This is a genomic window from Pseudomonas sp. GL_139_B (genome assembly GCF_057834475.1).
The window spans coordinates 2,881,722-2,997,064 of record NZ_CM174403.1 but is presented as its reverse complement, the minus strand read 5'-3'; the positions used below and the strand labels follow the sequence as shown (position 1 = coordinate 2,997,064).

Genomic DNA, 115,343 nt, shown 5'->3' with positions numbered 1-115,343 from the left:
GGCACGACGATCGAGGACCAACAGCTCACCGCCAAGGGCAGTCTCGCGGTGCAGGATCTGAACACCGGCGACAGCACGACCTGGAGCGTGCAGGATGGCAAAGGCCAACTCGGCGACTTCAGCATCGACAACAATGGTGACTGGACCTACCACCTCGACAATGCCAAGGCGCAGTACCTGAATGCCGGCGAGTCCGTCGTCGAGCGCTTTTGGGTGAATGTCACCGACAATCACAACGGGACCGGCTCACGTGAAGTCGTCATTACCGTGTACGGCACGGCCGATGGCCCGATGATCCCCAGCGTCACTGACGGCATCGCCGAACCCGGCGGCAAGGAAACACTGGCTGGCAAAATCCCGGTCCTCGATCCGGATATCAGCGAGACCTTTAGCTTTAGCCTGGTATCGAGCTCGCAAGGCCAATTTGGCAGACTATCGATTGATCCGGACGGCAGTTGGCACTATCAGCTCGATAAGGCTGATGCCAACACCGCACTGAAAAGCCTGGCTGCGGGCCAGCAACTCACTGACACTTTTACCGTGCAGGTCAGAGACAGCAACGGTCATATGGCCCTGGAACAGATCCGTCTACTGGTGAGCGGAATTAACGATGCGCCGGTGATCAACGGCGCTACCACAGGTTCCGTTACCGATCAGAGCATCATCCAGACCAGCGGCAAGTTGCTCGCGAGCGATCCGGATGCCGGCGACGTCGCGACGGTCAACCCGCAGTCCGTGGACAGCGCCCTTGGCCATTTCGAGGTCGCAAGCGATGGCGCCTGGGTTTACACGCTCAATATGCTGAACCCCGCTGTCAAGGCACTTAACGCGGGTGACAGTCTCACCGAGACATTCCATGTCACGGCCGTCGACGGCAACGGTGTATCGGTGGGCAAGGACGTAGTCATTACCATCCACGGCAGTAACGACCTGCCTGTGGTGGGTGGCGACGTGCGCGGCAGCACCACGGAAGACACCACGCCCAGCAGTCATGGCCAATTGACCACCACTGACGTGGATACTGGCGACATCACGCAGTGGACTGGCATGAACACGGCTGGCGCGTATGGCCATTTTGAGATGTATGCCAATGGCACCTGGAACTACCTGCTCAATGGCAACTCACCTCAGGTGCAGGCGCTCAAGGATGGCCAAGTCGTTAGCGAGACCTTCATTGCTCACGGCAGAGACCAACATGGCGGTGAAGTCACGCAGGTCATTACCATCGACGTCCACGGCACCAACGATGCCGCCATCATCACTGGGCAGCGCACTGGCGACCTCACCGAGGACCAGGATGCCACCAATGGCCAACTGGTGATTTCCGGGCAGATCCACCTGACCGACATCGATAGCGGCGAAGGCATTATCAACGCGCAGACCGTCCAGGGCGCCTATGGCACCCTGGAGTTACGCGGTGACGGCACCTGGCGCTACTCGGCGGACAACGCCCAGGATGCCATTCAACACCTGGGCCAAGGCGCGACCCTGACCGATAATCTCAGCCTGACCAGCGCCGACGGTACGCCGTACCAGATCAGCATTATGGTGCACGGTACCAACGATGTGCCGGTGCTGAGTGTGCTCACCGCGCAAAATGCGATTGAAGACGGTGCCATGGTCACTGGCCAGTTGCTCGGCACTGATATCGACACCGGCGACACGCTGATCTACAGCAGTACTTCGAGCGTGGCCGGTTTCACCTTGAACGCCGATGGCAGCTACAGCTTCGATCCATCCGATGCGGCCTGGCAGCACCTCGCCGAAGGGGCTACACAGGTACTGACCATTCCGATCATCGTCACCGACAGTCAAGGTGCGACAGCCACGCAGAACCTGGTGATTACCATCACCGGCAGCAACGACCTGCCGGTCATGAGCGTGCTGACTGCACGCACGGTCACCGAAGGCGACGCTGCCATCACCGGCCATGCCACGGCGACAGACGTCGACACCGGAGATACGCTGACTTACAGCAGTAATGCCAATGTCGACGGTTTCAGCATCGACCCCGATGGCACCTACCATTTCGACCCGAGCAACGCGGCCTATCAAAGCCTGAACGCCGGTGCGACGCTGACCCTGAGCATCCCGCTGACAGTCACTGACAACCATGGCGGCAGCGTCACGCAAACGCTGACCATCACGCTGACCGGTACCAACCAGGGTGCCGTGATCGCCGGGGTGGACAGCGGGAGCCTCATTGAGGATCAGAGTGTTTCCGGCCAACTGGAAACCGCGGGCCAGCTCACCATCAGCGACCCTGACCGCGACGAAGCTCAATTCGTGGCGCACGAGGGCACCAGCCCGCTCCTGGGCACCTATGGCAGTCTGACCCTGGATGCCAGCGGCGCCTGGCACTACACGGCGGACAACAGCCAGACGGCCATTCAACAGCTGGGCGAGGGTGCCCAGGTCAGCGACCACTTCACTATCAGCAGCGTCGACGGCACCCAGCACCAGGTCAACGTGACCCTGATCGGCACCAATGATGTGCCGCTACTCAATGCCATCACCGCGCAGAACGCGGTGGAAGAGGGTGCCATGGTCACTGGCCAGTTACTCGGCACCGATATCGACACCGGCGACACGCTGATCTACAGCAGCAGCGCGAGCGTGGCAGGCTTCACCTTGAATGCCGATGGCAGCTACAGCTTCGACCCGGCCGATGCGGCGTATCAGCACCTCGCCGAAGGGGCGACCCAGGTTCTGACCATTGCGATGACCGTCACCGACAGTCAAGGTGCGACAGCGACGCAGGACCTGATCATCAACCTCACTGGCACTAACCAGGAAGCGGTGATTACTGGCGTCGATACCGGCCACGTCCAGAAAGAAGGCTTCACCGATAGCCTCCATTTACTGGAAACCAACGGTCAGCTCACCATCAGCGACCCCGACGACAATGAAGCATCGTTTGTAGCGCATAGCGGTGCGGACGCGCTGGTTGGCACTTACGGCTCGCTCGACATCGATGCCAGCGGTGCCTGGCACTACAGCGCCGACAACAACCAGGCTACCGTGCAGCAATTAGCCGAAGGTGAACAACTGGCTGAGCACTTCTCGGTCAGTAGTGTCGATGGCACCACACACAACGTGACCATCTCCCTGACCGGCATCAATGATGCACCCAACCTGAGCGTCATGAGTGCGACAGCTGTCAACGATGAACCAAGCGTGTCGGGCCATATGGCCAATATGGCTGTCGTGCCCTCGGCCTACACAGTTGACAGCCCGGCAGCAGTGCATCAGGACGCTACGGATGTGACGACACAGCAAGCAAGTGCTGGCGATGCTACGCACGCTACGACCACCCAGCCTTCACCCGTGGATCTTTACCTGCAATTTGCCCAGACCGATGCCAATCATTTGGCAGCAGGGCTCGATGCGCATAGCGACAGCACATCGGCCCAGCATGCAGATAATCCTGGGCAATCGTCAGTCGAGGAGTACCTGCAGCTCGGCGGCGTGGATACAGCCCATCTCAGCCAGACAGATCCAGCGCTATCGCTGGATCACCAACCGCCACCGGATAGCCCGTTGCACCCGGGAGCCGCAACGCCGGAGTCGACTGACTCCGGGTACCACGATGCAGGGCTGGCGGATGCGCCGAGCATGCCGATACCGGATCCCGCTCCGCAGCATCACGGATGAGGGTCCGTTTGCGCCTGTCCATTGGCCTGGGCATGGATGGAATGCTTTTCCAAGAGCGCTCAGGCGACATGCCCCGTCACTTGGCCGCATAGCTTTGTCAGCTGTTCGGCCAGATCGACCACGCGGCGGGGTGCGTCGGCGCGCAGGTGTAGCGCGATTTCAAGTGACGCCAGTTCGGGGAAGGACTCGGCGACGCCCAACCGTCGGTGGCCGGGCAGTGCAAGTCGCGAGGGCAGCACGCTGACCCCGAGACCGTTGGCGACGGCTGACCGAACACCGGCGAGACTCGCGCTGCTGTAGCCGATGCTCCAGCGTCGGCCGGCGCTCTCCAGCGCGTGGATCATTTCATCGCGATACAAGCCGCCCACCGGAAACACCACCAGCGGCAGCGGGTCGCGTTCGTATGTCGGCTCGCTGAGGCTGTCGAACCAGGCCAATGGTTCGGGCCAGGCGGCATGCCCCACAACCTGTCCCGGTCGCTGTTTGATCAGCACCAAATCGTAGTCGCCGGCACAAAACTGTTGCCATAGCGTATTGCTCAGCCCGCTGCTGATCTCAAGTCTTATCGAGGGGTGGGCGCGTGCGAAGGCGGCAAGCGTCGGCGTCAGCAAGTCGGACGCGAAGTCTTCTGGCACGCCGATGTGCACCTCGCCCTGTGCGTGGCCCTTGCGTAACGCTTCCACCACTTCTTCCATCAGCCCCAGGATCCGGCGTGCATAGACGAGCAAACGCTCACCGTCCTCAGTGGTGCCGACGTAGCGGCCGCTGCGGTTGACCAGTTCGCAGCCCAGTTGCTCCTCAAGGCGCTTCAACTGTTGGCTGATGGTCGACTGGCTCAGGTGCACGCGCTCACCGGCACGGGTGAAGCTGCCGCTTTCTACCACCGCGACGAAACTCTTGAGTAGCAACGGATCGATCAGCGCCGAAGTCATTACATTCCCCACTAATTGTCATTCGAACATTTCATTTCCGAATAATAGCACCTGATCTTAATCTTTCAGAACAGCCGCGTTGCGGCCTGTTGACCAAAATCCCAAGGTAAATGTGATGACAACTGACGTGACACTGATGCCGAGCCCGAATCCTCACCGTTGGGAAAGAAGTGCGCGCCATGATTGACCGCGGATCGGTTTGCATCGCTACGGGCGTGTCGCGCGCAGGTGAGGTATCACTCGCCGCCCTGTTGCTCCTGGTGCTATTGGGTATGAATTTGCGGCCATTCCTGACCTCGGTAGGGCCGGTGCTCGAACTGGTGCGAGCCGACATCGGCCTCGACTTTCGCGCCGCCGCGATGCTGACCACCTTGCCCTTTGTACTGATGGGGCTGATTGCCTTCATTGGCATGGGTGTCGCACGACGCTTCGGCGAACGACGGGCGCTGGCCGGCGCATTGTTGCTCTTGATGCTCGGGTGCGCGTCACGGGCCGTGGTCACGGACGGAGCGCAGTTGATCGTTGGCGCCGGTATCGCCGGTACTGGCGTGGCGGTGATTCAGGCCTTGATACCGGGTGTCGCCAAACGCTGGTTTCCTGACCGGATAGCGATGGTGATGGGACTCTATTCGGCGGCATTGGTCGGCGGCGGGGCACTTGGCTCGCTGGCAAGCACTTGGCTGAATGCGTATGGCGGCTGGAGGTTAGGGCTTTCCATCTGGGCGTTGCCAGCGCTTGCGGTGTTCTTGCTGTGGCTGGTGTGCGCGCCACGCACTCTGCCGATTGCTACTGGTGGGCCTGCACCGGTCTTGACCGGCAGCTTCTTCAAAAATCGGCGTGCGTGGCAGTTGGCGGCCTACTTCGGACTCACCAACGCCGGCTACTCAAGCCTGGTTACCTGGCTGCCTTCCTTCTACCACCAGCAGAACATGGGCCTGCAGGCCTCGGGAAACTTGCTCGCGTGGTTGGCACTGTTCCAAGCGACGGCGGCGCTCGCCATGCCGATGCTCGCCCGCCGCAGCGCTGACCGGCGCGGTGCCTTATGGGTGACGATAGCGCTACAGATCGCTGGTTTCGCCGGCTTTGCGCTGGCCCCCAACGCAGCGCCGTGGTTGTGGGTCGCTTTGGCCGGACTCGGCCTCGGCGGGTTCTTCTCGCTCAGCCTGATTGTCAGCCTCGACCATTTGTCCGGCGCGCAAGCGGCCGGCACCTTGGCGGCTTTCGTTCAGGGTATCGGTTTCTTGCTCGCCTCGACTGCGCCCTGGTTGATCGGCTGGCTGCGCGACTCCGGCGGGAGCTTCATCACTGGCTGGTGGTTGCACATTGGCGTGCTCGCGGCTATGGCGGTGCTCACTGTCCAGTTTTCCCCGGCGAGCTACCGACACAGCATGCGAGCAGTGTGAACGTGGTTAAACAGAACGACATGGCCGAATACAGCTCGGCTACTTTTTAAACCTCAGTACCGTTGTGCCTACGGAGACTTAAAATATGAAGAAGTTTACAGTTTCAGTTGTTCTGGCCATGGCCGCCAGCGGCGTCTATGCGAAAGACTTGCAAGTCATTCGCTTCGGCGTTGACCCCACTTATGCTCCGTTCGAGTCAAAGGCACCCGATGGCACGCTGGTAGGCTTCGATATCGATCTTGGCAACGCGATCTGCGAAAAGCTGAAGGTCAAATGTGTATGGGTCGAGAACTCGTTCGACGGCATCATCCCGGCGCTGAAAGCCAAGAAGTTCGACGGCATTCTTTCCTCGATGAGTGTGACTGAGAAACGTCAGGCGCAAATTGCCTTCTCTGACAAGATCAGCAATGTCCTGCCCCGTCTCATTGCGAAAAAAGGCTCCGACCTTCAGCCAACAGTTGAATCCCTTCAAGGCAAGCGTGTCGGGATCGAGCAGGGCTCCACGCAGGAAACTTATGCGAGGACTTACTGGGCGCAGAAAGGCGTCACCATCACGACGTACCAGAACCAGGACCTGGTTTACCAGGACTTGAAGGCCGGCCGCCTGGATGCAGCGCTGCAATCTTCAGTGCAGGCCGATCTGGGTTTTTTGAAAACCGAGAACGGACGTGATTTTGCTTTTGCCGGCCCGGAGTTGCGCGACCCGAAAACCCTCGGTGTGGGGGCAGGGATTGGTTTGCGCAAGGAAGACAATGAACTTCGCGAACAGATCAATGTAGCGCTGGCCGAGATTATCAAGGACGGAACTTATCAGACGATCTCCGATAAATACTTCTCCTTTGATGTTTACAACTAATAGATTCAAGTCGTTTACGACTCCAGGCTTTTGCGGCATTTAAAAACAATAAAAGTACTACTGAACAAGATAGGCAGTCCGCTATCGTGTTCAAGGAGAATGCAATGTCCTTGGTAGATTATGGGCCGCTGATCGCGAGTGGCACGTGGATGACACTAAAGCTGGCCACCTTATCGCTGTTGGCCTCGGTACTGATTGGTTTGGCAGGCGCCAGTTCCAAGTTGTCAGGTCATCGTTGGCTACGCAATATGGCCACCCTCTACACCACGCTGATACGCAGTGTTCCCGATCTGGTGACCATGCTGTTGCTGTTCTACAGCATTCAGATACTCCTCAACCAGGTCACTGAAGGGCTTGGAATGGATCAAATTGATATTGATCCATTTCTGGCGGGTGTCGCGACGCTCGCATTTATCTACGGTGCTTATTTTACCGAAACTTTCCGCGGTGCTTTCCAGGCGGTGCCGCGTGGTCAGACAGAGGCTGCCATGGCCTATGGCCTCAGCCCGTGGCAGGCGTTCTATCGTATTTTGTTCCCGCAAATGATGCGTTTTGCCCTGCCGGGTATTGCCAACAACTGGCAGGTCATGATCAAGGCGACCGCGCTGGTGTCCATCATCGGTCTGTCCGATATCGTCAGGGCCACCCAGGATGCCGGAAAGAGCTCTATGCAGCTGTTTTATTTCACTGTGATTGGTGCACTGATTTATCTTTTCATTACCACGGTCTCAAACGGCGTCTTGATATGGCTTAAGCATCATTACTCCGTCGGCATTCGGGAGGCGGAACTGTGATAGCGATTATCCAGGAATATTGGCAAGCGTATTTGTGGTCGGACGGCGCTAACTTTTCCGGCCTGGCAATAACCTTGTGGCTGCTGGTGCTGTCGATCGCGATCGGATTCGTGCTGTCCGTGCCGCTGGCCGTGGCGCGTGTTTCAAAAAACCGCTTTGTCCGACTTCCAGTCTGTTTTTACACCTATGTGTTTCGTGGCACGCCGCTCTATATACAGTTGTTGATCATCTACACCGGTGTTTACAGCCTGAGCGTAGTGCGCGAGCACGAATTCCTCGACATGTTCTTTCGCGAAGGCTTCAACTGCACGGTGCTGGCGTTCGCACTCAATACTTGCGCCTACACCACGGAAGTCTTCGCTGGCGCGATCAAGTCGGTGCCGTACGGCGAGGTAGAGGCGGCCCGCGCCTTTGGCATGTCGAAGTTCACCCTGTATCGCCGCATCATTCTGCCCTCGGCGTTGCGTCGCGCACTGCCGTATTACAGCAACGAAGTGATCATGATGCTGCATTCAACCTCGGTGGCGTTTACCGCCACGGTTCCCGACATCCTGAAGGTCGCCCGCGACGTGAATTCGGCGACCTATGCATCGTTCGAGGCCTTCTTCATCGCCGCACTGTTGTACGCGGTGATTGCGCTGTCGCTTGTCTGGCTATTTCGTCGCGGTGAAAACCGCTGGCTGGCCTTCCTGAAACCCCAGGCCGCCTGAAGGCCACCTACGCAGGGTCAACACCATGTACAAACTGACCGTAGACGAACTGTACAAGAACTATGGCGACCACGAAGTACTCAAGGGCGTGTCAATCAAGGCCAAGGCAGGCGATGTGATCAGCATCATCGGCTCCTCAGGTTCGGGCAAGAGTACCTTCTTGCGTTGCATCAACTTCCTCGAGCAGCCGTGCGCCGGGCGAATCACGGTGAATGCCGAGGAAATTCGCACCGAGAAGGACAAGAACGGTGGGCTGCGCGTGGCCAACCAGAAACAGCTGCAAAGCATGCGAACCAAACTGTCCATGGTGTTTCAGCACTTCAACCTGTGGGCACACATGTCCGTGCTGGAAAACGTTATCGAAGCGCCGATGCATGCGCTTGGCCTCAGCCGCGATGAGGCGGTGACCCGCGCTCGCAAGTACCTGGCCAAAGTCGGGCTGCCAGCCAGCATGGAAGCCAAGTACCCCTCGCACCTGTCTGGCGGCCAGCAGCAGCGTGTGGCGATCGCCCGGGCCCTGGCGATGGAGCCAGAGGTGATGCTGTTCGACGAGCCGACCTCGGCGCTCGACCCGGAGTTGGTCGGCGAGGTGTTGAAGGTGATGCAGGCCCTGGCCGAAGAAGGCCGGACAATGGTGGTGGTGACACACGAAATGGCCTTTGCCCGCGAGGTGTCAAATCATGTGATTTTCCTGCACCAGGGCAAAATCGAGGAAGAAGGCAACCCGGAGCAACTGTTCAAGCACACCAAAAGTGAGCGTCTCAAGCAGTTCCTTGCCGGCAACTTGAAGTAGATGAGGATCAAATGAACAAATCGTTCTGGCTGCGTAATGTCCGCCCCTATGGCGGCGACATTGAAGACATACAGATTGTTGATGGGCGTATTGGCGACCGTCAGCCAGCCAGTGGCAATCCAGTCGCTGACGCTGACCTTGACGGGCAAGGTCAGTTACTCGTTCCTTCGCTTGTGGAAAGCCACATCCATCTGGACAAGACCCTGTGGGGGCAACCCTGGCGGCCGCACAGTGCAGGCCCGACGCTCAAGGCGCGCATCGCGAATGAGCGTCAAATCCTGCGCGAGCTCACATCACCCATCGCAGAACGAGCGGGTGCTCTGTTGGAGCAATGCATCGCTCGCGGCTCGCTGACGTTGCGCTGTCATGTAGACGCCGATCCCGAGTTGGGCATCGAGCATGTGCAAGCCATGTTGGAGCTGCGCGAACGCTACGCCGACCTGATTGATATTGAGTTCGTCACCTTTCCACAGGTTGGCCTGGTGAATCGCCCCGGGGTCGAGGCATTGATGCGCGAAGCCTTGGAGCTGGGGGTTGAGGTGGTAGGGGGGCTGGACCCCTGCGGCATAGACAACGATCCCATCGCGCATCTCACGATACTGTTCGATCTCGCGGACAAGTTTGATCGCGGTATCGATATTCACCTGCATGACGGTGGGGAATTGGGCCTCTGGCAGATTGCTCGCATCATTGATTTCACTGAGCGCTATCAGCGTCAGGGGCGGGTCATGATCAGCCATGCCTTTTGCCTGGGCATGAAAAACTGGGCTCAAGTGCTCCCGTTGGCTGAACGGTTGGCGGCCAATCGTATTTCACTCATGACCACGGCGCCATCCGACATTGCCATTCCACCCTTTGCCGAGCTGCTTTCAGCGGGGGTCAACGTCTGCCTCGGTTCTGATGGTATTCGGGACGCGTGGACCCCAATGGGCAATGGCGACATGCTTGAACGCGCGATGCTGCTCGCATTGCGCTGCGGCATGAGAACAGACCCCGAACTCTGCACCGCGTTCGAAGCCGCTGCCGGCAATGGAGCCCGAGCACTCGGACGAACTGATCACGGATTGGCAACGGGACAAACAGCCAATTTGTTGTTGCTGCCTGCAGAAACCTTGAGTGAAGCCGTTGTGAGTCGCCCGTTAGCGCGGACGGTGATCAGCCGGGGAGTCGTCGTGGCGAAAAATGGCAATCTGCTCCGGAGCCGCTTGTGACTCAAAATACACTCAACAAAGTAGACCTGCTGATCGAGCACGGTGTGGTCATCACCGTGGATGAGCAACGGCGCGTCATCCACGACGGTGCGGTGGCCGTGCTTGGCAACCGGATCGTTGCGGTGGGGCGCACGGAAGAACTGCGGTCTCGCTTCACAGCTGAAAAAGTCATCGACGCGCGCAACAAGGCGGTGCTCCCAGGCTTGATCGACAGCCACGCCCATGCAGGCCACGCCATGCTGAAAACCATTGGTGGCGGGGAGGGCGATGCCTGGATGGGGGCTTGCGAGAACATTTACACCCTGGCCTCCGGAGTCGGGTTCTGGGAGATCGATGCCAGGTTGTCGGCGCTGGAGCGACTGAAATGCGGCACCACCACCGGCGTGTCGTTATTGGGTGGAGGCGATTCGATCATGCGGGTCGACGACCCGGTTTATGCGCAACGCCATGCCCAGGCAATCGCCGAAATCGGTACCCGCTCGGTGGTGGCCGTCGGGCCGTCGCGGCCGCCAGCGCCGCGCACTTACCTGGACTGGACGACTGAGCCGCCCACTCGACGCGAAGTCAATTTCGAGACCATGTTCGAGGTCTGCGAAGAAATCGCCAGAAGCTGCGACGGCATGGCTGACGGTCGGGTGCGTATTGCCATCACGCTGCCAGTGTACGCGCCACAATACGAGCCCAGCCACCGGGAGCAGGCGCCTCTGTTCCGCCAGCAAGCACGGGATTACCTGGCGCTGGCCCACCGTTATGGCCTTACGTTCACCCAGGATGGCCATCGCGCCGGTACGCTGGCGCTGGCCCACCGCGAACTGGGCCTGCTTGGCCCGACATCCTTCATGTCGCACTGCATTGACCTGACCGAGGAAGACATCGCCCTGTGCCGCGAGACACAGACCAAAATCGTGCACAACCCGAGCGCCATCATGTCGATCCTGGGCCGCTGCCCGGTACCGGAACTGATCGAGGCCAATGTCACCGTCGCCCTCGGCTCCGACGGCGCCGCCCCGGACCGCGGTTACGACATGTTCCGCCACATGTTCCAGTGCATGCACTACCACCGCCGCCATTTTCGCGATCCGGACATTCTGCCGCAGGGCAAAGTGCTGGAAATGGTCACTATCGATGCGGCCAAGGCACTGTCGATGGACCATGAAATCGGCTCTCTGGAAGTCGGCAAGAAAGCCGACATCATTCTGATCGACCTGTTCAAACCACACCTGATGCCGATGAACATGCCGGTCCACCGTGTCACTTGTTTCGCCAACGGCGGGGATGTGTGTACCACCATCGTCGATGGCAGGATTTTGATGGAAGACTACGTCGTACGCGCCGTCGACGAGGCTGCGGTGCTGGCCGCGGTGCAAGAGGAATCGGAACGCATGCTGGACCGTAGTGGCCTGCGCCATCTGACAAAAGAATCGAACAACCTCTGGCGGGCGGCAAGGTATCGCGCGGCAGGTAGCCATTGAATTCGCCAAAGAGCAGGGCTGACCCTGCCAATGTCCCACGGTGCTTACACTGAATGTTATTCCCGGCCAACTGAGCCTGGCCCAACTGCGTGCTGTCTACCAGCATGGTACGCCTGGTCATGGTGCTCAAGGTCAACAGCCTGAGCAGTGGTTTTTCCGGAATTCGTCGCGTGGTCATCGACGCGCTGATCGCCCTGATCAACGCCGAGGTCTACCCGCACATCCCGTTGAAAGGCTCGGTCGGTGCTTCCGGCGATTTGGCGCCGTTGGCGCACATGTCGCTGGTGTTGCTGGGTGAGGGCAGGGCGCGTTACAAGTGTGGTCGGTGAAGTTGCTGCCTAGCCTGTAAGGGCGCCATCGCTGGCAAGCCAGCTCCAACAGTGGATCGTATGGGCCCTGTAGGAGCCGCCTTGCCGGCGAATTTATGTCGTGGTGAAACCCGCCAGCCAGAAACTAAGTTAGAGTGCTCATCAATGCCTGTTCATAAGGGCTCTCCACTCGATTCGCGTAGTCGCGCCAAGCGGTTCCAGCGCACGAACCGGGCAAAAAAAACCGTATCTCAGTCGATATTTGAAGAATGAATCGTCCGCTGTTTGTTTCTCTGGATGGGCCCAAGGGAGCCGGAAAAACCACACTGTTGGAGGCCGTGACGAAAGTACTGCGGGCAGACAACAAAAAGGTGATCCGACTTTCCGAGCAAAAAAGCGATCCCTATCGGGGTGAAACAATGACCCTCGTTAACAAACTGGTCAGAAATCCCACTCGGGATTTGGAGTTGGAGGTTTGTGAGCGCTTTGCTGATAGCCGTGCCTGGATTTCCCAGCACGTGCTGGCTAAACAGCCACCAGACAGCATCATCTTGATTGATCGCTGGTACCCATCTGATGCCGCGTTTCGTCGAATAGTCCCGTTTGCAGAGATTCTGCAGTTGAACATTGATCGAAACGTGCAAGTGCCAGACCTGCATGTCGGGGTTGTCACCAACCCGGAAATTTCATGGGCAAGGGCGGCGGCACGACGGCGTGGGTTGAGCAGTACTGTGATCCATAATCTGGAAGAACATGTCGCTTGTACCCAGGCATTCGAGCAAGCGATTGCAGATCACGGCTGGGTTTTATGCCGTAATGAAGGAACGATCGAAGACGCAACGATGCAGGTGGTTTCTGAGATCTATGGGGTCCTTGGAGGCTCCGTAGGCAAAGTTCGCTGCGCCGGTTTGTGTTCATGAGCTTGGTTTTCCATGAATACAGAACAAGACCTTGGGTGTGACCGCTGACTATAAAAGATAAAAATAAAAAGGCTAAAAAACAACTATTTACCTGGATCTATCGCTTGAATCGCCTCACGTAACAGTAGCTGGAGGCAGCACTGATGGACGCGTCACCGCAGCCTGTCGGCAGTTGCACAGGCCACGGAACCGAACAGCTTGCTCGATGCGCTCCTAGCCAGCGCTTATATTGCCACAGAAAATAGGGCGGCTGCCGTCTGCCGGGCTGGTGCGGACGAGCAAGGCATATTTCCCCTTGGTCAGTTCGTTCAGCGCCACCGGTGCCTGAGCCCAGTACTGGGTTCGCGATGCTAACGATGGATAATCGACACTGTTTGCCTGATGGGTCTTGTACGCCGGTTGTGCGCCCAACTGCTGGCACGAGCCAGTATAGATAGCTGTGTCAAGGCGGCTAGGTACCGCCAAGTCGTGGGGGACACCACCGATGGTAAGCCAGATGCTGGTCTGATTACCCACCGGACTAAGGTTGGCTCGAGCGATATGCTCAGCGTTTTGCGGGGTAGCCTGCAACGGGACATCAACAATTTCAGTTCTGTTCGCACAACCTGAAATCGCCCCTGCCACTACTACCAACGCCAGCCAAGATGTTCTGTTCATCACAGATCTCCTGATTTGAGGTGCGTTGATTTCATCCCCCTTGTGAAGTTTAGTGGCTTGTTTCGTGTGCGGGATCGAACTGATGGATGGTATGTAAAAACGCATTCGTGCTACGTCGGCGCAAAGCGCCGACGGCCGTTTTATGGGGGGGGGGCGCGATATGCGGCGCAAAGATAAATTAATCTTTAGTTGCTGTTTTAGTTGCCAGTCATGCGCGTAAAAATATTGGTGAGTGTTTCTGTAAGTTGTAATTCGGTTGTTTCAGGGTTGTACCACTGCGACTGCCCAAATAGAATTATGACGGCTGTATTTGTGAGTGGGCAGATGTCGCCATTAAACGTTTCTTTCTCGTCGCGCTCATAAGCGATAACGGTGCTTAAAATTGATGAGTATCTGTTTTTCAGCTGAATAATCCGAGTCTGTTGTTCTTTATTAAGATTTGCAAATTCACTGGTGATCAGAGCCAGTTTATGTTTTTCATTAAAATTGAATGTGACGAAGGCTTGAATAAATAAATTTAGTCGCTCGCAAGGGCTTCGTGCATTTTTCATTCGACGCTTCGTTTCCTGCAATAAATCCAATAAGCCGGACTCTATGAGTTCGAACAACAAGGCCTGTTTGTTATCGATGTGATGGTATAGCGAACCGGCATGCAATCCCAGGTAGTTTGCCAGATCTCGCAAGCCGACTGCCTGAAAGCCGCGAGTGGCAAAGAGCTCCACCGCAGCGTCAAGAATTCGATCGCGAGCGCTGTGTTTTGGATTGGCTGATGCGATGGTAGTTTGCATGTCGATCCGTCTACTAGAAAAATGAGAACATGGTCAATACGCGTCGTAGATTGATGCAGGTTCATTCATCTCCACGTAACTGGACCTGCGCGCCGCAAATCTCAGAATGAAAGTATTTTCACCATAGGAATGGGCTTAGCTTATCCCTCGTGACGATAGCCCGTTCTGGACGCATGGCTCGCGGTGCGCATCAGCAATAGCACTGCGAAAATGACCGGCAGATTCACCAGCAGCAGCGCATACCGCAGTGACTCGTGGCCAAACAGAGGAAGCAACATATCGCTGAATAAGCCGGTTATCAGTGGCCCGATGCCGACCCCAAGCAGCGTGCTGACGATGGTTTGCAGCGCCATGGCGGTACCGCGTCGACCGGGTGGCACCAGTTGGGTGACGAGGTTGTAGGACGGGGCGACCCACCAGACGGCAAAAAAGGAATAAAGCGCGCACCAGAGCATGGCGGTTGGAATCGGCACATCACCCAGGCGTACCAACAGGGAGTCGGACCAGAGCAGATACGGGATCAGCGCACAGATGGCCGCCAAGTGACCGAATATCGGAATCGATACTTGCCAGTGTGGATTGCGACGGCACAGGCGGTCAGTCAACCAGCCACTGAACAAACCACCGATCCCGGCCGAAGTTCCGCAAATCACCCCCGCCAGTAATCCGGCGTGTTGCAATGAAAGGCCGTGGGAGCGCACCAGAAAGCTCGTGTTCCACATGCCAATGGCATAGGAGCTGAGCGTGGTCAGTCCTCCTGCGAGGATCAGGCAACGATAGGCCGGCAACGCCCAGAGCTTGCGTGCTTCAGCGCCCATGCCCAGCAGCGCAGGCTGCGTTTGGGGGTGTGGCGTAAGGTCCCAACGGCCACGCTGAGGGTCGCGCACGACAAAGGCGAGGATGGCGCTGAACACCAGCGCCGGCACTCCAAGGGCAACGAACGCACTGCGCCAGCCATAGTGCTCCACCACCCAGGCGCCGATGCTTAACCCAATGATCGAGGAAAACGTCGGTGCTGCGGTAAAACAACTGATAGCGAATGAGCGTCGTTGTGGTGGATACAGGTCAGCGATCAACGACAGCGAAGCCGAAGTCGTCGGCGACTCGCTCACTGCAACCAGCATGCGCGCAAAGGCCAGCGCAACGAAACTGCCGGCCAAGCCGCAAGCCATTGTCGCCACGGCCCAGAGGAGACAAGACATTGCCAGCAGGCGTATACGCGGCATGCGGTCCACCAGCCGACCCGCTGGCAGCCCCATGAGTGCATAGACTGCCGCGAACGCCAATCCCGAGATCAACCCGATGGCGGTGTCGCTGACTGCGAATTCGGATTTGATCGGTTCGACCATGACAGCCAGTATTTGTCGCCCGACGAAATTGTCGGCAAACACCATGGCCAGCAGCAATAGCAAACCGTGGCTGCCCCAGCCGACCCTGGCTGGTGACAACAAACCTTCGCGGACAGTCACCGTGGTGCCCACAGATCAGGCAGGCCGGGGTCACTCACGACGATCAGGCGCTTGAGCAAGACCTTCAAGGCCTGCGCGTCGGCCGCGCCGAGTTTGACCGAGAGATCTTCTTCCACGGCCTTGGCCAGCGCCAATTGATGCAGTGAAACCTCGCGGCCCTGGGCCGTGAGGACAAACCGTAATGAGTCTGCCGAGCCCTCGAACGCGACCAAGCGCTGACGTTCGAGGAAACGCATGCTGGCCAGCGTGACTTCGCGGCCAGTGTAGTTAACAAAGGTGTTGATTTCCTCAAGGGTCAGGTTGTCGCGGATACACAAAATCGAAAGAACAAAAAACGTCTGTTCGTCCAGCTGCTGGCTGCTCAGTAGCTGCCGCAGGACGTTCAGGACCTGATAGTGCCCACGCCCCAGCAGGTAACCGAGCAAGTCCTCGGTGTAGCTGCACTCCGGTGGCGGCGGGGTGGTAGCCAGTCGCAGTTCGCTGCGTGGCTTGCGCGTAGCCAGGGCGTATTGGCCACTCTGGAACGCCAACGGCGCGCGGTCGCTGTGATCGAAGGCGAGTACCTCACCGACAAAGATCACATGATCGCCGCCTTCGTACTGGAACGCCGTGCGGCACTGGAAGCGCGCCGTGCAATCTTGCAGTAGCGGTGCCTCGCTGATGCCATTGTCCAGTTCGATCTCGGCGAACTTGTCCTCGCCCTGGGTGGCGAAACGTCCCGACAGAGTTTCTTGCTCCGTGGACAGCACATGTACGTTCCAATGCTTGCCGCTGCTGAAGATCGGCAGACTGCGTGCTTGCTTGGACAGACTCCAGAGCACCAGCGGCGGGTTGAGCGACACCGAGTTGAAACTGTTGGCGGTGATGCCCACCGGCGAGCCGTCTTCGGTCTGGGTGGTGATGATCGTGACCCCAGTGGTGAACGTGCCGAGCGCGGCACGAAATGCCTGGGGATCGAAGCTGATGTTTTGCATTGCCATGACTGGCCTCATGGAGTGGAGTTTTCGTATGGCCAGTATTAGGCGTTTACAGGTGCTGAACATCGTCTCAACGGACTAACACTAATGCAGGGCCTCGTCCGATCGGACGAGGCGGCGCAGGTATTAGCAAGGCTAGGGTGGCGCCTGGCGCATGGGGCGCTTAACGGCCATTGAGCCAACCTGCAAGGGGATAACAATGAGTTCAGCCACGTCATGCGTCGAAGACCTTTCCAGCCTGCTGGCGCGACAGAAGAGCGACTTTGCCAGTGCCGGGAGTGTCAGCGCCGACACCCGCCGCCAGCGACTCCAACAAGTGATCGACCTGTTGGTCCACAACCATGCAGCATTGACCGCGGCGATCGACCACGACTTCGGCGGGCGGCCTGCCGGTTTCTCATTGATGAATGATGTGCTGGGCGCACTGGCATCGCTCAAGTATGCCCGCGATCATCTGCAGGCGTGGATGCAGGACGAGCCGCGCCAGATGTTCAGCCCTTACGATCAACTCGGCGCCACGGCGTGGGTCATGCACCAGCCCAAGGGCACGGTGGGCATCCTCGGCACTTGGAACGCGCCGTTGTACACCTTGTTCAGCCCATTGGCATCGGCTCTGGCAGCCGGCAATCGAGCCATCCTGAAGCCTTCGGAGGTGGTGCCACGCACCGCGCAATTGGTGGCGGATCTGTGCGCCGAACACCTCGACTCGCTGGTTGTGGCGGTGGTCAACGGTGGGCCTGAGCTGGGCGAGGCCTTCAGTTGCGAGCCCTTCGACCACCTGGTGTTCACCGGCAGCACGTCGATTGGCCGGCGGGTAATGGGCAACGCTGCAAAAAACCTGGTACCGGTCACCCTGGAACTGGGCGGCAAGTCGCCGGTTATCGTTTCGCGCGGCGCCAACCTGAACAAGGCTGCGTTCAGTATCGCGGCGGGCAAGGCCTGCAATGGCGGGCAGATTTGTATCAACCCGGATCTGGTGTACGTGCCCAAGGCTTCGCTCGAACCGTTCCTCCAGGCGCTGCGTAGTGCTTATCGCGATCTCAACCCGACAGTCGCCGGCAACCCGGATGTGGTGGCGGTGGTCAACCAGCGTCATCTGGACCGAGTCGAAGGCCTGATCGAGGATGCGCAGCTGCGCGGTGCGCGCATCGAGTGTTTGCCCGAACCAATGGCCGTAAATGTCCAGGACCGTCGTCATCGATAAGCCTGGCAGCTCGAAACTGCCCGTATGGGTGCCTTCATCCAGAGGAAGACCTGATTGAATAGCCTCAACGAATTTGTTGCGGTGGAGCAGGGCGTAAATGAATGGACAGCGCACCGCATCCATTTATCGTTTGTTTGGTCGCCGCAAACCCTGTCAATATAACGCCAAATATTGTCCTCTTAATTCTGAAATTGACTTATGATCTGATGTAGCTAACTGACAAACACATTAGTAAACCTGCGTATTATTAAAAGAACAGGAGGGATCAAGCTGCCTTCCGACTTACTATCGGAATGATTTCCGAATGCTTGAAAATGTGAGCGTACGAAACTTTTCCACAGCATTTCGAATGACTGGATCCGAAGCATCCGCGGCCATCGCCACCAGCTGGAGCCTACATTTCCTTGCAAACTTACCCTCGGGAGAGGTTGAAAAGAGCTTTGAAGGCTGGAGCGGCCTACCCGCATCTACATCCAAGTGCTTCAGATAAGGTTCAAAAATGTCGCTAAATTTTGGATCTAGCGCTCGCAATTCCCCCTGCGGCAGCATCTCCAACCAGACGCCATTTGCGCCTTTAGAAAACTGGCTAAGTAGTCCTGGACTGCTCTGGCTGCCCATAACTTGCCTTCTAGACTGCAAAGAGAACCTTGCAATTGCGAAATACATGAGTGTGATTTGTTTATATTCCTCGCCATGCGGCAAAGCTGCGAGGCTCTTCATGTACCAGTCCAGCTCGTACTCTGACAATTTACTAAAATGTCGCTCAGGCTGCGCCCATAAGCCACACAACACAGAACCAGTCTGAGCTATAGAAACGTCTTGAAAATAGAAATCGTAAAATCTGTTGATAACTACCTGCGCGAGACCAAGTTGGCATGATGAGTCGCGTGGCGATGATAGAAAGGGTCGCCAAGAAGGATTCATCATCCAGTTTCCGTATGGTTCCAGGGGATTCGGTAGAAATTTCAAACACGCTGCAGGAACGCACCAATCGGCGCCTGGACTATGAAAAAACTCCACATATCGACACAGATCCTGGGCCTGCAGATCCAATAAAGACAGTCCTTCGGAGAAGCACCAATTCAGAAGGCGCTCGAGATGTATGGTCTCGAAGTAGTAGGACTCATTGGCTTGCTCAGGAGTCCAACTATGGGCCAGCCAAGCAAGATATCGCTGGCAGTACCATAAGCTAACAAACGGAAGGCAGGATGCTTCTACAGCCTCAAGCCGGGCTGTCAATTCGTTATTTTCTGGAAATTGTTCCAAGCCCCATGGTCGCCATTGAGCGTAGGGGCAAAACATCGGGAATGGGACAAACGGAGACGCCATACGGGCACCAGCATCGTACAATAAGGGACAGCTTCAGAGATATTGTAGATGTTCACGGCGCACAGTTCGGACAACACAGGTCAATGGACGCAAATTTTAGCGTGACTCTGAAGAGAGTTATCTAAGCTCATGAAAAACCAGTCATCACAGATTCGTGAAAATACCGACACAGGATCGCGAAAATGGACAGGGATGCTGGTGGGTGGTGGCATCTTCATTTAACATAATATACATTACACGTAACAATGTATTTCGCGATTACCCCGGTTGCACGCAGATCTCGCTGTCGAGATTACTTAAAAATGGAAAAGGCATTTAAAATTGGAAAACTATTAAAAATCATTGCCTTATGGATCGCTACACGCCAGGAGTTCAGAGTGTTTGGAGAATTTAACGTGAAAAGTTATTTAAATGCGAAACGACAACGTCGTTCTACGCTCCTCAAAAATCAGCTCTGAGCCGATACTTCTAAGTCTAGCTTCTCTGCTAGGTGTTTCCACCTCGGCAGTTCTCAGAAGTAAATGTGTGAAAAAACGGGAAGTAATCGTGTGAATCGAGCCTTTCGCCTCACGTTCACGGATTTGCTTACAGATCACTTGTCCGGCAATCATCAGCGCGCTACAGGCTGTGGCGCAGCCTTTGTGACCGTCATCGTCCATGATTTTATGTCATGAGCGGCGATTCAAGAAATGTCGCCCTTGATGAGCGTGATCGCGCACCGTATGCGGATTCGCCTATTCGTTTGATTAAAGGCACCTTTTTGGGACCAGCTCGCTCGTTTATGGCATTACTTACGCGGCAAATCCATCCGAAAACACGTCGCTGTGTGAAATCTGAAGCGTTCAGCGTGGAGTTGGTGTGCAGATTTCAAGGGCTGCCTCACGTTCAAAAGCGCCGCCTGATTTACTTGCAGATACTGACGGTTTGGCGGTGAACACCTCGCGTTTGAAGGCTATCTAGCTTTCCTCCCAACAAACACCCCTGGAAACTCTCCTGAATCTGGCTAGATTAAAAGCTCAGTAAAATGCCAGTGCGGTACTGTTGTTAACCACAATTTGGACTTGTTAACTACGGTTGTTAACAAGTCAAAAAACAAGTTAACAGAGTTATTCTGACCCTGCGTGTTTCGTCTTGATTTGCCTGGCGCGCCTGGGGTTTTAATGCTGTTCCAACTCCGGGATTTGCCGCTTGGAGCGGTTACACTTATCATTACTCGCGCGGGTCTGTCAGTCGGGACTTTCAGGTTTTGGTACCCCGCGAGATTTGGGTGACCACATCAACGCGCCCTGATACCGCGTGTCTGACGAGAGATATGTGCTTTTGAAGGTGGTCTACCGCCAATGGCAACGTAACGACCTCTACGTGAAATTATTAGCTAGCTCAACTAAACATCTATTTAGTTGAGCTAAGGTCAGACCGCTACAATTCGTCTGCGAATACGGGAGTCCGGGGGAAATCGGAATCCATTGCCAGGCAATGTGTTGCCATCCAACGGTAGAGATCGAACGGATCGAACTGTACTCCCTGAAATGGGGGGCACGCCCGACAGTATGGAATGCGGGGGGGGTACAGCATGACAGTGACAGCGTGATGTGGCCGTCGAGCCGCCCACCGGGATGGATGGGCGGCGTCGATATTACGGTTTTACGGGTTCTTTCATTTTTTCAGCGATTTTCGCATCTACCGCAGCGCGGATCTGGTCAACACTGAAGCTGGCCGGTTTCTGGCTCGGAGGGAACTCGATAAAAGTTTGTAAGAACTTCGCCGATTTTGCGACTGCCACTGCAACCAGGTACGCATTTTTGATCATCCAGTCGTAGTACTGATCGGACACTGAATCGGCGCGTTCGTACGGGTCCATGCGCAGGTTGAAGATTTTCGGTATGCGCAGGCACACGAAAGGTTCGCTCCACACCTTGAAGCCACCGGGTTCGCGTTGCTCGCAGAACACCGCTTTCCAGTTGTCGAAGCGCATGGACACCAGCATCCCGTCATCGTTGAAATAATAAAACTCGTGACGCGCACTGCCAGGTTGCTGCCCCATCAAATACGGCAGCTGGTTGTAGCCATCGAGGTGGACCTTGAAGCTGGTGCCCCCTGATGTCGGTGCCCAGCCCTTGAGCAGCTTGTCTTTGACGTCTGCGTCACCGGCTGCTGCCAGCAACGTCGGGAACCAGTCCATGCCGGAAAACATATCGTTGGATACCACGCCGGCCTTGATCTTGCCGGGCCAGCGAACCAGCGCAGGCACCCGATACGCGCCTTCCCAGTTGGAGTTCTTCTCGTTACGGAATGGCGTGGTCGCCGCATCCGGCCAGGAGAACTGGTTCGGGCCATTGTCGGTGGTGTAGACGACGATGGTGTTGTCGGCAATCTTCAGGTCATCGAGAGTTTTCAGCAGCTTACCGACGTCGCCATCATGCTCCAGCATGCCGTCCGCATAGTCGTTGCCGGGCATGCCGCTCTGGCCTTTCATCGAGTCCCGCACGTGGGTATAGACGTGCATGCGAGTGGTGTTCATCCAGACGAAGAACGGTTTGTCCGCCTTGGCCTGCTTCTCGATGAATACTTGTGCCGCCGCGGTGGTTTCGTCGTCGATGGTTTCCATGCGCTTGGTGGTCAACGCGCCGGTGTCTTCGATTTTGCCATCCGCAAAGCTGTGGATCACGCCGCGCGGGGAGAAGTGCTTGACGAACTCGGCGTCATCTTTTGGCCAGTAAGGACGCTCAGGTTCCTCTTCGGCGTTGAGGTGATACAAGTTGCCGAAGAACTCGTCGAACCCGTGATTGGTCGGCAGGAATTCATCCTTGTCGCCCAAATGGTTTTTACCGAATTGCCCGGTGGCATAGCCCAAGCCCTTGAGCGCTTGGGCGATGGTAATGTCGCGTTTCTGTATGCCTACCGAAGCGCCCGGGGCGCCGACTTTCGTAAGACCCGTACGTAGCGGAGTCTGACCAGTAATGAAACTGGAGCGTCCGGCGGTGCAGCTGTTCTCCGCGTAATAGTCGGTGAACAGCATGCCTTCGTGGGCGATGCGGTCGATGTTCGATGTCTTGTAACCGACAACACCCATCGAATAAGCACTGATGTTGGACTGGCCGATGTCATCGCCGAAGATCACCAGGATGTTCGGCTTTTCAGCTGCGCTTGTCATTGCTGATACGGACATGACGACTACAGACGTCGCCGCAGTCAGTATTGCTCGCCACTTACAGGGGATAGGCATCTGATTGCCTCCTTTTGCCAGCTATCGTCGTACAGACAAACCCGACTTTAAGATTATTGTTTGATTGGCCAATGAATGAAAAAGAGGTCAGGACCCGGTCGGAGTGTCATCCAAAAACAGCGCTCTCGTGACGAGGGCTGATCCGGCAGGCCCCGCGCACCCAGCTTGCGACACGCGTCGGCCATCCTAGATTTGCCGATAAACGCTCGGCGACCGTCGAAGGGATGAAGTTGTAGTTAAATCGCGCAACGTTCAAAGGAACGTTCGTAGGGAGTGGCTATCGGTATTTTTATGATCCACGCTGCGGGTCGTCCCATAAACAACTCGATCAAAGGTGTTGCGGCGATCGGTTGAATCCGCCCTGGGCGCAGATGAGGTAACGTCGCCACACCACACTTGATTGGGGGCCGAAACATCGAACTCCCGATTCAAGATGTTCGGGATATCCAACCGTTCAACCGTCGTCACCCATCAGCGACAGGATGCTGCGGCTGCCCGCAGCACTGCGACTTTGCGAGAACAGCTCGCTCACCCGGCTGCGCAACCGAAGCCGTTCGACATCAGGCGTTCGGCGCCAAAGGCGCTGGGCGTAGTAGCACGAGCGGGTGACTTCAAGCACCTTGCACAGCCAATCAGTCGGCTCATGGACGCTCAGCTGATTGATCGGCGCGTACGCCAAGCGTATTGAGGCAATCGCGAAATTTGTGCATTCGAAAAACAAGGCAAGGTCATCCGCCAAGAGGAGTACTTCGAACGACGAGCTATTCTTTATCTGGGGACAACCCGCAAAGGAGACGCCAGCATGACCACCTTGAACCTTCACCCAGCACTGGACAATGGTATCCAACCTGCCGCCGCGAATTTCTCAGGTGGCACCCTGCAATGCCTGTGTGCGACCGACAAGGTCGAGGTCAAGATTGACGCACAAACGCTGCATAACCACGCGTGTGGCTGCAGTAAATGCTGGAAACCGCAAGGCGCGACTTTCGCCGTCATCGCCGTGGTACCTCGAGACAAGGTCAGCGTCACTGCCCACGGCGAAAAACTGGCGATTATCGACGAAACCGCCACGATTCAGCGCCACGCCTGCAAGCAGTGTCACGCCCATCTGTTCGGGCGAATTGAGAACAAAGACCATGCGTTTTATGGCCTGGACTTCGTCCACACCGAGCTCTCGCCCCAGAGTGGATGGGCTGCGCCGGGTTTCGCCGCGTTCGTGTCCTCCATCATCGAAACCGGCACACCGCCAGCGCAAATGAAGGCAATCCGTGAGCGCCTGCGCTCGATCGGCCTGGAGCCCTATGACTGCCTGTCCCCGGACTTGATGGACGCAATGGCGACTCATGTCGCAAGACAGAAAGGTCTGCTCCCCGCCGCCTGATTGATCGGCCGTCGAGGTTTCTTCACCAGCGTGCTGGGTGTACGTGGTGTGGCTTGATGTCGAAGCCCCCACTATCATCAGGGACGGCGTACCGCCCTGCCCCCGAATCCTGAAAAATGCAATCTGGATTGAGGTGACGCGCAAGCGTATGCTCTTATCGACTTGCAAATTCGCCTATTCCTTATGAACCATCTCAGGTCTAAAAAGAAATTGAAAGGCCACTATAACGAGAGATTCTAGGACGCTAGGGAGCCGTTGTGAGATTCTTTTTTGAAACCTTGGGCGTTCATGCCCAGAAGGACAGCAAGACTGGATCTTGACCTCGCTCATCTAGACCTGGCTATACAATCAGCAATCCAGTTTCCAGGTTGCACCGTCGGTGAAAGGAGATCGACAGCCCCTTGAACTGACGCAAATGCTACGCTTTGATCTCCTCGACATGAGATGACGCGACTCCCATAGAAACCTCACTTCATAGAAACCAAGAGTGGCCATGAAGCGGATCCTGAGCAGTGCTATCACCCTGGCAATCATCGGCACGATGACCGTTGGACTACTCCAATGGAGAGCCGTCGCTAAGCAGAATCAAGACGTTTCGTGCAGTGAAGCCAGGCAAAGCTTAAAAGGCGTGGAAATTCGAGCGCGCGCGTTGGCTGCCGGGATGACCGTAGAGGCTTATGCTAACGCTGAAGAAGAGGAAGTGGCGAAACTGATCCGCGCCCTCGAAGGTGCGACTAGCCCGGAGGATATTGATTCAGTCATGGAGAGTCACTCTGCCGCCATCAAAGCGGAGGACGCCGCTGTCGAGGCTGAGGTGGGCACTCGAGGCGATCAAGCATTCCTCGAACAACGACTAAAGAAGCAGCGGATACCCGTCGATGTTAAACAACAGCTCGAACGCGCCGCAAAGGCAGTCAGTCTCACTTGTAGCTAGCGCTCTGCGCTAACCAGACTTCCCCTCAAAAACTGGCCGCCCTCTCCTTTTAGCCAACAACAAAATGGCCCTTTCAGGCTAATACCAAACAGTTAAGTGAATTTGACCACTGTAGGCGCAAGCTTGCTCGCGAAGGTCGTTAACGATAACGGGTGTTTACCTGGCAACTACGCGATGGCCTGCTGCAAGCGCTTCTTGCGCCAACGCGTTACCGAAGCCGCTGCTAACCCCGGTGATGAATAGGGTTTTCTGATGATCATGGCAATCTCCGTCAGGTGGCTGTGGTGCCATGGTATCTACCGCAAACCGGGCCACCTATGCCGGTTTGTCTTCGAGCATTGCCTATTCGTATCAGAGTCAAGAGCTAGAGGTGTGGCGCGGACACACTCGCCATGGCCCATGTCCCGCCTACAAATTCACAACCCCCACCCCTCCCTCACGGCCTTTCGAATCCCCTCCAGCAACATCGCAAACGCCGGGTTGTCATTATTCTCCCGCCAGATTAAATGCAGCTCGCTTTGTACGCCCTCCCCCAGATCGATATCCCGAAACACCACATTCTTGAACACCACGCTGGTGGCGCAGCGCGGGACCAGGGCCAGGCCCATTCCGGCGTTGACCAGCGCAAGAATCGTCAGTGACGAACCGAGCCATTGCACGTATTCCGGAGCGACACGGGCAGAGCGCAGCATGCCGGTCAGCAGTTCGTTGAACGGCGGATAGGCAGCATGGGAGTACATCAGGAACGGTTGCGCGTCGAGGTCTTTGACGGACACGGTTTCGGCACTGGCCAACGGGTGGCGACTGGGGACGGCCAATACAAATGGCTCGCGCACCAGACACTCGGTGGCGTAGCCCGGTTCCAGTAGGGGCGCGCGGACGATGCCCAGATCGATCCGCCGGGCGCGTAGGGCTTCGTGCTGTTGGTAGGTGTTCATTTCCGACAGGTCGATTTTGACGTGGGGCTGTTTGAGCCGCGCTTCGGCAATGACCTTGGGCAGGAATTCGTACACCGCGCTGCCCACGAAGCTGATGTTGACCGAGCCGATATCGCCTTCGGCAAACCGTCGGGCGGTGGCGGCGGCTTGCTGGGCGCGCTCCAGAAGGTTCTGCGCTTCGATGAAGAAGGCGCGGCCGGCGGCGGTGAGGGCCACGCTGCGGGTGGTGCGGGTGAATAGTTCGACACCCAGGTGGTGCTCCAACAGTTGGATCTGTCGACTGAGCGGTGGTTGCGTCATGTTCAGGCGTTCGGCGGCGCGACGAAAGTTGAGTTCGGTGGCCACCGTGGTAAAGCAACGCAGTTGAGTCAGTTCGAACATTGATCTAATCCAGGTATCAATCGAATGCCAAGTTAGATTAGACGGGATCAATTGCCGCGTCCATGATCGGCTCGTCCCTAAAAAAACAATGATCGGGAGTTGCCTCTTGAATACCCTCCAGAATCCGCCGGACCCGAATGTGCTTGCCCGCGCTGCGGCCAAGGTAAAGCGCCATGTGCTGCCGCTGTTTGTGGTGATGTTCATCGTCAACTACATCGACCGGGTCAACATCGGCTTCGTACGCAGCCACATGGAAACCGACCTGGGCATCGGCGCCGCGGCCTATGGCCTGGGTGCCGGGCTGTTTTTCATTGGTTACGCAATATTCGAAGTGCCCTCCAACATGCTGCTGCAACGCTACGGTGCTCGCGCCTGGTTGACGCGCATCATGTTCACCTGGGGCGCAGCCGCCATGGCCATGGCCTTCGTGCGCGGCGAAACCAGCTTCTATGTGCTGCGTTTCATTCTCGGCGCCGCTGAAGCGGGTTTTTTCCCGGGCATCATTTACTACTTCACCCAGTGGCTGCCGTCGACTGAACGGGGCAAAGCCATGGCGATCTTTCTCAGCGGTTCGGCCATTGCTTCAGTCATTTCCGGGCCTGTGTCGGGTGCGCTGCTGAATGTCAGCGGTTTCAGCCTGCATGGCTGGCAGTGGATGTTCCTGATTGAAGGTTTTGCCTCCATCGTCCTGTGCGGTTTTGTCTGGTTCTGGCTGCAATCCCATCCGCGTGAGGCGAAATGGCTGAGCGTCGAAGAAAAGGCCGCCCTGGTGGGCGCCATCGCGCTGGAGCAGCAGGCCCGCGAAGCCGTGCAGACGATCAAACCGTCGATGTTCAGACTGCTGGCCGACAAGCAAATTGCCCTGTTCTGTTTTATCTACTTTTCCATTGCCCTGACCATCTATGGCGCCACGTTCTGGCTGCCGAGCATGATCAAGAAAATGGGCAACCTGGGCGACTTTCAGGTCGGCCTGTTCAACTCGATTCCTTGGCTCATCTCCATCGTCGCAATGTACGGCTTCGCCGCCATGGCCAGCAAATGGAAACACCAGCAAACCTGGGTGGCGTTGACGCTGGTGATTGCGGCGTTTGGCATGTTCATGTCGACCACCGGCGGACCGGTGTTCGCCTTCGTCGCCATCTGTTTTGCGGCCATTGGTTTCAAGGCTGCATCGGCGTTGTTCTGGCCGATTCCGCAAGGCTATCTGGATGCGCGCATCGCCGCCGCGGTGATCGCCCTGATCAACTCCATCGGCAACCTTGGCGGCTTCGTGGCCCCGACCGCGTTCGGTTTTCTGGAACAAAAAACCGGTTCTATCGAGGGCGGGCTTTACGGCCTGGCCGCTACATCGCTGGTAGCGGCCGTGGTGATTTTTTTCGCGCGCACGGCACCCCGTGGCGACACCTTTCGCTCGCTGACCGGCAAACCCGCCGAAGACGCAGCCTGCAAACCATCCATCAGTCAACCAGCCTTGAGTTCAGGTTCAAAGGGAGCAGCCTCTTGAAAATCAAACGAGTCACCGTCACCCCCATCGCTTTCCGTGATCCGCCATTACTGAATGCCAGTGGTATCCACGAACCGTTCGCGCTGCGCTCGATCATCGAGATCGAGAGCGACAATGGCTACATTGGCCTGGGTGAGAGTTACGGCGACGCGCCGGCGCTGGCGATCCAGCAGCAATTGCAAGACAAGCTGATCGGCATCGACCCGTTCAACCTCAATCAGCTGCGCGCCATCGTGCAGGCCACCGTGGCGGCGAATAAACCGGCGAGCATCGCTGGCGCCGAACTGGCGCCCGGTTCTCACGCCAGCAAAGCGGTGAGCAATGCGTATTCGGCGTTCGAAGTGGCGTTCCTGGATTTACAGGCGCACTCGTTGAACGTGCCGTTGGTGGACTTGCTGGGGGGGGCGATCCGTGACGAGATTCCGTTCAGCGCCTACCTGTTCTTCAAGTACGCCCAGCATATCGATTCGCCTTACAAACCAGACAGCTGGGGAGAAGCGCTGAACGAAGAGCAGATCGTCGCCCAAGCCCGGCGCATGATCGAGACCTACGGTTTCAAGAGCATCAAGCTCAAGGCGGGCGCGCTGGAACCAGAGCATGAGGTGGCGTGCATCAAGGCGCTGAAGAAGGCCTTCCCGGGTTACCCGCTACGGATCGATCCGAACGCTAACTGGTCCCTGGAAACATCCATTCGCATGGCCGAACTGCTGGGCGACGACCTGCAGTATTACGAAGATCCGACACCAGGATTGGAGGGTATGTCCGAACTGCACAAACGCACTGGCTTGCCGCTGGCGACTAATATGGTGGTCACGGATTTCGATGAGTTTCGCCGCAGTGTGGCATTGAACAGCGTGCAGATCGTCCTCGCCGACCACCACTATTGGGGTGGCCTGCGCGATACGCAGGCGCTGGCGAAAATGTGCCAGACCTTTGGCGTGGGCGTGTCCATGCATTCCAACTCACACTTGGGTATCAGCCTGATGGCCATGGCCCATGTCGCCGCCTCGGTGCCCAATCTCGATTACGCCTGCGACACGCATTACCCTTGGCAGGAGCCGGACGAAGAGGTAATCAAGGGCGGCAAGCTGCCCATCGTCAATGGTTGCGTGAAAATTACCCGAGCGCCCGGGTTGGGCCTGGAGCTGGATCACGATCAATTGGGCAAGCTGCATGACCAATACCTGACGTGCGGCATTCACCAGCGCGATGATGTGAAACAGATGCAGCGTTACAAGCCTGAGTGGAAAACCACCAAGCCGCGTTTTTGAGGGTGTCCGGTGCCTGGCTGTCCGGGCAAGGCACCGGTTTTTCAGCACCGATAAAAAATACGCGGACACCCTCGGCCATATCGTGGGCGTTTAGAAGGTGTGTTGGCTGGACGTTTACGCTAAGCGGCCTGCTCCAGGGCATCCAGCAAGCCAACAAATTCCAGAGAAAGCTTATGGCGAGGAGCCAAATGGATGAGCGGAACTGAAACTTCGTGAGATTCGCGCATCTTGACGGAGCTGCTCAGGTAAACCGGCAGCACAGGTAACCCTTCTGCCAGCAGCTCATCAATGAGACTTTGGTGCAAGCCAGTGTGCCCAGTGAACTGGTTAACCACCACCCCTTCCACTGTCAGTGATTCATTGTGATCACAACGTAAATCTTCTATCTGAGCGATGACGCGATACAGCGCCTGACGAGAAAAACTGTCGCAATCGAACGGAATCAGCAACCTGTCTGCGGCCACCAGCGCGCTGAAGGTGTAAAAATTCAGTGACGGAGGTGTATCGATATAGATGCGCTCATAATCCTCGGAAAGCTCTACCAGTAACTTGCGCAGCTTGTTGATCTTGAACTTGCTCTCCAGTTTTGATTGCAGGTCTGACAGTTCGGGGCTGGCAGCCACCAGGTGTAGGTTGTCGTAACGGGTCTCGGTGATGTTCACGCGACTCTTTCTGCCTTCGAAGCTGCCGGACAATGTTTGTTTGAAAAAATCGGCGATGCCCGTCGGAATACTCTCGTTGATCAGGCCGGTGAGGTAGTGGGTCGAATTTGCCTGGGGATCGAGATCTACCAGCAGCGTTCGGTAGCCTTCGGCAGCACTTACAGCGGCAAGGTTACAGGCAATGCTGGATTTTCCAACACCACCTTTCTGATTGAATACGACACGACGCATGGGGCTTGCTCATCCGTGAAAAAGGCCAACGGCCAGCTTAGGTGAAATGTAAGAAGTCGTGTCAATTCTATGACCGTAACATTACAGTTTTGCGACAGTGATTAGCCAAAGCTTCGGACTAGAGCGTTTGACCGCCGATAGAAGGTGGTAGCAATGGATTCACACCGATGAGCAAGCGCCTGAACGAGCCCCCCCCTACAGGGTTTTCAAGTGGAAATCAGCACTGAAAGCCTCGAAGTGTGATGAGTCAGTGTGGCGAAGAAGCGCTTCGGCCAACACTGAACGGACATGTTACCGAGTTTCATTGTGCCCTTGGCGGCGGAGTACAACATGGGTGGCTTTCTGCGACGCAATGAACTGAATGCATTCGTATCCTAGAGCGCGCATGTCAATCCCCTCGAACAGTCGCTCTCCCCCACCCAGCAGGACCGGTGAGATTGCGACGTGCAGTTCATCGATGAGGCCCGCACGAAGGTATTGCTGGATAGTGTCAGGCCCGCCACCAATGCGTACATCCATTCCGTTGGCTGCGTCGCGCGCACGCTCAAGCGCCTCATGAATACCGCCCGTGACGAAGTAGAATGTTGTTGCGCCTTCCATCTGGATGGGCGGGCGCGCGTGATGGGTCAAGATGAAAGTTGGAACGTGATAGGGTGGATTGTCCCCCCACCAGCCTTGCCAGTTCATGTCGGGCCAGGGGCCGCGAATCGGTCCGAACATGTTTCTTCCGAGAATCCAGGCGCCAACATTTTTGAAGCCGCGCGCAGCGAAGTCGTCATCAATCCCCGTTGTGCCACCGTCGGTACCAAATAGGCTCCGCTGGAACGTGCGTGTCGGGATTAACCATTGGTGCAAATCTGTCCCGCCTACGCCTAGCGGATTAGTCATGTCCTGATTCGGACCCGCTCCGTATCCGTCAAGCGAGATAGTAAAGCCCTCAACCCGGACGCGTGTCATTTTCATGCCCTCCTTTCTATTAACGCCGAACTATCTATTTCAACAGCATTTCTGACGTACAACTCCGGCCGTTTCTGTACAAAATCTACTCCTTTTCCTGCCGTTCAATGTCATGTCAATGAGTTGCAACTTGGCAAGGGGCAATGCAAGCAACCCATCTGGCGCGAGTAATGCCTAATTCAAGTGAATGAGGTCGGTACTGACTATGTGGATGGCACTTTTGAAGTGAGCCGCCTTGGTGCCTGCCCCGATAATCGAAAGCCTACTAACGAACTCTCGAGGTCCAGCATGACGAGCGCAACGACAGAACACGTTAGCCCAGGAACGCTGAAAAGGGTGATTGTGGCCGCCGGCATCGGTAATTTCGTCGAGTGGTTCGACTTCGCCGTCTATGGCTTTTTGGCCACGACCATCGCCCAGCAATTTTTCCCAAGCGGCGACGCCAGTGCCGCGCTACTCAAGACCTTTGCGGTATTCGCCGTGGCTTTTGCGTTTCGGCCTCTCGGAGGGATCTTCTTCGGCATGCTGGGCGATAGGATCGGCCGCAAACGAACCCTTGCGATGACGATTCTGCTGATGGCCAGTGCGACGACCTTGATCGGTCTGCTACCCACTTATGCCACGATTGGGGTCATGGCGCCGATTCTGCTTTCCCTGATCCGTTGCGCCCAAGGCTTTTCCGCCGGGGGAGAATACGCAGGTGCCTGTGCCTATCTGATGGAACATGCACCGCATAATAAACGCGCCTGGTACGGCAGCTTCATTCCGGTGTCTACTTTTTCCGCCTTCGCCGCGGCAGCCGTGGTGGCCTACGCACTTGAGGCTTCATTGCCGGCCGAAGCGATGGGTAGCTGGGGCTGGCGTTTGCCGTTCCTGATTGCCGCGCCACTGGGCCTGGTGGGTCTTTACTTGCGTTGGAAGCTCGATGAGACGCCGGCATTCCAGGCGGTGACTCAGGAATGTGCAGCAGCCCATTCCCCACTGAAGGAAACCTTGCGCAACCATGGTGCGGCTATCTGTTGCCTGGGCGCTTTTGTGTCAGTCACGGCACTGTCGTTTTATATGTTCACCACCTACTTCGCTACCTACCTACAAGTCGCGGGTGGCCTGAGCCGAGCAACAGCGTTGCTGGTGTCACTGATTGCGTTGCTATTCGCTGCGGCGATCTGCCCGCTGGCCGGGCTGTATTCGGATCGGGTCGGGCGTCGAGTGACGGTGATGACGGCTTGCGCTGTATTAATTTTGGCCGTGTATCCATCGTTCCTGATGGCCAGCTCCGGCTCGTTCGCAGCATCCATCGTCGGCGTTATGCTCTTGGCGATTGGCGCGGTGTTGTGCGGAGTGGTCACTGCGGCCTTGCTCTCGGAAACCTTCCCTACCCGTACTCGATACACCGCGTCGGCGATCACCTACAACATGGCCTATACCATTTTCGGCGGCACCGCACCTCTGGTGGCTACGTGGCTAATCAGTACCACCGGCAGCAATTTATCGCCGGCGTTCTATCTAATCGCGGTTGCTGTGCTTGCGTTGGCGGGTGGACTGGCATTACCGGAGACTTCAAGGATTTTCCTTCATGACATTCCGACGAAGGGGAAAGGCGTAGGAGTGAGCGCTGTGGCCTGAACACGACGAGCCGAGACAGTGGATCGTCGCACCACAGGTGCAAGTATTTATTGAGCGATCCACAGATCCACTCTGCCTGACTGGAACAATAGGCGATCAACAAATCTGCGCTGGCAAATTCATTTTCTGGCGCCTCGATTGAACGAATAAAGCCACCCACCCCACGCAGCCAGTTGGCTCAACCCGCGAAAACACCGCCGACGCAGCCTTCCCCCTCTTTTCGTCACCTTCCGACCAGAAACTCATTTCAGGGTCTTGCGCATCCGGTATTATGGTATACCATCATACGCACAGACACTTTCAACCTGATACGGAGCAGCTCATGAGTTTCGAAATCCGCAAGATCGTCAGCTATGTCGAAGAAACCTTTATCGAAGGCGGCAAGGCCACCAATACGCCAGTGACCATGGTTGGCCTGGCTGTGGTGATGAAGAACCCTTGGCTGGGTCGCGGCTTCGTCGAAGACCTCAAGCCGGAAATCCGCGCCAACTGCTCCGACCTCGGTGCACTTATGGTTGAGCGCCTGGTAGGCATCATCGGCGGTGCCGAGAAGATCGAAGCTTACGGCAAGGCAGCCGTAGTCGGTGCCGATGGTGAAATCGAACACGCTTCCGCCGTCATCCACACCCTGCGCTTCGGTAACCATTACCGCGAAGCGGTTAAAGCCAAGAGCTATCTGAGCTTCACCAACAAGCGCGGCGGCCCGGGTACCTCGATCCAGATTCCGATGATGCACAAGGATGACGAAGGCCTGCGTTCGCACTACATCACCCTGGAAATGCAGATCGAAGACGCACCACGTGCCGACGAAATCGTCGTGGTCCTGGGCTGCGCCGACGGCGGCCGTCTGCATCCACGCATCGGCAACCGCTACATCGACCTGGAAGAACTGGCGGCCGAAAAAGCCCAGTAATAAAGGTCGGTCACTACAACAAAAAGGTATGCAGGAGCGCTCCATGATTCGGCTCACCGCTGAACGCACCCCGGCTGGAACCAGTTACCTGGCGACCGGCCAAGGCCAGCCCGTGGTCTTGATCCACGGCGTGGGCCTGAATAAAGAAATGTGGGGCGGCCAGATCGTTGGCCTGGCCACGAAGTACCGTGTCATTGCCTACGACATGCTGGGCCATGGCGCCAGTCCTCGTCCGGAAAACGGAACCCCCCTGCTCGGCTATGCCGACCAGTTGCTGGAGTTGCTCGATCACCTGCAATTGCCCAAGGCAGCGGTGATCGGTTTTTCCATGGGTGGGCTGGTGGCGCGGGCTTTTGCCCTGCATTACCCGCATCGCTTGCAAAGTCTGGTGGTGCTCAACAGCGTGTTCAATCGCAGCCCTGAACAACGTGCAGGTGTCATCGCCCGCACCAGTCAGGCCGCCGAACACGGGCCGGACGCCAACGCTGAGGCGGCGCTGTCACGCTGGTTCAGCCGTGAATACCAGGCAGCCAATCCTGCGCAGATCGCTGCGATCCGCCAGACACTGGCGGGCAATGATCCCCAGGGTTACTTGACCACCTATGAATTGTTTGCAACCCAAGACATGTACCGTGCCGAGGATCTGGCCAGCATCCAGGTGCCGACATTGATTGCAACCGGCGAGCTGGATCCAGGATCGACACCGGAAATGGCTGAGCAATTGGCCCAGCGCATTCCCGGCGCGACCGTTGCCGTGCTCGCCGAACAGCGGCATATGATGCCCGTAGAATCGCCGCGCCTGGTCAACCAGCTGTTGCTGGAGTTTCTCGACACCGCGCACTCCCGACAAAACCATATAAAGGGGATCGTTGCATGACACTCGCACGCTTCCAGATGTGCATCGGCGGTGAATGGGTCGATGCCCTGTCCGGCAAGACCTTTGAAAGCCTGAACCCGGCCTTGGCACAAGCCTGGGCTGAATTGCCTGATGCCGACGAAGCTGACGTCGAGCGCGCAGTAAAGGCTGCGCAGACTGCCTTCGAGAGTCCGGCCTGGCGAGGCCTCACCGCCACTGCTCGCGGTAAACTGCTTCGCCGACTGGGCGATCTGATCGCCGAAAACAAGGAACAACTGGCGCAGTTGGAAAGCCGCGACAACGGCAAGCTGATTCGCGAGACACGCGGCCAGGTCGGCTATTTGCCGGAATTTTTTCATTACACCGCAGGCCTGGCTGACAAACTGGAAGGCGGCACACTGCCACTGGACAAGCCGGACCTGTTTGCCTACACCGTGCACGAGGCCATGGGCGTGGTCGCCGCGATCATCCCGTGGAACAGCCCGTTGTACCTGACCGCGATCAAACTCGCCCCGGCCCTCGCGGCAGGCAACACCATCGTGATCAAGCCGTCCGAGCATGCCTCGGCGACCATTCTCGAACTGGCGCGCCTAGCGCTGGAAGCCGGCATTCCTCCGGGCGTGGTCAACGTCGTCACCGGTTACGGTCCAAGCACCGGCGCTGCCCTCACCCGCCATCCGCTGGTTCGCAAAATCGCGTTCACCGGCGGTGCAGCTACAGCGCGGCATGTCGTGCGCAGCAGCGCCGAAAACTTCGCCAAGCTGTCGCTGGAACTGGGCGGCAAATCGCCGAACATTATTTTCGCCGATGCTGACCTCGACAGCGCGATCAACGGCGCGATCGCCGGGATCTATGCCGCTTCCGGACAAAGCTGTGTCTCCGGTTCGCGACTGTTGGTGCAAGACGAAATCTACGATGAATTCGTCGGCCGCCTGGTGGAACGCGCCCAGCGCATCCGCATCGGTAACCCGCAGGAAGACAGCAGCGAAATGGGCCCGATGGCCACCGCGCAGCAACTGGCAGTGGTTGAAGGTCTGGTGGCTGATGCCATTGCCGAAGGCGCGAAACTGCGCCTGGGCGGCAAGCGTCCGGCCAATCTCGGTGACGGTTGGTTCTATGAGCCGACGCTGTTCGAGTGCGATAGCAACTCGATGAAAATCATGCAGGAAGAAGTTTTCGGTCCGGTGGCTTCAGTCATTCGTTTCAAGGACGAAGCCGAAGCCCTGGCGATCGCCAACGACTCGCAGTTCGGCCTCGCCGCCGGTATCTGGACCCGCGACCTGGGCCGTGCCCATCGCCTGGCCCGAGACGTGCGCTCGGGGATCATTTGGGTCAACACCTACCGCGCAGTGTCGGCTATGGCGCCAATCGGCGGTTTCAAAAACAGCGGCTATGGACGCGAAAGCGGCATCGATTCGGTGCTGGCCTACACCGAGCTCAAAACGGTGTGGATCAACCTCTCCCAGGCACCGATGCCTGATCCGTTCGTGATGCGTTAGGAGTCCTGAGAAATGATCGAACCTGGCATTTACAAAGACGTTATGAGCTCGTTTCCGTCAGGCGTCACGATAGTGACCACCCTGGACCCGGACGGCGGAATCGTCGGCATTACCGCCAGCGCCTTCAGTGCACTGTCGATAGACCCGGCACTGGTGCTGTTCTGCCCCAATTACGCTTCCGACACCTACCCGGTGTTGCGCGACAGCAAGCAGTTCGCGATTCATTTACTGTCCGCCGACCAGACCGCCGAAGCCTATGCCTTTGCCGGAAAAGGCAAGGATAAGGCCAGCGGCATCGACTGGCACCTGAGCGAGTTGGGCAACCCGCTGCTGCTCAAAGCCACCGCGATCATCGAGTGCGAACTGTGGCGCGAATACGATGGCGGTGATCACGCCATCATCGTCGGCGCCGTGAAGAACCTGATTCTTCCCGAGCAACCCGTGACACCGATGATCTATCACAAGGGCAAGCTGGGTCCCCTGCCCGCCCTGGCTTGATGGCTTCACACAAAACCCTGTAGGAGCCCGGCTTGCCGGCGAAGGCGTACCTGAGGACGCCTTCGCCGGCAAGCCGGGCTCCTACAGGTGATCACTCTTTTCTCCAGGAGCCGCCATGAGCCCAACAGCCACGCAACTGTTCCGCCAACAGGCATACATCAATGGCCAATGGCTGGATGCGCCCGATGGTGCGCGACAGGACATCTTCAACCCGGCTACCGGTGAACTCATCGGTAGCGTACCGAACCTTGGCGCCGAGCACGCTCGGCAGGCCATCGTCGCCGCCAACAAGGCCTGGCCGGCCTGGCGTGCCCTGACCGCCAAGGAACGCAGCAACACACTCAAGCGCTGGCATGCCCTGATGCTGGAAAACGCCGATGCCCTCGCCGAAATCCTCACCCTGGAACAGGGCAAGCCCCTGGCCGAAGCCAAGGGGGAAATTCTCTATGCTGCCAGTTTTATCGAGTGGTTTGCCGAAGAAGCCAAACGCATTTACGGCGACACCATTCCAAGCCACAAGGGCGATGCGCGCATCGTCGTCAGCAAAGAGCCGATTGGTGTCGTCGCGGCGATCACGCCATGGAATTTCCCTGCGGCGATGATCACTCGCAAGGCCGGTCCAGCACTGGCTGCGGGTTGTCCATGCATCGTCAAACCGGCGCCGGAAACCCCGTTTTCGGCATTGGCCATGGCTGAACTGGCCGAACAGGCCGGCATCCCTGCGGGTATCTTCAACGTGATTACCGGAGACGCTGTCGCCATCGGCGGCGAGCTGACCGCCAGCCCCTTGGTGCGCAAGCTGTCGTTCACCGGCTCCACTGGCATCGGCAAATTGTTGATGGCGCAGTGTGCGCCGACGCTGAAAAAAGTCTCGCTGGAACTGGGCGGCAACGCGCCCTTCATTGTCTTCGATGATGCAGACCTGGAACGCGCCGTAGAAGGCGCGCTGATCGCCAAGTTTCGCAATGCCGGCCAGACCTGTGTCTGTGTCAATCGCTTCCTGGTGCAGGACGGTATTCACGACGCCTTCGTCACGCGGTTGGCCGAACGGGTTTTGCAACTCAACGTCGGCAGCGGTTTCGATGCCGGGGTCAATCAAGGCCCACTGATCAACGACCGCGCCGTGGCCAAGGTTGAAGACCATGTGCAAGACGCACTGGCGCAAGGTGCGCAGTTGCTTTGTGGTGGTGAGCGTCACGCATTGGGCCATGGCTTCTTCCAGCCAACAGTGCTGGCCGGCGTGACATGCGCGATGAAAGTCGCCCAGGAAGAAACCTTTGGCCCGTTGGCAGCCGTGTTTCGCTTCGACAGCGAAGCCGAAGCGATCCAAATGGCCAACGACACCGAGTTCGGTCTGGCCGCCTACTGTTACACCCGTGATCTGGGTCGGGCATGGCGCATGAGTGAAGCCTTGGAATACGGCATGGTCGGGATCAACGAAGGGCTGATTTCCACTGAGGTCGCGCCTTTTGGCGGGATCAAATCCTCGGGGCTGGGCCGCGAAGGTTCCAAGTACGGCATCGAAGACTACCTTGAACTTAAATACACCCTGATGGGCGGGCTCTAGGTCATGTTGGTCAAATTGTAGGAGCCCGGCTTGCCGGCGATGGCTCTCTTGCGGACGCCTTCGCCGGCAAGCCGGGCTCCTACAGAACAGCATTGATTCCGTGCCCCACGGAGATAAGCGAAATGAGCAACGAGAAGTACGAAAAAGGCTTGCAGATCCGCACCCGGGTGCTGGGTGAAGCCTATGTGAAACGCTCCATCGAGAATGCTGACGACTTCACCCGTCCGTTGCAGGAAATGGTCACCGAGTACTGCTGGGGCCACGTCTGGGGTCGTGAGGGTTTGTCGCTCAAAGAGCGCAGCATGATCAACCTGGCCATGATCTCGGCCCTCAACCGGCCTCACGAACTCAAGCTGCATGTACGCGGTGCCTTGCGTAACGGCCTGAGTCGTGAGCAAATACGCGAAATTCTGCTTCAGGTCGGCATATATTGCGGTGTACCCGCTGCCGTCGACAGTTTCCGGCTCGCCCGTGAAGCGTTCGCCGAAGCCGATGCCGAGGCCTCCAGTTAACCTTGGCTGTTTGATTGAATGAGTACGGATGATCCAAAGGATCGAAGTGCTCTTTTTGCATGGACAGCCACATTCAGAGCGGACCCCATGAAACGCCTGCCACTCGACGACAGCTTCAAGGTCAATCGCAACCCCGTTACCCTGCGCGAAATCGTGCTGGATAAACTGCGAAGCGCCATCATGAACTTCCAGCTTCTGCCGGGAGACCGTCTGGTCGAACGCGATCTGTGCGATCGCCTGGGCGTCAGCCGTACCTCCGTGCGCGAAGCATTGCGTCATCTGGAATCCGAAGGTCTGGTGGAATTCGCCGACGCTAAGGGCCCACGGGTGGCGATCATTACCCTGGCCGATGCCGTCGATATCTATGAGCTGCGTTGCGTGCTCGAAGGGCTGATCGTTCAGCTGTTCACCCTGCGCGCCAAAGCCAAGGACATCAAGGCCCTGGAAAAAGCCCTGGAGGAAAACCGCCAGTCGCTTAAGGAAGGCGAACTGCAACAAGTCATCGACTCCGTGCAAGGTTTCTACGACGTACTGCTCGAAGGCTCCGGCAACCACGTCGCGGCCACTCAGCTGCGTCAGCTTCAGGCACGCATCAGCTACCTGCGCGCGACGTCGGTGTCCCAGGAAAACCGTCGTGGCGCCAGCAACCAGGAAATGGAACGCATGGTCGAGGCGATCAAGAGCGGTGATCCTCTGGCCGCTCACCAGGCTTGCGTCGACCATGTCCGCGCCGCCGCCACTGTCGCCCTCGATTACCTCAAGCGCAAGCAGGATGAGACCGGGGCGATCCCCGAGATCACCCAGCCCATCGCGCTCAAAGAACCGCGCATAGGTCGCTAATCATGTTCAGCCCGAGCTTTTGTCCAAAGTGCGGCGGCAATGACCTCGGTCAGCAGCAACCGCCGGGCGATACGCACGAGCGCCTGATGTGCCGCAGTTGTGGCTACATCCACTACATCAATCCGAAAATCATTGCCGGGTGCATCATCGAGCAGGACGGCAAGTATTTGCTGTGCCAACGCGCGATCCCGCCGCGCCCCGGCACCTGGACGCTACCAGCGGGCTTCATGGAAGCTGGCGAAACTACCGAGCAGGCAGCGTTGCGCGAAGTCTGGGAAGAGAGTGGCGTGCGGGGCGAAATCCTCTCGCCCTACTCGATCTTCAGCGTGCCGAAGATCAGCGAGGTGTACATCATCTTCCGCGCCATCGCCCTGGAAATCACCGGTCAGTTCGGGCCGGAAACCCTCGACTACAAATTCTTTGCGCCCGAGGACATCCCTTGGGACAGCATCTATTACCCGGCAATCCGGCAGATTCTCGAGCGCTACATCGAGGAACGGCAGGCTGGCGTCTATGGCATCTACATCGGCAACGACGACAGCGGCAAGATTCATTTCATCCGCTAGCGAAATCCCCTGTAGGAGCTGGCTTGCCAGCGAAGGCGTCCTTGAGCATTGCGTTGGTCTTGCGGGCGCCTTCGCCGGCAAGCCGGCTCCTACAGGGTTAGTGGCGTTTTTCATGCTGGCGCTACACCCTCGACAATAATCACCTCGGCCCGAGCCACACCCTCGCGATGCCCTTTCGCCTCCTGATACAGATCTGACCGATAGCAGGCCAACGCCTGTTCATAAGAGTCAAATTCGATCACCACGCTGCGTTGTGGCGTCGGCCGACCTTCCATCGCCTCACTGCGCCCGCCGCGCGCCAGCAATCGCCCGCCATATTGGGCAAATGCCTTCGGTGCCCGCTGGGTGTATTGGCTGTATTGATCGGGGTCGGTGACATCCACGTGAGCAATCCAGTACGCCTTCATAGTGACCTCTCGGTTGATTTTGTATTATGGTATACCAATATGCATTTCCATCAAACACTGAGATTCCCGACATGGCCTTCAACACGATCGAAGAAATTATCGAAGACTATCGCCAAGGCAAAATGGTGCTGCTGGTCGATGACGAGGACCGGGAAAACGAAGGCGACCTGCTGCTGGCAGCTGACTGCTGCACTGCCCAAGCCATCAGCTTCATGGCCCGTGAGGCGCGTGGCCTGATCTGCCTGACGTTGACCGACGACCACTGCCAACGCCTGGGCCTGGAGCAGATGGTTCCGAGTAACGGCAGTGTGTTCAGCACCGCGTTCACGGTGTCTATCGAGGCCGCCACCGGAGTGACTACCGGCATCTCCGCGGCGGACCGGGCGCGGACCGTTGAGGCGGCGGTTGCCCCGAATGCCGGGCCCGCCGATCTGGTGCAACCGGGTCACATCTTTCCGTTACGCGCCAAGGAAGGTGGCGTGCTGACCCGCGCCGGACATACCGAGGCCGGCTGCGACCTGGCACGCCTGGCAGGCTTCACGCCGGCCTCGGTGATCGTCGAAGTCATGAACGATGACGGCACGATGGCCCGTCGTCCGGACCTGGAAGTGTTCGCTCGCAAGCACGGCATCAAGATTGGCACCATCGCCGACCTGATTCACTACCGTCTGAGCACCGAACACACCGTGGTGCGCATCGGTGAACGCGAGCTGCCGACCGTGCACGGCACCTTTCGTCTGATCACCTTTGAAGATCGCATTGAAGGCGGTGTCCACATGGCTATGGTGATGGGCGACTTGCGCCGCGATGAAGCGACGCTGGTGCGTGTGCATGTGATCGACCCATTGCGCGATCTCGTCGGCGCCGAGTACAGCGGCCCGTCCAACTGGACGCTATGGGCCGCGTTGCAGCGGATTGCCGAAGAAGGTCGTGGCGTGGTGGTGGTGTTGGCCAACCATGAGTCGTCGCAGGCACTGCTTGAGCGCGTGCCGCAACTCACGCAGCCGCCTCGCCAGTTCAGCCGTTCGCAGTCACGCATCTATTCTGAAGTGGGGACTGGGGCGCAGATCCTGCAAGACCTTGGCGTGGGCAAATTGCGTCATCTCGGGCCACCGCTCAAATATGCGGGTTTGACCGGGTACGACCTGGAAGTCGTAGAAAGCATCCCGTTCACCCAGTGAATGGTGACCCCCTGTAGGAGCTGGCTTGCCAGCGAAGGTCGTCAACGATAACGCGTGTTTGCCGGATAAACGCGGTGTTTGTGAATCCATCGCTGGCAAGCCAGCGCCTTCAAAGGGCAAGTCGTCCTCTGGATTCGAGTTCGGTTGGGCAATGCCCTCGCCGAACAAAAAAAGCATGTTTTGCCTGATAGCCGGTACGGCAAAGTGCTTGCACAAAGTTTGGAATACCATAATATGATATTCCATAGACCGGACAGCCAGAACTGACTCGATGGACCTACTGCTCCCGATAGGCGGGCATCCAAAGCCCCGCTCATAAACACAACAATGAGGGCGTGAAAATGGTGTTGAACAAACGTGCGACCGCGGTTCTTTTTGCGGGACTGCTGAGCGTGACCAGCCAGGCGTTGATGGCGGCTGAAAGCGTCAACTTTGTCAGCTGGGGCGGCAGCACTCAGGATGCGCAAAAGCAAGCCTGGGCCGATCCGTTCAGCAAGGCCAGCAGCATCACCGTGGTCCAGGATGGACCTACCGACTATGGCAAACTCAAAGCCATGGTCGAAAGCGGCAACGTGCAGTGGGACGTGGTTGATGTCGAAGCAGACTTCGCCTTGCGCGCCGCCTCCGAAGGCCTGCTCGAACCCCTCGATTTCAAAGTCATTGAACGGAACAAAATCGACCCGCGGTTCGTCTCCGATCACGGCGTCGGCTCGTTCTTCTTCTCCTTCGTCCTCGGCTACAACGAAAGCAAGCTCGGCGCCAACAAGCCCCAGGATTGGTCCGCGCTATTCGACACCAAGACCTACCCCGGTAAACGCGCACTCTATAAATGGCCAAGCCCAGGCGTGCTGGAACTGGCGCTGCTGGCTGACGGCGTCGCCGCGGACAAACTCTATCCACTAGACCTGGATCGGGCCTTCAAGAAACTCGACACCATCAAGAAAGACATCGTCTGGTGGGGCGGCGGCGCTCAGTCGCAACAGTTGCTGGCCTCCGGCGAAGCGAGCATGGGTCAATTCTGGAACGGTCGCATTCACGCCCTGCAAGAAGACGGCGCCCCTGTCGGCGTGAGCTGGAAACAGAACCTGGTCATGGCCGACATCCTGGTCATTCCCAAAGGTTCGAAAAACAAGGACGCAGCGATGAAGTTCCTGGCTAACGCCAGCAGTGCCAAGGGCCAGGCCGACTTCTCCAACCTGACCGCCTACGCGCCGGTCAACGTCGACAGCGTCGCGCTCCTGGATTCTGCTTTGGCACCTAACCTGCCGACTGCCTACGCTAAGGATCAGATCACTCTTGATTTCGCGTATTGGGCCAAAAACGGTCCTGCCATCGCGACACGGTGGAACGAATGGCTGGTCAAATGAAAATGACGGTAACCGCGTCCCGTCAACCCACTGCAACCGGTAGCGTCAATGACGCTGCCGGCCCGGCCCTCGGCAAGGCGGCTGTGATGAGGCAATCCCCGACTTTGGCACAACGCTGGCGTGGTTCGAGCAACCTGATCCCCGCCCTGCTGTTCCTCGGTCTGTTCTTTCTGGCGCCGTTGATTGGCCTGCTGCTGCGTGGCGTGCTTGAACCGGTGCCGGGGCTGGGCAACTACGAACAACTGTTCGCCAACTCGGCGTATGCCAGGGTACTGCTCAACACCTTCTCGGTGGCCGGCCTGGTGACACTGTTCAGCTTGCTGCTGGGTTTCCCGCTGGCCTGGGCGATTACGTTGGTACCGCGTGGCTGGGGTCGCTGGATTCTCAACATCGTGTTGTTGTCGATGTGGACCAGCCTCCTTGCCCGTACCTACTCCTGGCTTGTGCTGCTGCAAGCTTCGGGGGTCATCAACAAGGCGTTGATGGCGATGGGCATCATCGATCAGCCGCTTGAAATGGTGCATAACCTCACCGGCGTGGTGATCGGAATGAGCTACATCATGATCCCGTTCATCGTACTGCCGCTGCAGGCGACCATGCAGGCTATCGACCCGATGATTCTGCAAGCCGGCTCGATCTGCGGTGCCAGTCCCTGGACCAACTTCTTCCGGGTGTTCCTGCCGCTGTGCCGGCCTGGCCTGTTCTCCGGTGGGCTGATGGTGTTTGTGATGTCTCTGGGTTACTACGTCACCCCGGCGCTGCTGGGCGGTGCACAGAACATGATGCTGCCCGAGTTCATCATTCAACAGGTGCAGTCGTTCCTCAATTGGGGTCTGGCGAGCGCCGGTGCCGCGTTGTTGATCGTCATTACGCTGGTGTTGTTCTACTTCTACCTGAAGCTTCAACCGGAATCCCCGGTTGGCGCCAGCAACGCGAGGTAAGCCGTCATGCTCCTGACCCCTAATGCGATGAGCCGTCGGATGCGCTTCGGCCTGTACTTCACCACCGGGCTGATCGGTCTGTTCCTTTTACTGCCGATTGTGTTCATCGTGCTGCTGTCGTTCGGATCGTCGCAATGGCTGGTGTTCCCGCCACCCGGCTGGACGCTGAAATGGTACGGCCAGTTCTTCTCCAACGCCGACTGGATGAACGCTGCAATGGCCAGCCTCAAGGTCGCGGTGCTGACGACGTTCTTCGCCGTGGCCCTGGGCCTGCCCACTGCATTTGCCCTGGTGCGCGGCCGTTTCCCTGGCCGGGAAATGCTCTACGGCCTGTTCACCCTGCCGATGATCGTACCCTTGGTGATCATCGCCGTGGCGGTGTACGCACTGTTCCTTAAGCTGGGCTACACCGGGACGATGTTCGCTTTCGTGGTCAGCCACGTCATCGTTGCATTGCCGTTCACCATCATTTCGATCATCAACTCGCTGAAGCTGTTCGACCAGTCGATCGAGGATGCCGCTGTGATCTGCGGTGCATCACGTCTCCAAGCGGTGTTCAAAGTGACCTTTCCGGCTATTCGTCCCGGCATGGTGGCCGGCGCCCTCTTCGCCTTCCTCGTCTCATGGGATGAAGTGGTGTTGAGCGTGATGATGGCCAGCCCGACCCTGCAAACCCTTCCCGTGAAAATGTGGACCACCCTGCGCCAGGACCTGACGCCCGTGATCGCCGTCGCCTCGACGTTGCTGATCGGCCTCTCGGTATTGGTCATGGTGATCGCCGCCGCACTGCGCCGGCGCAATGAAATCAGCGCCTGAGCGCGCAGGAGTACGACATGAGTGCAGTGATTAAAGATTCCGCTCAACAGAACGACCAGCCGCTGGTAAGCCTGCGCAACCTGAACAAGCACTACGGCGACTTTGCCGCCGTGGACAACATCTCGCTGGACATCAAGGACGGTGAATTCCTCACCTTCCTCGGCTCCAGCGGCTCCGGCAAAAGTACCACCCTGTCGATGCTGGCCGGTTTCGAAACACCGAGCAGCGGCGAGATCCTGGTCAATGGCCAATCGCTGGTCAACGTGCCGCCACACAAGCGTGACATCGGCATGGTGTTTCAGCGCTACTCGTTGTTCCCGCATCTGTCGGTGCGCGACAACATCGCCTTCCCATTGGCGATTCGCAAATTGGCCACAGCGGAACGTGAACGTCGGGTCGATGCAATGCTCAAGCTGGTGCAACTGGAACAATTCGCCCATCGCCGCCCTTCGCAACTCTCCGGGGGGCAGCAACAACGCGTCGCCATCGCCCGGGCGCTGGTCTATGAGCCACGTATTCTGTTGATGGATGAACCCCTTGGTGCGCTGGATAAAAAGCTGCGCGAAGACTTGCAGGATGAACTGCGCCAACTGCATCGGCGCTTGGGCATCACCATTGTCTATGTGACCCACGACCAGGAAGAAGCCATGCGTTTGTCCCAACGCATCGCGATTTTCAGTCACGGCAAGATTGTCGGCCTGGGCACCGGCTATGACTTGTACCAGAACCCGCCGAATGCATTCGTCGCCTCGTTCCTCGGTAACTCGAACTTCCTGAAACTTAAGGCTCAGGGCAACGCGGTGGCTTCGTTTGAAGGGCAATCGCTGTCGATCCGCCTGACTGCCGGCCTGCAAACCAATCAGGCTGTGTTGCTGATGGTGCGCCCGGAAAAGGCGTTGGCACTGAGTATCGAACAAGCCGCTCAGGAACCGCTGGCTGCGGGCTGGAATGAAGTCTCGGCCAAAGTTGTGGAGGTGTTGTTCCTGGGCGAAAGCCAGACTTGCAGCGTAGTGACCTCGGGCGGTACGTCGATGACGGTCAAGGCACTTTCAGCGGCTGGCATGCCAATGAAAGCAGGTGATCCGGTGCGTGTGCGCTGGGCTACTGCGGATGCCTGCGTTTATACCGAATGGGCTGAGAGCGATTTGAACAAGGCTGCCGGGGCGCATTGATTTTTTGATGTTCACGCCAGTGGGCTGCTAGTTAAGTGCCACCCTCGGGTCGCCGCAACGTCGGGTTGTGGTGGCCCTTTTTTTTTGTCTGTTTAGTTAGCGTACATATCCGTTTCTGCGGTAACGGCCGCTGGCGGTTTCGCTCTTACAGCGAGTCCCTTTTCCAAACGCCGAAAAGGAACCAAAAGGCTTTGCCCCTCCATTCGGTGCCTCGCCCAGGCTCGGCATGCCCTCACTCCGGCATTGCTCCGGGGGCCCGCCGCCATCGGCCATCCATGGCCGGGGGCGGCTACCGCGGCATCCTTGCCGCGGTGCCCCCTGCGCAACGCCTGCGTTCGGCCTCTGGGAAAGGGGCAGGCAGAGCAAGATCAAAATCAAAAGCAAAAGCAAAAGCCAGAGCAGAAGCTCGGCCGTACATCAGACTGTGGAAAACGCATACCTGTAGGAGCCCGGCTTGCCGGCGAAGGCGGTGGGTCAGGCGCTTCGAAGTCGACTGAACTGCCGCCATCGCCGGCAAGCCGGGCTCCTACAGAAGACGCGTATAGCTTCCCGGTCAGGCCGGCCGGTCGGCCGCCTCGCTTTAGCTTTTGCGGTGCACGCCCCCTCGAGAGGCCGAGTGGAGGTTCTGCGCAGTGGGCAACCCGGCATGGATGCCGGGTTAGCCGCCCCCGGCCATGGATGGCCGATGGCGGCGGGCCCACGGAGCAGGACCGGAGCGAGGGCATGCCGAGCCTGGGCGAGGCACCGAACGAAAGGGGCAAGAGCCCTTGGTTACTTGGGGCTTTTCTAAGTGACTCGCTGTAAGAGCGAAACCATAAGTGGCCGTTACCACATGAATGGATATGTACGCGCCGCTTACCGCAAAAACAAAAATGCCCGGCAAAAAGCCGAGCATTCCAGACAAACACCAGCGATCAAAAGTCAGTCGGTAAAACCAAACCGAGCAATCCTGCTCTCCCGAGCCTGCCCTCGCGTAGCCAGGCAATAGTAGAGCGGACAAGTCACTACCAACCCCACCAACCACGACAGATCCGCCCCCTCAACCAGATTGGCATACGGCCCCACATACAGCGACGTATTGGCAAACGGCAACTGCACAATGATTCCGATGAAATACGCCACGATTGCATGCCAATTGAACCGCCCATAAATCCCGCCATCCGCACGGAAGATCGAGGCGATGTCATAACACCCGCGCTTGATCACATAGAAGTCGATCAAGTTGATCGAAGCCCATGGAACCAGCACCAGCAGCAGTGCGAGGATGAGTCCGATGAACTGCGAAATGAAATCTGCAGACGCCCCCAGCGCCACCACACAGCAACCTGCCAACACCACACTCGACAACACCACACGAACCTTGATGCTGGGCGTCCACTGACTGGCGAAGGTCTGGATCGAGGTAATGATCGACAGTACCGCGCCATACAGATTCAAGGCGTTGTGACTGATGATATTGAGCAGAAACAGCACCATCAGAATCGGCCCCAGCCACCCGGTAGATTGCTTCACCGCCGCCATGGCTTCGGTGCCTTCAGGGGTCGCCAGTACCGCCACCGCGCCGAAGGTAAACGACAGGATCGTGCCCAGGGTTGCGCCCAGATAAGTGGCAAAGAACGGACGGGCGATGCCGATATCGGCCGGCAGGTAGCGCGAGTAGTCCGACACATAAGGCGAGAAGCTGATCTGCCAGATGATCCCCAGAGACACCGTGGCCAACCAGCCCGACAGGTTAAACCCGCCGCGGGTAAAGAAATCCGCCGGCAGGTCATGGGCGAAGATGTAGAGGAAACCCGCAAGCAAGGCACTGCCCATGACCCAAGTGCCGATGCGGTTCAGGGTGTGAATGAAGCGATAACCGATCACCCCGATCGCCGTAGCGCTGAGGGCGCCAATGAGGATGCTGGCGGGGACCGGGACTGAGGGTGCGATTCCGACAATCGATTTGCCGGCCAGCACGATGTTGGAAATGAAGAAACCGACGTAGATCAGGGCCGCAAAGAACACGATCAGCAGCGCACCATAGCGCCCGAACTGGCCGCGGCTCTGCACCATTTGCGGAATTCCCATGCGCGGTCCCTGCGCCGATGCGAGGGCAATTACCAGTCCGCCGACCATGTGCCCCAGCGCTATCGCCAGCAGCCCCCAGAACAGATCGAGATGGAACACCTGAACCACCATGGCACCCGTAACGATAGGCAACGGTGCAATGTTGGTGCTGAACCATAAGGTGAAAAGATCGCGGGCCTTCCCGTGGCGCTCTGCGAGTGGAACGTAATCGACCGTGTGATTCTCGATCAACGGGTCTTGCCGGGACATCTGGGACATATGCATGAACTCAAGTTTGTCTGTTCTTATCTTTGTATGAAGCCAAACCGGGGGCGCATCTTGGCACCCCTCAGATGCGGACCATATTATGGTATTCCAATATTTTCACAAGACTGATTCGGTCTTTGCGCATCCATCTGATCCGCAATCCTGCCGTACAAGTGCACAGGCTTCCTAGCTTAAACCCCCGTAAATGCTGACCTTTAGACCAAAGGTGTACGTTTATCGGTCCACAGAAAAAGCACTTGCAAACGATGTATTACGGTATACCATCAGACCTACAAACCGATAAAAACACGTTTCACCACCCGAGGACCGTCCAATGATCGATGCCGCCATTTACAAACAAGTCATGGGCTCGTTCCCGTCCGGCGTAACGGTGATCACCACGCTGGATGACGACGGTCAAATCGTCGGCCTGACTGCAAGCGCCTTCAGCTCGCTGTCCATGGACCCGGCCCTGGTGCTGTTCTGCCCGAACTACAGTTCCGACTCCTACCCCGTACTGATCAAGAACAAACGCTTTGCCATTCACCTGCTTTCCGGCGGCCAGCAAAGCGAAGCCTATGCTTTCGCGCGAAAAGGCAAAGACAAGGCGCAAGGTATCGAATGGACCTTGAGTGAACTGGGCAACCCCATTTTGGCCAACGCTACGGCGGTCATCGAGTGCGAATTGTGGCGCGAATATGAAGGCGGCGATCACGCGATCATGGTGGGTGCCGTGAAGAACCTGATCGTGCCACAGCAAAACACCGGACCATTGGTGTATTGCCACGGCAAGATGGGCGCCCTGCCCGTACTTGCATGAGTCAGCTGATCCGGAAATAATTTGCGCAAATTGCGTATTATGGTATACCAATAACCATCAGGCCCGCAGTCGACAGGCCGACAACAATAGATCCGAGGTAGCGTCATGAAGTTTTCCTTGTTCGTACACATGGAACGTTGGGACGAAAGCGTCAGCCACCGCCAGTTGTTCGAAGACTTGACCGAACTGACCCTGATGGCCGAGGCCGGCGGTTTCAGCACCGTCTGGATCGGCGAACACCACGCCATGGAATACACCATCTCGCCAAGCCCCATGCCTTTGTTGGCCTACCTGGCTGCCAAGACCACCACCATTCACCTGGGCGCCGGTACCATCATCGCGCCGTTCTGGCACCCGTTGCGGGTCGCCGGTGAATGCGCATTGCTGGACGTGATCAGCAACGGTCGCATGGAAGTCGGCCTGGCCCGTGGCGCGTACCAGGTTGAGTTCGACCGGATGGCCGGCGGCATGCCTGCTTCTTCCGGTGGTCAGGCGCTGCGGGAAATGGTTCCGGTGGTTCGAGCATTGTGGCAAGGCGACTACGCCCACAATGGCGACATCTGGAAATTCCCGACGTCCACCAGCGTGCCGAAGCCAATCCAGAAGCCTAATCCGCCGATGTGGATCGCCGCTCGCGACCCGGACTCGCACAATTTCGCCGTGGCCAACGGCTGCAACGTCATGGTCACGCCGCTGATGAAGGGCGACGAAGAAGTCCTCGACCTGAAGAACAAATTCCAGACCGCCCTGGACAACAACCCGGACGTGCCGCGCCCACAGTTGATGGTGCTGCGTCACACCCATGTCCACTCGGTTGATGATGTTGAAGGCTGGAAAGTCGGGGCCAAGGCGATCGCCAGGTTCTACCGCACCTTCGATGCCTGGTTCGGTAACAAGGAAACGCCGGTCAACGGCTTCCTGGCGCCGAGCCCCGAGGAGAAATTCGCCGGCCGTCCAGAGTTCGAACTGGAGAGCCTGCACAAGACCGCCATGATCGGCACCCCGGAAGAAATCATTCCGCGTATCAAGTACTACCAGGAACTGGGCGTCGACGAATTCAGCTTTTGGTGCGACAACAGCCTGCCGCACGCAGAGAAGAAAAAGTCCCTGGAGCTGTTTATCAAACACGTGGTCCCGGCGTTCCGCTGAGTTCTCTGCGCTGTGGGAGCGAGCCTGCTCGCGATGGATGTCAACGATAACGTGCTGCGCCTGAATAACCGCGTTGTCCGGGCGTTTTCGCGAGCAGGCTCGCTCCCACAAGGGTCGATTCCCATGTTCAATGGTCGTCTCCAATCAATCGCCCTTCCCTGCGGTGCCGCGCGGGCTTATCTGCGCGGTGAATGGACCGCTTCGCACCTGCATTTCAAGCGCCTGCGCGCCAGTGTTTCAGCCAAGCAGAATGGCTTCTGGCAGTTAGTTCACTGAGCCCACCCGAACTGGAATTCACGCACCGATACCTCGCCCTCTCACGGCGAATAACGGTGCATCGTGTTTCGCCTTTGATCAGGTTTGCTCAATGAACAATAAAAACGCGCTGTTGATCATCGACATGCAGCAGGAGGACGGTTTCGTCCTGGAAAACCTCGACCCAGTGATTGCCCATACCGCAGCCCTGCTCGAAACCGCCCGCAGTCAGCGGACGCCTGTCATTTATACCCGCCATATCAACCGGGCCGACGGCATTGACCTGCCGCGCGGTGAACCCCGGTCCAGCGACGGCGGCCCCAGTAGCTATCGCGCCGGCACCCGGCAAGTGGAAATCATCGAACAGCTGGCGCCTCAGCCGGGTGAACTCATCATCGACAAGGGCCGCTACAGTGCCTTTCACCGCACCTACCTCGATACACAGCTCAAGACGCTGGAAGTCGACACCTTGGTCATCTGCGGTATGTTGACTGATGTCTGCGTACTGAGCAGCGTGTTCGATGCCTTTGCGCTGGGTTATCACGTTCGGCTAGTCAGCGACGCCTGCACCACGACCACCCTGGCGGGGCATTATTCGGCATTGCTGATCATGGCCAATTGGGTCTATTCCTTGGAAATTCTCACCAGCTCCGAATGTCAGCGCGCCCTGCAAAAACTCGATTATGTCAGCCTGAATCCCGAGCACCCGGACATGTTTGCCCATCAGCCCCATGAGCTGCCAGGCACCATTGCCCGTCTGCAAGCCCATCTCGTTCGGACTCAGGAGTAATCGCCATGCAAGTGGAAAAAAGAAGCATCGATTTCATCCCCGAAACCGAACGCCATGGTCGTCCCGCTTCGCTGTTCTATATCTGGTTCGGCGCCAACATGAACATCACCACCATCGCTTCCGGCGTGTTGCCGGTGGTGATGGGGCTCAACCTGTTCTGGAGCGCGCTGGCAATCATCATCGGCTCGCTGATGGGGGCGGTTTTCATGGCGTCCCACTCAGCCCAGGGCCCGAAGCTGGGCATCCCGCAGATGATCCAGAGCCGCGCCCAGTTCGGCGTGTTGGGCGCCGTATTGCCGCTGTTGTTCGTGATGCTGATCTACCTCGGTTTCTTCGTCAGCAACACCTTGCTCGCCGCCCAGGCGCTGGAGTCCGTCAGCCCGTTGCCGGCCAGCGGCAACATCTACCTGATCGGTGCCTTGTGCTTCGTCGTTGCGCTGTACGGCTATCGGCTGATTCACCGTTTGCAAAAGCTGCTCTCGATCCTTTCGCTGCTGGTGTTTGCAGCCGCCACGCTGTTTGCCTTGCAGCTGTCGATACCTGCCGAACAATGGCTGCCAACAGGGTTTTCACTGTCGAAGTTTCTGGTGGCGGTGAGCATTGCCGTGACTTGGCAGTTGTCCTATGCGCCTTATGTCGCTGACTATTCACGCTACCTGCCAAGCAGCACGCCGACCGCTCAGGTGTTTTGGTACAGCTACGCCGGGACGGTCAGTGGCGGTGCGTGGATGATGATTCTCGGGGCAATCCTGAGCGTCGGCATCGGCGACTTTTCCAGCAACGTCGGCGGCCACGTCGTTGGGTTGTTCGGCAGCGGCGCTATCCTGCTGTTCGCCTTCATTGTCTATGGCCAGGTGTCGATCAACGTGTTCAACCTGTACGGGGCATTCATGTCGACCATCACCGTGATCGAACCTTTCGCCCGGCTCAAGGTGACACCGCGGGTGCGTGGCCTGTTCATGCTGGTGATCAGCCTGGTGGCGACCGCGCTGTGCACGATCAGTCAGGACGACTTCATCAGCTTCTTTCTCAACTTCATTTTCTTCATGAGCTACTTCCTGATCCCCTGGACGGCAATCAATCTGGTGGACTACTACTGCCTGCGCAAAGGCCAGTACCAGATCGAAGACATCTTCGACCTCAACGGGATTTATGGAAGGGTCAACTGGATCGCCTGCGGCAGTTTCCTGCTGGCGATTGCCCTTGAGGTTCCGTTCATGAACACCACGTTGTACGTTGGCCCGGTGGCCACGGCGCTGGACGGTGTCGACCTGGCCTGGCTGGTCGGCTTGCTGGTGCCGGCCTTGAGTTACTACTGGCTGATGAAACTCGGCAAGCGAGCGCCGGCGTTGAATCCAGCGTCGCAGTAATCGTGAAACAACAACGCCGGCCCTGGGCCGGCGTTGCACTGTTTCAGGCCACCTTAATGGTTGTAGGCACGCTCGTTGTGCTCGGCCAGATCCAGCCCCGAGGCGTTTTTCCACCCTACAGCTTCTGCGTAAAGCCATCCTTGATTGATATCAAGATATCGACATCGAGCAACTACCCTTCCCCATCGCGATTCAGGGGCTAAGCTGTTCAGGTCTGAACAGCCTTGGAGACGTTGCTCATGCTCAATAAAAATCCTTTCCCGAACCCAGAGACACCCGCCCCTCCACCTTTGTCGACATGGGACGATCAAGCCGCTGCAACATCCATCGAGGGCGATGCGTTTACCGCCCCGCCCGCGCTGACCAACGCCGAACTGGTTCACTTGCGTGTCCGCGTCATTGCCCTGGAAAACCTGGTCATCGCGCTGCTGGCCGAAGGCTCGGAACGTCAACTCGCCGTTGCCAGAGAAATGGCCGATTACATTTCCCCCCGACCCGGTTTTACCCAGCATCCCTTGACCGTTCACGCATCTGCCCAGATGACCCACACCGTCGAGCGCGCCCAACGATTTCGCCAGTGCGACGAGCCATCGGTTTAAATGCTCAAAAACATCCTGGACCCGGGTTTCTACTCGTCAGTGATGAGGGCTATGACCGAGCATCGCAGCGTTGGCACCGTAATGAGCGACGACCAGACCGTCGTGCTACTTTACAGTCACGCCTTTAACTTGAAATCATCAGGTACAGATGCGGACAAGAAACAGGTTGATTGATAGCGATAGAAAACCAAATTCCTGAGGGTTTTTTATTAGCTACAAAATCTCATAACAGTTTGTTTTTATTAATTTTTTATTTTTTGAAACTTGTCACAATTCGGGTGACGTCAACATGAAAACGGTCACGGCCCTTTTCACCTGCCTTCTCGTCAGCGTATGCGCCACGACGATCCCCTTTGCCAATGCTGCAAAGCATGCCCATGAAGCAAAGCATTCCAAGCCTGCCAAGCCCGCGCGAATCTACAAAACCAGCTTCGACTGCGCCAGCGCCAGAGCAAGCGTAGAAAAACTCATCTGCCACGATCCACAACTGGCGCAGATGGACATTGAGCTATTGCGCCTCTATCGCCTGGCGCTTACGGATGAACATTCCGTACCACCTCCCAATAAAGTCATGATCGACCAGCAGTTCTGGACCGAGGGCCGCAACCAGTGTGGCTCCGGGGCCGACCCCAAGGCCTGCACGATCCGAAGCTATGCCGAGCGTGCGCACCAGCTGCGCCAAGGTTCGGCCATTGTGAGGACCAAGGATCCCGACAGACTGACCGATGGCCCCCTGGCGCTTCGTTGTCCCGGACTCAACGCGCCGATTGCCGCCACTTTCTTTCACACGCAGCCCGGTGTCATGTACCTGAAATGGGCGAACGCTTCGGTCACCCTGAGCCAGGTTTCAAGTGATTCAGGTACTCGATACATCGGCAAGGATTACCAAGGGAACTACAGCTTCCGACAAAATGAAAACGGGGTGTTTTTCCAGAAACCAGGCTCTGGGGAAATGAACTGTACAGTCGAGCCGGTCGGCTGAGGGCCCTGGCACGCCTGCAATAGAGCTCTCTAATTGTCGACACCCGCTGCGATCAATCAATTTTTCAGCCGTTCCAATCGCCATTCGCGGCGTCACATTTTGGGAGCTATCCAAAATGTGTCGACAATCCTGTTGATTACCCTCCGATAAATCATTATATTTCGGCTCGATCACGAAATAGTGTCGACAATGACTGGCATTGGCGAAAAACTCCGATGGGGGCAGACACTGATCTGTGCCTTCCGGCTTCGGGACAGAACACCTTTTGTAGGAACAGTTGATCTGGTGGTTTTGGGTGGTCACCCTCGATTGCGGAAAAACTGTTCCTACCTTTATTCAGTGAACCAATGCCAGGCTGCTTTGCGCCTTCTTTGTTCACTCAACAACACGCGGTATGACAGGAGAAGCCCAGTGCTTGAGACCTACGTACAACAATTACAAGCACGTGCCGAGCAAGGGCTTCCACCCTTGGCGCTTAATGCCGAACAAACGGCAGGCCTGGTCGAGCTGCTGAAAAATCCTCCGGCTGGCGAAGAAGCGTTCCTCGTTGACCTGATCACCCATCGCGTTCCGCCAGGTGTGGACGAAGCGGCTTATGTCAAGGCCGGTTTTCTCTCCGCCCTCGCCAAAGGCGAAGCCCAATCCCCTCTGATCGACAAAAAGCGTGCAGTTGAACTGCTCGGCACCATGCAGGGCGGCTACAACATCGTCACGCTGGTCAACCTGCTGGACGACGCCGAACTGGCCCCAGTCGCTGCCGAAGAACTCAAGCACACCCTGCTGATGTTCGATGCGTTCCACGACGTCGCTGAACGCGCCAAGAACGGTAACGTTCACGCCAAAGGCGTGCTGCAATCCTGGGCTGACGGCGAGTGGTTCAAAAACCGCGCTGTCCTGGCCGACAAGATCAGCCTGCGCGTGTTCAAGGTCACCGGCGAAACCAACACCGACGACCTGTCCCCTGCCCCAGACGCCTGGTCCCGCCCGGACATCCCGCTGCACGCCCTGGCCATGCTTAAAATGGCCCGCGACGGCATCGTGCCGGACGAGCAAGGCGTCACCGGCCCGATGAAGCAAATCGAAGAAATGCGTGGCCAAGGCTTCCCGATCGCCTACGTCGGTGACGTGGTCGGTACCGGCTCTTCGCGCAAATCGGCCACCAACTCGGTGCTGTGGTTCTTCGGCGACGACGTGCCTTACGTGCCAAACAAGCGCGCCGGCGGTTTCTGCTTCGGCAACAAGATCGCTCCAATCTTCTACAACACCATGGAAGATGCCGGCGCCCTGCCCATCGAATTCGATGTGTCCAACATGCACATGGGCGACGTGATCGACCTGTACCCGCATGCTGGCAAAGTCTGCAAGCACGACACTGACGAAGTCATCGCCACCTTCGAAATGAAGACTCCGGTGCTATTGGACGAAGTCCGTGCTGGCGGTCGTATTCCGCTGATCATTGGCCGTGGCCTGACCGAGAAGGCGCGTGCCGAGCTGGGCCTGCCAGCGTCCGATCTGTTCCAGAAGCCTGAAGCGCCAGCTGAAAGCACCAAGGGTTTCACCCTGGCGCAGAAAATGGTCGGCAAGGCGTGCGGCGTGACGGGCGTTCGTCCGGGCACCTACTGCGAACCCAAGATGACCACCGTCGGTTCTCAGGACACCACCGGTCCGATGACCCGTGACGAACTGAAAGACCTGGCGTGCCTGGGTTTCTCGACCGATCTGGTCATGCAGTCCTTCTGCCACACTGCGGCTTATCCAAAGCCTGTGGATGTGACGACTCACCACACACTGCCGGATTTCATGCGCAACCGTGGCGGCGTTTCGCTCAAGCCAGGTGACGGCATCATCCACAGCTGGCTGAACCGCATGCTGCTGCCGGACACCGTCGGCACCGGTGGTGACTCGCACACCCGTTTCCCGATCGGTATTTCGTTCCCGGCGGGCTCTGGATTGATCGCATTCGCGGCCGCCACCGGCGTTATGCCGCTGGACATGCCCGAGTCAGTCCTGGTGCGTTTCAAAGGCAAAATGCAACCGGGCATCACCCTGCGTGACCTGGTTCATTCGATTCCTTACTACGCGATTCAGGCTGGCCTGTTGACCGTTGAGAAGAAAGGCAAGATCAACGCCTTCTCCGGCCGCATCCTGGAAATCGAAGGCCTGGACAACCTGACCGTCGAGCAAGCGTTTGAATTGTCTGACGCTTCCGCTGAACGTTCGGCTGCCGGCTGCACCATCAAACTCCCGGAAAAGGCCATTGCCGAGTACCTGACCTCCAACATCACCCTGCTGCGCTGGATGATCGGGGAAGGCTACGGCGATGCGCGTACTCTGGAGCGTCGTGCTCAAGCGATGGAAGCCTGGCTGGCCAACCCTGAGTTGCTGCTTGCCGATGCTGATGCCGAATACGCCGAAATCCTCGAGATTGACCTGGCAGAAATCACCCAACCGATCCTCTGCGCACCGAACGACCCGGACGACGCCCGTCTGCTGTCGACCGCTGAAGGTCAGAAAATCGACGAAGTGTTCATCGGCTCGTGCATGACCAACATCGGTCACTTCCGCGCGGCCGGCAAGTTGCTGGATCAGGTCGAAGGTCAGCTGCCAACCCGTCTGTGGCTGTCGCCACCGACCAAGATGGACGCTCACCAGCTGACCGAAGAAGGCTACTACGGCATCTACAACAAGGCCGGCGCACGCATGGAAATGCCGGGGTGCTCGCTGTGCATGGGTAACCAGGCACGTGTAGAACCGAACTCGACGGTGGTGTCGACTTCGACCCGTAACTTCCCGAACCGCCTGGGTGACGGCGCGAACGTCTACCTGGCCTCGGCCGAGCTGGCGTCCGTGGCTTCCATCCTGGGTCGCCTGCCGACCGTCGAGGAGTACATGGAATACGCGGGCAAGATCGACAGCATGGCGGCCGATGTCTACCGCTACCTGTCCTTCGACCAGATCGCCGAGTTCCGTGAAGCTGCTGCGAACGCCAACATTCCGGTTGTTCAAGCCTAACGTTACAACGCCATAGAAAACGCCGCCCATCTGACGATGTGCGGCTTTTTTTATGCACTAAAGTAGACCGCGTTATCGTTCATCGCGGGAATGCCACGCTCCCACAGGGGTTGTGCTGTTCTTGTGGGAGCGGGCTTGGTCCGGGCGGCGTTCTGACGATAGCAGTGGATCAATCAAAAATGATGCCGACTGACACACCGGCTTCGCTAGCAAGCTCGCTCCTACAGGACCGTGCTGCCGCTCGTCAGCAAGTCAGCACCTTTACCTCTCCCTGATTTTCCAATGTTTTACACCCCTCGCAGGAAGACTCGGCTAATGAACAGGACAATAACTTCCCTCGCCATCGCGAGCCTGCTGTCGATGAGTTCGTTTTTCGCGTTTTCAGCCGAATCGACGAAGGGACCTGTGCCCCCACCCTCCGCTACCCCCGGCCTTAACCAGGCTCAAGCCGCCGAATCCAACGAAGAGAAGGCGAACAAAAAGGGCGAGGAAGCAGCAGGTTCAAACTCGGGTGCCGATGCGCAGACAACGGAAAAAGACGCCGCTTCATCAAGCGGCTCGAAGGACGAAGAAAAAAACTAAATGAACGCCGTCAACAGAGGTAAACAACATGCGCGACGATGACGATTTCAAAGACACCCAAACGAAACCACCTGTCCCACCCGCTGATGCAGAGGCCGCTGATGAAACCCTCACGCCCTCCTCCACCCGTGCCAGGGAACAGGCCGTAGAGAAGCAAAAAAAGAAAGTAGCGGAGATTGAACGCCACGTGGCGGATGGGAACTAGACTCACTGCTTTGCGGCGCCTAACCCTTCGCGCCTGTAGCCGGACCAACAGCCTCCTTGGTGTCACGGCAGAGCAAAATGTCAGACACGCGCATCATTGGCAGCGGGTCGAATCCTCTGCGTTCTTGAAGCCACTTTCGGCTTCGCCTGACATCAAGTTGCAGGCTTAACAACATCATCAGGCTCAGAAGTTCCTGGGAAATACGGGCATTACCGCATTCCGGACAATGAAATTCCTGCCACGCGCCCGTGCAGATCGTTCGTGCAAAAGGGTTGTCACAAATCACACACGACATGATCATGCTCCACTCAATGAAAACTAGAGAGGCCTGAGCATTGAAAGGCGTTCAGCACGGCCGACCAACGGTCATGCCTGCGAAATCAACTCGCCCATCCAGCAATTGCGCGAGCGTCAAGGCATTACCCAAAGCCGCACCACTGGCCGTGTTGTCGAACATGCACCATATTGCTTCGCCCGCCATGTTGGCTGTCTGTAGCTGGATTGCCAGGTTTTGCAGCGCAGGCCCTCCATAGGCGCTGAAGTAGATTCGGGGCGATCCATGCAATCGCCAGTACCGGAGCCCCGGCCAGCCTCCCGGCAAATTGTCTAGTCTGATGCGTGACGGATCGACCGCTGCCCGGGCAATTCTGTAGTGCATCAATAACGGCTCGGCTTCGAGCCAGGACGCGTGCCGGGGCTCCAACACCACAGGCCCGTCATAGTGAAATCTGAGTGAAATGAAAAAGGCTTGCGCGACTGAATAATCAAATGCCAATGAGGGCGGCAATTGCACCAGCAAGCAGCCCAATCGGTCATTCAAGCCTGAACACTGCCCGACAAATTCATCCAGTGCCCGGCCGCAGTCCTGCAAGCGTCGCTCGTGGGTGATGTACTTGGGCACTTTTACACAGAAGCGAAAGTCGTCCGGCACCGAGTCAGCCCAACGCGAGTAGGTTTGCCGCAGATGTGGGCGATAAAACGAGCTGTTGATCTCGACCCCGTTCAGTTGCGATGCATAGCGATGCAGGTGCGTGCCTTCAACGGGGAACCTCGACAAAAAATCGCGTCCCAGGCTCCAGCCTGCACAGCCGATGAAAATCGGCGGGCTGTTCACTACGCGCTGGCTCATTTGACCGCTCCCCCCATCACATAAAATCGCCAAAGGGCTGTCCGTCTAAAGTTGAAATGCTCGCGTCTGCAGAGTTCGAATTCTTTTTGCACGCAATACCTTTCGATCAATCCGATGGAACCTAAGGATTGAGCCTGTTCTCTATCGCACAACCAGCAGAAGGAGGACTTCACCATGATTGACCCAGCAACCGGCATGAGGCCGGGCGAGCGCTACAACGTCGAGAGCCTTGAACGCACGCCGCATTTCCCCGGCTTCTTTCTCGATGGAAAGTATTACCTGGGTCCCGAGTTGCAAACGGCGGTGGGCTGGCTCGAGGGCCAACAGTTTCTGTATGACCAACTCGATCCGACCGGCGAACCGGTGTACCCCGGCCGGATCGTCGGCATCATTGCAGACCTGACGTTGACCTTGGGCGATGGCGCGCGTCTGGCATTGAACACAGTGCCGTATGAAGCGCAGCAATATCTGCCCACCCAAATGACGGATGACATTCTGGGCGATGCCGGGGCCGAAAGGCTGTCGATTCGACCCTCGGCGCTACTGGTGATCGGTGCCGCGCTATTGGTTAGCGGCTGTCTGCTTGCGTTCAATCGTCTGGGACACCGACGGTCTACCCGTTAGATCGCCGGTTCCCTCCGTTTACAGATACCAGCGGTATTCCCGCGCGCTGATTTCCTGCATGAACGCCAGGTGATCCTGACGTTTGTTCTCGCAATAAACATCGACGAACTCCGCCCCTAGCCCCTCACGCAGTTGCGGTTGATGTTGCATCGCGCGCACGGCTTCGAGCATTTCCAGTGGGAAGTCGACGCCACTGTTGCGGTCTTCGTTCAGCGGCAAGATGGGTTCTTTGCTAGCTTCCAGCCCATGTTCCAGTCCCACGAGAATCGCCGCCAATACCAGATAGGGATTGGCATCGGCGCCCGCCAGACGATGTTCGATGCGCAAGTTCTTCGAATCCGATTCCGGAATGCGCAAGCACGCATCGCGATCTTCAAACCCCCAGCTCGCTCGCGTGGCGATGTTTGTCGTGCCGCCGAGGCGGCGATAGGCGTTCTGGTTCGGGGCGAAAACCGGCATGCAGTGAGGCAGTAATTCCAGGCAGCCGGCCACGGCGTGACGCAATGACTGCTGTTGGTTGGCCGCCAGAATGTTGTTGCCGTCCGCGTCGTACAGACTGACATGCACGTGCATGCCGCTGCCCGGATGCTGCAAATAAGGTTTGGCCATGAAGCTCGCTCGATAACCATGCTTGAGCGCCACGCCACGGCTGCTGCGACAGAACAGTGCCGCCCAGTCTGCGGCACGCAAGCCATCGTCAAGGTGACCGAAATTGATTTCGAACTGACCTGGCCCGAGTTCGGCGGTAATCACCGTGCTGTCAATCCCCTGAGCCCGCGAGGTCTCGACCATGTCGTCGAGTACCGGCGCAAAGCGTGACAGGCGCTCGATGTGCATGTTGGGCTGATCATCGGCATCGTCTGTCAGCCCGTCGCGGGGAAACTGCGGCAGCCCGTCGCGCAGCTTTTTATCGAACAGGTAGAACTCCAGTTCGAACGCCACCACGGGATGAATGCCTTTGCCGGCAAGCCTGTCCAGGACCTGCGCGAGCACCTGGCGCGGTTCGAACACGATGGGGTTCTCAGTGCCGTCCGAGGTGATCAACATTTGCCCCAGCGGTTGCCCTTCCCAGCTCACCAGCTTGAGCGTCCCTGGCACCAGACGACGCAGTGCATCCGGGTCACCGTCGTTAAAGCAGTAATCACCAATCTTGAACAACCCGCCCTGCACGCCCAGCAGCACACAGTTCTGCGGGAGTTTCAGCGCACTGCCGGCCGCGACCTTTTCCAGCATGTCCACCGGGTACCGCTTGCCGTAAAAATGCCCCGGGATATCAAGGGAAATCAGATCGACATAGCGCACCTCGGGATAGCGTTGGCGAAAGGCCCGCACCTCAGCCAGCAGATCAGAGCAGGTAGCATCCATCATTATTGGTCCTTATCTTGTTATCAGGTGTAAACCCAAAGCACTCGCGTGAGATGCCCGGTGAGGTTGCCGTAGCGGCAACGGGTATGGCTGTCGAACTGAAAACTGTCGCCAGCCATCAAGGTAACGGGGTCTTCGTCATCGCCCAGCCACAGCGTCAGCTCGCCTTCGAGCACGTAACCGCCCTGCTCCGAGCTGTCACTCATATGGCGGTCGCCGCTGCTGGCGCCGGCTTCGAGATGACTTTCGAGCATGGAAAATGACGCGCGTATTTTTGGCGAAACCAGAATGTCGGTAATGCCGTTGGCGAAGTACAACGTGCGACGTTCGTCCGGCCGCGTGACCCACGGCAGCTCCTTGGGTTTTGGCAGGCTGTAGAAGTACGTCGTCGGTACGTCCAGGGTTTCACTGATCGCCGTCAGGTCTGCCACGGTGGGCCGAGACAGGCCGCGTTCGACCTGCGAAAGAAAGCCGACGGAACGGCCGATTTTGTCGGCCAGTTCCTTCAAGGTGTATTTCTTGTGCTTGCGCAAATCGTGAATCAGGATCGCCAGCGCAGCGATTTCTTCTTGCTTGTTCATGCGTGCAATTCCAGTAGATGACTCATCAGATACTGTCGCGCAGTCGATACCAGGCTTTGCCAATGGCTTCCAGCGGCGCGGCGAGGTATTTGCCACCGGGAAAACTGCCGTTATTCAAGCCCTGATACATGGACAATTCATCGTCCCGGCCAAGAATGGCATCGGACACTGCACGAGCGGCGGCCAGCGTTGGCAGCACGCCATGCCCGGAATAACCTTGCAGCCAATAGCGATCCCCCACCCGGCCAATGTCAGGGGTTCGCTTAAGGGTCAGGTCGATGTGCCCGCCCCAGGCAAATTCCAGCTCTACGCCTTTGAGTTGCGGAAACACCCGCTCCAGGAACGGCCGTGTTGCCCCGGCAATATCCTTGGGCATGCCGCCCAGGTACGTGCAGCCGCCGCCGAACAGCAGGCGGTTGTCAGGTGTGCGACGGAAATAATCGAGAACAAACTGGTTATCGGTGACACAGACATTACTCGGCAGCAGCGCGGTGGCCTGCTCTGGCGTCAGGGGGGCGGTCGCCACTTGATATGTCCCGACGGGTAATACACAACTGGCCAGTTTGCGGTCGAGCCGATCCAGATAGGCATTGCAGGCCAGCACCAGTACATCCGACCGAATAGACCCGCGCTCCGTGTTCACCTCGAAGCGACCGCCCTCTTCGCGATAATTTAATGCTTTGCTTTGTTCATGGATGCGGCCGCCCGCGCGTTCGATGGCGGTGGCCAGGCCGAGTGCCAGTTTCAGCGGGTTCAAATGTGCGCCCTCAGGGTCGTACAATCCGGCCTGATAGCGTTCGCTGGCGATCCATTGCGGCAACTGCTCACGGCTGATGAGCTGCAAGCCATGGTGCCCCCATTTGTGACTGGCCTCGCGCTGCCACTCGGTCAGCAGACTGACACGTCGGGGCATGACCGAAGTCCACAGATGGCCGGCGCGATAATCACAGTCGAAACCATGGCGAGCAGGTAATTCTCGCAGTTCCTTCGCCGCCCAACGCATACCGTCCCACAACCGACGAGCGCGCTCATGCCCCAGCGCCGCTTCCAGAGGTGGCATGTCACATGACCAGCCGAGAATGGCCTGACCACCATTGCGCCCCGAGGCTGCCCACGCCACGCGACTGGCTTCCAGCAGTGTCACGCGCTTGCCGGCCAGGGCCAGGCGTAGCGCAGTATGCAGGCCACTGAACCCTGCGCCGATGATCAGGATTTCGGTGTCTTGTTCACTCTCAAGCGCGGGGCGAGTAGTCAGGCGATCAGCGCAACTGTGGGCGTAATAGCTGGCGACATGCTGTGTGGACTGCTGGAACATACCGGCTCTCATGAAATTATGTTTTTATAATTTCATGAAAAACTACATTATTAATTTCACGAGAGCAACTGGTGGCGGATAAGCGCACATACACCTGGCAGTTTTTGGTTGTCTTGTCTGGCCCAGAAACATAGAAGAGTCAGGTACTGGGAGATTTATGCCACGGATAACCTTTCGCGCTGAGCTCAAAGGCATATTCGAACAAACGCTTCATGTACTCGCCATCGAAATGATGAGTGCGAAGGTGATGAAAATCGGAGCCGATGTACGCAAGATTAAAATCGGCCCCGTCCTGTTGGGCGATTCGGTAAATCCGGTCGAGGTCGCTGATTCCCTGCGTCTGGATCAACGCGCTGATAGCGCGACCGCCGATGCTCAACGTGCGGCGCTTGGTGCCGGACCACTGCGGCTCCAGTTTCCCGTTGCGAATCACATAAAAATGCCGATCACGACGTAAACGCGCGCCCGTGACGTTATTCAGCGCCATGACGGTGCCTGGGGGGTAAAGAAATACCTGCGTGATGACGCCACCGTCTACGTGCATTTCCTGGAACTGTTTACCGTTGACTTCCACGTCGATCATGACGGGTGAGACGGCGCCGGGAATACTCATCGACGCGATCAGGATCTGACGAAACAGGTCGAGTGCTCCGGGCGCACCGCTTGCGGCAATGGCGCCCATATTCCAGGTCACGGGACGCCCGGCATCGAGGTCGGTGGTGCCGATCATCAGGAGTCGTCCATTGGCATACTGCGCAGCAATCGCCGCCAGAATGACAGGAGTGACGTATTGCGCGATGAGCCGAGACAGTGGCTTGCTGTGCGCAATACCGTCGCTGGCAAGTCGGGTCAGCACATTGCGCGAATGGAAAATGTCTTTGGGGCCGAGGGCACTACAGATACGCAGAATGATGTCGTCGTACTGAGGCCCCAGGTAAGCGAACGGGGCGACCAGGGCACCAGCGCTGATGCCCGTGACCACTTTGAACAGCGGCCGTGTCCCATGTAACGTCCATCCTGCGATGATGCCCGCCGCGAAGGTGCCGGCGTCACCACCACCGGAGACCGCCAGCATGTTGGCCAGCGGCAGGATGTCATTCGGCTCCCCTGCTCTGGCAAGCGCTTCGGCCTCTCGATGGTTAGCCTGATGTACATCGCGAATCAGCGGAGCAAAATCCCGGTCCAGCCAATAACGCGCCCCTGCAATGCCGGGGATGACCGCGAGTTCCGTCATGGTTTGCGGTACAGCATCCCGGCGTTGCAGGCACGCTTGGCGCAACATTTTCCATGTCGACACACCTGGTGCACTCATGGTGACGGATTTTACCCTTCCTCCGGCCGATCCTGAACCCACTGCCAGAACAACTGGTAGCCCACCGCAAGCACCACCGGCCCTATGAACAAGCCGAGGATGCCGCTCGTGACCATGCCGCCCAGCGCGCCAATCAGCACGACCGGCATCGGCACATCCACACCGCGTCCCAGCAACAGCGGTTTGAGAACGTTGTCCACCAGGCCGGCAACGAACACAAAGACGGAGAAGATAATGGTCCTGGTGTTGGGTCCCTCAGTGGCCATCACATAGACAATCACCGGCAGCGTAATCAGCGTGGCCGGTAACTGCATGATGCCGAGCAGTAACACGAAGATGGCAAGTATACCTGCGCCCGGGATGCCTTTGAGCACGAAGCCGATACCCACCAGCAGCATCTGAATGAACGCGATGCCGACCACGCCGAGCGCAACCGCGCGGATGGTTGCAGTGCACAGTTCGGCGATTTTTGCCCCCTTGTCAGGACCGCTGATGCGAGACGCGATCTCTACCGCAGCACGGGTGCCGGCCTCACCGTGCGCCATGAAAATACCGGCGATGATCAAGGCAACAATGAACATCAACAAACCCGCACCGACGCCGGCAATTTTGGTCAACAAGCCCACACTGACGCCTTTTATTTGCGGCAAGTACTTCGCTATCAGGTCCGGAAGATCGGTGGATGCCTGCATCCAGATTGACGAGACAGTTTTACCCACGATCGGCCACGTGGCGACCGTGTCAGGCGGCGGCGGGATGTTGAAGGTACCTTCCTTCACAACGTCGATGACCTGCCCGACCGACGAAGCAATCGAGGTGCCCAACAGATAGATCGGCACCACCAGAATAGCGATGGAAATCAGCACAATCGCCGTTGCAGCACGCCCTTCACTGCGTCCGAACGACCCCATCAATCGCAGTTGCAACGGGTAGAGCGTGATCGCCAGGATCACCGACCACAGCATCAGGTCGCGAAACGGCTGGAATATATCGAAGCAAAACATCACCAGAACAACTATCAACCCGGCACGAATCAGGACATCGAGCATGCTGCGGGTCAACGACTTCTCGGACAGCGGTGTGGGCACCATGGATGTCTCCTTGCTTATGCAAAGCAGGTGAGGAAGCGGTAAGGCCAGCATAGACGCTGATTTAACAGTGCGACGTGATCTGTGTGCTCTGCATCGCAGCACTTCGAAAAAAAAGTGCAAATGCAGCACATCGAACCCAAATCCACGCCTGAATCTACGCAACCATGCCCTCACGCTATCCGGAGGAGATAGGTCGTGCGCAAAATGGCGGAAGGCAGCCGGAGTCGAACCGGCCCGGGAACGGATGCCGTCCCCAACCGGGTTTGAAGCCCGGCCGCGCCACCGGGCGCGATTGCCTTCCTTGAAGTCAGTCGTCTTTCTGTTGGGCCAAGGCACTGTCGAGACGGATTTGGCGCTTGTCGCCCAGGCGTCGGGTCAGGCCGATGCGATCGAAGTACTCCAGAATCTGAATGCTGCGCTTGCGACCCAGGCCGACCGCATCGCGAAACGCTGCGACTTGAATCACCGGGTTGTGCTCGGCCAGTTGCAAGAGCATAGCCGCCAATCGACGGATCATTGCATCGGTGTAGAACAGGTCCCGGACCACTTGATGCAGCAGCCCCAGTCGCGCCATTTTGCGCAACAACAGGCGTACGGTCGCCTCGTCATTCCCCAGTTTTCGCACCCATGGAGGATCGAACCCGGCCTGTTCGAACAGCGGTTGTATGCGCTGCCACAGCGCTTCGTCCTCTTCACTCAAGCGCACTTGATGACCGGGTAAATGCAGCCACGGCCCACTGGTGGCGAGGGCGCCGCTGGCGAGTAATTCGTCGAGCAGGCAGATGAAGGTCGGGCGTTCCATCACGGTTGCAGCGAAGCGACGCAGGCGATCCCGGTCCGGGCCCATTTGATCCGGCTCAAGTTGATGGAAGTGTGCGAGGTGTTCCAGTAACGGAGCTTTCAGGGCTTCCCAACGCGCTGCGCTGAACAGTAACGGACCTTGGCGGGTCTCGATCAAGCGCACGTCATCGGGCAATACCCAGGTTGCGCGCGGACGGTTGAACTGACGCTCCAGTTGCCGAGGATCGAGGCCGGAGTCGCTATTGGCCAACAATGTTGGCAAGAGTTCTTCCAGCGAATTATTGGTGGCCAGACCCTGTAACTGCGCCAGGCGTTCGGGGCTGCGTCGGTGTCGGGACGGGGCAAACGGGTCGAGCACCCGGCCCCCGCCGAGGGTTCGTTGTGCGCTCTGATCCCGCAGGATCAACGGATCGCCTTTCACCGCCTGAACCGGAGCATTGAGCAGAATTTGCGCAAGCATCCGCCCACCCGGCGCCAGGCTTGCGCCTTCCAGCAGCGCCACCCGCCCTGTCACGTCCTGAGTGCCGAGGTGCACATGCACCGGCTGAAAATGTTCGAAAGTCTTGGCTTCGCTGGTCAGCAAACGCAGGTCGATGTCCAGTCGCTGAGTCGGTGCATACAGCCACTCGGCCAGCAGCCATTGGCCACGGTGAATATGCTCCAGCGCCAAACGCTCGGCACTCAGGTTCAATGCGACGCGTTGCCCGGCATACGCGCAGTTTGCCGCTTGATTTTGCGCATGCAAACCTCGTACACGCACAGGCTTGCCTAGCGGGCTGAGCACCAGTGTGTCGCCCACCGTCACTTGCCCGGACAGTGCCGTGCCGGTCACCACGATGCCGGCGCCAGCCACGCTAAAGGCCCGATCAATGGCCAGACGAAAGCCGCCACTGGTGCTGCGTTGAAGGACATTACGCTGTGCATCGAGTAGCGCCTGGCGCAGCGCCTCGACGCCCTCCCCGGTCACACTCGACAGCGCGATCTGTGGCGCATCGGCATAGGGGCCGGGCGCCAGTAGCGTTGTCAGCTGTTCATGGACGGTTTGCACCCGGGGCGGCTCGACCCGGTCGCATTTACTGATCGCCACCAGCGCCCGGGGAATGCCCAACAGTTCAACGATGGCCAAGTGTTCGCGGGTTTGCGGCATCACGCCGTCATCCGCAGCGACCACCAGCAACACCAGATCGATGCCCTGCGCTCCGGCCAGCATGTTGTGGGTGAAACGCTCGTGACCGGGTACGTCGATGAACCCGGTCAACTCGGCGCCCGGTTCGAGCGCCGCATACAAGTAGCCGAGGTCGATGGTCATGCCGCGTTCGCGTTCTTCGCGGCGACGGTCGCCGGCCTGCCCCGTCAGCGCCTGCAGCAGCGCGGTCTTGCCGTGATCGATGTGCCCTGCGGTGCCGACGATCACCCTGGCACCTTCAGTTGATCGAGTTGGGCCAGCCAGGCTATTTCGTCGTCCAGTTGGCGCAGGTCCAGCCACAGTGCGTCGTCGTCGATGCGCCCCAGCACCGGAATGGCCAACTGGCGGAATGCGGCCTCCAGCCCCAGCAACTGCCGCCCGCGCAGACGTTTGGACACCTTCGGCTGCAGGCATAACGCGGCGCTGGGCAAGCGCGCCACCGGTTGGCTGCCGCTGCCAATCATGCCCAGCGCCGGCAGCGCACTGACACTCCAGCCTTCACCCAAAGCGAGCACCAGCGAAGGTTGCAGCCGTTCAGCCTGGGCGAGGATATCGGCCTGCGGGCGGGTCAGCAGGCGCAGGCTTGGCAGACGTTCGGCCAGGCGCACCGGATCGCGGTACAAACCCAACACCGCTTCGAGTGCGGCCAGGGTCAGTTTGTCGACCCGCAGTGCGCGTTTGAGCGGGTTTTTCTTGATCTTCGCGATCAGGTCTTTGCGTCCGACAATCAACCCGGCCTGCGGCCCCCCCAACAATTTGTCGCCACTGAAGGTGACAATGTCCGCGCCATCGAGCAGCGCCTGGCGCACCGTCGGCTCAGCGGGCAGGCCCCAGCGGGTCAGGTCCAGCAGGCTGCCGCTGCCGAGGTCTTCGAGCAGTGGTAACCCATGCTGGTGCGCCAACTGCGCCAGTTCGGCGGTCGGCACCCGTGCGGTGAATCCTTCAATGCTGTAATTACTCGCATGCACGCGCATCACCAGACCGCTGCGCGGGCCGATAGCCGCTTCGTAATCACGGGCATGGGTGCGGTTGGTGGTGCCGACTTCATGCAACCGGACCCCGGCACGCGCCATGATGTCGGGAATGCGGAAGGCGCCGCCGATTTCAATCAGCTCGCCTCGGGAAATAATCCCTTCCTTGCGCGCGCCCAGGCTGTTGAGGGTCAGCAGCACCGCCGCCGCGTTGTTGTTGACTACCGTCACCGCTTCGGCGCCGGTCAATTCGCGGATCAGGTCTTCGATCAGGTCATCACGGTCGCCGCGCTTACCACTGTGCAGATCAAATTCGAGATTGATCGGATAGCGCGCGGCCATTTGCACCGCTTCGATGGCAACTTCGGGGAGCAGCGCCCGGCCGAGGTTGGTGTGCAGCACGGTCCCGGTCAGGTTGAACACCCGTCGCACATGGCTTTGGTGATGTTGGGCCAGCCGCTCACCCGCTCGCCCCGCCAATACCTGCGGGCTGATTTCCACGGCACTGAGTTGCCCGGCCAGCACCGGCTCGCGCAAGTCATCGAGCAACTGCCGCAGGCTCGCCAGCAGCGAATCCCGGCCATAGCGCTCGGCCAGTGGTTGGCAGGCGGGATGACGCAGCAAACCGTCGATGGAAGGCAGCCGCAAGGTTTGACTGGCGGAGGTTGAAGGCATCCGGCGCTCCTGGAAACGATTGACCGTCGCGCCTGAGTGTAGATGCGTTCAGTCACCCCCGGGTGCCAGCAGCAGATTGGGTGCCGGCCGCAGGTAGCCTTCCTGTTCCAGACGCATGTCGAGCATCAGGCTGGCCAAGTCCGCCGACAGCGCTTCGGCCTCGGCGTCGTTTTCCAGGTAAAGCAGTTTCAGGTAACTGCGACAGCCCGGACAGGTTTCGGCGCGCAACGGCGCCTGATTGGCGGCGTGGCGGTCGTCGTCGAGACTGATGTATTCCAGGCCTTTGCTTTGTTCGCAATACACGCATTTGACCCGCACCACATGCCATTCGCAGGCACACAACGAACACACCAGATAACGCAACCCGTTGTGTTTGCCACGGTGGCGAATCACGCCAGCCATCGCCGGCGAACCGCAGGCCGGGCATTGGCTGAGGCTGTCACCAGGTTTCAGTGCAAGGTCCGGCGTGTTCAGCAACCAGTGACTCCAGGCCGCTTGCAACGCGGCGCCGAGAAACGGCACCAGCGCCGCGGGCAGCAGCGTGAATTGGCCGCTGACCAACGCCACCGCCCAGGCTTTGCGTTGCCCGGCGTCGGTACTGCGCAATGTCGTCAGGGCTTGTTCTACCGCTGATTGCGGCGCAGGTCGGTAGCGTTGCAACAAGGCGTCGAGGTACGGCAACCAATGCCCCTCGCGCACCAGACTGTCGGCGGCAAGCGGTGGCAGGCCGTGCTCTTGGCATAACTTGATTCGCTCGGGATCAGGCAGGGTGGCAATGGGCGGATCGTCCATCAATTGCTGCTGCACGTGACACAGGCCGGCCACCAGGCGCAGGTAATCGGCCAACGGATGCGCCTCGGCCAACCGCTCCAGCCGTAATGCGCGCAAGGTGAACAGGTTATGCGGCGGCAGGTACAGAAACGGCGGTGAACTCGCCGCCGCTTCAATCTCTCCAGGCTCAAGAATGGTCGGCAAGTGCTTATCCTTTTTTACTGATCGGCCGGTCGGGGTGCTCGTCGCGGGTCACTTCGCGGTACCAGAGTTCATGGTGTTTTTTTGCCCAGGCGCGGCTGACCCAGCCATGCAGCATGGCGCTGACCGAGCCCTTGATCCAGATCCCGGCGTAGATGTGCACGATAATGCTCAGCACCAGCACAAACCCGGCCAACGCATGCAGCAGCATCGCCCAACGTATCGCGGTGATGCCAAAAAAAGCGCTGAAATACGCGCGCCAGATCACCAGTCCGCTGAACAGCAGCACCAGCATGCAGGCCAGCAAGGTCCAGAACAGCAGCTTCTGTCCGGGGTTGTACTTGCCAACGGGCGGCACGCCCTCCTCTTCGTTTTTAATCACCCGCCCGACTCGCTTCAGCCACAAGCGATCATTGGTAATGAAAAAATTCGCTCGCCAGAAACGCAGCACCAATCCAAGGAACAGCACGAACATCACCACGCCCAAGAACGGGTGCAGGATACGTGTCCACGGGCCACCGCCAAACAGATTGCTGAGCCAGAACAACGCCGGATGAAACAGCGCCAACCCGGAGAGTGCCGCCATGAAAAACAGGATCGCCACCAGCCAGTGATTGGTGCGCTGGCCGGTGGTGTAGCGCAGGATCGTTTTGTTGCTCATGGCCTGTCCTCCCGCCGCGGATCATAGGTATGAACCGATGGATCAACCTCATGCACGGCCGGGTCCTTGCCTGGGGGATGTTCGTCCTCTTCGACCACCTGCGGCCCGATGCGCACGTAATGGAAGAACCCGGCCAGCACCGCCAGGCCCATGGCCAACAGGCCTAACGGTTTGCTCACGCCTTTCCACAACCCTACCAGCGGACTGATCGCCGGATCTTTCGCCAGCCCGGCGTACAGCTGCGGCGTGTCCGCGTGGTGCAGCACGTACATCACGTGCGTTCCGCCGACACCGGCCGGGTCGTACAGGCCGGCGTTTTCAAAACCCCGGCTTTTCAGATCGACGATCCGTTCGGCGGCGTGTTCTTTCATGTCTTCCTTGGTGCCAAACACAATCGCCCCGGTCGGGCAGGTTTTCACGCAGGCCGGTTCCAGCCCGTATTCGACCCGATCCGAACACAACGTGCATTTATAAGCCTTGTGATCCTTTTGCGAGATCCGCGGAATGTTGAACGGGCAGCCGGTGATGCAATAGCCGCAGCCAATGCAGTGGTCCTGGTTGAAGTCGACAATGCCATTGGCGAGCTTGACGATCGCCCCCGGACTCGGGCACGCCGCCAGGCAACCGGGTTCGGCGCAATGCATGCAACCGTCCTTGCGAATCAGCCATTCGAGGTTGCCGGCATCGTTTTCATGCTCGGTGAAGCGCATCAGTGTCCAGGTTTCTGCGCTCAGGTCTTGTGGGTTGGTGTAGGTGCCAAGGTTGTGGCCGACTTCGTCGCGCAGTTCGTTCCATTCCGAGCAGGCGACTTGGCACGCCTTGCAGCCGATGCACTTGGTGGTGTCGATCAGCTTGGCCACTTCCTCCTGATTGCGCACCGAAGGCGACGGAGTCGTGGTGGCCGACCGGGCAATGATGTCTTGGCTGGCCATTTAGACTTTCTCCACATTGACCAAAAATGATTTGGATTCCGGAGTCTGCGTGTTGCCATCGCCGAGAAACGGCACCAGCGTGTTGGTCAGATATCCGTGGCGCGTGAGACCGGTAAACCCCCAGTGCAACGGGATACCGATCTGGTGCACTACCTGGCCGTTGACCTGCAATGGTCGAATCCGCTTGGTCACCACCGCCACCGCTTCAATGTGCCCGCGCTTGCAACTGACGCGCACGCGATCGCCGGCGACGATGCCTTTCTCCTTGGCCAGCACCTCGCCGATTTCGACGAACTGCTGCGGCTGGGTAATCGCGTTGAGCTTGCAGTGCTTGGTCCAGAAGTGGAAATGCTCGGTCAATCGGTAGCTGGTGCCCGCGTACGGGTAATCCTTGGCCACACCAAGGGAATCCCACACCGAATCGAAGATCCGCGCTGCCGGGTTGCTGGTGGCTTTTTTGTTGTCCGGGTGCAGCGGATTGATACCGATGGGCGTCTCGAACGGCTCGTAATGCTCAGGAAACGGGCCTTCGTTCATCTTGTCGACGGCGAAGAACCGCGCCACGCCTTCGGGGTTCATGATGAACGGATTCATCCCCGCTTCCGGCGGCACGTCGGCCTTGTAGTCAGGCACATCGGTGCCGCCCCAGACTTTGCCGTTCCACCACACCAGGCGTTTTTTCGGATCCCACGGGTTACCTTTCAGGTCTGCAGACGCGCGGTTGTAGAGAATGCGTCGGTTCGCCGGCCAGGCCCACGCCCATCCCTGTTGTTGGTGCATGCCCCACGGGTCGCTGTTATCGCGACGGGCCATCTGATTACCGGACTCAGTCCAGCTGCCGCAGAAAATCCAGCAGCCGGACGCGGTGCTGCCGTCATCCTTGAGCTGACTGAACGCAGCCAATTGCGCATTACCCTTGATCGCCGCCCCCGTGGCATCGGTGAAGTCAGTGGTGGCGTAGCCGTTGATTTCCTTGGCCAGTTCTTCCGGCGAGGGTTCGTCGGCAATCTTGTACTGCCACGACAGTTTGAGGATCGGGTCGGGATAAGCGCCACCCTGCGCCTGATAGCGCTGACGCAAACGCAGAAACAGCTCTGCCATGATCCGAATGTCGGTTTGCGCTTCACCCGGGCCGTCGGCGCCTTTCCAGTGCCATTGCAGCCAGCGGCTACTGTTGACCAGCGAGCCGTCTTCCTCGGCAAAACAGGTGGTGGGCAGGCGAATCACTTCGGTTTGGATGTCGGCGCTTTTCACATCGTTGTACGGCCCGACATTGCGCCAGAACTCTGAAGTTTCGGTGGCCAGCGGGTCCATCACCACCAGCCATTTGAGTTTGGCCAGTGCCGCCATCACCCGGTTTTTATCGGGCAACGCTGCGATGGGGTTGAAGCCTTGGCACATATAGCCGTTGACCTTGCCCTGGCCCATCATGTCGAACACTTTGAGGATGTCGTAGTTGGGAATGTCCAATTTCGGCAAGTATTCGTAGGCCCAATTGTTCTCGGCCGTGGCATTGCCGCCATACCAGGCTTTCATCAGGCTGACGTGGAACTTGCTGTAGTTCTGCCAGTAGGACAACTGCCCCGGGCGCAACGGTTTTTGCGTGCGCTTGGTGATATAGGCGGCGTAGTCCTGCTCGGCGTCGCCCGGCAATGTGAGGTAACCCGGCAGCGAGTTGGACAGTAACCCGAGGTCAGTCAGGCCCTGGATATTGGAGTGACCGCGCAAGGCATTCACGCCCCCGCCCGGCATGCCGACGTTGCCCAGCAGCAATTGCACCATTGCCGCGCTACGGATGATCTGCGAGCCGATCGAGTGCTGGGTCCAGCCCAGTGCATAGAGGATGGTCATGGTCTTGCCCGGTACCGAGCACGTGGCGATTTCATCCCAGATTTTTTGCATGGCATCGACTGGCATGCCGCAAATCTGGCTCGCCAGGTCAATGTTGTAACGGCTGTAATGGTGCTTCATCAATTGATAGACGCACCGTGGGTCTTGCAGGGTCGGGTCGACTTTGACAAAGCCGTCTTCACCGAGCTCATAGCCCCAGCCGGACTTATCGGTGTAGGTGCGCTTGGCCGCGTCATAACCGCTGAAAATCCCGTCCTCGAAGCCATACCCGGCTTTGACGATGAACGACACGTCGGTGTAGTTGCGCACGTATTCGTGCTGGATTTTGTCCTCGGTCAGCAAGTAATTGATCAGCCCACCCATGAAGGCGATGTCGGTGCCGGTGCGAATCGGCGCGTAATAGTCGGCCACCGAGGCGGTGCGGGTAAAACGCGGGTCGACCACGATCAATCGCGCGTTGTTGTGCACCTTGGCTTCCGTCACCCATTTGAAACCGCACGGGTGCGCTTCTGCTGCGTTGCCGCCCATCACCAGAACCAGATTCGCGTTGGCGATATCGGTCCAGGTATTGGTCATGGCACCACGGCCGTACGTCGGGGCAAGACTTGCCACCGTCGGGCCGTGTCAGACACGCGCCTGGTTATCAAACCCCAGAATGCCGAGACTGCGAATGACCTTGTGGGTGATGTAGCCCGCTTCGTTGGACGCCGCCGATGCTGCGAGGAAACCGGTGGTGAGCCAGCGGTTCACCGTTTGGCCCTGGGCATTCTTCTCGATGAAATTGGCGTCGCGGTCGGCCTTCATCAGGTCGGCGACGCGATCCAGCGCTTCATCCCAGGAGATACGCGTCCATTCGCTGCTGCCTGGCTTGCGGACCTGCGGGTATTGCAGGCGATCGGGGCTGTGAATGAAATCCAGCAGGCCCGCGCCTTTGGGGCAAAGGGTGCCGCGGTTGACCGGGTGGTCGGCGTCACCTTCGAGATGGATGATGTTTTGCGCGACATTCTTGGCGGCATCGCCCTGGCTGTACATGATCACACCGCAACCCACCGAGCAATACGGGCAGGTGTTACGGGTTTCATGGGTGGCGGCAAGCTTGAAGTGGCGCACCTGCTCGGCGAAGGCAAGCGTGGGGGCCATGCCCAACGCGCCCAAGCTCGAGCCTGCAAGGCCGATACCAGCGACTTTGAAGAACTGACGACGGCTGAGGTCCATCGTGCACTCCTGATCAGGTGGAAATCCGGGATTTGGCCGGACTTTCTAAGCAATCACGGTGGCGGCAGACGGACTGCCGACACTTGAAACTCTAGTCAATGCAGGCTTGCCCTGTGTGAAAACCGACCGTCGGACGTTTGCTCGCATCTGCTTCAATCGGCACGGTCATTGTAGGAGCGGCGGGGGTAGCCATTTCATTAGGGGGGTGTTGTGCAAACCATTCATAGTCATCGCGAGCAGGCTCGCTCCCACAGGGATTGGCGATTATCATGGCCGGCATCACCCACCCGCTGTTACGAGACCGCGCATGACTTTCGATTTTGATCAGGTGTTCGACCGCCATAACACCGGTAGCACCAAATGGAGCCGCTACCCGGCCGACGTGCTGCCGATGTGGGTGGCCGACATGGATTTTGCCGCGCCGCCGATGATCATCCAGGCCCTGCAAAAACGCCTGGAACACCCGATGGTCGGCTACAGCGTGGCCCCGGATGACTTACGCGAAGCGATCGTCGCCGACCTCTGGAACAAATACGCCTGGCGCGTCGAATCGCAAGAGCTGATCTTTTTGCCGGGAGTCGAGTCGGGCTTCAACATGGCGCTCAAGGCGCTGGTCCAGCCGCAACAGAACGTCGTGGTGCAGGTGCCCAACTATCCGCCATTGCGCCACGCACCAGGCCACTGGGGCCTGAACAAGGTCGAACTGAATTTCGATGAACAGACTGACGGTACGTACACCACACCGCTCGCCAGCCTTAGCCAGTCACTGCAAGGTGGCGGCGCGTTGCTGCTGAGCAATCCGCACAACCCGCTGGGCAAAGCCTTCCCGCGGGACGAATTGCAAGCGATTGCCGATATCTGCCTGGAACAGGGTGCCTGGATCATCTCGGACGAAATCCACGCCGAGCTGTGCTTCGACGGGCGCAAGCATGTTCCGATGGCAACGCTGAGCCCGGACATCGCTCGGCATACGATCACGCTGATGTCGGCGAGCAAGGCCTACAACATCGCTGGCCTGAAAACCTCGTTCATGATCATTCAGGACCGCGAGCTGCGCGAGAAGGTCAACCACGCTCGTTGCGGCATGGTCGACAGCGTCAACCCGCTGGGCCTGTTAGCCACCCGCGTCGCCTACAGCGAAGCCGGGCCATGGCTGGCGGAGCTGAGCGCCTACCTGCAAAGCAACCGCGATTACCTGGTCGACGCCGTCCGCACACGCCTGCCGGGCGTCACCATGAACGTGCCGCAAAGCACCTACCTGGCGTGGCTGGATTGCTCGGCGCTGGGGCTGGACAACCCGCAGCAGTTCTTCTTGGAACAGGCCAAAGTCGGTTTGAGCCCCGGCCTGGATTTCGGCGATGACGCCCGGCAATTCGTGCGCCTGAATTTCGGCTGCCCACGAGTGTTGCTTGAAGAAGGCATTGCGCGGATGGAGCGCAGTTTGCTCAACCGCAAGGCCTGACAAACACAACCAGTTTCCCCTGTAGAAGCGAGCTTGCTCGCGAACGCGGTGTTCCAGTCGACATTGATGTTGACTCATGCGCCGCCTTCGCGGGCAAGCCCGCTCCTACCGGGAGATTTGTGTGTGATTTGAATGGTGTCGGCATCTCAAATCCAACCGAACTCAAGACAAAACCTCAGGGTCAACCCTTTGACCCGATTGTCTTGTTGGTGGAGATTGATGATGACTGACTATCCCAAACCACCCTTCCCCAAACAACATCAGCCCGTCCCTGGCTCCCAGCGGAAAATCGAGCCTGTCCCTGATTGCGGCGTGCAGTCTGCCCGGCAAGTCAAGACATGAGCTTCATCCTATGGGTGGCGGTGCTGGGTGCCGTGCTGCTGACGCTGGCATTGACGTCGTCGTACCTGCGCTGGATGCCGGTGACCACGTCGGCGGTGTGCCTGGTGCTGGGTGCTGCGATTGGGCCGGGCGCGATGGGCTTGTTGAAGTTGAACACCAACGACGCTGCTGACTGGATGGAGCACCTGACGGAAGTTGCGGTGCTTTTTTCTTTGTTTGTCTGCGGGCTGAAATTACGTTTACCGCTCAAAGACAAGACGTGGCGTATCGCATTCGGGCTGGCCGGACCAGTGATGGTCTTGACCATTGGCGGTGTTTGTTTGCTGTTGCACTACGGTTTCGGCGTGTCATGGGGAGCGTCGGTATTGATCAGCTCGGTGCTGGCACCGACCGACCCGGTACTCGCCGCCCTGGTGCAAGTCAACGACGCGCGGGACGACGACCGTGTGCGCTTCGGGCTGTCGGGCGAGGCCGGGCTCAACGATGGCATCGCGTTTCCATTCGTGATTTTCGGATTACTCTTGTTGCAACATGATGGCGATCCCGGTTGGGTGGTCGACTGGGCGCTTAAAAGTCTGCTCTGGGCCGTTCCCGCCGGATTGCTGACGGGTTACTGGATGGGACGTGGTATCGGGCGCGTGACGTTGACGCTGCGTATCCACAACGAAGACAGCACGCTATCCCCGAATGATTACCTCGCCCTCGCCTTGATTGCCCTGGCCTATGTCGGGGCCGAATTCATTCATGCCTATGGATTTCTCTCGGTTTTCGCTGCCGGCCTCGGCTTGCGTCAGGCCGAGGTCAAGACGGCCGGCGAGTCGTTAGAGCCCGCCGAGCACTTGGTCCAGCCAGTGGTGGGTCATCAGAACGTCGAGCCGCAACATGCCGTGCGTGGCAACACCGACCATCTTGAGGACGGCCAGGTCGCGGCAGGCATCATGATGAGTGACATGCTCGCCTTCGGCGGCCTCGTGGAACGGGCCATGGAGGTGTTTCTGGTGACGCTTCTGGGCGTGGTGCTGATCGCCCACTGGGATTGGCGCGCCCTGCCCATTGGTGGCGTGCTGTTTTGCCTGATCCGGCCGCTGAGTGTTGGGGTCATGCCGTGGGGCCGCTTGCTTGACTGGCATCAGCGCGCATTGATTGGCTGGTTCGGTATCCGTGGTATCGGTAGTCTTTATTACCTGTTTTACGCCTTGAACCATGGGCTCGGTCAGTCGGTGGCCTCGCTGTGTACCGACCTGACATTGTCGGTGGTCGCGTTGAGTATCTTGATTCACGGGATCACCACCCAACCAACCCTCGCCCGCTACGAGCGCCTGAAAAAAATTTGAATTCCTCATTTCACCCCGAAGTCACATCTTTAACCCCGCGTTGTTGTGCATCGCAGGGTCCGACAGGTTCGGTTCCACTGTGGCAACGACGCCTATTTAAAGGGACCCAGAAAAGACAAAGGTGCCGGTCATGATCCAATGTTCCTCCCCTGATCAAATCAAAGCCTGCCGGGCATTGGCCCTGGAACGTAACCGTCAGATGTTCGAAGAGGCCCAGAACCTGAGCCGATGTGCTTTCGAAATGCTTGAGGGAGGCGATCTGGATGTGGAGTTGTTTGATCGTTATCAAGTACTGCGCCGCAAAGCTGATTTGAAGTTTCAGGAAGCGATTGAGCATCTGCGCTTGCTCAACGAGGATTTTCCACCAATTCCCCTGTCCGTTAGCAACGCTCATCAGTTGCGCCAGCAGCTTGCACATCGAGCCTGAGCGTAAAAAGTAGCCCGGCGATTGCCGGGCTTCTTTATCACTGCAAGATAACGGTATTTCTGAGTTGCGCACGCTGCACCGCGAACTGCATGAGCCAAATGTCGGACTCATGCAGCCTGCATGAGCGCAGTTAGCCATCAAGCTGATTAACTGTTTGATTTGTTTTGATTAAAAACCCAATCAAAAGACGGCACGACTCCTGCTCACTTCACTCAAGCGACTATCGGCCACTGAGACCGTTCGCGCCCCCACTGTAATGACTTGAGAGACCTGACCATGAACGCCATCGATCTGTTGAAAGCTGACCACGAACGTGTAAAGGGCATCCTTAGCCAATTGAGCGAATCCACTGAACGCGGTGTTAAAAAACGCACAGAGTTGTTGGCCAAGCTGGAAATGGAAATCAGCATTCATACACGACTAGAGGAAGAAGTCCTTTATCCTGCTTACAAAAAGGCCGGTGGCAAGGAGCAGGACGTGATGTATTACGAAGCCAAGGAAGAGCACCGCACCGTGGACTCACTGGTGCTGCCGGACCTGAAAGTCACCGACCCTTCCACCCCGGAGTTTGCAGGTCGAGTCAAAGTGGTCAAGGAACTGCTGGAGCACCACATCGAGGAGGAGGAAACGGAGATGTTCCCCCAGGCGAAAAAGTTGCTGGGCAAAGCGACCCTTGAAGAATTGGGCGCGCAGATGGAAACGTTGAAGGCTCAGTACAAAAAGGAAATGAGCGACGGTAATCTCGCTGCTTGATCCTGGAAATACCACTTAACAAGAGGCCCGGCTTTTGCCGGGCCTTTTGCAGGTTCAGATTCATAAACATTCACCCGCATTACTTCATGGCCAGGGCAATGACCTCCACCAGACTGAGTTGGGTATACGGTTTGGATAAGCGCGGGAGCATGGTCGCGAAACCTTCCAGGCGTTCGGCATAACCGGTGGCAAGGATGATCGGCAGGTCGGGTTTCTTCAGCCGGATGGCCTGTGCCAATTGCGCGCCATTCATGTGTGGCATGGCCATGTCGGTGATCATCAGGTCGATGTGCGGCTCGCTCTCGAACAGCTCAAGCGCTTTCGCACCGGACATCGCAGCGATTACCCGATGCCCCAGATCCTCCAGCAACAGCCCGGTACTGGTTAACACCAGGCTGTCGTCATCCACCACCAGCACACACAGCTGCGTCGGAGACGTTGGTTGTTGTTCTTCGATGACGGGCCTGCTATCTGACGCGTGGGTGGCGACCGGGATCCACAGTTCAGCGGTGGTGCCTGTGTCTTTGCGGCTCTTGAGTATGAACCGCCCACCCAGTTGTTCAATAAAACCATGCACCATCGACAGCCCCAGTCCTGTGCCTTTTCCGACCCCTTTGGTGGTGAAAAACGGGTCCATCGCCGACGCGAGCGTTTCCTCATTCATCCCTTCGCCCGTATCGGTAACGCTCAGGCAGACATAAGAGCCTTCCTTCAGGGATAACGCTTTTTGATCGCCCGGTTCAGCGTTCCTGGCGGTGATGACAATTTCACCGCCATCGGGCATGGCATCCCGGGCATTGGTGACGAGGTTCAAAACGGCCAGTTCGAGCTGGTTGACGTCAGCCATGACCCGCTCAAGTTCTGCTGAAAAGTGCGTTTCGAGGATCACTGAAGGCCCGAGGGAACTGCGTAACAAGCCACTGATGCCTTCAATCAGCGCGGGAATTTCCACGGACTCGAACTTGAGTTCCTGACGTCTGGCAAAGGCCAGCATGCGCTGAGTCAGGGACACACCGCGCAAGGCGCCTTGGCGGGCATTGTCGATGAGACGGGTCAGTTTCGGATCGTCCCCTATCCGTTTGCGCACGATTTCCAGATTGCCGAGGATCACCGTCAGCAAATTGTTGAAGTCGTGTGCGATCCCGCCGCTGAGTTGCCCGATGGCCTGCATTTTCTGCGCCTGGAACAACGCCTCGCGAGTTCGCTCAAGGTCTTGCTGGGCCAGGGTCGCCTCGGTGATGTCACGGGTAATCTTGGCAAAACCCAAAAGCGTGCCGGTTTCGCCCCAGATCGGGTCTACCACGACGTGGGCAAAAAACCGTGTACCGTCCTTGCGCACGCGCCAAGCCTTGTTTTCGAATCGCCCCTCACGTGTCGCCGTCTCCAATGCCCGTTGAGGTTCACCGGCGGCCCGGTCTTCAGGGGTGTAGAAAATAGAAAAATGCTGACCGATGACCTCTTCCGGTCTATAGCCCTTGATGCGTTGAGCACCGGGATTCCAGTTAGTCAGTCGTCCTTCAGGGGACAGCATATAAATGGCGTAATCGGTGACGCTTTGCACCAGCAGGCGAAACTGCTGCTCGCTTTGCTTGAGGGTTTCCTCGGCCATCTTGCGGTCGGTGAGATCTCGGGTGATCTTGGCAAACCCCAGTAGCTTGCCCGACGGATCAATAATCGGATCGATGACCACGTGCGACCAGAAATGCGTGCCGTCCTTGCGCACCCGCCAGCCTTCGCCCTCGAAACGCCCTTCCCTGATCGCAGTATCCAGCGCACGCTGCGGCAAACCAGCCATGCGGTCCTGCTCGGTATAAAACCGCGAGAAGTGCTGACCGAGAATCTCTGCTTCCTCGTAGCCTTTGAATCGCCGGGCGCCAGAGTTCCAGCTGGTGATGATGCCGTCCGGATCGATCATGTAGATCGCATAATCCACCACAGCATCAATCAGCAGGCGAAAGCGCATCTCCTCGATGGAATTGGTTTTGGACGGCACATTACTCATCGATTACACCCGCGACTATCGTTTTGATGGAGTATGCGGCAAACCGTGGGTTTGGAAAGTCGCAGCACGCTTGTTCAGTGGAGTGCAGGCAGCAGAACACCTATGCTCGACGCCAAACGCCATCTCAGGCGGATATAAGGCGTCACCATGATCCTGATTCTGTTACCAACCTGCGACTACGACCCGACTGAGAGCAGCGTGCCCTGGCAAGCGATGCGCAGGGCCGGCTTCGAGGTGTGTTTTGCCACACCACAGGGTTTGCCTGCCTACGCCGACTCGCGCCTTGTGGATATCGGTTTTGGTCCGCTTAACCCTTTGCTGATGACACGCAAGCCCGACCTCGCCAGTTATAGACAGATGGTCGAAGACGCGTCATTTCGTAAACCACTGTCCTATGACGATGTCGACCCGAGCAAGTTCGACGGTCTATTGATTCCTGGTGGCCATGCCAAGGGCATGCGCACACTGCTGGAATCCGCCCAGGCACAACGGATTGCCTTGCACTTTTTCACCGCAGACAAACCAGTGGCCGCAGTGTGTCACGGTGTTCTGTTACTGGCCCGTACCGTGAATCCCGATACCGGGTTTTCTATATTGCGGGGTCGCAAAGTCACCGCGCTGGTGGCCAACACCATGGAATTACCTGCCTGGGCAATGACCGCGCCCTGGCTTGGGCGCTACTACCGAACCTATCCGCAGACCGTCGAGGCGGAAGTCACCTCCGCCCTTTCCAGCCCCGCAGACTTCCTGCGGGGCCGATTTCTCGCCGTACGTGATTCAGCGGACCAGCCACAACGAGGCTTTGTCGTGCGTGATGGCCGGTTATTAACCGCTCGCTGGCCGGGAGACTGTCATCGCTTCGCCGCCGAATGGGTACGACTTATCGGTTCACGTATTTGACGATGTAGGCATGCAGGTCGTTGTAGACGAAGTCAGGCACCAGCGCAGCGTGTGCCTGGGTTTTGAGTAACGCCAAGTGGCATGTCTTTACCATCTCGTCGCGTTCCCTCAGGGTGTAGACGTGGTTATTGATAATGCTGGTATAGGTGCTGCAAACGGTCGGTGCCGTTGGAGGGGTTATCTCGGCCGGGTCTTTTGTATAAGTCTTCTGGAAGCGCGAAACCCGCTCTTTCAACCCGCCGAGCCCGCGTTCATAGACCGTGATCTGTGAGCCGCTGACCGCTTTCGAGGCGGTTTCAAAGGCCAGGATGATCGCCTGCGCATTACTCATGCTGGTATCCAGCGCCGACAAGGTGACGAACCTTTCGAGTTGCTGTTTTTTCAGGCTGCTGAGGGCTCTTTTGATGCTCGACACGTGCGCGAACGCTTGATTGCAGCCGACGATATGCGTCTCGAACTGATAACCGGCTGCAGTTGCCAGGGGTGGAAAGGCGGCGAAATCGAGGCTGTCGAACGCACACTCCATAATGATGTTGTATTTGAGGGTGAAGGCTTCGGCGAAGATCTTGGTACTGACCTCGCGGACAAAGGCTTCCGTGTGCTCATAGGCATGCAGTACACCGAGCTTGACCATCTCGGCGTACTGGGGGTGTTTTTGACGGTATTCGGGCAAGTAAAGACGGACAAAACTCTGATAGCGGCTGGAAGGTAGAAGGCTGTTTTCCAGTAGATAGGTTTTGCCTGAGCCTTGCAGCCCGGCAACGATCAGTATTTTGGGGGTTGCCTGGGCGGTGATGCCGCGGAACAACGTCGCTTTGATTTCATTGAATGCGGCAGTGACCTGCTCCGGGGTGTAAGCGTAATTTGGCGCAACTGACATACCCTGATTTCCTTATCAAAGATTCGCTTGAAAGTGATTGCCTGCCCTTTGAATAAAGCGGTGATTCGCTGTTTGTTCAAATGGGCGTGTCTTTCAAGATATGTCACTGTTTTTTAAAGTAAAAAATCCTACTCTACAGCGCGAAAATGCTTCGACTCAACCGACCACCAACGTGGCAATAACTGTTTAATCTTGCTGTCGCCAAACCGGTCATCGATGAGCATCACCACCCCCTGATCCTGCTGGGTACGGATCACGCGCCCGGCGGCCTGCACCACTTTTTGCACCCCTGGAAACAGATAGGTGTAGTCATAACCGGCACCGAAAATGACAGCCATGCGGTGTTTCAGCTGTTCGTTGACCGGATTGAGTTGCGCAAGGCCCAGGGTGGCGATGAACGCGCCGATCAACCGTGTGCCAGGCAAATCGATGCCTTCACCAAAGGCTCCGCCCAACACCGCAAAGCCGACGCCCTGGCTGTGCGCGGTGAACTGGTCGAGGAAGTTTTGCCGTTGCGCTTCCCCCATTCCCCGGGACTGCGACCACAGCGTAATGTGCGGGTGACGCTCGGCGAGCAACTGCGCCACTTGTTGCAAATAATCGAAGCTGCTGAAAAACGCCAGATAGTTACCGGGGCGCTCGCCAAATTGCCGGGCGATCAGCTCGACAATCGGCTCAAGCGACGCTTGCCGGTGGATGAAGCGTGTCGAGATCTGGTTGACGATGTGTACTTTTAGCTGATCCGCATGAAACGGCGACTCGACATCAATCCACACCGTATTCGCGGGGGTGCCCAGAAGGTCCGCGTAGTAATGCCGCGGGCTCAGCGTCGCCGAAAACAGCACGGTGCTGCGTGCAGCGGTCAGGCGCGGGCGGATGAACCCGGCTGGCACCACATTGCGCAGGCACAACTGTGACAGTGGGCGCGTGCGGTCGAGGTCGCGTTTGCTGATGTCGAACAGGAACTGTTCATCGAAGAGTTCAGCCACCCGACTGAATTGCAGCATGTCGAAATAGAAACTTTGCAGCAAGCTGTCCAACCCTTGCGGGTGATCGTTGAGGTAGTCACCGATGCTCGCGCTGCACGAAGACAAGGCCTGGAGCAGTTTTTCCGGTGGCCTGTCGTACGCCTGATAGGCGCCGGATTGCGGGCTATGCAGGGCATTCCATTCCCGATTCACCCGCTGCAGGGATTTTTTCAGCGGCTCAGGCGCGGTTTTACGTACGCCGTTGAGGGTCGACTGGTCGAGGCTGGCGCTGTACATCTGCCGGCCGCGTTCCACCAGGTTATGGGCCTCATCGACCAGCACCGCGACCGTCCAGTTATTGGCTTGGGCGAGCCCGAATAGCAGCGCACTGAAATCGAAGTAATAGTTGTAGTCCGCGACCACCACGTCGGCCCAACGGGCCATTTCCTGGCTCAGGTAATAGGGGCAAACCTCATGCGCCAGTGCCACCTCGCGTAAAGCACTCTGATTCAACAGGCTCAGCTCACTGGCGGCCTGGCGAGCGGCGGGCAAACGATCATAGAAACCCCGTGCCAAGGGGCAGGATTCGCCGTGGCAGGCTTTGTCCGGGTGCTCACAGGCTTTGTCCCGGGCGATCATTTCCAACACCCGAAGTGGCGGCGCATCGGCGCTTTGCAGGATCGCCTGTGCAGCGTCCAGCGCGAGTTTGCGCCCCGGCGTTTTGGCGGTGAGGAAAAACACCTTGTCCAGTTGCTGCGGCGCCAGGGCCTTGAGCATCGGGAACAGCGTACCCACGGTTTTGCCGATGCCGGTCGGCGCTTGCGCCATCAGGCAGCGCCCGGTGCTGACGGCTTTGAACACGGATTCGGCAAGATGCCGTTGCCCCGGACGGAACCCGACATGGGGAAAGGCCAATTGCTGCGCCGCTTGATTACGCGCCGCACGATGGGTCATTTCCTGCTCGGCCCAGTGTAGAAACTGCGCGCAATGAAGTTCAAAGAACTGCTGCAGTTGCGCAGCGCTGAATGCCTCGACCAGACAGGTTTCCTTTTCACTGACGATGTCGAAATACACCAGCGCCAGGTTGATCTGCGCCAGCTCCAGCTTGCAACACATCAACCAGCCATAGATCTTTGCCTGCGCCCAGTGCAGCTGCCGGTGGTTGAGCGGTTGTTTGCTCAAGTCGCCGCGATAGGTTTTGACTTCTTCCAGGCAGTTTTGCCCCGGATCATAGCCATCCGCCCTGCCCTTCACCCGCAAGGTTTTGTAGGCGCCTTCAAGGGTAACTTCACTTTGATAACCGTCGCTGCGCCGGGACGCCACCGTGCGGTGCCCGACGATGCCTTCCAGCGCCGTCGGTGACGGGGTGAAACGCAGGTCCAGGTCGCCCACCTTGGCGGTGAATTCACACAGCGCCCGTACCGCAATGCTGTAGCTCAAGCGGTCTGCTCCGCCCATTGCACGTAACAGACGGCAATGGGCATCTGATGCTCATGACAGAACTCAAGCCAGCGCAATTGGTTGTCTTGTAGCCGGTCGCCGGGGCCTTTGACTTCGATCATGCGGTAGGTTTTTTGCAGCGGCCAGAACTGGATAAGATCCGGCATGCCAGCGCGGTTGGCCTTGATGTCTAGCAACAGGCGGTTGAACCAGTGCTTCAGGTGTTCCGCCGGCAGGCAATCGAGTGCCTGGTCCAGCAACGTTTCGTTCAGTACGCCCCAAAATACAAATGGCGACTGCAGGCCCCACTTGGCGGCATACCGCTCCCGAATCGTCTGCCGGTAACGACCGTCATCGAGCTCGGCCAGGCACGCCTCGAACAGTTCGGCACGGCGCGCACTAAAGTCTTCATGCAACAGGTCGACCGGCCCGCGCTGGAACGGGTGAAAGAACGCCCCCGGCAGCGGCGCGAAAATGGCTGGCCAGCACAACAACCCGAACAGTGAGTTGATCAGGCTGTTCTCGACGTAATGCACCGGCGCCTGTTCTTCTGCCAGGTGTGCCTGCACGTAAAATTCCACCGACAGCGCCAGATCGGTTCTGGGCAAATGAAGATCCAGTCGTTGCATCGCCCGGGGGGCTGGCCGCTTCAGCGCCGGACCGCCAAGTTTGCGCCGCAGTCTGGGCAGCACGCGCAGCAAATGTTGATGCTCGGCGGCGCTCTCCGGTGACTGCTGCGCATGGGCAGCCAGGTCCAGGGCGAGCTGATAGTCACCACAGCGCTCCAGCACGCGAATCAGCCGCACGCGTGCGCCGGGATAGTCGCAGTCGCGGTATATCGTCAGTGCGCAGGCGAAATCGGCGATGCGCTCGCAGTGCTGACCAATCTGGAATAGCAACTTGCCGCGACGACGTTGCAGCCACGGATTGCTGAGTGTCAGCCCATTGATTTGCTCGACGATGGACGCCAGCGGTTCGCCCGCCTCGAAATGCTGCTGGCATTGGTGCAGGTACAGGCAGGCGTCCACGTCCTCACGGCTGCGCAAGCCTCGGGACTCGGCACTGAATTCGACTTTTTCATAGGTAAAGATACCGAGATCGGCCAGCACAAACTCGGACCAGTCCTGATAGAGGTTGCCGAAGAACATCAGTCGAAACCGGTCACACAGGTCCATGATGCTCAGGGTGTACAGCTGGTCATTCAATGCAGGGCACCATTGGGCAAAGCTTTTGGCCTCGGGGAACTGTTCGCTCAGCAGGGGGAGCCAATCACCTTTCTTGCCCTTAGGCTGATCAATGGCAGTGCCGAAGCACTGAACAATCTCGGGTTTTAGCAGCACATCGAACAACTCCTCGATGTGCAAGGGCGATGCTTCATCGATCCAGCCTGCGACCAGCAACGGCTCGGCCGCGCTGGCGATCGGACCGATTTCGACGTAATTCAGTTTGCCGGCCCTGAAATGCACGCCCTTGCGCATCACCATCCTGACCAGCAGCGCCCGCGACTCCCTCGGCAGCCGGGTGAAAGCACGGATGAACGCTTGCTCTTCTACACTTAATACATCGGCATAACGATGTTCAAGCCAGTCAAGCACTTGCATGAAGTTGTTGAGGTAATAGAACGGGTCGTCGAGGGGATTTGCAGTCACAAGGAAAAGCGCCATGGCAAGCGAGTACTGGTTATGCGTACAGATAACAGTTACCCGCGGTGCGGTGCAAACGGAAAAGGATAAGCGGCGGCGTTATTTGGTCATTTTTCAGTTGGGCATCGAACTCCATGTCGATCGAAGGCACCAACCGGAATAGAGGAACTTTTCAGCATCGTGAGAGGTGAATATGAATATCAAAAACCTGGGTTTGTCGCTGGCCACGGCAGCCTTGTTAGCCTTGACCGGCTGCTCGACGCCGACGGTCGTGACCCTGCAAAACGGCACCCAGTATTTGACCAAGGACATGCCGAATACCAAGACCAAGGACGGCTTCTACGAGTTCGAAGATATTTCAGGCAAGAAGGTGAGGGTCAATGCCAAGGATGTGGCCACGGTTCGCAAGGAAGACTAAGGACCGCGTTATCGTTCATCGTGAGCAGGCTCGCTCCCCGCCACCGTACGGCAAATCTGTCGCTAAGTTTCAATTCCAGAGAACATTGTTTCCTTACTATCGAGCACCCTCAACAGTTGGAGAATATCGTTGAACGCGCCCCACGTTCCGATGTCTTCGGGCGTCGACTTGCTGTCCAGCGTTCGACGAAGGCTCAGCAATACATTTAATCGCCCTAAAGCGATGTCATCGGATGTAGTGCCATTCGAAGTGAATTCCCCGACTGCGTCGTCAATTTCTTCTTCGATCAAATTTCTGAATGCTGACTTTTTCATTGAGCTCTCTCCAGCAGACTCCATGCCTGCGAGTTCACTCTATGAGCTACTTCGGCAGGCATCTACTGTCAGAAATTACAGGTATGGGCCAGCGAAGGGCGATTAACTCCCCGTCCGAATCTTGTTCCACACCCGCGTACGGACCCGGTCAATGTTCAGTGGCATCGCCTCCAGCGCGAACAGCTTGCCCATCATCTCAGGGCTTGGATAAACCTTGGTGTCGTTTTTGATCGTCGGGTCGATCAGGCTGTCTGCCTGTTCGTTACCGTTTGCGTAGTGCACGTAGTTGCTGACGCTGGCCATGACGTCCGGGCGCAGCAGGTAGTTCATGAAGGCGTAGCCGGCCTTCTCGTCCGGCGCATCGGCGGGCATCGCGACCATATCGAACCAAATGGCGGCGCCTTCCTTGGGAATGGCGTAGCCGATGTCGACGCCGTTGTTGGCTTCCTTGGCCCGATTCTCGGCTTGCAGGATGTCGCCAGAGAAGCCGACCGCTACGCAGATGTCGCCGTTGGCCAGGTCGCTGGTGTACTTGGACGAATGGAAGTAGCTCACGTATGGCCGGACTTTAAGCAGCAGCGCTTCGGCCTTTTTATAGTCTTCCGGGTTTTTACTGTGAGGCGGCAGGCCCAGGTAGTTCAGAGCGGCGGGCAAAAGTTCAGGGCCGTTGTCGAGGATGGCAACGCCGCATTTTTGCAGCTTTTCCATGTTCTCGGGTTTGAAGATCAGATCCCAGGAATCCACGGGGGCGCTGTCGCCCAGCACGGCCTTGACCTTGGCGATGTTGTAGCCGATGCCCGTGCTGCCCCACAGGTACGGAAAGCCATGTTCGTTGCCCGGATCGTTGGTCTGCAAAGCCGCGAGCAGAACCGGATTGAGGTTCTTCCAGTTCGGCAATTGAGCCTTGTCGAGCTTCTTGAGCGCTCCCCCTTCAATCTGTCGCGCCATGAAATGGTTGGACGGGAACACTACGTCGTACCCGGATTTACCGGTCATCAACTTGCCGTCGAGGGTTTCGTTGCTGTCGTAGACGTCGTAGGTAAAAGCGATACCGGTTTCTTTCTGGAAGTTTTTCGTGGTGTCAGGGGCGATGTAGTCGGACCAGTTGTAGATTTTGACCGTCTCGGCCGCCTGGCTGAGGGTCGCGACGAGTGCAAGTGGCGCCAGTGTCAGTGTCTTTCGGATCATGGGTCGATTCCTGTAGGGGCTTTTGTTATTGGCAGGCAATCAGAAGATCAAAAAATCAAAACGTAGGTCTTGCGCACGGTTTCCTGGATATCCCAGATGCCGAGACTGTTGGCTGGCAACATCAATGCATCGCCGGCTTCTATGTAGAGAGGTTCACCGTCGTCCGGGGTGAAGGTGCAACGGCCCTGGATGAAGTGACAAAATTCCTGGGCCACAATCTGTCGGCGCCAGCGTCCGGGCGTGCATTCCCAGACACCGGTTTCGACACCATCGTCGCGCTCGACGCTGGTGGTCGAGGCTACTGCCACCGGTTTTCCCAGTGGCACCGCGACGGGGTTGGATTCTTCAAGTTTCAGGGAGGCGGTATTCTTGAGTTGCGTGATGCTCATGGGCGTACCTGTCGATGGAGAAAGCATTGTTTACTGCATGAAACCTTCCATGAACCCCGCGACCCCGCTGGCCAGCTTTCGGCGCCAGGGTGCGGTAGCCGGGTTGGCCAGGGTCTGGTCTTCGTGGACGAAGCTGCGGATGATCGCGTTGTAACCGAGCCAGCGGCAGGGTTCTGGCTCCCAGGCCTTGAGTGTGTCGAGCCCGCCTTGCGGCATGACCCAAGGCTGGCGCACCAACTCGGTATCGCGCTGAAGAATCAGGTCGGCGAGGGTTCTGCCGCCCAGGTTGCTGGCACCGACGCCCTCCCCTCCATAACCGCCGGACAAGGCGATGCCGCTGGCGTGATCACAGAGCATGTGCGGTTTGAAACGCCGCGACATACCGAGGTTGCCGCCCCAGGCGTGGGTAATCCGCACATTCTTCAGTTGCGGGAAGAGCTCGCCGAACAGGTATCGTCGTAGCTGCACTTCGCTGCTCGTCAGGTCGAAGTCATGGCGTAACTTGCCGGCAAACTGGTAACCACCCCGCGCCCCGAACACCAGGCGGTTGTCGGCGGTGCGCTGGCCGTAAGTCACCTGACGGCTGCTCTCGCTGAAGGCCTGGCCGCTATTCAGGCCGATTTCGTCCCATGTCGCAGCGGAAAGTGGCTCGGTGGCAACGATCAAGCTTTGCACCGGCATTTGATAGCGACCCAACGGCGGCAACGTCGTCGCGTAACCTTCTACCGCCGGGACAATCCAGCGACTGCGAACCGCTGCCTTGGCAGTGCGCAAGCTCCCCGATTGCCACTGCGTGACGGCGCTGTTTTCATAGATGCTGACCCCCATGTTCTCCACCGCCCGTGCTAAGCCTCGCACCAACTTTGCCGGGTGGATGGTCGCAACGTGCGGTGCATAGATACCGCCATAAGGCTTTGCAACTCTGATCTGTTGCGCCAGTTGCTCGGGGCTGAGCCAGCGGTAGTCACTTTCGGTCAGGCCCTGACGGTAGAGGTCATCCAGATAGCGGCGCAGGCTGGCTTCCTGCTCGGGGTAGCGTGCAGCGCAGTAAAGCACCCCGCCTTTGCGGTAATCGCAGTCAATGCTTTCGCGCTTCAGCACGACGTCTACTTCATCAGGAATGCCGTGCAGTAAGTCGAATGAGGCGCGGCGATGTTCCGGGGACAAGCCGGCGAGCAAGCGGTCTTCACCCAACAGGTTGCCCATCAACCAGCCGCCATTACGGCCCGAGGCGCCAAAACCGGCGGTTTGTGCTTCGACAATGGCGATGTTCAGGTCCGGCGCCAGGCGCTTCAAGTAATACGCGGTCCAGAGCCCGGTATACCCGGCGCCAATGATTGCCACGTCGACATCCAGATCGTGTTCCAGCGCCGGACGGGCCAATAGCGGCTCGTCGAGTTGATCCATCCATAAACTGATAGTGCGCCACGCCGACATGCAAGACTCCGCCACTCAAACTTCGATGGCGTCGATCCTAGTGCGAGGGCTCAGGGGTTGTCTTGCGCGCGGGCACGCAAGGAAATTTGTTTGGCGTACGCCTTGGGCGACAGACCGGTGTGCTGGCGAAAACAGGTGTAAAACGCCGACAACGAATTGAACCCCGCGGCAAACGCCAGTTCGTCGATGCGTACCGGCGGTGTGGCAGTGTCTAGCGTGCCGAGCAAATGTTGCAGGCGCGCTTGGTTAACGTAGCGATAGAAACTCTGGCCCAGCACTTGATTCAACAGGTAGGAAATCTGGTTGCGACTGTAGCCGCACTCCTTCGCCACCCGTTGCAGGTCGAGTTCGGGGTCTAGATAGGGTTGCTGGTGCTGGAAATACTGCTGCAAGTCATCGGCCATTAAACTCAACTGACGTGGGGACAGACCGAGTCGACTGACGGCCGGACGCAGTGTTTTGGTCGCTGCGCTGGGCGGCTGCTCATGGACCAGTGTGGCGTATTCGTTGACCCGCCAGATCAATCCATCACGAACGGTGATCGCCTCGCTGGTGTGGAAGGACACCAGCCCCTCACCGCCCCGCAACGTCATCCGGTACTGAATAAATGCTGTGTTGCCGTCCAGGCGAATCCGGTCCGAGTGTTCCAGCGCTTCATCCGGGTTGCGAGGCATGCTCACGCGCACGTACTCGCGCAGATCGTCGAGCCCCATCACGCGGTTCTGGAAAAAATCGTGGTACTGGATGTCTAGGTGATAAAGCGCCATGACGCCGTCCAGGTCACGGTGCTTCCAGCACAAGTGGTAGCGCATGACCGTCTCGCCCGTGGCCCGGGTTTGCTGCGGCCCATCATCATCGGGGTGCATAAAGGTCTCTACGGAAAAACCGCGAGCTTGCCGAACTTCTGCCCGGGGTTCAATGGCTGAAGAAATGGTCAGGAGACCCTCATCAAATAAACGCTACGAACCGCCCAACGGCCAAAAAAAAATCACATGGATTTCACATTCGGATGCTACTTTTAAAGGCAGTCACCGGTTGAGCCATTGAAGGCTCTTCCCCTCCTAACATGAGCTAAAGGAAGCGCTCGATGAAGAAGGCGGGCTACATATGAATAAAGGGTCATTCAGCAAAGTTACGTTTCCAAACGCCTGCCAGCTGATGCGCTGGCATTTTCATCCCATGGGATTTGAGGCGAGCATGGACGCGCCGGGCAGCATGATCGCCCGATTATTTGATCGTGCCAGTGGCGAAACCACGATCGCCATTGCCGGTATTCCTTGCGCAACGGTCATGAATGCGGCGGATGTCGAGCGAATCATTGAAGCCGTCGAGGATGAACTTGAGGCATTTGTTCCACCTATAGCCCTCAAAAGCTATGCCTGAAGGCCGAACACTCAATAAAAAGCCCACGTTTTGTGGGCTTTTTATTGGGTAACGACTCAGGGTTACGCCAGTTTCTGAGTACCCCGATGATCAGCAAAAAACGCTTTCCCCTTGCCGATCCGGTCAGACGCCTTGGGCATGTTCACAGCCGAGTCCTGCCCCTCGACATACCAGTAGCAATGGCTCACTGCCCGGGTGATGCCGACGTAAGCCAGTCGCAGGATTTCGTCTTTTTGTGCGCTGTCATACGGCTCACTGTCACCGACCTTGCCAAGTCCCGCCATGCGGTAAACCTGATTTTTGTAGGGGGAGCTGGTCAGATGCTGGCAATCACCCAGCAAAAACACCGCATCGGCCTGCAAGCCTTTGGCGCTGTGATAGGTCAGTTGTTTGAGACGCCGCGCATCATATGGCAAGCTCGAATCAAGATTAACAACAGGTTTAATATGCTGTTCAATCAATAACTTATCGATGCTTTTTCGATAAAGCATCAAGATTGAGTCACCCTTGCGGTAATGCTCCATCAGGCGCTGGGCCATGCCCTGATCGTCCCGGTCCAGCACGTTTACCGGCAACAGCGCCTTAGGCTCGCCGCTGGCTTTGGCTTTTTTGCCTGCGATGGCTGGCGCTGCGCGGACAATATGCTCGGCGGCGTCGATGATGTGTTGATGACTGCGATAGTTGTCGCTGAGCATGACTTTGGTAGTGCTCGGCGACGGGAACTCTTTATTGAACTCCATGAAATACGTCGGCGAACTGCCGCGCCAGCCATAAATGGACTGCCAGTCATCCCCCACGCATAGCAGAGATGAGCGCTGCGCGCCCCGCCCAACGTGCATCGTCGGACCTCGACTGCGGATCTCGGCCAGACTGGCGCGAATCCAGGAGACGATCTGCGGCGATACGTCCTGAAATTCATCGATCATCAGGTGTGACAGTGGCCGCAGCAACTCATCGCTGAGCAGCTTCAGGTTTTCCGGGGAATGCTCGCTGAACAAGGCGAACATGCGGTTGTAGGTCATCACCGGCGGTTTTTGATCAAGCAGATGATCTTCCAGCGCTCGCCAGAACAGGCTCAAAGCCTCAAAGAAGAAACTGTCGGGGTCATCCTTGGCGAAACTCATCTGGCCAACGGCGTTCGGAACATCCAGCCCCAGATTTTCTATAAACCCGGCTGCCGCCACAAAACAGTCCAGCAATGGTGCAGAAGCGAGCTCGCCTTTGACCTTGTAATCAAAGCCCGGCCCCGCACTGGCATCGCCTGCCAACGAGGCTAAAACGCGTTTTGACGACTCGTAACTATCAAGCCATATCAATGGCTTACGACAGAAAGCTTGAAACAGAGTGCGTTTTACCGCCCATTCCGCCCGGACCGTCAGCTTGGCATTCGGGCGGCAGACCTGGGGATTTTCCCGTGGATCGAAACCTAAAACGACCCAGGCATCCAGACTCGGGATGTAACCGTGGCAACGGAACGTCGAGCCATTGATATCGAACGAGTGCCGCTTGGGTTCAATACCCTTGATTGGCCAGGCGCCGGCACGAAACCACAGGTCTTCAATGGCGTCGCAGAGTTCTTCATCGCGCTTGGCAGCCAGTTCGGTCACTGCTACGCGTTTTTGCACATCGGGGTGGTCACGCTCCAGCTCCTTAAGCTGCAAGGCGTGGCGGGACAAAGGCTTGATCAATTCACGAAAGCGCTCATCGCGTGTGTGCAACTGGTGGTAGCAGGCATTGAGCTGCTGGCGTTGAGCGTCATTGATGCGCAGATCGAACGGGTTGCTGTCGACTTCTTCCTCATCGTTTTGGACGCGGTTGCCGAGGTTTTCGAAGGCTTGCAGACGCTCGAACCCCGGCAAGCTGCGAACCATCGGCAGAATTCGCGAGTGGAAGGTGCGCACCAGATCACGCGCCTCTTTCAGGCTCAGTGGGCGGCCCCACAACGCAAACAGCTCGACCAGCTTATTAATGAAGTCTTTGCGCGACTCGCGAGTAAAGGTCACCACCGTCATCGAGCCCAACTCGAAACCTAAATAGTGGGTCAGCAACAGGATACGCAACACCAGCGTGGTCGATTTGCCGGCGCCTGCCCCGGCGATCACCGACGTCGACGGTGTGTCACTGAAAATCATCTTCCACTGCGCAACGCTCGGCTGGGCATGAGTGGGCAGCAGACGAGCGACATCAGCCTTCATGCGTTTCTTCAGCTCAGCGCTCAATGGCAGGCGCCAATCGTCAAACAGATTGTCATCGACGCTGGGTGGTCGATGCTCGGTTGAGCGTGAATCGCGGATCAGCAGAACTTGCCGGCCTTCTTCGAGCCCCTCGAGCTTTCCCTCTTTAAAGCCGTAATCAAACCCCGCGCTGTGACCGCTGCGAAAGCCGTCAGCCTGCCCATGCAACCAGGACGCGCGGTGCTGCGCACGCAGGCGGGTCAAGCCATGACCGAAGAATCGTGCGGCCAGGCGCTTGAGCAGCGGCATCTCGGCCAAGGGGAGAAGTTCAGGCGGAAGATCGGGGGTGTGTTGCGGCACGCGGACTGACTCCAGGGTGTGAGGCTGTTGAGGGCTATGGTGTCTGCATTTGCGCATGATTTCTAGTGAAATGCTTTCAGGTCATCGGCTTAAGCGATGAAGTGAAGGTTGAATGAGAACATTTCGAGGGCATTTCGCATCAACTAATTCGATTGTAATGAGGCATTTTTTACGCTTTTTATCGATGTGTACCTGATAGATGATGCTCGCCATTAACCCCCTTTCAGGAGACGACCATGCTCGAACTCAGACCCTTCAGTTCCCTGGGCGGTGCCCATCACGGCTGGTTGGATGCCCATCATCACTTTTCGTTCGCCGAGTACCATGACCCAAAGCGCATGAACTGGGGCAATTTGCGAGTGTGGAACGATGACGTGATAGCGTCCGGCACCGGGTTCCCAAAACACCCGCACCGGGACATGGAGATCATTACCTACGTCCGTGAAGGTGCGATTACTCACGAAGACAACCTGGGTAACAAGGGCCGCACCGAGGCAGGCGATGTTCAAGTCATGAGCGCTGGCACCGGCATCGCTCACAGCGAATACAACCTGGAAGCGACCGCGACCAAGATCTTTCAGATCTGGATTATCCCGAACGAATCCGGGCTGGCACCGTCCTGGGGCGCCAAGCCGTTCCCGAAAGGTGAGCGTGAAGGTTTCGTGACCCTGGCCAGCGGTAAATCCGGCGATGATCAGAGCCTGCGAATCCGCGCCGATGCGCGCCTGGTGGCGGCGAACCTCAAGGCCGGTGAGTCTGCCGAGTATCGTCTGGACAGTGGACGTCGCGCTTACCTGGTTCCGGCCACTGGTGTGATTGAAGTCAATGGCTTACGTGCGCAAGCTCGAGACGGTATTGCGGTGGCTGATGAGCAGGTGCTGCGTGTGACGGCGATCGAGGACAGCGAAATCGTCCTGGTCGACCTGGCGTGAATCGGTAAGCGCCAGGCGAAAAAAGGGGCGACCGTGATGGTCGCCCCTTTTTACTGCCTGGATTACTTGGCTGCGATTGCGCCATCCACTAATGTCTGTGCTTCGGCCACCAACTGCTTGAGGTGGTCATCACTTACAAAGCTTTCGGCGTAGATCTTGTAGATATCTTCAGTGCCCGACGGACGTGCCGCGAACCAGCCATTTTCGGTCATGACCTTCAGGCCTCCAATGGCCTGGTCATTGCCCGGCGCATGGCTGAGGATGCTCTGGATCGCTTCGCCTGCCAGTTGGGTCGAGGTGACCTGGTCCGGCGACAGCTTGCTCAGCAAGGCTTTCTGTTCAGGGTTGGCCTTGGCATCCACGCGTACCGAAAACGGCTCGCCGAGTTCGTCGGTCAACGCGCGATAGGCCTGACTTGGATCGCGGCCGGTGCGAGCGGTCATTTCGGCTGCCAGCAACGCCGGGATCAAACCATCCTTGTCGGTGCACCAGACGCTGCCGTCCTTACGCAGGAACGAGGCGCCAGCACTTTCTTCACCGCCAAAGCCTAGAGAGCCATCAAACAGACCGTCAGCAAACCATTTGAAGCCGACCGGCACTTCATACAAACGACGGCCCAGACGCTTGGCCACGCGATCAATCAAGCCGCTGCTGACCACGGTTTTGCCCACGGCAGCATCGGCGCGCCACAGCGGGCGGTTCTGGAACAGGTAGTCAATCGATACCGCGAGGTAATTGTTAGGCGCCAGCAAACCACCGGACGGCGTGACGATGCCATGGCGGTCGTGATCCGGGTCGCAAGCAAAGGCCACGTCAAAGCGTTCTTTCAGACCGATCAGGCCTTGCATTGCGTGGGTGGACGATGGGTCCATGCGGATCTGACCATCCCAGTCAACGGTCATGAAGCGGAACGTCGGATCGACCTGTTTGTTGACCACATCGAGGTCCAGTCGGTAGTGCTCGGCAATTGCCGACCAGTAGCGCACCCCTGCCCCGCCCAGCGGATCAACGCCCAGACGCAGCTTGGCATCACGGATGGCGTCGAAGTCGATTACATTGATCAGATCGGCCACGTAGGTGTTGAGGTAATCGTGACGATGGGTCGTGCTGGCTTTCAGCGCCTGCTCGTAACTGATGCGTTTGACACCGGCGAGTTTGGCCGCCAGCAGTTCGTTGGCCTTGGCCTCGATCCACTTGGTGATATGGGTATCGGCCGGGCCACCGTTGGTGGGGTTGTATTTGTAGCCACCGCTTTGCGGCGGGTTGTGCGACGGCGTGATAACGATACCGTCCGCCAATCCAGAAGTACGGCCGCGGTTGTAGCAAAGAATCGCGTGGGAGATGGCCGGGGTCGGTGTGTATTCATCACCTTCGGCAATCATCACGTTGACGCCGTTGGCGGCCAATACTTCCAGTGCACTGGCACCCGCTGGCGTGGACAGTGCGTGGGTGTCGATGCCGACGAACAAAGGGCCGTCAATACCCTGGGCTTCGCGGTAGAGACAGATCGCCTGGCTGATTGCCAGAACGTGCCATTCGTTGAAACTCAGGTCGAACGAGCTGCCTCGGTGCCCGGACGTGCCAAAGGCTACACGCTGGGTAGCGATGCAGGCGTCAGGCTGGCCAGTGTAGTAAGCCGTTACCAATCGCGGGATATCGACCAACAATTCTGCCGGTGCCGGTTTGCCCGCAAAAGAACTGAGTGTCATGCAAAACCTCTGGAATAGACCGATTCAGGAATGGAACGCAGTTTACTGACAGTTTGACCGCAACGCGATGGGATCGATTCAAGATGATTCACGATGTTTGAGTCCCTCGCTCAATCGGTGGCCTCCAGACGCAAGGCATCCCCCAGCAGACCCAGTGCAACGGCAAGGTCATGCTCACCGCCGAAGGTATGACTCAGCCGAAAGTGTTGCCCATGCAGACCGCGTAAACTGAACAATTCCCCCGGCGCCACCACGACCTGCTGCTTAAGCAAGCGGTGGAACACGCCGCGCACATCGACCCGCCGCAACGAGCGCACCCAGACTGTTGCGCCACCCTGAGGGTCGACAAAGTGCAAGGCGTCTGCCAGTCGCTCCTCCAGCAGTTGAGTCATCTGCACTTTGCGCTCCTTGAGCAGCCGGCGCAGCACCAGCAAGTGCTGATCGATTCGTCCATTGTTGTACAGACGCGCGATGGCCTTCTGGCGGATCGGCGATAACCTGAACGATCGCAGCAGAAAGTGCCGTTGCAGCTCACCTCGCAGTTGCCGCGAAAGCAGGTAGCCATAGGGCGCTTCAGGCCCTATGACCTTCTCGAACGTGGAAAACACGATCAAGCGCTCCGGGTCCAGCCAATCACGAAACCGCGGCCGGCCGGGTTCAAATTCGAGTTCGCCATAACAATCATTTTCCAACACCCAACTGCCGTGCCGCTCCAGCAACTGCGCCGTGGATTGTCGGTTGCTGTCGCATGCCACGCTGCCGCGCGGCATGCTCAGACCGGATGACAGCATCACCAGTCTCACCGGTTCGGTTTCCAGCAGTGTCTGCAAATGGTCAAGATCCACACTGCCATCCGCTTGCAATGACAACTCGATAACCTGCACGTCGGCGTCCTGAAACAATCGCAGGATCCCCCAGTCGCACGGCGACTCCACCACGACTGTGGCGTCTTTGAGGCAAAGCACCGCGATCAATATTTCCAGGACGCCACGCAGATCAGCCCCAATGTAGACATCCTCGGCGTGCCAGCAGCGCGCTGGAGAGGAGGTATAACGAGCCGCCAGAGCGGTGCGCAGCTCCCGTTCGCCACAGGGTTGAGAAGTGGGATGCGGCTGGCGTGGATACTGGCGCAACAGTTCTCTTTCAAGCAGCAACAGCGGGCTGTCCAACGGTAGCAACAGTGCGGGTTCATCGGCGCTCAATACCAGCATTCCGGGGCGCCTGGCATTCACATAGACCGTCTCCAGCAGGTCATTACCGCTGCACGGTGGCCGGATGAACGACACAGGCAGTGCGTAATAACCGGATTTGGCCACCGAATAGACGCGGCCTTCCTTTTCCAACAGTGAATACGCGTACTGAATGGTCGAAATCGATACACTCAAGCGGTCCGCCAATTGCCGTAACGAAGGGAGCCGCACACGCGTGTCGCTGACCGGTTCGCTGATCAGGTGGGTCAGGTAGCGGTACACCGCCTGATAAGCGAAGTCGGTTTCTCGGGGTCCTTTCATGGGCAATGGCCGAACATACTGAGTTCGCCCCACTGCAGCTGAGTGCGCGTTATCAAGCCAGGCACTTTCAACGTCCCGTTGACCGTTCGCCCGTCATTGCGTCAATCGCGATCAGCGCTGCTTGCTGTCCAGTGTCCGCTGTTTCGGCGCTGGCCACCGGTCCCATGCTATATAGCGCACCGATCAGGCTAACGGGCAACCCGCTGACGTCGATCATCCATTGCAATACCTGCTCGGGCGCAGGCTTGCCCTGCATTGCTCGATGCAGTTCGGGCAGGGCCACGAGCATACCGGGATGACACTGGCGTAGAAAACGTTCAAGCGACGCACCGTTCTCTACAAAGGGTGCAAACAGCAAACACACCAGTTGAGCTTCGTTGAGGCCGAGGTTTCTTTGCGCCTCGGCCTGCGCCAGTTCGCGCTGTTCCGACAGGGTTGCCGGGTTGCCGTACGTCTGCATTGCCTGGTCGCACACATGCTCTGAAAGTTGCTTGCGTTGCAACATGACTAATAGTCGCTGCAAATATTCGCTAATGCCGGCCTCGTACGTCCGCCCCTGCACGAACCTGGCTTGCAGCCCACGCAGGTGTGCGGAAATCGAAAGGCTGGCGTAGTCGTTATCGCCAACCTTCGTCATCAGCCCGTCAGGTTGAAACTTGAGGAACTCGGTAAGCAATGGCCAGCGGTCCTCCAGGTTGCTGACCAGCAGGTCGTGAATGTCGATGAATGTCGTGCGGCGACACGCCTCAAAACTTTCTGCAGGTCGCCAGGCGGGCTGTTCATGGCCAGAATAAAACTCGCGATAGCAATCGCTGCCCAGTTCATCAAGCCGCGTGAAAAGCTGCTCATAGCCGGTTTCAGGCTGCTCTGGCCTCGGGAAGCCGGCTTTTGCCGCAGCACGGTTCAATCCCTCCATAAACTGACTTTGCTGGCGCGGTGAATCGCTACTGACCATGGCATCGACGCCCCGTTCCCAGCGGGCGATTTGTCCGTAGAACTCGCCCGTTGCCAGGTAGCCGTCATCCCACAGATCCAGAGGGGCGTTCCAGGTTCGGCGGTGACCGACCATCAAGAGATTGAGTCGATTTGACTCGCGGCCGGCTTCAGAGACCCCGACCCCGTGATTGAACGGCAGGACCTCGCGGTTATCGACCATCAACACTTCAACCCGAGGATCATCGTAAAGAAACAACGCACTGCAACTGCGATGAATGTTTTCAAGGGCCATCGAGGCTGCGTCGTTCAAGCGCAAGGTCGCCACCCGCAGCTGGAATGTCGCGGGTGCCCGGCCGGCAATGCTCAATTGCGCGGCACGCAGCAGCGCAAGTGTGTAGCAGTTGTCGCGGGTCCCGGACTGGATCGTCAGCACCTTGTACTCGCCAATACGTTCCATGCCACCTGCAGCGACCACCAGGCGCTGAATCAACAGCTGCAATGCAGTGCGTTCGGCCCGCGAAAAGAAACTCAGCAATCGTTGCAATACTTGCTGATAAACATAGTTCATTGCCTGATCATGGGTATTGGTCATCATTATTTACCTGTTACTCATAGGTTCGATGTCACGCAAACAACGCTTTGCATTGCGCAATCGGTTGCCCGTCATGATTAGAGTGTCGTACTTGATATCAAATGCTAACACTTAGTCTTTAGTCATTATTTGAAACGATTAAAACTTGGCGACAAACCGCCCGTCGTCGACAGGCCTCCAGCCCCTGCAGAACGGGCGCCTGGCGACGGCGCGAGTGATCCTAGGAAATATCCGACAGCGTCCCACAGACAAGTAGCACGATAAATAAAGAAAGAAGTCACCCTGGGTTTTTCGGCAACTGTTCGGTAACGCGCTAATTGTTGAGTTTGTATTGCCTGGGCGCATTGAAAAGTATCTGCCCGATACCTAGCCATAGCTCATTCCTTGAGATGAAAGTAATCATTCAATTATCGGGGCTTATATGATGATTAGAAGATACAGATTGAGGAAAAAAACCAGTTCAGTTGCTGAACGGCCCCGCCATGGATTGACGGAACGCCTCATATTTTCGAAGGGAGAATGAAAAAGTCCGTGCAAGCACGGACTTTTTTCTTGAACGTGTTACTGAGGCTCGACCTGAAGGGCCACCCGCTCGCGGCATGGGCATTCGTCCATGTAGCGGTGCGCTTCGACAAACTCGGCAAACGGGAAGACCCGAGTCTTGAGCGGCAGAAGCACGCCGTCAGCGGTCAACTGGTTAATGTCACGCAAGGCTCGTTGCAATGCGGCCTGGTCCTGGATGATGCCCAGCTCCGGCTTGCCTGTGAAGTTGCCGATACAGTGCACAAAAAACTGAATGTTCTTCTGGAACGCTGCACAGGCCGGGAACGGCGTCTGGTTACCGCCTTGCAAGCCGTATAACACCAGACTGCCACGAGGCGCGAGCACATCGCCCAGCAACGACATCTGCGGACCACCCAATCCATCGAACACCACATCCACGCCGCGATTGTCCGTGATTTTGTTGACCCGCATGAGCAGATCTTCTTCTTCGGTGACGATGACTTTCTCGGCACCCAGCGATAACAGGTATTCACGTTCTTGCGCTGTTTTGGTGACGGCAATCACTCGTACGCCCAAGGCCTTGCCGAGTTGTACGAACGAAGGTCCGGCACAATGGCTGGCGTCGGTCACCAGGACAAATTGCCCGGGTTTGATCCGGGCCAGATCGACGAGCGCGAAGTAGGCAATCAGCAGCGGCGTGTAATGCACGGCCGCTTCGATCGGGCTCAGCACTTGCGGATATCGCGTCAGTGCCGAGCGCGGCAAAACAATCTGCTCGCCGTACACGGGATAGTCGTTCGGGCTTTGGGCTGGGAAGCTGGCGACCTTGTCACCGACTGCCAGGTCATCGACACCCTCGCCGAGGGCCGTAATGACGCCGGACATTTCCTGCCCAAGGCCGGAAGGCAGGCGAGCGTGGGAGGAAGCCAGGTTCTGACGCCAAAGCGTGTCGTACCAGCTGATGCCAATCGCCTCGACACGCACCTGCACTTCGCCCGGAGCAGGAAGTGCTGCCGCATGCTCTTCGCATTTGAGCACCTCGGCTGGACCAAACTTGTGAAAACGGATCGTGCGGGACATCGCAAACCTCGTCAAAGTAACCTCTAATGCCCTGAACTCTATCCGGGCTTTCTACCCAAGACTATCAGTGGCTATTAATAGTCGACATGCCTGTCATTGATTCCGCAGCACCACCGACATCATCGAATGTCGTGAATATGAGGCGGCCTTTCAGGGAAAACTGAATTACCCGGTGCAGAGTAGCAGTCTTTCCCCGTAAGATTCATGCTGGCCATTGTTCTTATATGGCCGCTCTCGTCAAGCTTGATGACTCTGCCAGGGACTCCAGATGAATCGTAATGACCTGCGTCGTGTCGACCTGAACCTGTTGATCGTTTTCGAAACATTGATGCACGAACGCAGCGTGACCCGTGCTGCGGAGAAACTGTTTCTCGGCCAGCCGGCCATCAGTGCGGCGCTTTCACGCCTGCGCGGGCTGTTCGATGATCCGCTGTTCGTGCGCACCGGTCGAAGCATGGAGCCGTCTGCACGGGCGATAGAAATCTTCGCCCTGCTCTCCCCTGCGCTGGACTCGATTTCCACGGCCGTCAGCCGTGCGGCGGAATTCGATCCGGCCACCAGCACCGCAGTGTTCCGCATCGGCCTGTCGGACGATGTCGAGTTCGCCCTGCTGCCGATGCTGCTCAAACGCCTGCGTGCCGAATCGCCCGGGATCGTGCTGGTGGTGCGTCGGGCGAACTACATTCTGATGCCGAGCCTGCTGGCCTCCGGCGAAATTTCCATCGGCGTCAGCTACACCGCCGACCTGCCGGCCAACGCCAAACGTAAGGTGCTGCGTCGCAGTATGCCAAAGCTGTTGCGGGCCGACACCGTCCCCGGACCATTGAGCCTGGATGACTTCTGCGCCCGGCCGCATGCGCTGGTGTCGTTCGCAGGTGATCTAAGCGGTTTTATAGATGACGAACTGGAAAAGCTAGGGCGCAAACGCCATGTCGTGCTGGCAGTGCCACAGTTCAACGGGCTGAGCACGTTGCTGAGCGGCACCGATATTGTGGCGACAGTGCCCGACTATGCGGCCGAGGCGCTCACCTCGGCCGGTGGTGTCCGAGCTGAAGATCCGCCGCTGCCGGTACGCAGTTTTGAATTGCACATGGCCTGGCGCGGCTCGCAGGACAATGATCCGGGAGAGCGCTGGTTGCGCTCCAGGATTCAGATGTTTTTTGGGGATCCGGATAGCCTTTGAAAAACCTGCTGAGTCGGCATGGAAGCCCCGTATTTCCTATGTGAAACATCTTTTGAAATTTGTTGCAGCCTGCAAAAACCACTTTAATCCACCCGCTTTGGGCCGTAATTAGGGCTAGTTTCAGCTTACTAAAAACGCTGTCCCCAGACATGAGTTCTGAACTTCAGCCCCTTACCGACATAAGCTCAGCGATGCTCGCGTAAGGACGTCCACCTGCGCTGCGCGCGGGCCATAGGCAACGGGCCATTACTAGTCTGTTAATGCTTTTTTCGAGGAATCGGCATAGGGGGCAGCCTTCATAGGCCGCTCCCCTGCCACACCACCCGGCATGCGGGTCCGCACCGGGCGGTTCGAGAGATTGAGGTTATGAGAGTCGCACCAGTCCCAGCCTGTCGAACCACGCCAAATCCAACACTCGATTCAGCTCAAATCGGCTGTTACGCCACCAGCTATGCGAGTTGGCCGCCACTTTCCGGGCCGATTGGCTGCTGGCTCCCAACGTCCGCAGTTCGCGGTAGATCGTCGGTCCACGCCTCCATTGCTTAAGCTGGATCGCTCGCAGTCGGTGTCGTATCCATTCATCCAGCTCTCGCCAGATTTTCGGTGTTTGCGACAACCCAAAGTAAGTTTTCCAGCCCAAGAGATAAGGGCGTAGATTCTCCACAACTTGTCGCATACTGCGACCGCCTGAGCGACGGGTGAGCTCGCGTATCCGTTGCTTGAACTGCTTGCGCGCCTTGACCGCTACCGCTCTTTTGACGCCTTGGGGAGATGCCCAGAAGGCGTAGCCCAGAAACTTGCGACCATACGCACTCGCCACCGCACTCTTGCTCTCGTTGACGCTCAAGTGCAGCTTGTCATACACACGCTTCAGCAAGGCCATCACCCGCTGCCCTGCCTTGCGACTACGGACATACACATTCGCATCGTCGGCATAGCGCACGAAACAATGACCTCGACGCTCAAGCTCCCGATCCACTTCGTCCAACAGCACATTCGCCAACAACGGCGACAGCGGGCCGCCTTGCGGCGCCCCGCAGCGGCTTTTCTCGACCACGCCATTGATCAGCGTTCCTGCATCCAGATACGCCCGAATCAGCCGGATAACCGCCCGATCCGCAATCCGCTTGCGTAAACGATCCATCAAAATGTCGTGGTCGACCCGGTCGAAGAACTTCTCCAGATCCACATCCACCACCACTTTTCGGCCCGAAGACACGTGGCGCTGAGCTGCCAACACGGCGTCTTGCGCGCAGCGTCCCGGGCGAAAGCCGTAGCTGTGTTCACTGAAAGTCGGATCGAGTAATGGCTGCAGGACTTGTAGCAGCGCTTGTTGGATCAAACGGTCGGTGACCGTCGGGATACCCAACTCGCGTTGACCGCCGTCAGGTTTGGGAATGACCACACGTCGTACCGGACTGGGCCGGTAGACACCTGAGAGAAGCTGTTCACGAATCGCTGCCCACTGGGTTAACAAGTGTTCGGCAGTCCGTTCAATATCCAGACCATCGACGCCCGCTGCTCCCTTATTGGCCTTGACCCGCTTCCATGCCCGCTTCAGGTTTTCTCTCGCAAAGGCCCGATACAGCAGCCCTTGCCCTGCGTTGTCGGTTTCATCTTGCGGGCGATTGACCTCGTCACTGACGGAGCTTCTCACGGCTTCACCGCTCGCAGTCTCCATCCGCCCCGCGTTTGGCAGGCATCTGACTTCCGGTCGTTCGCATCAACATGGCCTATAACGCTTTCTCTCGTTCGGCCCTTCGTCAAAAAAAAAAGACTACTACGGCCTCTGCTGACTTCTCGCTCCGGCTGGCGCCGTCGCCCTTTCAGGCACGAGGCGAGATCTCCCCAGGTAAGAACGCAATCCTTCCCCGCACAACCGCCGGATTTACGCAGCCTGATCTTTGACCACAAGAGCTTCGCGATTTTTGGCTCGCTCGCCCTGATCGGCTTCGCCTTGTATCCGGTTCTTGTCCATCGGCTCACGGCTTCGATTCACGCTTCCTCCCCACACTCGGTCACCCTCATGCAGTTGCGCTTCACTTCGTTCGCTGTGGTCAGCTTACGGCGGGACTTTCACCCACAAGATTGCGCCCATGCTGGGCGCACCAAAACAAAACCCCTACCTGCATACGCAGATAGGGGTTTTGGAATTTAATCTTGACGATGACCTACTCTCACATGGGGAAACCCCACACTACCATCGGCGATGCATCGTTTCACTGCTGAGTTCGGGATGGGATCAGGTGGTTCCAATGCTCTATGGTCGTCAAGAAATTCGGTAGCCAGTTCGTATTCTCTTGCGAGATCACGCTCCAGCGAATGGGTATGCAATAGATTTGTGCGTTGCTTTCGAACTTTCGGTTCTTTCGTCTTCACACACCGCAATCTGGCCTTTCGACGCAAATTGCTTGGGTGTTATATGGTCAAGCCTCACGGGCAATTAGTATTGGTTAGCTCAACGCCTCACAGCGCTTACACACCCAACCTATCAACGTCGTAGTCTTCGACGGCCCTTCAGGGGACTCAAGGTCCCAGTGAGATCTCATCTTGAGGCTAGTTTCCCGCTTAGATGCTTTCAGCGGTTATCTATTCCGAACATAGCTACCCGGCAATGCCACTGGCGTGACAACCGGAACACCAGAGGTTCGTCCACTCCGGTCCTCTCGTACTAGGAGCAGCCCCTCTCAAATCTCAAACGTCCACGGCAGATAGGGACCGAACTGTCTCACGACGTTCTAAACCCAGCTCGCGTACCACTTTAAATGGCGAACAGCCATACCCTTGGGACCGGCTTCAGCCCCAGGATGTGATGAGCCGACATCGAGGTGCCAAACACCGCCGTCGATATGAACTCTTGGGCGGTATCAGCCTGTTATCCCCGGAGTACCTTTTATCCGTTGAGCGATGGCCCTTCCATACAGAACCACCGGATCACTAAGACCTACTTTCGTACCTGCTCGACGTGTCTGTCTCGCAGTCAAGCGCGCTTTTGCCTTTATACTCTACGACCGATTTCCGACCGGTCTGAGCGCACCTTCGTACTCCTCCGTTACTCTTTAGGAGGAGACCGCCCCAGTCAAACTACCCACCATACACTGTCCTCGATCCGGATAACGGACCTGAGTTAGAACCTCAAAGTTGCCAGGGTGGTATTTCAAGGTTGGCTCCACGCGAACTGGCGTCCACGCTTCAAAGCCTCCCACCTATCCTACACAAGCAAATTCAAAGTCCAGTGCAAAGCTATAGTAAAGGTTCACGGGGTCTTTCCGTCTAGCCGCGGATACACTGCATCTTCACAGCGATTTCAATTTCACTGAGTCTCGGGTGGAGACAGCGCCGCCATCGTTACGCCATTCGTGCAGGTCGGAACTTACCCGACAAGGAATTTCGCTACCTTAGGACCGTTATAGTTACGGCCGCCGTTTACCGGGGCTTCGATCAAGAGCTTCGCGTTAGCTAACCCCATCAATTAACCTTCCGGCACCGGGCAGGCGTCACACCCTATACGTCCACTTTCGTGTTTGCAGAGTGCTGTGTTTTTAATAAACAGTCGCAGCGGCCTGGTATCTTCGACCGGCATGGGCTTACGCAGTAAATGCTTCACCCTCACCGGCGCACCTTCTCCCGAAGTTACGGTGCCATTTTGCCTAGTTCCTTCACCCGAGTTCTCTCAAGCGCCTTGGTATTCTCTACCCAACCACCTGTGTCGGTTTGGGGTACGGTTCCTGGTTACCTGAAGCTTAGAAGCTTTTCTTGGAAGCATGGCATCAACCACTTCGTGTGCTAAAAGCACACTCGTCATCAGCTCTCGGCCTTAGAATCCCGGATTTACCTAAGATTCCAGCCTACCACCTTAAACTTGGACAACCAACGCCAAGCTGGCCTAGCCTTCTCCGTCCCTCCATCGCAATAACCAGAAGTACAGGAATATTAACCTGTTTTCCATCGACTACGCTTTTCAGCCTCGCCTTAGGGACCGACTAACCCTGCGTCGATTAACGTTGCGCAGGAAACCTTGGTCTTTCGGCGTGGGTGTTTTTCACACCCATTGTCGTTACTCATGTCAGCATTCGCACTTCTGATACCTCCAGCAAGCTTCTCAACTCACCTTCACAGGCTTACAGAACGCTCCTCTACCGCATCACCTAAGTGATACCCGTAGCTTCGGTGTATGGTTTGAGCCCCGTTACATCTTCCGCGCAGGCCGACTCGACTAGTGAGCTATTACGCTTTCTTTAAAGGGTGGCTGCTTCTAAGCCAACCTCCTAGCTGTCTAAGCCTTCCCACATCGTTTCCCACTTAACCATAACTTTGGGACCTTAGCTGACGGTCTGGGTTGTTTCCCTTTTCACGACGGACGTTAGCACCCGCCGTGTGTCTCCCATGCTCGGCACTTGTAGGTATTCGGAGTTTGCATCGGTTTGGTAAGTCGGGATGACCCCCTAGCCGAAACAGTGCTCTACCCCCTACAGTGATACATGAGGCGCTACCTAAATAGCTTTCGAGGAGAACCAGCTATCTCCGAGCTTGATTAGCCTTTCACTCCGATCCACAGGTCATCCGCTAACTTTTCAACGGTAGTCGGTTCGGTCCTCCAGTTAGTGTTACCCAACCTTCAACCTGCCCATGGATAGATCGCCCGGTTTCGGGTCTATTCCCAGCGACTAGACGCCCTATTAAGACTCGCTTTCGCTACGCCTCCCCTATTCGGTTAAGCTCGCCACTGAAAATAAGTCGCTGACCCATTATACAAAAGGTACGCAGTCACCCAACAAAGTGGGCTCCCACTGCTTGTACGCATACGGTTTCAGGATCTATTTCACTCCCCTCTCCGGGGTTCTTTTCGCCTTTCCCTCACGGTACTAGTTCACTATCGGTCAGTCAGTAGTATTTAGCCTTGGAGGATGGTCCCCCCATATTCAGACAAAGTTTCTCGTGCTCCGTCCTACTCGATTTCATGACCAAGAGATTTTCGCGTACAGGGCTATCACCCACTATGGCCGCACTTTCCAGAGCGTTCCGCTAATCTCAAAGCCACTTAAGGGCTGGTCCCCGTTCGCTCGCCACTACTAAGGGAATCTCGGTTGATTTCTTTTCCTCAGGGTACTTAGATGTTTCAGTTCCCCTGGTTCGCCTCTTAAGCCTATGTATTCAGCTTAAGATAACCATCTTATGATGGCTGGGTTCCCCCATTCAGACATCTCCGGATCAAAGTCTGTTTGCCGACTCCCCGAAGCTTTTCGCAGGCTACCACGTCTTTCATCGCCTCTGACTGCCAAGGCATCCACCGTATGCGCTTCTTCACTTGACCATATAACCCCAAGCAATCTGGTTATACTGTGAAGACGACATTCGCCGAAAATTCGCAATTTAACTCACAAATTTTACCTTAGCCTGAGCCGTTACCAGTGAAAGTAACGTTCAGTCTATCTTTCTATCACATACCCAAATTTTTAAAGAACGAACTAGTCAAAGACTAGAAATCAACATTCACCATCATCGCGATGGAATGCTCATTTCTAAGCTTTTACATAAAATACAGTCACCTCCGACCACTAAAGCAACTCTTTCGTCTTCTTCAATGAATCAAGCAATTCGTGTGGGAACTTATGGAGCAGCTGATGTCGTCGATTAAGGAGGTGATCCAGCCGCAGGTTCCCCTACGGCTACCTTGTTACGACTTCACCCCAGTCATGAATCACACCGTGGTAACCGTCCTCCCGAAGGTTAGACTAGCTACTTCTGGTGCAACCCACTCCCATGGTGTGACGGGCGGTGTGTACAAGGCCCGGGAACGTATTCACCGCGACATTCTGATTCGCGATTACTAGCGATTCCGACTTCACGCAGTCGAGTTGCAGACTGCGATCCGGACTACGATCGGTTTTCTGGGATTAGCTCCACCTCGCGGCTTGGCAACCCTCTGTACCGACCATTGTAGCACGTGTGTAGCCCAGGCCGTAAGGGCCATGATGACTTGACGTCATCCCCACCTTCCTCCGGTTTGTCACCGGCAGTCTCCTTAGAGTGCCCACCATAACGTGCTGGTAACTAAGGACAAGGGTTGCGCTCGTTACGGGACTTAACCCAACATCTCACGACACGAGCTGACGACAGCCATGCAGCACCTGTCTCAATGTTCCCGAAGGCACCAATCCATCTCTGGAAAGTTCATTGGATGTCAAGGCCTGGTAAGGTTCTTCGCGTTGCTTCGAATTAAACCACATGCTCCACCGCTTGTGCGGGCCCCCGTCAATTCATTTGAGTTTTAACCTTGCGGCCGTACTCCCCAGGCGGTCAACTTAATGCGTTAGCTGCGCCACTAAGAGCTCAAGGCTCCCAACGGCTAGTTGACATCGTTTACGGCGTGGACTACCAGGGTATCTAATCCTGTTTGCTCCCCACGCTTTCGCACCTCAGTGTCAGTATCAGTCCAGGTGGTCGCCTTCGCCACTGGTGTTCCTTCCTATATCTACGCATTTCACCGCTACACAGGAAATTCCACCACCCTCTACCATACTCTAGCTCGTCAGTTTTGAATGCAGTTCCCAGGTTGAGCCCGGGGCTTTCACATCCAACTTAACGAACCACCTACGCGCGCTTTACGCCCAGTAATTCCGATTAACGCTTGCACCCTCTGTATTACCGCGGCTGCTGGCACAGAGTTAGCCGGTGCTTATTCTGTCGGTAACGTCAAGGCAGCAACGTATTAGGTTACTGCCCTTCCTCCCAACTTAAAGTGCTTTACAATCCGAAGACCTTCTTCACACACGCGGCATGGCTGGATCAGGCTTTCGCCCATTGTCCAATATTCCCCACTGCTGCCTCCCGTAGGAGTCTGGACCGTGTCTCAGTTCCAGTGTGACTGATCATCCTCTCAGACCAGTTACGGATCGTCGCCTTGGTGAGCCATTACCTCACCAACTAGCTAATCCGACCTAGGCTCATCTGATAGCGCAAGGCCCGAAGGTCCCCTGCTTTCTCCCGTAGGACGTATGCGGTATTAGCGTTCGTTTCCGAACGTTATCCCCCACTACCAGGCAGATTCCTAGGCATTACTCACCCGTCCGCCGCTCTCAAGAGAAGCAAGCTTCTCTCTACCGCTCGACTTGCATGTGTTAGGCCTGCCGCCAGCGTTCAATCTGAGCCATGATCAAACTCTTCAGTTCAAACATCTTTGGGTTTTTAAGAAACCCTAAACTTGGCTCAGCAATCGTTGGTTACATCTTTGATTTCTCGCGGAGTAACTTGTGATGCTGATAATCTTGTTGACTATCAGTCTGACTCCACAAGCACCCACACGAATTGCTTGATTCAGTTGTTAAAGAGCGGTTGGTTAAGATCTTTCGTCTCAACCGAGGCGCGCATCCTACAACATGCCACCTCAAATTGCAACCTTAAAAGCTTCTGATTTTATTAATAAAATCAACTGCTTAAGCCAGAACCAGCATCACATTGCTCGTTAGCGGGAGGCGAATAGTACAGCATTAAAATACTTGGTCAACCCTCCTTCTAAAAATTATTTTCCCTTACGCACAGGTTGCCATTATGAAAACCTCCAAGGTCCGCACAAAACACTAGGGTACGCAAGCTTGATCCACGGATGAAAACACAATAGAGGAATCTATAGCGAGTGAATCTGCCGAGCGGGAAAGCGGGCCAAGGGCTGCACTGATGGCTTGCGCGCTGCTTGGATCCAGCTGTCCTTTATCTTTCATGCTCGACTTCCTTGTTAGCTCATAACTATAGATGCCTGCGCCATGCGTACACTACCGGAGACATCCCCCCCCCCGGTGTCAGGATAGTTGTCGGGTGACGGAGCGGAGCATGGACGAGGGCGTGACAAACTCCGGTTAAGTCGTGGCATGGGGATTGCGTCAGCCCAGGAAAGAGGCGCCGATCAGCCTCTACTTGAGCAGAAACTACCCAAAGGGGGACATGCCATGCACAGCGCGTTTTATGCAACAGGTCATCTGACCAGAGTACGTGTACAGCCTGTTGACTCAATGGATAAATCCTTTGAAACGAAACCTTCCACAATTCAACTTCAAGCGAAAATTTGCAGCGGGATTTTGCTGTTGGCGTTGAGTACTTCCTGCACACTGTGGTTGATCGGCAGTTACGCCTGAACCAAAATCGCGCCTGCAATAGGCTACGTACTTCTTACTGCCATGCCTTGATCAAACGCTATTGAATGCTTGTCCGCACCGAGACTCACATCTAATTCCAGCCGACTTCATCCTGTCCTGCGTCAGCTTCAACCCTATTCCGACTCCCATCAGTGGCTGGCCTCGATGTTCACCTCGGAAAAATCGCTTCATGGGCGATCCCTGCGATGAAATCCTCAGAAATCATAGCAAGGGGTCGTGAAGGTGTTCCTTCACCACAGGCAGGAGTTGGGCGTCAGCGTGGACGAATAACTCCTGGTTTTCTAGACACTGAGACGGGCCGCAATGGGTTGTTTTCAGTCTTTCGCGACAGACAGAAATCAGCCATAAATCGACGTCGCTTTCCAGTGTGGTCTCGGTGGTAGCCGGCTGATAGGTGCGGGACATTACTAATCCTACTAGCTTGTTCGTATAGACCTGCTCGAAACTTCCCACTTGATCCTGTTCCCGCCCCTATTGACCAGCGTCAGTTGTTACTCGGGAATGCAAATTGCGCAGCCTCGTGACTGGCACGCTGCGGCCAGCGCTGTGTAATAGCCTTGCGGCGTGTATAGAAACGAACCCCATCGGGCCCATATGCATGAAGGTCGCCGAACAGCGATCGCTTCCAGCCACCGAAGCTGTGATAGGCCACGGGAACTGGTAATGGAACGTTCACCCCAACCATACCGACTTCGATTTCATCACAGAACAGTCGGGCCGCCTCGCCATCACGGGTAAAGATGCAGGTGCCATTTCCGTACTCATGCTCGTTGATCAGCTGTATGGCTTGTTCAAGGCTGGCGACTCGCACGATGCACAATACCGGGCCGAAGATCTCTTCTTTGTAGATCCGCATCTGCGGGGTGACACGGTCGAACAGACAACCGCCAAGAAAGAAGCCATTTTCCTGATTGGCAACCTGAAGCCCGCGACCATCGACAACCAGTTCCGCACCACATTGAACACCCTCGTCGACGTAGCCTTTCACTTTGTCACGATGGGCGCTGGTGATCAGGGGGCCCATGTCCAGACCGCAGGAGGTTCCGGCACCAATTTTCAGCGCCTGGATCTGCGGCACCAACCTCTGGATCAGCGCATCAGCGATTTGGTCACCCACACAAACCGCGACCGAAATGGCCATGCAACGCTCGCCGCAGGAACCATAAGCAGCCCCCATCAAGGCGCTCACGGCATTGTTCAGGTCAGCATCAGGCATCAACACGGCATGGTTTTTCGCGCCACCCAGCGCCTGCACTCGTTTGCCGCGCCGGGTGCCTTCTGCGTAGATGTATTCGGCAATTGGTGTAGAACCGACGAAACTCAGGGCTTTGATTTCGGGTGCTTCAATCAGGGCATCGACGGCTTCCTTGTCGCCGTGCACGACACTCATCACACCTTTGGGCAGACCCGCTTGGAGCAACAGTTCGGCGATATACAAGGTAGAGCTGGGATCACGCTCCGAAGGCTTGAGGATGAAGCAGTTGCCGCAAACGATGGCCAGCGGATACATCCACAGTGGCACCATGGCCGGGAAGTTGAACGGGGTGATACCGGCCACCACACCGATTGGCTGGAAATCACTCCAGGCATCGATATTCGGACCCACATTGCGGCTGTACTCACCCTTGAGGATTTCTGGGGCGGAGCATGCGAACTCGACGTTTTCAATACCGCGCTTGAGTTCGCCCGCAGCGTCTTCCAGTGTCTTGCCGTGCTCTTCGCTGATCATCTGGGCGATCCTGGGCTCGTTTTGCTCAAGCAGTTGCTTGAAACGAAACATGATCTGGGCACGCTTGGCGGCAGGGGTCTGGCGCCATGCGGGAAAAGCCGCCGTCGCAACGGATATCGCCTGTTGGACCGTAGCGCGATCGGCAAGCGAAACCTGGTGGATCACTTCGCCGGTCGACGGGTTGTACACGGGCGCAGTACGACCTGCGATGGCAACGTGCTCGCCGTTGATCAGATGATGGATGCTACTCATGGTTGAAAACCTTTGGTTCGAAGTGGAGGGACGTACGAACTAGCGTTCCGGGGCCGTGCCCGGTTGCCCAGGCCCCTGCGTGGTCAGCCATTCGTGCACCGGATCGTTCTTGAAACACCACTGGCGGGTCGGACCGGCCATAACATTCAGGTAATAGCTTTCATAGCCGTAGGGCACCACGACGGGGTGGTAACCGCGTGGCACCATCACCACGTCGCCGTCTTCGACCGCCATGGCCTCATCCAGGCTGCGGTCGTCGGTGTATACGCGCTGAAAAACGAAACCCTGCGCCGGGCTGATACGGTGGTAATAGGTCTCCTCGAGCACGCTTTCATGGGGTATCGCATCGGTATCGTGCTTGTGCGGTGGGTAGCTCGAACTGTGGCTCTGCGGCGTGCGTACCTCCACCACCAGCAACGACTCCGCTGGCTGGTCGGCCGGCAGGATATCTGTGATGTACCGGGTATTGGCAGCAACCCCCCGGACCGAACGCCGGATGCTGGCGGGCTCAATCAAGCGCGCTGGCAGTTTGCCTTCGGCCGGCGCGGTGCACAGCGCGATCTCCGCGTTGCTGTGGGCGATAATTTGTGCTGCCAGCCTGGGCGGCAAATACAACGCATAGGGTGCCTGCTCGTCGAACGGACCTGTACGCCCGCCTATCTCCTTGCAGTGCAGATCGCCCGCGCTCACCGACACCACGCCACACAACAAGACCACACAGGTCTCGCGTTCTGTTTCATGCAGCCTGATCGACTCACCAGTCGCCAATTGCCGGACTTCAAAGCCAACATGCCCCCACCCTGCCGACGCCGGGGTCACTTTGACTCGTTCGCGCCCACTCTTGGCCGCTTTGACTAACAAGCTCATGTTGTTCCCCTTTAGATGCGCTGCACATTTCTGGCCGACTCATAGGCGGCACGCGCCTCTTGTACTTGCGGGCGCTGCGATACTTGGGGCACAGCGACTTCCCACCAGCAGCCGCCCTCCTGGGTAGTACGCTGTGCATCGGTATCGATAACGACCACATAGCTGCGCTCGCTTTGCCGGGCGCGCACCATCGCTGCTTCAAGCCCAGCAATATCGGGTACATGTTCGGCCTTGGCACCGAGCGCTTGCGCGTGTTTCGCGAAGTCGATTTCAGGCAACCCCTGGGGACCGGTCAGGCAGTTTTCGAGCATGTTGTTGAAGGGCTCGCCACCACAGGCCTGCTGCAAACGGTTGATGCAGCCGTAACCTCGGTTGTCCAGCAACACCACGATCAGCTTGTGACCCAGCATCACCGACGTCGCCAATTCCGAATTCATCATCAGGTAGGACCCATCGCCCACCATCACAATGATTTCCCGTTCCGGGCGGGCCATCTTCACCCCCAGCCCACCCGCCACTTCATAGCCCATGCAGGAGTAGCCGTACTCCATGTGGTAGGCGCCTGCCGCGCCCGCACGCCACAACTTGTGCAGCTCGGCAGGCAGCGTGCCAGCAGCACACACCACGATGTCATGCCGGGCAGAGTCCGGGTGCGAGCGCTGGACCGCGCCAATCACTTCGGCATCGTAGGGAAGATAACCGGCGCCCGGCGCTTCACACCGGCTGGTGACGCCTTGTACTGTTTCGCGCCAACCGTGAGCCAACTGGCGCGCACGCTCCGTCCATTGCACCTCGGCCTGCCAGTCGCGGCCCAGTTGTCGGGTCAGTTGGTCCAATGCCCAGCGAGCGTCCGCCACGAGACCTTGACCACGCCATTTCAACGCATCAAAGGTGTTGACGTTGATCGACAATAAGCGGGCCTGGCTGAACAAGCTGTGCGAGCCCGTCGTGAAGTCCTGCAAACGGGTGCCGATGGCCAACACCAGGTCAGCCTCGCTCGCCAGCTCGTTGGCCGCCGGTGAACCGGTCACACCCACCGCCCCCAGTTGCAGCGGGTGGTCCCACGGCAAGGCGCTCTTACCCGCCTGGGTTTCACAGACCGGCACACCGAAGGTCTCGGCGAAGGTACATAATGCGGCACCGGCGCCGGAGTACAGCACACCCCCACCGGATACGATCACTGGTTTGCGGGCCTGGCAAATCGCCTGGATGGCCTCCTCCAGCTCATCCTGAGCAGCAGTCAGGCAGCGGATGCGCACCAGCCGCTCGTTGAAAAATTCAACCGGGTAATCATAGGCCTCGGTTTGTACGTCCTGCGGCAAGGCCAGTGTCACTGGGCCGCACTGGGCCGGGTCGGTCAAAATCGAGATCGCACGCGGCAAGGCCGTCAGCAGTTGCTCGGGGCGAATGATCCGGTCGAAGTAGCGCGACACCGGCCGCAAGCTGTCGTTGGCCGACACGCTTCCATCGACGCTGTCTTCAATTTGCTGCAGCACCGGGTCCGGTGCCCGCGAAACAAACACATCGCCAGGCAACAGCAACACCGGTAGCCGATTCACGTGGGCCAGCGCGGCAGCCGTGACCAGATTGGTGGCAC

The 115,343-nt window shown here is 57.6% G+C and carries 90 protein-coding genes, 1 tRNA gene, 3 rRNA genes and 4 pseudogenes (2 of these 98 cut by a window edge); 51 read left to right on the top strand and 47 right to left on the bottom strand.

What is annotated here, in order from left to right; translation table 11 throughout:
• Window positions 1–3,654: the 3' portion of a VCBS domain-containing protein gene (locus tag AC3ISI_RS13725; RefSeq protein WP_489337447.1), read on the top strand. 8,505 nt of this gene lie to the left of the window's left edge; the window shows 3,654 of its 12,159 coding nt (coding positions 8,506–12,159); its start codon lies off the left edge, out of view; its stop codon occupies window positions 3,652–3,654.
• Between the two features lie 59 nt (window positions 3,655–3,713).
• On the opposite strand, the gene AC3ISI_RS13720 is transcribed toward AC3ISI_RS13725, so the two are convergent.
• Window positions 3,714–4,586 carry a LysR family transcriptional regulator gene (locus AC3ISI_RS13720; protein ID WP_489337446.1) on the bottom strand — a complete coding sequence of 291 codons (873 nt, stop codon included), beginning with the start codon at window positions 4,584–4,586 and terminating at the stop codon, window positions 3,714–3,716.
• Window positions 4,587–4,765: 179 nt separating this feature from the next.
• Between AC3ISI_RS13720 and AC3ISI_RS13715 the strand changes: the two genes are divergently transcribed.
• The 9 genes and pseudogenes from AC3ISI_RS13715 to AC3ISI_RS13675 all read left to right on the top strand — a co-directional run bounded on the left by AC3ISI_RS13715 (window position 4,766) and on the right by AC3ISI_RS13675 (window position 13,053).
• Complete coding sequence (locus tag AC3ISI_RS13715; RefSeq protein WP_489337445.1) at window positions 4,766–5,989, top strand: cyanate transporter; 1,224 nt, start codon at window positions 4,766–4,768, stop codon at window positions 5,987–5,989.
• Window positions 5,990–6,074: 85 nt separating this feature from the next.
• The gene (locus AC3ISI_RS13710; RefSeq protein WP_489337444.1) at window positions 6,075–6,845 is read left to right on the top strand and encodes an ABC transporter substrate-binding protein; all 771 of its coding nucleotides are present in this window, start codon (window positions 6,075–6,077) and stop codon (window positions 6,843–6,845) included.
• 104 nt (window positions 6,846–6,949) lie between these two features.
• Window positions 6,950–7,639: an ABC transporter permease gene (locus AC3ISI_RS13705; protein ID WP_489337443.1), complete on the top strand. Its 690-nt coding sequence runs from the start codon at window positions 6,950–6,952 to the stop codon at window positions 7,637–7,639.
• Window positions 7,636–8,349, top strand: a complete 714-nt coding sequence (locus AC3ISI_RS13700; protein WP_489337442.1) for an ABC transporter permease — start codon at window positions 7,636–7,638, stop codon at window positions 8,347–8,349. The genes AC3ISI_RS13705 and AC3ISI_RS13700 overlap by 4 nt, the downstream gene beginning before the upstream one ends.
• Window positions 8,350–8,374: 25 nt before the next feature.
• Complete coding sequence (locus AC3ISI_RS13695; RefSeq protein ID WP_489337441.1) at window positions 8,375–9,142, top strand: ABC transporter ATP-binding protein; 768 nt, start codon at window positions 8,375–8,377, stop codon at window positions 9,140–9,142.
• An 11-nt stretch (window positions 9,143–9,153) separates the two neighbouring features.
• Window positions 9,154–10,353: an amidohydrolase family protein gene (locus tag AC3ISI_RS13690; protein ID WP_489337440.1), complete on the top strand. Its 1,200-nt coding sequence runs from the start codon at window positions 9,154–9,156 to the stop codon at window positions 10,351–10,353.
• A complete protein-coding gene (locus AC3ISI_RS13685; protein ID WP_489337439.1) occupies window positions 10,350–11,825 on the top strand; it encodes an amidohydrolase family protein in 1,476 nt (491 codons plus the stop codon). Before AC3ISI_RS13690 ends, AC3ISI_RS13685 begins: the two co-directional genes overlap by 4 nt.
• Before the next feature lie 92 nt (window positions 11,826–11,917).
• Window positions 11,918–12,142 (top strand): annotated as a pseudogene (locus AC3ISI_RS13680) (aromatic amino acid lyase); the annotation flags it as partial.
• A gap of 260 nt (window positions 12,143–12,402) precedes the next feature.
• Window positions 12,403–13,053 carry a dTMP kinase gene (locus AC3ISI_RS13675; protein ID WP_489337438.1) on the top strand — a complete coding sequence of 217 codons (651 nt, stop codon included), beginning with the start codon at window positions 12,403–12,405 and terminating at the stop codon, window positions 13,051–13,053.
• Between the two features lie 213 nt (window positions 13,054–13,266).
• Here the strand turns inward: AC3ISI_RS13675 and AC3ISI_RS13670 are convergent, their stop codons facing one another.
• The 4 genes from AC3ISI_RS13670 to AC3ISI_RS13655 all read right to left on the bottom strand — a co-directional run bounded on the left by AC3ISI_RS13670 (window position 13,267) and on the right by AC3ISI_RS13655 (window position 16,947).
• Window positions 13,267–13,710 (bottom strand): hypothetical protein, encoded by a 444-nt coding sequence (locus tag AC3ISI_RS13670; RefSeq protein WP_489337436.1) that lies wholly within the window; start codon window positions 13,708–13,710, stop codon window positions 13,267–13,269.
• 197 nt (window positions 13,711–13,907) lie between these two features.
• Window positions 13,908–14,498: a TetR/AcrR family transcriptional regulator gene (locus tag AC3ISI_RS13665; RefSeq protein ID WP_489337435.1), complete on the bottom strand. Its 591-nt coding sequence runs from the start codon at window positions 14,496–14,498 to the stop codon at window positions 13,908–13,910.
• Window positions 14,499–14,638: 140 nt separating this feature from the next.
• A complete protein-coding gene (locus AC3ISI_RS13660) occupies window positions 14,639–15,946 on the bottom strand; it encodes a spinster family MFS transporter (protein WP_489337711.1) in 1,308 nt (435 codons plus the stop codon).
• 17 nt (window positions 15,947–15,963) lie between these two features.
• Window positions 15,964–16,947, bottom strand: coding sequence for a flavin reductase family protein (locus AC3ISI_RS13655; protein ID WP_223521580.1), 984 nt, complete (start codon window positions 16,945–16,947; stop codon window positions 15,964–15,966).
• 151 nt (window positions 16,948–17,098) lie between these two features.
• On the opposite strand from AC3ISI_RS13655, the pseudogene AC3ISI_RS13650 reads away from it, so the two are divergent.
• Window positions 17,099–18,139, top strand: a pseudogene (locus tag AC3ISI_RS13650) (aldehyde dehydrogenase family protein); the annotation flags it as partial.
• A 294-nt stretch (window positions 18,140–18,433) separates the two neighbouring features.
• Here the strand turns inward: AC3ISI_RS13650 and AC3ISI_RS13645 are convergent.
• Entirely contained in the window at window positions 18,434–18,868 is a 435-nt protein-coding gene (locus AC3ISI_RS13645) for a hypothetical protein (RefSeq protein ID WP_489337433.1), read from the bottom strand.
• A 1,279-nt stretch (window positions 18,869–20,147) separates the two neighbouring features.
• Between AC3ISI_RS13645 and AC3ISI_RS13640 the strand changes: the two genes are divergently transcribed.
• Window positions 20,148–20,411: a hypothetical protein gene (locus AC3ISI_RS13640; RefSeq protein ID WP_489337432.1), complete on the top strand. Its 264-nt coding sequence runs from the start codon at window positions 20,148–20,150 to the stop codon at window positions 20,409–20,411.
• A gap of 702 nt (window positions 20,412–21,113) precedes the next feature.
• Here the strand turns inward: AC3ISI_RS13640 and AC3ISI_RS13635 are convergent.
• Both AC3ISI_RS13635 and AC3ISI_RS13630 read right to left on the bottom strand, forming a co-directional pair.
• Complete coding sequence (locus tag AC3ISI_RS13635; protein ID WP_489337431.1) at window positions 21,114–22,646, bottom strand: arylsulfatase; 1,533 nt, start codon at window positions 22,644–22,646, stop codon at window positions 21,114–21,116.
• A gap of 432 nt (window positions 22,647–23,078) precedes the next feature.
• A pseudogene (locus AC3ISI_RS13630) lies at window positions 23,079–23,379 on the bottom strand (IS3 family transposase); the annotation flags it as partial.
• Window positions 23,380–23,505: 126 nt separating this feature from the next.
• Between AC3ISI_RS13630 and gfa the strand changes: the two are divergent.
• Window positions 23,506–24,084 (top strand): S-(hydroxymethyl)glutathione synthase, encoded by a 579-nt coding sequence (gene gfa / locus AC3ISI_RS13625; protein WP_489337430.1) that lies wholly within the window; start codon window positions 23,506–23,508, stop codon window positions 24,082–24,084.
• Window positions 24,085–24,577: 493 nt separating this feature from the next.
• Window positions 24,578–25,018 (top strand): hypothetical protein, encoded by a 441-nt coding sequence (locus AC3ISI_RS13620; protein WP_489337428.1) that lies wholly within the window; start codon window positions 24,578–24,580, stop codon window positions 25,016–25,018.
• A gap of 416 nt (window positions 25,019–25,434) precedes the next feature.
• On the opposite strand, the gene AC3ISI_RS13615 is transcribed toward AC3ISI_RS13620, so the two are convergent.
• Window positions 25,435–26,337: a LysR family transcriptional regulator gene (locus tag AC3ISI_RS13615; protein WP_489337427.1), complete on the bottom strand. Its 903-nt coding sequence runs from the start codon at window positions 26,335–26,337 to the stop codon at window positions 25,435–25,437.
• Window positions 26,338–26,443: 106 nt separating this feature from the next.
• Between AC3ISI_RS13615 and AC3ISI_RS13610 the strand changes: the two genes are divergently transcribed.
• Window positions 26,444–27,841, top strand: coding sequence for an MFS transporter (locus tag AC3ISI_RS13610; protein WP_489337426.1), 1,398 nt, complete (start codon window positions 26,444–26,446; stop codon window positions 27,839–27,841).
• Window positions 27,838–29,112: a glucarate dehydratase family protein gene (locus AC3ISI_RS13605; RefSeq protein WP_489337424.1), complete on the top strand. Its 1,275-nt coding sequence runs from the start codon at window positions 27,838–27,840 to the stop codon at window positions 29,110–29,112. Before AC3ISI_RS13610 ends, AC3ISI_RS13605 begins: the two co-directional genes overlap by 4 nt.
• Window positions 29,113–29,231: 119 nt before the next feature.
• On the opposite strand, the gene AC3ISI_RS13600 is transcribed toward AC3ISI_RS13605, so the two are convergent.
• Window positions 29,232–30,005 carry a ParA family protein gene (locus AC3ISI_RS13600; protein WP_489337423.1) on the bottom strand — a complete coding sequence of 258 codons (774 nt, stop codon included), beginning with the start codon at window positions 30,003–30,005 and terminating at the stop codon, window positions 29,232–29,234.
• Window positions 30,006–30,296: 291 nt separating this feature from the next.
• Window positions 30,297–30,968, bottom strand: coding sequence for a dihydrofolate reductase family protein (locus AC3ISI_RS13595; protein ID WP_489337422.1), 672 nt, complete (start codon window positions 30,966–30,968; stop codon window positions 30,297–30,299).
• Between the two features lie 282 nt (window positions 30,969–31,250).
• On the opposite strand from AC3ISI_RS13595, the gene AC3ISI_RS13590 reads away from it, so the two are divergent.
• The 9 genes from AC3ISI_RS13590 (at window position 31,251) to AC3ISI_RS13550 (ending at window position 39,839) form a co-directional block, all read left to right on the top strand.
• Window positions 31,251–32,588 (top strand): MFS transporter, encoded by a 1,338-nt coding sequence (locus AC3ISI_RS13590; RefSeq protein ID WP_489337421.1) that lies wholly within the window; start codon window positions 31,251–31,253, stop codon window positions 32,586–32,588.
• A gap of 322 nt (window positions 32,589–32,910) precedes the next feature.
• Entirely contained in the window at window positions 32,911–33,501 is a 591-nt protein-coding gene (locus AC3ISI_RS13585) for an amino acid synthesis family protein (protein ID WP_489337419.1), read from the top strand.
• 43 nt (window positions 33,502–33,544) lie between these two features.
• A complete protein-coding gene (locus tag AC3ISI_RS13580; RefSeq protein WP_489337418.1) occupies window positions 33,545–34,378 on the top strand; it encodes an alpha/beta fold hydrolase in 834 nt (277 codons plus the stop codon).
• Window positions 34,375–35,856 carry an aldehyde dehydrogenase gene (locus AC3ISI_RS13575; RefSeq protein WP_489337416.1) on the top strand — a complete coding sequence of 494 codons (1,482 nt, stop codon included), beginning with the start codon at window positions 34,375–34,377 and terminating at the stop codon, window positions 35,854–35,856. The genes AC3ISI_RS13580 and AC3ISI_RS13575 overlap by 4 nt, the downstream gene beginning before the upstream one ends.
• Window positions 35,857–35,868: 12 nt before the next feature.
• The gene (locus tag AC3ISI_RS13570) at window positions 35,869–36,354 is read left to right on the top strand and encodes a flavin reductase family protein (RefSeq protein WP_477790193.1); all 486 of its coding nucleotides are present in this window, start codon (window positions 35,869–35,871) and stop codon (window positions 36,352–36,354) included.
• A 115-nt stretch (window positions 36,355–36,469) separates the two neighbouring features.
• Window positions 36,470–37,921 (top strand): NAD-dependent succinate-semialdehyde dehydrogenase, encoded by a 1,452-nt coding sequence (locus AC3ISI_RS13565; RefSeq protein WP_489337415.1) that lies wholly within the window; start codon window positions 36,470–36,472, stop codon window positions 37,919–37,921.
• Between the two features lie 122 nt (window positions 37,922–38,043).
• Window positions 38,044–38,433 carry a carboxymuconolactone decarboxylase family protein gene (locus AC3ISI_RS13560; RefSeq protein WP_489337414.1) on the top strand — a complete coding sequence of 130 codons (390 nt, stop codon included), beginning with the start codon at window positions 38,044–38,046 and terminating at the stop codon, window positions 38,431–38,433.
• Between the two features lie 87 nt (window positions 38,434–38,520).
• Window positions 38,521–39,273, top strand: coding sequence for a GntR family transcriptional regulator (locus AC3ISI_RS13555; RefSeq protein ID WP_452626468.1), 753 nt, complete (start codon window positions 38,521–38,523; stop codon window positions 39,271–39,273).
• A 2-nt stretch (window positions 39,274–39,275) separates the two neighbouring features.
• On the top strand, window positions 39,276–39,839 hold the full coding sequence (locus AC3ISI_RS13550; protein WP_223521535.1) for an NUDIX hydrolase: 564 nt from the start codon (window positions 39,276–39,278) through the stop codon (window positions 39,837–39,839).
• Between the two features lie 110 nt (window positions 39,840–39,949).
• Here the strand turns inward: AC3ISI_RS13550 and AC3ISI_RS13545 are convergent, their stop codons facing one another.
• The gene (locus AC3ISI_RS13545) at window positions 39,950–40,246 is read right to left on the bottom strand and encodes a DUF1330 domain-containing protein (RefSeq protein ID WP_489337413.1); all 297 of its coding nucleotides are present in this window, start codon (window positions 40,244–40,246) and stop codon (window positions 39,950–39,952) included.
• Between the two features lie 71 nt (window positions 40,247–40,317).
• Here AC3ISI_RS13545 and ribBA point away from each other — a divergent pair, with 71 nt between their 5' ends.
• The 5 genes from ribBA to AC3ISI_RS13520 all read left to right on the top strand — a co-directional run bounded on the left by ribBA (window position 40,318) and on the right by AC3ISI_RS13520 (window position 45,723).
• The gene (ribBA, locus tag AC3ISI_RS13540) at window positions 40,318–41,427 is read left to right on the top strand and encodes a bifunctional 3,4-dihydroxy-2-butanone-4-phosphate synthase/GTP cyclohydrolase II (RefSeq protein ID WP_489337411.1); all 1,110 of its coding nucleotides are present in this window, start codon (window positions 40,318–40,320) and stop codon (window positions 41,425–41,427) included.
• A 341-nt stretch (window positions 41,428–41,768) separates the two neighbouring features.
• The gene (locus AC3ISI_RS13535; protein WP_489337409.1) at window positions 41,769–42,794 is read left to right on the top strand and encodes an ABC transporter substrate-binding protein; all 1,026 of its coding nucleotides are present in this window, start codon (window positions 41,769–41,771) and stop codon (window positions 42,792–42,794) included.
• Window positions 42,791–43,735: an ABC transporter permease gene (locus AC3ISI_RS13530; RefSeq protein ID WP_477790199.1), complete on the top strand. Its 945-nt coding sequence runs from the start codon at window positions 42,791–42,793 to the stop codon at window positions 43,733–43,735. The genes AC3ISI_RS13535 and AC3ISI_RS13530 overlap by 4 nt, the downstream gene beginning before the upstream one ends.
• 6 nt (window positions 43,736–43,741) lie before the next feature.
• Window positions 43,742–44,551, top strand: a complete 810-nt coding sequence (locus AC3ISI_RS13525) for an ABC transporter permease (protein ID WP_223521529.1) — start codon at window positions 43,742–43,744, stop codon at window positions 44,549–44,551.
• A 17-nt stretch (window positions 44,552–44,568) separates the two neighbouring features.
• Entirely contained in the window at window positions 44,569–45,723 is a 1,155-nt protein-coding gene (locus AC3ISI_RS13520) for an ABC transporter ATP-binding protein (RefSeq protein WP_489337408.1), read from the top strand.
• 921 nt (window positions 45,724–46,644) lie between these two features.
• Here the strand turns inward: AC3ISI_RS13520 and AC3ISI_RS13515 are convergent.
• Window positions 46,645–48,051: a purine-cytosine permease family protein gene (locus AC3ISI_RS13515; protein WP_489337407.1), complete on the bottom strand. Its 1,407-nt coding sequence runs from the start codon at window positions 48,049–48,051 to the stop codon at window positions 46,645–46,647.
• Between the two features lie 322 nt (window positions 48,052–48,373).
• Here AC3ISI_RS13515 and AC3ISI_RS13510 point away from each other — a divergent pair, with 322 nt between their 5' ends.
• The 10 genes from AC3ISI_RS13510 (at window position 48,374) to AC3ISI_RS13465 (ending at window position 57,803) form a co-directional block, all read left to right on the top strand.
• The gene (locus AC3ISI_RS13510) at window positions 48,374–48,859 is read left to right on the top strand and encodes a flavin reductase family protein (RefSeq protein ID WP_489337406.1); all 486 of its coding nucleotides are present in this window, start codon (window positions 48,374–48,376) and stop codon (window positions 48,857–48,859) included.
• Window positions 48,860–48,964: 105 nt separating this feature from the next.
• Window positions 48,965–50,008 carry an LLM class flavin-dependent oxidoreductase gene (locus tag AC3ISI_RS13505; RefSeq protein WP_489337405.1) on the top strand — a complete coding sequence of 348 codons (1,044 nt, stop codon included), beginning with the start codon at window positions 48,965–48,967 and terminating at the stop codon, window positions 50,006–50,008.
• 123 nt (window positions 50,009–50,131) lie between these two features.
• On the top strand, window positions 50,132–50,284 hold the full coding sequence (locus AC3ISI_RS13500) for a hypothetical protein (protein ID WP_489337404.1): 153 nt from the start codon (window positions 50,132–50,134) through the stop codon (window positions 50,282–50,284).
• Between the two features lie 91 nt (window positions 50,285–50,375).
• Entirely contained in the window at window positions 50,376–51,053 is a 678-nt protein-coding gene (locus AC3ISI_RS13495) for a cysteine hydrolase family protein (protein ID WP_489337403.1), read from the top strand.
• Between the two features lie 5 nt (window positions 51,054–51,058).
• The gene (locus tag AC3ISI_RS13490) at window positions 51,059–52,423 is read left to right on the top strand and encodes a purine-cytosine permease family protein (RefSeq protein ID WP_489337402.1); all 1,365 of its coding nucleotides are present in this window, start codon (window positions 51,059–51,061) and stop codon (window positions 52,421–52,423) included.
• Between the two features lie 239 nt (window positions 52,424–52,662).
• The gene (locus tag AC3ISI_RS13485; RefSeq protein WP_489337401.1) at window positions 52,663–53,022 is read left to right on the top strand and encodes a hypothetical protein; all 360 of its coding nucleotides are present in this window, start codon (window positions 52,663–52,665) and stop codon (window positions 53,020–53,022) included.
• A gap of 289 nt (window positions 53,023–53,311) precedes the next feature.
• Window positions 53,312–54,004 carry an MliC family protein gene (locus tag AC3ISI_RS13480; RefSeq protein ID WP_489337400.1) on the top strand — a complete coding sequence of 231 codons (693 nt, stop codon included), beginning with the start codon at window positions 53,312–53,314 and terminating at the stop codon, window positions 54,002–54,004.
• Between the two features lie 411 nt (window positions 54,005–54,415).
• The gene (gene acnB / locus AC3ISI_RS13475; protein WP_489337399.1) at window positions 54,416–57,016 is read left to right on the top strand and encodes a bifunctional aconitate hydratase 2/2-methylisocitrate dehydratase; all 2,601 of its coding nucleotides are present in this window, start codon (window positions 54,416–54,418) and stop codon (window positions 57,014–57,016) included.
• A gap of 315 nt (window positions 57,017–57,331) precedes the next feature.
• Entirely contained in the window at window positions 57,332–57,598 is a 267-nt protein-coding gene (locus tag AC3ISI_RS13470) for a hypothetical protein (protein WP_489337397.1), read from the top strand.
• A 28-nt stretch (window positions 57,599–57,626) separates the two neighbouring features.
• Entirely contained in the window at window positions 57,627–57,803 is a 177-nt protein-coding gene (locus tag AC3ISI_RS13465; RefSeq protein WP_489337396.1) for a hypothetical protein, read from the top strand.
• 346 nt (window positions 57,804–58,149) lie between these two features.
• On the opposite strand, the gene AC3ISI_RS13460 is transcribed toward AC3ISI_RS13465, so the two are convergent.
• Window positions 58,150–58,932, bottom strand: coding sequence for a DUF72 domain-containing protein (locus AC3ISI_RS13460; RefSeq protein WP_489337395.1), 783 nt, complete (start codon window positions 58,930–58,932; stop codon window positions 58,150–58,152).
• A gap of 174 nt (window positions 58,933–59,106) precedes the next feature.
• Here AC3ISI_RS13460 and AC3ISI_RS13455 point away from each other — a divergent pair, with 174 nt between their 5' ends.
• Window positions 59,107–59,556 carry a short chain dehydrogenase gene (locus AC3ISI_RS13455; protein ID WP_489337394.1) on the top strand — a complete coding sequence of 150 codons (450 nt, stop codon included), beginning with the start codon at window positions 59,107–59,109 and terminating at the stop codon, window positions 59,554–59,556.
• An 18-nt stretch (window positions 59,557–59,574) separates the two neighbouring features.
• Here AC3ISI_RS13455 and AC3ISI_RS13450 read toward each other — a convergent pair whose 3' ends face one another.
• The 12 genes from AC3ISI_RS13450 to fdnG all read right to left on the bottom strand — a co-directional run bounded on the left by AC3ISI_RS13450 (window position 59,575) and on the right by fdnG (window position 74,484).
• Window positions 59,575–60,921 (bottom strand): glutamine synthetase family protein, encoded by a 1,347-nt coding sequence (locus tag AC3ISI_RS13450; protein ID WP_489337710.1) that lies wholly within the window; start codon window positions 60,919–60,921, stop codon window positions 59,575–59,577.
• Between the two features lie 23 nt (window positions 60,922–60,944).
• Window positions 60,945–61,502, bottom strand: a complete 558-nt coding sequence (locus AC3ISI_RS13445) for a helix-turn-helix domain-containing protein (protein ID WP_489337393.1) — start codon at window positions 61,500–61,502, stop codon at window positions 60,945–60,947.
• Between the two features lie 25 nt (window positions 61,503–61,527).
• On the bottom strand, window positions 61,528–62,817 hold the full coding sequence (locus AC3ISI_RS13440) for an NAD(P)/FAD-dependent oxidoreductase (protein WP_489337392.1): 1,290 nt from the start codon (window positions 62,815–62,817) through the stop codon (window positions 61,528–61,530).
• Between the two features lie 139 nt (window positions 62,818–62,956).
• The gene (locus AC3ISI_RS13435) at window positions 62,957–64,099 is read right to left on the bottom strand and encodes a patatin-like phospholipase family protein (protein WP_489337391.1); all 1,143 of its coding nucleotides are present in this window, start codon (window positions 64,097–64,099) and stop codon (window positions 62,957–62,959) included.
• Between the two features lie 41 nt (window positions 64,100–64,140).
• Complete coding sequence (locus tag AC3ISI_RS13430; protein ID WP_489337390.1) at window positions 64,141–65,220, bottom strand: AI-2E family transporter; 1,080 nt, start codon at window positions 65,218–65,220, stop codon at window positions 64,141–64,143.
• 205 nt (window positions 65,221–65,425) lie between these two features.
• Window positions 65,426–65,521, bottom strand: a tRNA-Sec gene (locus tag AC3ISI_RS13425).
• A 6-nt stretch (window positions 65,522–65,527) separates the two neighbouring features.
• Complete coding sequence (gene selB / locus AC3ISI_RS13420; protein ID WP_489337389.1) at window positions 65,528–67,435, bottom strand: selenocysteine-specific translation elongation factor; 1,908 nt, start codon at window positions 67,433–67,435, stop codon at window positions 65,528–65,530.
• Window positions 67,432–68,853 carry an L-seryl-tRNA(Sec) selenium transferase gene (gene selA, locus AC3ISI_RS13415; protein ID WP_489337388.1) on the bottom strand — a complete coding sequence of 474 codons (1,422 nt, stop codon included), beginning with the start codon at window positions 68,851–68,853 and terminating at the stop codon, window positions 67,432–67,434. The genes selB and selA overlap by 4 nt, the downstream gene beginning before the upstream one ends.
• A gap of 48 nt (window positions 68,854–68,901) precedes the next feature.
• A complete protein-coding gene (fdhE, locus tag AC3ISI_RS13410; protein ID WP_489337387.1) occupies window positions 68,902–69,828 on the bottom strand; it encodes a formate dehydrogenase accessory protein FdhE in 927 nt (308 codons plus the stop codon).
• A gap of 4 nt (window positions 69,829–69,832) precedes the next feature.
• Complete coding sequence (locus AC3ISI_RS13405; RefSeq protein WP_489337386.1) at window positions 69,833–70,486, bottom strand: formate dehydrogenase subunit gamma; 654 nt, start codon at window positions 70,484–70,486, stop codon at window positions 69,833–69,835.
• Complete coding sequence (fdxH, locus tag AC3ISI_RS13400; protein WP_489337385.1) at window positions 70,483–71,418, bottom strand: formate dehydrogenase subunit beta; 936 nt, start codon at window positions 71,416–71,418, stop codon at window positions 70,483–70,485. The genes AC3ISI_RS13405 and fdxH overlap by 4 nt, the downstream gene beginning before the upstream one ends.
• Window positions 71,419–74,484, bottom strand: coding sequence for a formate dehydrogenase-N subunit alpha (gene fdnG, locus AC3ISI_RS13395; RefSeq protein ID WP_489337384.1), 3,066 nt, complete (start codon window positions 74,482–74,484; stop codon window positions 71,419–71,421). It lies immediately after the preceding gene.
• A gap of 307 nt (window positions 74,485–74,791) precedes the next feature.
• Between fdnG and AC3ISI_RS13390 the strand changes: the two genes are divergently transcribed.
• From AC3ISI_RS13390 to AC3ISI_RS13370, 5 genes and pseudogenes are all read left to right on the top strand, one after another.
• Window positions 74,792–75,946, top strand: a complete 1,155-nt coding sequence (locus AC3ISI_RS13390) for a MalY/PatB family protein (RefSeq protein WP_489337383.1) — start codon at window positions 74,792–74,794, stop codon at window positions 75,944–75,946.
• Window positions 75,947–76,168: 222 nt separating this feature from the next.
• Window positions 76,169–76,267, top strand: a pseudogene (locus AC3ISI_RS13385) (NAD(P)-dependent oxidoreductase); the annotation flags it as partial.
• A 17-nt stretch (window positions 76,268–76,284) separates the two neighbouring features.
• Window positions 76,285–77,622, top strand: coding sequence for a cation:proton antiporter (locus tag AC3ISI_RS13380; protein WP_489337382.1), 1,338 nt, complete (start codon window positions 76,285–76,287; stop codon window positions 77,620–77,622).
• Window positions 77,623–77,752: 130 nt separating this feature from the next.
• Window positions 77,753–78,049 carry a hypothetical protein gene (locus tag AC3ISI_RS13375; protein ID WP_489337709.1) on the top strand — a complete coding sequence of 99 codons (297 nt, stop codon included), beginning with the start codon at window positions 77,753–77,755 and terminating at the stop codon, window positions 78,047–78,049.
• Between the two features lie 276 nt (window positions 78,050–78,325).
• A complete protein-coding gene (locus tag AC3ISI_RS13370; RefSeq protein WP_489337381.1) occupies window positions 78,326–78,802 on the top strand; it encodes a PA2171 family ribosome-binding persister protein in 477 nt (158 codons plus the stop codon).
• 79 nt (window positions 78,803–78,881) lie between these two features.
• On the opposite strand, the gene AC3ISI_RS13365 is transcribed toward AC3ISI_RS13370, so the two are convergent.
• Window positions 78,882–80,804: a hybrid sensor histidine kinase/response regulator gene (locus tag AC3ISI_RS13365; protein WP_489337380.1), complete on the bottom strand. Its 1,923-nt coding sequence runs from the start codon at window positions 80,802–80,804 to the stop codon at window positions 78,882–78,884.
• 147 nt (window positions 80,805–80,951) lie between these two features.
• Between AC3ISI_RS13365 and AC3ISI_RS13360 the strand changes: the two genes are divergently transcribed.
• A complete protein-coding gene (locus AC3ISI_RS13360; RefSeq protein ID WP_489337379.1) occupies window positions 80,952–81,704 on the top strand; it encodes a DJ-1/PfpI family protein in 753 nt (250 codons plus the stop codon).
• On the opposite strand, the gene AC3ISI_RS13355 is transcribed toward AC3ISI_RS13360, so the two are convergent.
• The 3 genes from AC3ISI_RS13355 to AC3ISI_RS13345 form a co-directional block, all read right to left on the bottom strand.
• Window positions 81,685–82,584, bottom strand: coding sequence for a zeta toxin family protein (locus tag AC3ISI_RS13355; protein WP_489337378.1), 900 nt, complete (start codon window positions 82,582–82,584; stop codon window positions 81,685–81,687). The two genes, AC3ISI_RS13360 and AC3ISI_RS13355, sit on opposite strands and share 20 nt — an antisense overlap.
• 128 nt (window positions 82,585–82,712) lie before the next feature.
• The gene (locus tag AC3ISI_RS13350; protein WP_489337377.1) at window positions 82,713–84,992 is read right to left on the bottom strand and encodes an ATP-dependent DNA helicase; all 2,280 of its coding nucleotides are present in this window, start codon (window positions 84,990–84,992) and stop codon (window positions 82,713–82,715) included.
• The gene (locus AC3ISI_RS13345) at window positions 84,989–86,656 is read right to left on the bottom strand and encodes a VRR-NUC domain-containing protein (protein WP_489337376.1); all 1,668 of its coding nucleotides are present in this window, start codon (window positions 86,654–86,656) and stop codon (window positions 84,989–84,991) included. The genes AC3ISI_RS13350 and AC3ISI_RS13345 overlap by 4 nt, the downstream gene beginning before the upstream one ends.
• A gap of 172 nt (window positions 86,657–86,828) precedes the next feature.
• Here AC3ISI_RS13345 and AC3ISI_RS13340 point away from each other — a divergent pair, with 172 nt between their 5' ends.
• A complete protein-coding gene (locus AC3ISI_RS13340; RefSeq protein ID WP_489337375.1) occupies window positions 86,829–87,053 on the top strand; it encodes a YgdI/YgdR family lipoprotein in 225 nt (74 codons plus the stop codon).
• Between the two features lie 62 nt (window positions 87,054–87,115).
• On the opposite strand, the gene AC3ISI_RS13335 is transcribed toward AC3ISI_RS13340, so the two are convergent.
• From AC3ISI_RS13335 to AC3ISI_RS13315, 5 genes are all read right to left on the bottom strand, one after another.
• The gene (locus tag AC3ISI_RS13335; protein ID WP_489337374.1) at window positions 87,116–87,367 is read right to left on the bottom strand and encodes a hypothetical protein; all 252 of its coding nucleotides are present in this window, start codon (window positions 87,365–87,367) and stop codon (window positions 87,116–87,118) included.
• A 102-nt stretch (window positions 87,368–87,469) separates the two neighbouring features.
• Entirely contained in the window at window positions 87,470–88,555 is a 1,086-nt protein-coding gene (locus AC3ISI_RS13330; protein WP_489337373.1) for a polyamine ABC transporter substrate-binding protein, read from the bottom strand.
• Window positions 88,556–88,602: 47 nt separating this feature from the next.
• The gene (locus AC3ISI_RS13325; protein ID WP_489337372.1) at window positions 88,603–88,944 is read right to left on the bottom strand and encodes a cupin domain-containing protein; all 342 of its coding nucleotides are present in this window, start codon (window positions 88,942–88,944) and stop codon (window positions 88,603–88,605) included.
• 30 nt (window positions 88,945–88,974) lie between these two features.
• Window positions 88,975–90,381 carry an NAD(P)/FAD-dependent oxidoreductase gene (locus AC3ISI_RS13320; protein ID WP_489337371.1) on the bottom strand — a complete coding sequence of 469 codons (1,407 nt, stop codon included), beginning with the start codon at window positions 90,379–90,381 and terminating at the stop codon, window positions 88,975–88,977.
• 50 nt (window positions 90,382–90,431) lie between these two features.
• The gene (locus tag AC3ISI_RS13315) at window positions 90,432–91,247 is read right to left on the bottom strand and encodes a helix-turn-helix domain-containing protein (RefSeq protein WP_489337370.1); all 816 of its coding nucleotides are present in this window, start codon (window positions 91,245–91,247) and stop codon (window positions 90,432–90,434) included.
• Between the two features lie 241 nt (window positions 91,248–91,488).
• Here AC3ISI_RS13315 and AC3ISI_RS13310 point away from each other — a divergent pair, with 241 nt between their 5' ends.
• Window positions 91,489–91,764, top strand: coding sequence for a DUF1652 domain-containing protein (locus AC3ISI_RS13310; protein ID WP_489337369.1), 276 nt, complete (start codon window positions 91,489–91,491; stop codon window positions 91,762–91,764).
• Window positions 91,765–91,826: 62 nt separating this feature from the next.
• Here AC3ISI_RS13310 and AC3ISI_RS13305 read toward each other — a convergent pair whose 3' ends face one another.
• Window positions 91,827–94,298: a UvrD-helicase domain-containing protein gene (locus AC3ISI_RS13305; RefSeq protein ID WP_489337368.1), complete on the bottom strand. Its 2,472-nt coding sequence runs from the start codon at window positions 94,296–94,298 to the stop codon at window positions 91,827–91,829.
• A gap of 236 nt (window positions 94,299–94,534) precedes the next feature.
• Between AC3ISI_RS13305 and AC3ISI_RS13300 the strand changes: the two genes are divergently transcribed.
• Window positions 94,535–95,230, top strand: coding sequence for a pirin family protein (locus AC3ISI_RS13300; RefSeq protein ID WP_489337367.1), 696 nt, complete (start codon window positions 94,535–94,537; stop codon window positions 95,228–95,230).
• A 62-nt stretch (window positions 95,231–95,292) separates the two neighbouring features.
• On the opposite strand, the gene pgm is transcribed toward AC3ISI_RS13300, so the two are convergent.
• From pgm to AC3ISI_RS13280, 4 genes are all read right to left on the bottom strand, one after another.
• On the bottom strand, window positions 95,293–96,939 hold the full coding sequence (pgm, locus tag AC3ISI_RS13295) for a phosphoglucomutase (alpha-D-glucose-1,6-bisphosphate-dependent) (protein ID WP_489337366.1): 1,647 nt from the start codon (window positions 96,937–96,939) through the stop codon (window positions 95,293–95,295).
• 110 nt (window positions 96,940–97,049) lie between these two features.
• Window positions 97,050–98,450, bottom strand: a complete 1,401-nt coding sequence (locus tag AC3ISI_RS13290; protein ID WP_489337365.1) for an aminotransferase-like domain-containing protein — start codon at window positions 98,448–98,450, stop codon at window positions 97,050–97,052.
• A 67-nt stretch (window positions 98,451–98,517) separates the two neighbouring features.
• On the bottom strand, window positions 98,518–99,978 hold the full coding sequence (locus AC3ISI_RS13285) for a hypothetical protein (RefSeq protein ID WP_489337364.1): 1,461 nt from the start codon (window positions 99,976–99,978) through the stop codon (window positions 98,518–98,520).
• Between the two features lie 561 nt (window positions 99,979–100,539).
• Complete coding sequence (locus AC3ISI_RS13280) at window positions 100,540–101,562, bottom strand: zinc-dependent alcohol dehydrogenase family protein (protein WP_489337363.1); 1,023 nt, start codon at window positions 101,560–101,562, stop codon at window positions 100,540–100,542.
• A 268-nt stretch (window positions 101,563–101,830) separates the two neighbouring features.
• Here AC3ISI_RS13280 and AC3ISI_RS13275 point away from each other — a divergent pair, with 268 nt between their 5' ends.
• Window positions 101,831–102,745: a LysR family transcriptional regulator gene (locus tag AC3ISI_RS13275; protein ID WP_489337362.1), complete on the top strand. Its 915-nt coding sequence runs from the start codon at window positions 101,831–101,833 to the stop codon at window positions 102,743–102,745.
• 364 nt (window positions 102,746–103,109) lie between these two features.
• Here the strand turns inward: AC3ISI_RS13275 and ltrA are convergent, their stop codons facing one another.
• The 7 genes from ltrA to iolD all read right to left on the bottom strand — a co-directional run.
• Entirely contained in the window at window positions 103,110–104,426 is a 1,317-nt protein-coding gene (ltrA, locus tag AC3ISI_RS13270) for a group II intron reverse transcriptase/maturase (RefSeq protein WP_489337361.1), read from the bottom strand.
• Between the two features lie 477 nt (window positions 104,427–104,903).
• Window positions 104,904–105,019, bottom strand: a 5S ribosomal RNA gene (gene rrf / locus AC3ISI_RS13265).
• A gap of 148 nt (window positions 105,020–105,167) precedes the next feature.
• Window positions 105,168–108,059 (bottom strand): 23S ribosomal RNA (locus AC3ISI_RS13260).
• Window positions 108,060–108,380: 321 nt separating this feature from the next.
• Window positions 108,381–109,917: ribosomal RNA gene (locus tag AC3ISI_RS13255) — 16S ribosomal RNA — on the bottom strand.
• The 16S, 23S and 5S rRNA genes sit together here, the layout of an rRNA operon.
• Before the next feature lie 1,465 nt (window positions 109,918–111,382).
• A complete protein-coding gene (locus tag AC3ISI_RS13250; protein WP_489337360.1) occupies window positions 111,383–112,879 on the bottom strand; it encodes a CoA-acylating methylmalonate-semialdehyde dehydrogenase in 1,497 nt (498 codons plus the stop codon).
• Between the two features lie 39 nt (window positions 112,880–112,918).
• Complete coding sequence (gene iolB, locus AC3ISI_RS13245; RefSeq protein ID WP_489337359.1) at window positions 112,919–113,746, bottom strand: 5-deoxy-glucuronate isomerase; 828 nt, start codon at window positions 113,744–113,746, stop codon at window positions 112,919–112,921.
• An 11-nt stretch (window positions 113,747–113,757) separates the two neighbouring features.
• Window positions 113,758–115,343, bottom strand: partial view of a 3D-(3,5/4)-trihydroxycyclohexane-1,2-dione acylhydrolase (decyclizing) gene (gene iolD / locus AC3ISI_RS13240; protein ID WP_489337358.1) — the 3' portion only. Its footprint extends 280 nt past the window's final position; the window shows 1,586 of its 1,866 coding nt (coding positions 281–1,866); the start codon falls outside the window, past its right edge — the gene reads right to left on this strand; the stop codon is at window positions 113,758–113,760.

Excerpts from the sequence above, each read along its gene's own strand:
- AC3ISI_RS13720 (WP_489337446.1), bottom strand. The coding sequence starts at position 4,586 with ATGACTTCGGCGCTGATCGATCCGTTGCTACTCAAGAGTTTCGTCGCG.
- AC3ISI_RS13715 (WP_489337445.1), top strand. The coding sequence starts at position 4,766 with ATGATTGACCGCGGATCGGTTTGCATCGCTACGGGCGTGTCGCGCGCA.
- AC3ISI_RS13710 (WP_489337444.1), top strand. The coding sequence starts at position 6,075 with ATGAAGAAGTTTACAGTTTCAGTTGTTCTGGCCATGGCCGCCAGCGGC.
- AC3ISI_RS13705 (WP_489337443.1), top strand. The coding sequence starts at position 6,950 with ATGTCCTTGGTAGATTATGGGCCGCTGATCGCGAGTGGCACGTGGATG.
- AC3ISI_RS13695 (WP_489337441.1), top strand. The coding sequence starts at position 8,375 with ATGTACAAACTGACCGTAGACGAACTGTACAAGAACTATGGCGACCAC.
- AC3ISI_RS13690 (WP_489337440.1), top strand. The coding sequence starts at position 9,154 with ATGAACAAATCGTTCTGGCTGCGTAATGTCCGCCCCTATGGCGGCGAC.
- AC3ISI_RS13675 (WP_489337438.1), top strand. The coding sequence starts at position 12,403 with ATGAATCGTCCGCTGTTTGTTTCTCTGGATGGGCCCAAGGGAGCCGGA.
- AC3ISI_RS13670 (WP_489337436.1), bottom strand. The coding sequence starts at position 13,710 with ATGAACAGAACATCTTGGCTGGCGTTGGTAGTAGTGGCAGGGGCGATT.
- AC3ISI_RS13665 (WP_489337435.1), bottom strand. The coding sequence starts at position 14,498 with ATGCAAACTACCATCGCATCAGCCAATCCAAAACACAGCGCTCGCGAT.
- AC3ISI_RS13655 (WP_223521580.1), bottom strand. The coding sequence starts at position 16,947 with ATGGCAATGCAAAACATCAGCTTCGATCCCCAGGCATTTCGTGCCGCG.
- AC3ISI_RS13645 (WP_489337433.1), bottom strand. The coding sequence starts at position 18,868 with ATGAAGAGCCTCGCAGCTTTGCCGCATGGCGAGGAATATAAACAAATC.
- AC3ISI_RS13640 (WP_489337432.1), top strand. The coding sequence starts at position 20,148 with ATGAGCGGCGATTCAAGAAATGTCGCCCTTGATGAGCGTGATCGCGCA.
- AC3ISI_RS13635 (WP_489337431.1), bottom strand. The coding sequence starts at position 22,646 with ATGTCCGTATCAGCAATGACAAGCGCAGCTGAAAAGCCGAACATCCTG.
- gfa (WP_489337430.1), top strand. The coding sequence starts at position 23,506 with ATGACCACCTTGAACCTTCACCCAGCACTGGACAATGGTATCCAACCT.
- AC3ISI_RS13620 (WP_489337428.1), top strand. The coding sequence starts at position 24,578 with ATGAAGCGGATCCTGAGCAGTGCTATCACCCTGGCAATCATCGGCACG.
- AC3ISI_RS13615 (WP_489337427.1), bottom strand. The coding sequence starts at position 26,337 with ATGTTCGAACTGACTCAACTGCGTTGCTTTACCACGGTGGCCACCGAA.
- AC3ISI_RS13600 (WP_489337423.1), bottom strand. The coding sequence starts at position 30,005 with ATGCGTCGTGTCGTATTCAATCAGAAAGGTGGTGTTGGAAAATCCAGC.
- AC3ISI_RS13595 (WP_489337422.1), bottom strand. The coding sequence starts at position 30,968 with ATGAAAATGACACGCGTCCGGGTTGAGGGCTTTACTATCTCGCTTGAC.
- AC3ISI_RS13590 (WP_489337421.1), top strand. The coding sequence starts at position 31,251 with ATGACGAGCGCAACGACAGAACACGTTAGCCCAGGAACGCTGAAAAGG.
- AC3ISI_RS13585 (WP_489337419.1), top strand. The coding sequence starts at position 32,911 with ATGAGTTTCGAAATCCGCAAGATCGTCAGCTATGTCGAAGAAACCTTT.
- AC3ISI_RS13580 (WP_489337418.1), top strand. The coding sequence starts at position 33,545 with ATGATTCGGCTCACCGCTGAACGCACCCCGGCTGGAACCAGTTACCTG.
- AC3ISI_RS13575 (WP_489337416.1), top strand. The coding sequence starts at position 34,375 with ATGACACTCGCACGCTTCCAGATGTGCATCGGCGGTGAATGGGTCGAT.
- AC3ISI_RS13570 (WP_477790193.1), top strand. The coding sequence starts at position 35,869 with ATGATCGAACCTGGCATTTACAAAGACGTTATGAGCTCGTTTCCGTCA.
- AC3ISI_RS13565 (WP_489337415.1), top strand. The coding sequence starts at position 36,470 with ATGAGCCCAACAGCCACGCAACTGTTCCGCCAACAGGCATACATCAAT.
- AC3ISI_RS13560 (WP_489337414.1), top strand. The coding sequence starts at position 38,044 with ATGAGCAACGAGAAGTACGAAAAAGGCTTGCAGATCCGCACCCGGGTG.
- AC3ISI_RS13555 (WP_452626468.1), top strand. The coding sequence starts at position 38,521 with ATGAAACGCCTGCCACTCGACGACAGCTTCAAGGTCAATCGCAACCCC.
- AC3ISI_RS13550 (WP_223521535.1), top strand. The coding sequence starts at position 39,276 with ATGTTCAGCCCGAGCTTTTGTCCAAAGTGCGGCGGCAATGACCTCGGT.
- AC3ISI_RS13545 (WP_489337413.1), bottom strand. The coding sequence starts at position 40,246 with ATGAAGGCGTACTGGATTGCTCACGTGGATGTCACCGACCCCGATCAA.
- ribBA (WP_489337411.1), top strand. The coding sequence starts at position 40,318 with ATGGCCTTCAACACGATCGAAGAAATTATCGAAGACTATCGCCAAGGC.
- AC3ISI_RS13535 (WP_489337409.1), top strand. The coding sequence starts at position 41,769 with ATGGTGTTGAACAAACGTGCGACCGCGGTTCTTTTTGCGGGACTGCTG.
- AC3ISI_RS13530 (WP_477790199.1), top strand. The coding sequence starts at position 42,791 with ATGAAAATGACGGTAACCGCGTCCCGTCAACCCACTGCAACCGGTAGC.
- AC3ISI_RS13525 (WP_223521529.1), top strand. The coding sequence starts at position 43,742 with ATGCTCCTGACCCCTAATGCGATGAGCCGTCGGATGCGCTTCGGCCTG.
- AC3ISI_RS13520 (WP_489337408.1), top strand. The coding sequence starts at position 44,569 with ATGAGTGCAGTGATTAAAGATTCCGCTCAACAGAACGACCAGCCGCTG.
- AC3ISI_RS13515 (WP_489337407.1), bottom strand. The coding sequence starts at position 48,051 with ATGTCCCAGATGTCCCGGCAAGACCCGTTGATCGAGAATCACACGGTC.
- AC3ISI_RS13510 (WP_489337406.1), top strand. The coding sequence starts at position 48,374 with ATGATCGATGCCGCCATTTACAAACAAGTCATGGGCTCGTTCCCGTCC.
- AC3ISI_RS13505 (WP_489337405.1), top strand. The coding sequence starts at position 48,965 with ATGAAGTTTTCCTTGTTCGTACACATGGAACGTTGGGACGAAAGCGTC.
- AC3ISI_RS13500 (WP_489337404.1), top strand. The coding sequence starts at position 50,132 with ATGTTCAATGGTCGTCTCCAATCAATCGCCCTTCCCTGCGGTGCCGCG.
- AC3ISI_RS13495 (WP_489337403.1), top strand. The coding sequence starts at position 50,376 with ATGAACAATAAAAACGCGCTGTTGATCATCGACATGCAGCAGGAGGAC.
- AC3ISI_RS13490 (WP_489337402.1), top strand. The coding sequence starts at position 51,059 with ATGCAAGTGGAAAAAAGAAGCATCGATTTCATCCCCGAAACCGAACGC.
- AC3ISI_RS13485 (WP_489337401.1), top strand. The coding sequence starts at position 52,663 with ATGCTCAATAAAAATCCTTTCCCGAACCCAGAGACACCCGCCCCTCCA.
- AC3ISI_RS13480 (WP_489337400.1), top strand. The coding sequence starts at position 53,312 with ATGAAAACGGTCACGGCCCTTTTCACCTGCCTTCTCGTCAGCGTATGC.
- AC3ISI_RS13470 (WP_489337397.1), top strand. The coding sequence starts at position 57,332 with ATGAACAGGACAATAACTTCCCTCGCCATCGCGAGCCTGCTGTCGATG.
- AC3ISI_RS13465 (WP_489337396.1), top strand. The coding sequence starts at position 57,627 with ATGCGCGACGATGACGATTTCAAAGACACCCAAACGAAACCACCTGTC.
- AC3ISI_RS13460 (WP_489337395.1), bottom strand. The coding sequence starts at position 58,932 with ATGAGCCAGCGCGTAGTGAACAGCCCGCCGATTTTCATCGGCTGTGCA.
- AC3ISI_RS13455 (WP_489337394.1), top strand. The coding sequence starts at position 59,107 with ATGATTGACCCAGCAACCGGCATGAGGCCGGGCGAGCGCTACAACGTC.
- AC3ISI_RS13450 (WP_489337710.1), bottom strand. The coding sequence starts at position 60,921 with ATGGATGCTACCTGCTCTGATCTGCTGGCTGAGGTGCGGGCCTTTCGC.
- AC3ISI_RS13445 (WP_489337393.1), bottom strand. The coding sequence starts at position 61,502 with ATGAACAAGCAAGAAGAAATCGCTGCGCTGGCGATCCTGATTCACGAT.
- AC3ISI_RS13440 (WP_489337392.1), bottom strand. The coding sequence starts at position 62,817 with ATGTTCCAGCAGTCCACACAGCATGTCGCCAGCTATTACGCCCACAGT.
- AC3ISI_RS13435 (WP_489337391.1), bottom strand. The coding sequence starts at position 64,099 with ATGTTGCGCCAAGCGTGCCTGCAACGCCGGGATGCTGTACCGCAAACC.
- AC3ISI_RS13430 (WP_489337390.1), bottom strand. The coding sequence starts at position 65,220 with ATGGTGCCCACACCGCTGTCCGAGAAGTCGTTGACCCGCAGCATGCTC.
- selA (WP_489337388.1), bottom strand. The coding sequence starts at position 68,853 with ATGCCTTCAACCTCCGCCAGTCAAACCTTGCGGCTGCCTTCCATCGAC.
- AC3ISI_RS13405 (WP_489337386.1), bottom strand. The coding sequence starts at position 70,486 with ATGAGCAACAAAACGATCCTGCGCTACACCACCGGCCAGCGCACCAAT.
- fdxH (WP_489337385.1), bottom strand. The coding sequence starts at position 71,418 with ATGGCCAGCCAAGACATCATTGCCCGGTCGGCCACCACGACTCCGTCG.
- AC3ISI_RS13390 (WP_489337383.1), top strand. The coding sequence starts at position 74,792 with ATGACTTTCGATTTTGATCAGGTGTTCGACCGCCATAACACCGGTAGC.
- AC3ISI_RS13380 (WP_489337382.1), top strand. The coding sequence starts at position 76,285 with ATGAGCTTCATCCTATGGGTGGCGGTGCTGGGTGCCGTGCTGCTGACG.
- AC3ISI_RS13375 (WP_489337709.1), top strand. The coding sequence starts at position 77,753 with ATGATCCAATGTTCCTCCCCTGATCAAATCAAAGCCTGCCGGGCATTG.
- AC3ISI_RS13370 (WP_489337381.1), top strand. The coding sequence starts at position 78,326 with ATGAACGCCATCGATCTGTTGAAAGCTGACCACGAACGTGTAAAGGGC.
- AC3ISI_RS13365 (WP_489337380.1), bottom strand. The coding sequence starts at position 80,804 with ATGAGTAATGTGCCGTCCAAAACCAATTCCATCGAGGAGATGCGCTTT.
- AC3ISI_RS13360 (WP_489337379.1), top strand. The coding sequence starts at position 80,952 with ATGATCCTGATTCTGTTACCAACCTGCGACTACGACCCGACTGAGAGC.
- AC3ISI_RS13355 (WP_489337378.1), bottom strand. The coding sequence starts at position 82,584 with ATGTCAGTTGCGCCAAATTACGCTTACACCCCGGAGCAGGTCACTGCC.
- AC3ISI_RS13345 (WP_489337376.1), bottom strand. The coding sequence starts at position 86,656 with ATGGCGCTTTTCCTTGTGACTGCAAATCCCCTCGACGACCCGTTCTAT.
- AC3ISI_RS13340 (WP_489337375.1), top strand. The coding sequence starts at position 86,829 with ATGAATATCAAAAACCTGGGTTTGTCGCTGGCCACGGCAGCCTTGTTA.
- AC3ISI_RS13335 (WP_489337374.1), bottom strand. The coding sequence starts at position 87,367 with ATGAAAAAGTCAGCATTCAGAAATTTGATCGAAGAAGAAATTGACGAC.
- AC3ISI_RS13330 (WP_489337373.1), bottom strand. The coding sequence starts at position 88,555 with ATGATCCGAAAGACACTGACACTGGCGCCACTTGCACTCGTCGCGACC.
- AC3ISI_RS13325 (WP_489337372.1), bottom strand. The coding sequence starts at position 88,944 with ATGAGCATCACGCAACTCAAGAATACCGCCTCCCTGAAACTTGAAGAA.
- AC3ISI_RS13320 (WP_489337371.1), bottom strand. The coding sequence starts at position 90,381 with ATGTCGGCGTGGCGCACTATCAGTTTATGGATGGATCAACTCGACGAG.
- AC3ISI_RS13315 (WP_489337370.1), bottom strand. The coding sequence starts at position 91,247 with ATGCACCCCGATGATGATGGGCCGCAGCAAACCCGGGCCACGGGCGAG.
- AC3ISI_RS13310 (WP_489337369.1), top strand. The coding sequence starts at position 91,489 with ATGAATAAAGGGTCATTCAGCAAAGTTACGTTTCCAAACGCCTGCCAG.
- AC3ISI_RS13300 (WP_489337367.1), top strand. The coding sequence starts at position 94,535 with ATGCTCGAACTCAGACCCTTCAGTTCCCTGGGCGGTGCCCATCACGGC.
- pgm (WP_489337366.1), bottom strand. The coding sequence starts at position 96,939 with ATGACACTCAGTTCTTTTGCGGGCAAACCGGCACCGGCAGAATTGTTG.
- AC3ISI_RS13290 (WP_489337365.1), bottom strand. The coding sequence starts at position 98,450 with ATGAAAGGACCCCGAGAAACCGACTTCGCTTATCAGGCGGTGTACCGC.
- AC3ISI_RS13285 (WP_489337364.1), bottom strand. The coding sequence starts at position 99,978 with ATGACCAATACCCATGATCAGGCAATGAACTATGTTTATCAGCAAGTA.
- AC3ISI_RS13280 (WP_489337363.1), bottom strand. The coding sequence starts at position 101,562 with ATGTCCCGCACGATCCGTTTTCACAAGTTTGGTCCAGCCGAGGTGCTC.
- AC3ISI_RS13275 (WP_489337362.1), top strand. The coding sequence starts at position 101,831 with ATGAATCGTAATGACCTGCGTCGTGTCGACCTGAACCTGTTGATCGTT.
- ltrA (WP_489337361.1), bottom strand. The coding sequence starts at position 104,426 with ATGGAGACTGCGAGCGGTGAAGCCGTGAGAAGCTCCGTCAGTGACGAG.
- AC3ISI_RS13250 (WP_489337360.1), bottom strand. The coding sequence starts at position 112,879 with ATGAGTAGCATCCATCATCTGATCAACGGCGAGCACGTTGCCATCGCA.
- iolB (WP_489337359.1), bottom strand. The coding sequence starts at position 113,746 with ATGAGCTTGTTAGTCAAAGCGGCCAAGAGTGGGCGCGAACGAGTCAAA.